At 72.7% G+C, this 99,669-nt stretch carries 99 protein-coding genes and 1 pseudogene; 34 read left to right on the top strand and 66 right to left on the bottom strand.

The window, feature by feature from the left end:
- Window positions 1–180: 180 nt before the first annotated feature.
- Window positions 181–1,845: a DUF3152 domain-containing protein gene (locus ACZ4VL_RS16325; protein ID WP_468200095.1), complete on the bottom strand. Its 1,665-nt coding sequence runs from the start codon at window positions 1,843–1,845 to the stop codon at window positions 181–183.
- A 5-nt stretch (window positions 1,846–1,850) separates the two neighbouring features.
- Window positions 1,851–2,831 carry an alpha/beta fold hydrolase gene (locus ACZ4VL_RS16320; RefSeq protein ID WP_468200094.1) on the bottom strand — a complete coding sequence of 327 codons (981 nt, stop codon included), beginning with the start codon at window positions 2,829–2,831 and terminating at the stop codon, window positions 1,851–1,853.
- 157 nt (window positions 2,832–2,988) lie between these two features.
- Between ACZ4VL_RS16320 and ACZ4VL_RS16315 the strand changes: the two genes are divergently transcribed.
- From ACZ4VL_RS16315 to ACZ4VL_RS16300, 4 genes are all read left to right on the top strand, one after another.
- Window positions 2,989–3,207 (top strand): hypothetical protein, encoded by a 219-nt coding sequence (locus tag ACZ4VL_RS16315; RefSeq protein WP_468200092.1) that lies wholly within the window; start codon window positions 2,989–2,991, stop codon window positions 3,205–3,207.
- A 231-nt stretch (window positions 3,208–3,438) separates the two neighbouring features.
- Window positions 3,439–4,086 carry a TetR/AcrR family transcriptional regulator gene (locus tag ACZ4VL_RS16310; RefSeq protein WP_468200091.1) on the top strand — a complete coding sequence of 216 codons (648 nt, stop codon included), beginning with the start codon at window positions 3,439–3,441 and terminating at the stop codon, window positions 4,084–4,086.
- 172 nt (window positions 4,087–4,258) lie between these two features.
- Window positions 4,259–4,486 carry a DUF3107 domain-containing protein gene (locus ACZ4VL_RS16305; RefSeq protein WP_361089190.1) on the top strand — a complete coding sequence of 76 codons (228 nt, stop codon included), beginning with the start codon at window positions 4,259–4,261 and terminating at the stop codon, window positions 4,484–4,486.
- A 162-nt stretch (window positions 4,487–4,648) separates the two neighbouring features.
- Window positions 4,649–4,948: a hypothetical protein gene (locus ACZ4VL_RS16300; RefSeq protein ID WP_468200107.1), complete on the top strand. Its 300-nt coding sequence runs from the start codon at window positions 4,649–4,651 to the stop codon at window positions 4,946–4,948.
- 149 nt (window positions 4,949–5,097) lie between these two features.
- Here ACZ4VL_RS16300 and ACZ4VL_RS16295 read toward each other — a convergent pair whose 3' ends face one another.
- Window positions 5,098–5,856, bottom strand: a complete 759-nt coding sequence (locus ACZ4VL_RS16295) for a ferritin-like fold-containing protein (protein ID WP_361089192.1) — start codon at window positions 5,854–5,856, stop codon at window positions 5,098–5,100.
- Window positions 5,857–6,335: 479 nt separating this feature from the next.
- Here ACZ4VL_RS16295 and ACZ4VL_RS16290 point away from each other — a divergent pair, with 479 nt between their 5' ends.
- The 3 genes from ACZ4VL_RS16290 to ACZ4VL_RS16280 all read left to right on the top strand — a co-directional run bounded on the left by ACZ4VL_RS16290 (window position 6,336) and on the right by ACZ4VL_RS16280 (window position 9,671).
- Window positions 6,336–8,444 (top strand): DEAD/DEAH box helicase, encoded by a 2,109-nt coding sequence (locus tag ACZ4VL_RS16290; RefSeq protein ID WP_468200106.1) that lies wholly within the window; start codon window positions 6,336–6,338, stop codon window positions 8,442–8,444.
- Between the two features lie 120 nt (window positions 8,445–8,564).
- Window positions 8,565–9,422: an alpha/beta fold hydrolase gene (locus ACZ4VL_RS16285; RefSeq protein WP_468200089.1), complete on the top strand. Its 858-nt coding sequence runs from the start codon at window positions 8,565–8,567 to the stop codon at window positions 9,420–9,422.
- A 96-nt stretch (window positions 9,423–9,518) separates the two neighbouring features.
- Complete coding sequence (locus ACZ4VL_RS16280) at window positions 9,519–9,671, top strand: hypothetical protein (protein WP_361089198.1); 153 nt, start codon at window positions 9,519–9,521, stop codon at window positions 9,669–9,671.
- 98 nt (window positions 9,672–9,769) lie between these two features.
- On the opposite strand, the gene ACZ4VL_RS16275 is transcribed toward ACZ4VL_RS16280, so the two are convergent.
- The 4 genes from ACZ4VL_RS16275 to ACZ4VL_RS16260 form a co-directional block, all read right to left on the bottom strand.
- Window positions 9,770–10,375 (bottom strand): MarC family protein, encoded by a 606-nt coding sequence (locus tag ACZ4VL_RS16275; RefSeq protein ID WP_361089200.1) that lies wholly within the window; start codon window positions 10,373–10,375, stop codon window positions 9,770–9,772.
- 101 nt (window positions 10,376–10,476) lie between these two features.
- Window positions 10,477–11,343 (bottom strand): PHP domain-containing protein, encoded by an 867-nt coding sequence (locus tag ACZ4VL_RS16270; RefSeq protein ID WP_468200104.1) that lies wholly within the window; start codon window positions 11,341–11,343, stop codon window positions 10,477–10,479.
- A 114-nt stretch (window positions 11,344–11,457) separates the two neighbouring features.
- Window positions 11,458–12,099: a DUF6758 family protein gene (locus tag ACZ4VL_RS16265; protein ID WP_468200087.1), complete on the bottom strand. Its 642-nt coding sequence runs from the start codon at window positions 12,097–12,099 to the stop codon at window positions 11,458–11,460.
- A gap of 61 nt (window positions 12,100–12,160) precedes the next feature.
- Window positions 12,161–12,745: a suppressor of fused domain protein gene (locus ACZ4VL_RS16260; RefSeq protein ID WP_468200085.1), complete on the bottom strand. Its 585-nt coding sequence runs from the start codon at window positions 12,743–12,745 to the stop codon at window positions 12,161–12,163.
- A gap of 397 nt (window positions 12,746–13,142) precedes the next feature.
- On the opposite strand from ACZ4VL_RS16260, the gene ACZ4VL_RS16255 reads away from it, so the two are divergent.
- Both ACZ4VL_RS16255 and ACZ4VL_RS16250 read left to right on the top strand, forming a co-directional pair.
- The gene (locus ACZ4VL_RS16255; RefSeq protein ID WP_361089206.1) at window positions 13,143–14,258 is read left to right on the top strand and encodes a magnesium and cobalt transport protein CorA; all 1,116 of its coding nucleotides are present in this window, start codon (window positions 13,143–13,145) and stop codon (window positions 14,256–14,258) included.
- Between the two features lie 53 nt (window positions 14,259–14,311).
- The gene (locus ACZ4VL_RS16250; protein WP_361089208.1) at window positions 14,312–14,824 is read left to right on the top strand and encodes a hypothetical protein; all 513 of its coding nucleotides are present in this window, start codon (window positions 14,312–14,314) and stop codon (window positions 14,822–14,824) included.
- Between the two features lie 39 nt (window positions 14,825–14,863).
- On the opposite strand, the gene ACZ4VL_RS16245 is transcribed toward ACZ4VL_RS16250, so the two are convergent.
- Complete coding sequence (locus ACZ4VL_RS16245; RefSeq protein WP_468200083.1) at window positions 14,864–15,667, bottom strand: hypothetical protein; 804 nt, start codon at window positions 15,665–15,667, stop codon at window positions 14,864–14,866.
- A 181-nt stretch (window positions 15,668–15,848) separates the two neighbouring features.
- Between ACZ4VL_RS16245 and ACZ4VL_RS16240 the strand changes: the two genes are divergently transcribed.
- From ACZ4VL_RS16240 to ACZ4VL_RS16230, 3 genes are all read left to right on the top strand, one after another.
- Window positions 15,849–17,120, top strand: a complete 1,272-nt coding sequence (locus ACZ4VL_RS16240; protein WP_468200082.1) for a magnesium transporter MgtE N-terminal domain-containing protein — start codon at window positions 15,849–15,851, stop codon at window positions 17,118–17,120.
- A gap of 94 nt (window positions 17,121–17,214) precedes the next feature.
- The gene (locus tag ACZ4VL_RS16235; RefSeq protein WP_468200102.1) at window positions 17,215–17,808 is read left to right on the top strand and encodes a DUF1003 domain-containing protein; all 594 of its coding nucleotides are present in this window, start codon (window positions 17,215–17,217) and stop codon (window positions 17,806–17,808) included.
- A gap of 43 nt (window positions 17,809–17,851) precedes the next feature.
- Window positions 17,852–19,012, top strand: a complete 1,161-nt coding sequence (locus ACZ4VL_RS16230; RefSeq protein WP_468200080.1) for an Mrp/NBP35 family ATP-binding protein — start codon at window positions 17,852–17,854, stop codon at window positions 19,010–19,012.
- 91 nt (window positions 19,013–19,103) lie between these two features.
- Here ACZ4VL_RS16230 and ACZ4VL_RS16225 read toward each other — a convergent pair whose 3' ends face one another.
- From ACZ4VL_RS16225 to sigE, 5 genes are all read right to left on the bottom strand, one after another.
- Window positions 19,104–19,910: a hypothetical protein gene (locus ACZ4VL_RS16225; RefSeq protein ID WP_468200078.1), complete on the bottom strand. Its 807-nt coding sequence runs from the start codon at window positions 19,908–19,910 to the stop codon at window positions 19,104–19,106.
- A 137-nt stretch (window positions 19,911–20,047) separates the two neighbouring features.
- Complete coding sequence (locus tag ACZ4VL_RS16220) at window positions 20,048–20,452, bottom strand: sec-independent translocase (RefSeq protein ID WP_404234078.1); 405 nt, start codon at window positions 20,450–20,452, stop codon at window positions 20,048–20,050.
- Window positions 20,453–20,557: 105 nt separating this feature from the next.
- Window positions 20,558–21,937 carry a S1C family serine protease gene (locus ACZ4VL_RS16215; protein WP_468200077.1) on the bottom strand — a complete coding sequence of 460 codons (1,380 nt, stop codon included), beginning with the start codon at window positions 21,935–21,937 and terminating at the stop codon, window positions 20,558–20,560.
- Window positions 21,938–22,047: 110 nt separating this feature from the next.
- Complete coding sequence (locus ACZ4VL_RS16210; protein WP_468200076.1) at window positions 22,048–22,734, bottom strand: zf-HC2 domain-containing protein; 687 nt, start codon at window positions 22,732–22,734, stop codon at window positions 22,048–22,050.
- Window positions 22,731–23,510, bottom strand: coding sequence for an RNA polymerase sigma factor SigE (sigE, locus tag ACZ4VL_RS16205; protein ID WP_361089224.1), 780 nt, complete (start codon window positions 23,508–23,510; stop codon window positions 22,731–22,733). Before sigE ends, ACZ4VL_RS16210 begins: the two co-directional genes overlap by 4 nt.
- A 217-nt stretch (window positions 23,511–23,727) precedes the next feature.
- Between sigE and ACZ4VL_RS16200 the strand changes: the two genes are divergently transcribed.
- A complete protein-coding gene (locus tag ACZ4VL_RS16200; RefSeq protein ID WP_361089226.1) occupies window positions 23,728–24,390 on the top strand; it encodes an O-methyltransferase in 663 nt (220 codons plus the stop codon).
- A gap of 72 nt (window positions 24,391–24,462) precedes the next feature.
- On the opposite strand, the gene ACZ4VL_RS16195 is transcribed toward ACZ4VL_RS16200, so the two are convergent.
- Together ACZ4VL_RS16195 and ACZ4VL_RS16190 are read right to left on the bottom strand one after the other, a co-directional pair.
- Window positions 24,463–25,080, bottom strand: a complete 618-nt coding sequence (locus ACZ4VL_RS16195) for a phosphatase PAP2 family protein (protein ID WP_468200074.1) — start codon at window positions 25,078–25,080, stop codon at window positions 24,463–24,465.
- Window positions 25,081–25,382: 302 nt separating this feature from the next.
- Window positions 25,383–25,550, bottom strand: coding sequence for a DUF3117 domain-containing protein (locus ACZ4VL_RS16190; RefSeq protein ID WP_003966491.1), 168 nt, complete (start codon window positions 25,548–25,550; stop codon window positions 25,383–25,385).
- A gap of 335 nt (window positions 25,551–25,885) precedes the next feature.
- Between ACZ4VL_RS16190 and chcB the strand changes: the two genes are divergently transcribed.
- The gene (chcB, locus tag ACZ4VL_RS16185; RefSeq protein WP_404234086.1) at window positions 25,886–26,686 is read left to right on the top strand and encodes a 2-cyclohexenylcarbonyl CoA isomerase; all 801 of its coding nucleotides are present in this window, start codon (window positions 25,886–25,888) and stop codon (window positions 26,684–26,686) included.
- Here the strand turns inward: chcB and ACZ4VL_RS16180 are convergent.
- Window positions 26,683–27,321 carry a DNA-3-methyladenine glycosylase I gene (locus tag ACZ4VL_RS16180; RefSeq protein WP_468200073.1) on the bottom strand — a complete coding sequence of 213 codons (639 nt, stop codon included), beginning with the start codon at window positions 27,319–27,321 and terminating at the stop codon, window positions 26,683–26,685. The two genes, chcB and ACZ4VL_RS16180, sit on opposite strands and share 4 nt — an antisense overlap.
- The gene (locus tag ACZ4VL_RS16175) at window positions 27,318–27,761 is read right to left on the bottom strand and encodes a DivIVA domain-containing protein (RefSeq protein WP_468200072.1); all 444 of its coding nucleotides are present in this window, start codon (window positions 27,759–27,761) and stop codon (window positions 27,318–27,320) included. Before ACZ4VL_RS16175 ends, ACZ4VL_RS16180 begins: the two co-directional genes overlap by 4 nt.
- A 117-nt stretch (window positions 27,762–27,878) precedes the next feature.
- Between ACZ4VL_RS16175 and folP the strand changes: the two genes are divergently transcribed.
- Window positions 27,879–28,739: a dihydropteroate synthase gene (gene folP / locus ACZ4VL_RS16170; RefSeq protein ID WP_468200071.1), complete on the top strand. Its 861-nt coding sequence runs from the start codon at window positions 27,879–27,881 to the stop codon at window positions 28,737–28,739.
- A gap of 75 nt (window positions 28,740–28,814) precedes the next feature.
- Here folP and ACZ4VL_RS16165 read toward each other — a convergent pair whose 3' ends face one another.
- Window positions 28,815–29,582, bottom strand: a complete 768-nt coding sequence (locus ACZ4VL_RS16165; protein WP_404234094.1) for an LOG family protein — start codon at window positions 29,580–29,582, stop codon at window positions 28,815–28,817.
- A 64-nt stretch (window positions 29,583–29,646) separates the two neighbouring features.
- On the bottom strand, window positions 29,647–30,726 hold the full coding sequence (dapE, locus tag ACZ4VL_RS16160) for a succinyl-diaminopimelate desuccinylase (RefSeq protein WP_361089241.1): 1,080 nt from the start codon (window positions 30,724–30,726) through the stop codon (window positions 29,647–29,649).
- Window positions 30,727–30,811: 85 nt separating this feature from the next.
- Between dapE and ACZ4VL_RS16155 the strand changes: the two genes are divergently transcribed.
- Window positions 30,812–31,783 carry a hypothetical protein gene (locus ACZ4VL_RS16155; RefSeq protein ID WP_468200069.1) on the top strand — a complete coding sequence of 324 codons (972 nt, stop codon included), beginning with the start codon at window positions 30,812–30,814 and terminating at the stop codon, window positions 31,781–31,783.
- A gap of 238 nt (window positions 31,784–32,021) precedes the next feature.
- Entirely contained in the window at window positions 32,022–32,426 is a 405-nt protein-coding gene (locus ACZ4VL_RS16150) for an ATP-binding protein (protein ID WP_468200067.1), read from the top strand.
- A 111-nt stretch (window positions 32,427–32,537) separates the two neighbouring features.
- Here the strand turns inward: ACZ4VL_RS16150 and dapC are convergent, their stop codons facing one another.
- Together dapC and fdxA are read right to left on the bottom strand one after the other, a co-directional pair.
- Entirely contained in the window at window positions 32,538–33,632 is a 1,095-nt protein-coding gene (gene dapC / locus ACZ4VL_RS16145; protein ID WP_468200065.1) for a succinyldiaminopimelate transaminase, read from the bottom strand.
- A 122-nt stretch (window positions 33,633–33,754) separates the two neighbouring features.
- Entirely contained in the window at window positions 33,755–34,081 is a 327-nt protein-coding gene (fdxA, locus tag ACZ4VL_RS16140) for a ferredoxin (RefSeq protein WP_114054017.1), read from the bottom strand.
- A 117-nt stretch (window positions 34,082–34,198) separates the two neighbouring features.
- Here fdxA and ACZ4VL_RS16135 point away from each other — a divergent pair, with 117 nt between their 5' ends.
- Window positions 34,199–35,179: a GNAT family N-acetyltransferase gene (locus ACZ4VL_RS16135; RefSeq protein WP_468200064.1), complete on the top strand. Its 981-nt coding sequence runs from the start codon at window positions 34,199–34,201 to the stop codon at window positions 35,177–35,179.
- Entirely contained in the window at window positions 35,176–35,967 is a 792-nt protein-coding gene (locus ACZ4VL_RS16130) for a transglutaminase-like domain-containing protein (protein ID WP_468200062.1), read from the top strand. The genes ACZ4VL_RS16135 and ACZ4VL_RS16130 overlap by 4 nt, the downstream gene beginning before the upstream one ends.
- A gap of 93 nt (window positions 35,968–36,060) precedes the next feature.
- Here the strand turns inward: ACZ4VL_RS16130 and ACZ4VL_RS16125 are convergent, their stop codons facing one another.
- The 30 genes and pseudogenes from ACZ4VL_RS16125 to ACZ4VL_RS15980 all read right to left on the bottom strand — a co-directional run bounded on the left by ACZ4VL_RS16125 (window position 36,061) and on the right by ACZ4VL_RS15980 (window position 67,702).
- Entirely contained in the window at window positions 36,061–36,678 is a 618-nt protein-coding gene (locus ACZ4VL_RS16125; RefSeq protein ID WP_468200060.1) for a response regulator transcription factor, read from the bottom strand.
- Entirely contained in the window at window positions 36,675–37,862 is a 1,188-nt protein-coding gene (locus ACZ4VL_RS16120) for a sensor histidine kinase (RefSeq protein WP_468200059.1), read from the bottom strand. Before ACZ4VL_RS16120 ends, ACZ4VL_RS16125 begins: the two co-directional genes overlap by 4 nt.
- The gene (locus tag ACZ4VL_RS16115; RefSeq protein WP_468200058.1) at window positions 37,859–38,599 is read right to left on the bottom strand and encodes an ABC transporter permease; all 741 of its coding nucleotides are present in this window, start codon (window positions 38,597–38,599) and stop codon (window positions 37,859–37,861) included. The genes ACZ4VL_RS16120 and ACZ4VL_RS16115 overlap by 4 nt, the downstream gene beginning before the upstream one ends.
- Complete coding sequence (locus tag ACZ4VL_RS16110; RefSeq protein WP_468200057.1) at window positions 38,596–39,558, bottom strand: ABC transporter ATP-binding protein; 963 nt, start codon at window positions 39,556–39,558, stop codon at window positions 38,596–38,598. The genes ACZ4VL_RS16115 and ACZ4VL_RS16110 overlap by 4 nt, the downstream gene beginning before the upstream one ends.
- A 212-nt stretch (window positions 39,559–39,770) precedes the next feature.
- Complete coding sequence (locus ACZ4VL_RS16105) at window positions 39,771–41,831, bottom strand: peptidoglycan binding domain-containing protein (protein WP_468200055.1); 2,061 nt, start codon at window positions 41,829–41,831, stop codon at window positions 39,771–39,773.
- Between the two features lie 207 nt (window positions 41,832–42,038).
- Window positions 42,039–42,422, bottom strand: a complete 384-nt coding sequence (locus tag ACZ4VL_RS16100; protein ID WP_468200054.1) for a DUF6113 family protein — start codon at window positions 42,420–42,422, stop codon at window positions 42,039–42,041.
- Window positions 42,419–43,315, bottom strand: coding sequence for an N-acetyl-1-D-myo-inositol-2-amino-2-deoxy-alpha-D-glucopyranoside deacetylase (gene mshB, locus ACZ4VL_RS16095; RefSeq protein ID WP_468200052.1), 897 nt, complete (start codon window positions 43,313–43,315; stop codon window positions 42,419–42,421). Before mshB ends, ACZ4VL_RS16100 begins: the two co-directional genes overlap by 4 nt.
- Window positions 43,316–43,339: 24 nt before the next feature.
- Complete coding sequence (locus tag ACZ4VL_RS16090; RefSeq protein ID WP_114054011.1) at window positions 43,340–43,534, bottom strand: hypothetical protein; 195 nt, start codon at window positions 43,532–43,534, stop codon at window positions 43,340–43,342.
- A gap of 576 nt (window positions 43,535–44,110) precedes the next feature.
- The gene (locus tag ACZ4VL_RS16085) at window positions 44,111–45,202 is read right to left on the bottom strand and encodes an ABC transporter ATP-binding protein (protein WP_468200051.1); all 1,092 of its coding nucleotides are present in this window, start codon (window positions 45,200–45,202) and stop codon (window positions 44,111–44,113) included.
- Entirely contained in the window at window positions 45,195–46,178 is a 984-nt protein-coding gene (locus ACZ4VL_RS16080; RefSeq protein WP_468200049.1) for an ABC transporter ATP-binding protein, read from the bottom strand. Before ACZ4VL_RS16080 ends, ACZ4VL_RS16085 begins: the two co-directional genes overlap by 8 nt.
- A gap of 11 nt (window positions 46,179–46,189) precedes the next feature.
- Window positions 46,190–47,188, bottom strand: coding sequence for an ABC transporter permease (locus ACZ4VL_RS16075; protein WP_468200048.1), 999 nt, complete (start codon window positions 47,186–47,188; stop codon window positions 46,190–46,192).
- Window positions 47,181–48,104, bottom strand: coding sequence for an ABC transporter permease (locus tag ACZ4VL_RS16070; protein ID WP_468200046.1), 924 nt, complete (start codon window positions 48,102–48,104; stop codon window positions 47,181–47,183). Before ACZ4VL_RS16070 ends, ACZ4VL_RS16075 begins: the two co-directional genes overlap by 8 nt.
- 41 nt (window positions 48,105–48,145) lie before the next feature.
- Complete coding sequence (locus tag ACZ4VL_RS16065) at window positions 48,146–49,774, bottom strand: peptide ABC transporter substrate-binding protein (RefSeq protein WP_468200044.1); 1,629 nt, start codon at window positions 49,772–49,774, stop codon at window positions 48,146–48,148.
- 141 nt (window positions 49,775–49,915) lie between these two features.
- Window positions 49,916–50,470 carry a GNAT family N-acetyltransferase gene (locus ACZ4VL_RS16060; protein WP_468200042.1) on the bottom strand — a complete coding sequence of 185 codons (555 nt, stop codon included), beginning with the start codon at window positions 50,468–50,470 and terminating at the stop codon, window positions 49,916–49,918.
- A 42-nt stretch (window positions 50,471–50,512) separates the two neighbouring features.
- Entirely contained in the window at window positions 50,513–51,478 is a 966-nt protein-coding gene (locus tag ACZ4VL_RS16055) for a helix-turn-helix domain-containing protein (RefSeq protein ID WP_468200040.1), read from the bottom strand.
- A gap of 124 nt (window positions 51,479–51,602) precedes the next feature.
- The gene (locus ACZ4VL_RS16050) at window positions 51,603–52,256 is read right to left on the bottom strand and encodes a peptidoglycan-binding domain-containing protein (protein ID WP_468200101.1); all 654 of its coding nucleotides are present in this window, start codon (window positions 52,254–52,256) and stop codon (window positions 51,603–51,605) included.
- Window positions 52,242–52,466 (bottom strand): annotated as a pseudogene (locus tag ACZ4VL_RS16045) (peptidoglycan-binding domain-containing protein); the annotation flags it as partial. The gene ACZ4VL_RS16050 and the pseudogene ACZ4VL_RS16045, both read right to left, overlap by 15 nt.
- A 112-nt stretch (window positions 52,467–52,578) precedes the next feature.
- Complete coding sequence (locus ACZ4VL_RS16040; RefSeq protein WP_468200039.1) at window positions 52,579–53,559, bottom strand: peptidoglycan-binding domain-containing protein; 981 nt, start codon at window positions 53,557–53,559, stop codon at window positions 52,579–52,581.
- Window positions 53,560–53,605: 46 nt separating this feature from the next.
- Window positions 53,606–54,682, bottom strand: a complete 1,077-nt coding sequence (locus tag ACZ4VL_RS16035; protein ID WP_468200038.1) for a peptidoglycan recognition protein family protein — start codon at window positions 54,680–54,682, stop codon at window positions 53,606–53,608.
- Window positions 54,683–54,699: 17 nt separating this feature from the next.
- Window positions 54,700–55,125 carry a DUF2690 domain-containing protein gene (locus tag ACZ4VL_RS16030; protein ID WP_468200037.1) on the bottom strand — a complete coding sequence of 142 codons (426 nt, stop codon included), beginning with the start codon at window positions 55,123–55,125 and terminating at the stop codon, window positions 54,700–54,702.
- Between the two features lie 25 nt (window positions 55,126–55,150).
- A complete protein-coding gene (locus ACZ4VL_RS16025; RefSeq protein WP_468200035.1) occupies window positions 55,151–55,567 on the bottom strand; it encodes a DUF2690 domain-containing protein in 417 nt (138 codons plus the stop codon).
- A gap of 37 nt (window positions 55,568–55,604) precedes the next feature.
- On the bottom strand, window positions 55,605–56,033 hold the full coding sequence (locus ACZ4VL_RS16020) for a DUF2690 domain-containing protein (protein ID WP_468200034.1): 429 nt from the start codon (window positions 56,031–56,033) through the stop codon (window positions 55,605–55,607).
- A 75-nt stretch (window positions 56,034–56,108) separates the two neighbouring features.
- A complete protein-coding gene (locus ACZ4VL_RS16015; RefSeq protein WP_468200033.1) occupies window positions 56,109–56,519 on the bottom strand; it encodes a DUF2690 domain-containing protein in 411 nt (136 codons plus the stop codon).
- A gap of 404 nt (window positions 56,520–56,923) precedes the next feature.
- Window positions 56,924–57,970, bottom strand: coding sequence for an ABC transporter ATP-binding protein (locus ACZ4VL_RS16010; protein WP_468200032.1), 1,047 nt, complete (start codon window positions 57,968–57,970; stop codon window positions 56,924–56,926).
- Complete coding sequence (locus ACZ4VL_RS16005) at window positions 57,963–59,018, bottom strand: ABC transporter ATP-binding protein (protein WP_468200030.1); 1,056 nt, start codon at window positions 59,016–59,018, stop codon at window positions 57,963–57,965. Before ACZ4VL_RS16005 ends, ACZ4VL_RS16010 begins: the two co-directional genes overlap by 8 nt.
- A 13-nt stretch (window positions 59,019–59,031) precedes the next feature.
- A complete protein-coding gene (locus ACZ4VL_RS16000) occupies window positions 59,032–59,994 on the bottom strand; it encodes an ABC transporter permease (RefSeq protein WP_468200028.1) in 963 nt (320 codons plus the stop codon).
- A complete protein-coding gene (locus tag ACZ4VL_RS15995) occupies window positions 59,987–60,934 on the bottom strand; it encodes an ABC transporter permease (protein ID WP_468200026.1) in 948 nt (315 codons plus the stop codon). The genes ACZ4VL_RS16000 and ACZ4VL_RS15995 overlap by 8 nt, the downstream gene beginning before the upstream one ends.
- A gap of 94 nt (window positions 60,935–61,028) precedes the next feature.
- Window positions 61,029–62,651 carry a peptide ABC transporter substrate-binding protein gene (locus ACZ4VL_RS15990; RefSeq protein ID WP_468200025.1) on the bottom strand — a complete coding sequence of 541 codons (1,623 nt, stop codon included), beginning with the start codon at window positions 62,649–62,651 and terminating at the stop codon, window positions 61,029–61,031.
- Between the two features lie 443 nt (window positions 62,652–63,094).
- Window positions 63,095–64,999: a translational GTPase TypA gene (gene typA, locus ACZ4VL_RS15985; RefSeq protein WP_468200023.1), complete on the bottom strand. Its 1,905-nt coding sequence runs from the start codon at window positions 64,997–64,999 to the stop codon at window positions 63,095–63,097.
- 381 nt (window positions 65,000–65,380) lie between these two features.
- Window positions 65,381–67,702 carry an ABC transporter family substrate-binding protein gene (locus ACZ4VL_RS15980; protein ID WP_468200022.1) on the bottom strand — a complete coding sequence of 774 codons (2,322 nt, stop codon included), beginning with the start codon at window positions 67,700–67,702 and terminating at the stop codon, window positions 65,381–65,383.
- A 381-nt stretch (window positions 67,703–68,083) separates the two neighbouring features.
- Here ACZ4VL_RS15980 and ACZ4VL_RS15975 point away from each other — a divergent pair, with 381 nt between their 5' ends.
- The 6 genes from ACZ4VL_RS15975 to ACZ4VL_RS15950 all read left to right on the top strand — a co-directional run bounded on the left by ACZ4VL_RS15975 (window position 68,084) and on the right by ACZ4VL_RS15950 (window position 74,940).
- Entirely contained in the window at window positions 68,084–68,311 is a 228-nt protein-coding gene (locus ACZ4VL_RS15975; protein ID WP_468200020.1) for a hypothetical protein, read from the top strand.
- Between the two features lie 103 nt (window positions 68,312–68,414).
- Complete coding sequence (locus ACZ4VL_RS15970) at window positions 68,415–69,236, top strand: hypothetical protein (RefSeq protein WP_468200019.1); 822 nt, start codon at window positions 68,415–68,417, stop codon at window positions 69,234–69,236.
- 1 nt (window position 69,237) lies between these two features.
- Window positions 69,238–71,136 carry a fumarate reductase/succinate dehydrogenase flavoprotein subunit gene (locus tag ACZ4VL_RS15965; protein ID WP_468200018.1) on the top strand — a complete coding sequence of 633 codons (1,899 nt, stop codon included), beginning with the start codon at window positions 69,238–69,240 and terminating at the stop codon, window positions 71,134–71,136.
- Complete coding sequence (locus ACZ4VL_RS15960; protein ID WP_468200016.1) at window positions 71,133–71,900, top strand: succinate dehydrogenase/fumarate reductase iron-sulfur subunit; 768 nt, start codon at window positions 71,133–71,135, stop codon at window positions 71,898–71,900. The genes ACZ4VL_RS15965 and ACZ4VL_RS15960 overlap by 4 nt, the downstream gene beginning before the upstream one ends.
- A gap of 160 nt (window positions 71,901–72,060) precedes the next feature.
- Entirely contained in the window at window positions 72,061–74,193 is a 2,133-nt protein-coding gene (locus ACZ4VL_RS15955; RefSeq protein ID WP_468200015.1) for a TPM domain-containing protein, read from the top strand.
- Between the two features lie 27 nt (window positions 74,194–74,220).
- Window positions 74,221–74,940 carry a PspA/IM30 family protein gene (locus ACZ4VL_RS15950; protein WP_468200014.1) on the top strand — a complete coding sequence of 240 codons (720 nt, stop codon included), beginning with the start codon at window positions 74,221–74,223 and terminating at the stop codon, window positions 74,938–74,940.
- A 227-nt stretch (window positions 74,941–75,167) separates the two neighbouring features.
- Here ACZ4VL_RS15950 and ACZ4VL_RS15945 read toward each other — a convergent pair whose 3' ends face one another.
- From ACZ4VL_RS15945 to ACZ4VL_RS15915, 7 genes are all read right to left on the bottom strand, one after another.
- A complete protein-coding gene (locus ACZ4VL_RS15945) occupies window positions 75,168–77,789 on the bottom strand; it encodes a SpoIIE family protein phosphatase (RefSeq protein ID WP_468200013.1) in 2,622 nt (873 codons plus the stop codon).
- A gap of 149 nt (window positions 77,790–77,938) precedes the next feature.
- Window positions 77,939–78,379, bottom strand: a complete 441-nt coding sequence (locus ACZ4VL_RS15940) for an ATP-binding protein (RefSeq protein ID WP_468200012.1) — start codon at window positions 78,377–78,379, stop codon at window positions 77,939–77,941.
- 163 nt (window positions 78,380–78,542) lie between these two features.
- Window positions 78,543–78,962, bottom strand: a complete 420-nt coding sequence (locus ACZ4VL_RS15935) for a (deoxy)nucleoside triphosphate pyrophosphohydrolase (protein ID WP_468200010.1) — start codon at window positions 78,960–78,962, stop codon at window positions 78,543–78,545.
- 30 nt (window positions 78,963–78,992) lie between these two features.
- On the bottom strand, window positions 78,993–79,178 hold the full coding sequence (locus ACZ4VL_RS15930; protein ID WP_214943524.1) for an SPOR domain-containing protein: 186 nt from the start codon (window positions 79,176–79,178) through the stop codon (window positions 78,993–78,995).
- Between the two features lie 435 nt (window positions 79,179–79,613).
- Entirely contained in the window at window positions 79,614–80,366 is a 753-nt protein-coding gene (locus ACZ4VL_RS15925; RefSeq protein ID WP_385838145.1) for a GntR family transcriptional regulator, read from the bottom strand.
- Between the two features lie 125 nt (window positions 80,367–80,491).
- Window positions 80,492–81,694 (bottom strand): DUF4190 domain-containing protein, encoded by a 1,203-nt coding sequence (locus tag ACZ4VL_RS15920; RefSeq protein WP_468200008.1) that lies wholly within the window; start codon window positions 81,692–81,694, stop codon window positions 80,492–80,494.
- A gap of 170 nt (window positions 81,695–81,864) precedes the next feature.
- Entirely contained in the window at window positions 81,865–83,433 is a 1,569-nt protein-coding gene (locus tag ACZ4VL_RS15915) for a S8 family peptidase (protein ID WP_468200100.1), read from the bottom strand.
- Between the two features lie 237 nt (window positions 83,434–83,670).
- On the opposite strand from ACZ4VL_RS15915, the gene ACZ4VL_RS15910 reads away from it, so the two are divergent.
- Together ACZ4VL_RS15910 and ACZ4VL_RS15905 are read left to right on the top strand one after the other, a co-directional pair.
- Entirely contained in the window at window positions 83,671–84,783 is a 1,113-nt protein-coding gene (locus tag ACZ4VL_RS15910) for a pyridoxal-phosphate dependent enzyme (protein ID WP_468200007.1), read from the top strand.
- A 173-nt stretch (window positions 84,784–84,956) separates the two neighbouring features.
- Window positions 84,957–85,766, top strand: coding sequence for an isocitrate lyase/PEP mutase family protein (locus ACZ4VL_RS15905; RefSeq protein ID WP_468200006.1), 810 nt, complete (start codon window positions 84,957–84,959; stop codon window positions 85,764–85,766).
- A gap of 12 nt (window positions 85,767–85,778) precedes the next feature.
- On the opposite strand, the gene ACZ4VL_RS15900 is transcribed toward ACZ4VL_RS15905, so the two are convergent.
- The 4 genes from ACZ4VL_RS15900 to ACZ4VL_RS15885 all read right to left on the bottom strand — a co-directional run bounded on the left by ACZ4VL_RS15900 (window position 85,779) and on the right by ACZ4VL_RS15885 (window position 89,842).
- Window positions 85,779–86,561, bottom strand: a complete 783-nt coding sequence (locus ACZ4VL_RS15900) for a trypsin-like serine peptidase (RefSeq protein WP_468200005.1) — start codon at window positions 86,559–86,561, stop codon at window positions 85,779–85,781.
- Between the two features lie 8 nt (window positions 86,562–86,569).
- Window positions 86,570–87,676, bottom strand: a complete 1,107-nt coding sequence (locus ACZ4VL_RS15895) for an alpha/beta hydrolase (protein WP_468200003.1) — start codon at window positions 87,674–87,676, stop codon at window positions 86,570–86,572.
- Window positions 87,677–87,917: 241 nt separating this feature from the next.
- Window positions 87,918–89,009 carry an alpha/beta hydrolase gene (locus tag ACZ4VL_RS15890; RefSeq protein WP_468200098.1) on the bottom strand — a complete coding sequence of 364 codons (1,092 nt, stop codon included), beginning with the start codon at window positions 89,007–89,009 and terminating at the stop codon, window positions 87,918–87,920.
- Window positions 89,010–89,404: 395 nt separating this feature from the next.
- A complete protein-coding gene (locus ACZ4VL_RS15885) occupies window positions 89,405–89,842 on the bottom strand; it encodes a MarR family winged helix-turn-helix transcriptional regulator (protein ID WP_468200001.1) in 438 nt (145 codons plus the stop codon).
- A gap of 115 nt (window positions 89,843–89,957) precedes the next feature.
- On the opposite strand from ACZ4VL_RS15885, the gene ACZ4VL_RS15880 reads away from it, so the two are divergent.
- A complete protein-coding gene (locus ACZ4VL_RS15880; RefSeq protein WP_468199999.1) occupies window positions 89,958–90,953 on the top strand; it encodes an SMP-30/gluconolactonase/LRE family protein in 996 nt (331 codons plus the stop codon).
- 36 nt (window positions 90,954–90,989) lie between these two features.
- On the opposite strand, the gene ACZ4VL_RS15875 is transcribed toward ACZ4VL_RS15880, so the two are convergent.
- On the bottom strand, window positions 90,990–91,223 hold the full coding sequence (locus ACZ4VL_RS15875; RefSeq protein ID WP_468199997.1) for a type II toxin-antitoxin system Phd/YefM family antitoxin: 234 nt from the start codon (window positions 91,221–91,223) through the stop codon (window positions 90,990–90,992).
- Between the two features lie 105 nt (window positions 91,224–91,328).
- On the opposite strand from ACZ4VL_RS15875, the gene ACZ4VL_RS15870 reads away from it, so the two are divergent.
- Window positions 91,329–91,910 carry a Uma2 family endonuclease gene (locus ACZ4VL_RS15870; protein WP_468199995.1) on the top strand — a complete coding sequence of 194 codons (582 nt, stop codon included), beginning with the start codon at window positions 91,329–91,331 and terminating at the stop codon, window positions 91,908–91,910.
- A 98-nt stretch (window positions 91,911–92,008) separates the two neighbouring features.
- Here ACZ4VL_RS15870 and ychF read toward each other — a convergent pair whose 3' ends face one another.
- Window positions 92,009–93,097, bottom strand: a complete 1,089-nt coding sequence (ychF, locus tag ACZ4VL_RS15865; RefSeq protein ID WP_468199993.1) for a redox-regulated ATPase YchF — start codon at window positions 93,095–93,097, stop codon at window positions 92,009–92,011.
- A gap of 135 nt (window positions 93,098–93,232) precedes the next feature.
- On the opposite strand from ychF, the gene ACZ4VL_RS15860 reads away from it, so the two are divergent.
- The gene (locus tag ACZ4VL_RS15860; protein ID WP_468199991.1) at window positions 93,233–93,748 is read left to right on the top strand and encodes a DUF6542 domain-containing protein; all 516 of its coding nucleotides are present in this window, start codon (window positions 93,233–93,235) and stop codon (window positions 93,746–93,748) included.
- Here ACZ4VL_RS15860 and ppgK read toward each other — a convergent pair.
- Both ppgK and ACZ4VL_RS15850 read right to left on the bottom strand, forming a co-directional pair.
- Window positions 93,745–94,596: a polyphosphate--glucose phosphotransferase gene (gene ppgK, locus ACZ4VL_RS15855; RefSeq protein ID WP_468199990.1), complete on the bottom strand. Its 852-nt coding sequence runs from the start codon at window positions 94,594–94,596 to the stop codon at window positions 93,745–93,747. The two genes, ACZ4VL_RS15860 and ppgK, sit on opposite strands and share 4 nt — an antisense overlap.
- 21 nt (window positions 94,597–94,617) lie before the next feature.
- Entirely contained in the window at window positions 94,618–95,625 is a 1,008-nt protein-coding gene (locus ACZ4VL_RS15850; RefSeq protein WP_468199989.1) for a 4-hydroxy-3-methylbut-2-enyl diphosphate reductase, read from the bottom strand.
- Between the two features lie 94 nt (window positions 95,626–95,719).
- On the opposite strand from ACZ4VL_RS15850, the gene ACZ4VL_RS15845 reads away from it, so the two are divergent.
- The 4 genes from ACZ4VL_RS15845 to ACZ4VL_RS15830 all read left to right on the top strand — a co-directional run bounded on the left by ACZ4VL_RS15845 (window position 95,720) and on the right by ACZ4VL_RS15830 (window position 99,512).
- Window positions 95,720–97,201 carry an APC family permease gene (locus ACZ4VL_RS15845; protein ID WP_468200097.1) on the top strand — a complete coding sequence of 494 codons (1,482 nt, stop codon included), beginning with the start codon at window positions 95,720–95,722 and terminating at the stop codon, window positions 97,199–97,201.
- Window positions 97,202–97,210: 9 nt separating this feature from the next.
- Window positions 97,211–98,449: an exodeoxyribonuclease VII large subunit gene (gene xseA / locus ACZ4VL_RS15840; protein ID WP_468199987.1), complete on the top strand. Its 1,239-nt coding sequence runs from the start codon at window positions 97,211–97,213 to the stop codon at window positions 98,447–98,449.
- Between the two features lie 124 nt (window positions 98,450–98,573).
- Window positions 98,574–98,810, top strand: a complete 237-nt coding sequence (locus ACZ4VL_RS15835; protein WP_468199986.1) for an exodeoxyribonuclease VII small subunit — start codon at window positions 98,574–98,576, stop codon at window positions 98,808–98,810.
- A gap of 111 nt (window positions 98,811–98,921) precedes the next feature.
- Window positions 98,922–99,512 (top strand): malonic semialdehyde reductase, encoded by a 591-nt coding sequence (locus tag ACZ4VL_RS15830; RefSeq protein WP_468199984.1) that lies wholly within the window; start codon window positions 98,922–98,924, stop codon window positions 99,510–99,512.
- Window positions 99,513–99,669: the final 157 nt, after the last annotated feature.

The following is a 99,669-nucleotide window of genomic DNA, read 5'->3' as shown; positions in this document are numbered from 1 at the left end:
CCCCCCCCCCCCCCCCCCCCCCCCCCCCCCCCCCCCCCCCCCCCCCCCCCCCCCCCCCCCCCCCCCCCCCCCCCCCCCCCCCCCCCCCCCACCGGAAGGGGTGAAGAGTCGTAACTTTCCCGTACGGTTCGCGTTCGAGAGCGCTAGCAATGGGGCCGTGCGGGTGCTGCCCGCGGCGCGTCAGTTCCCGGGGAACACCCAGGGGTTGGGCTTGCAGGAGATCCCGCCGATGTCGAGGGACTTCGTCTGCTGCTGCATGATCGGCGCGAGGGCGCCCGGGGTCTGGCAGTTCACGTGGCCGTGGCCGAGCCGGTGGCCCACCTCGTGGTTGATGAGCATCTGCCGGTAGGCGAGCATCTGGTCCGGTCCGTACGTCGTCGAGCCCTGCGCCCAGCGGAACGCGTTGATCATGACGCGCTCGGTGGAGGCGGAGTCGCAGGAGACGTTGTCGACGGTGGTGTCCAGGTCGGACTTGGCGCACCACACGCCGGTGGTACCGGGGCTGGCCAGGGTGATCACGAAGTCGGCCTCGCCGCCCGGGACGCGCTCGAAGGTCTTGCTGCCGCCGTGGCCCCAGCTGCGGTCGTCGTTGAGGGTGCGGTGGACCGCCTCGGCGAACAGCTGCGCGTCGAGGCCGATGCCCTGCTCGACGTCGACGCGGTAGCGGACCACCTTGCCCTTGCCGGGGGCGGCCGCGACGCCGGGCACGGTGTCGAAGGCGCCGGACCCCTTGAGCTTCGCGTCGATCGGGAACTGCTGGGTCATCTTCTGCTCGTACGGCAGCTCGGGCGCGGCCGGGGCCGGCGCCTGGGCCTGGGGGGCGCCGCGGCCGTCGGAACGGGAGGCCGGGGACTGGCCGGGCTGGGCGCGGTCGGAGGCGCTGCCCGCGGCCTGCGGGGCGGCGGACCCGGAGTCGCCGCCGGTCAGCATCTGGGTGCCCACGACGACGGCGATGGCGGTGGTGACGGCCACGGCGGCCACGCCGCCGTACGTGCGGGCCTTCGAGCTGCGGCCGGAGGACCGTTCCTCCTCGGCCCCGGCGGGCGCGGCCTCCTCGCGGGGCGCGGGCACCACGCGGCGCTGCGCGCCGGTGGAGGTGAAGGGGTCGGCCGGGCCGGGCGCGGGCTGCCGTTCGACGGCAACCTGCGGGAACCCGGCCGCCGGGGTGCCGAAGGGAGGGGTCCCGAAGGGCGGGGTGCCGTCGTCCAGCAGGGCCGCGGGCGCGCCGGGGCCCTGCGGAGCGCCGCGCAGGTCGCCGCGGGCGGATCCGGTGTCGGCGCCCCACGCGCCGCCGGGCTCGCGCTGCTCGGGGCGGCCGCCGGGCCGGGCCCCGGGCCCGGGGGCGGCGGGGGCGTGGCCCTGGTGGGCGACGGTGGGTTCGGTGCGGCGGCGGCGCCCGCGCGGCTCCTGCCGGGTCGGGTTCTGCCCGTGGGGCCGGAGCGGGTCGCGGGGCGGGAACGCGTCGCGGGGCGGGAACGGCTCGCCGGGAGCGAACGGGTCACCGGCAGGGAACTGCTCGTACGGGGGCTGCGGCTCACGGGCGGCGGGCTGCCGCTCGTACCGGGCCGGCTCCTCGTACCCGGACGGCTGCTCGTACCCCGACGGCTGCTCGTACGGGGGCTGCGGCTCACGGGCGGCGGGCTGCCGCTCGTACCGGGCCGGCTCCTCGTACCCGGGGTGCGCGCCGGGGGCCGGCTGCTGCCCGTACCCGCCGGGTCCGCCCTGGTACGCCGGGTAGTCCGCGAAGGGGTCGTACGCGCCGTACGGGGGCTGCGCCTCGGGCGCCGGGGCCGGGCGCTCCGGGGCGGGAGCAGGAGCAGGGCCCTTGCGACTATGTCGTCCCACGCTGGTCAGCCCCTGCCGTCTTCGATGGGTCGGTCGGTGTCGTGCAGCAGCTCCCGGAAGGCGTTCGCCACCGTCTCGGGGTATTCCATCATCGCCACGTGTCCGGCCTCGGGAAGGCTCAGGAGTCTTGAGCCGCGGAAGGACGCGGCCGCCTTCCGGGCCGTGCGGTAGGCCACCAACTGGTCGCGGCCGCCGTAGACCAACAGGGTCGGGGCGAGGACGCGCTGCGCCTGGCGCCAGAGCCCGTGCTGTCCGCCGAGGGTGTAGGCGTCGACGATGCCGCGCGTGGAGCGGGCCATCGCCTCCCAGAAGTACGGCAGGGCCATCCGCCGCTCCATCTCCTCGACGGCGGCGCGGAAGTCCTCCGCGCGCACCCGGGAGGGCTCGCCGTAGCAGAGTTCCATCACGCCGCGGGTGCGCTGTTCGGCGGTGAGGCCGGCGGCCATGCGGTGCAGCAGGCCGGCCATGCCGGGCACGGCGAGCAGTACGGTCGGCAGGGCCGCCTTCTGCATGCGCAGGTCGGGAAGGGCGGGCGAGACCAGTGTGAGCGTGCGCACCAGGTCGGGGCGGACGGCCGCGACGCGGGTGCTGACGGCGCCGCCGAGGGAGTTGCCGAAGAGGTGGACGGGGCCGCGGCCGGCGGCGTCGAGGTGGCGGATGACCGCGCGGGCCGTCGCGGTGACCGAGTAGTCCCGGTCGGCCGGGGGTGGGGACCAGCCGAAGCCGGGCAGGTCCACGGCCTCGCAGTCGACGGAGTCCTCCAGCAGGGCCATGAGGGCGGACCAGTTGGAGGAGGAGCCGCCGAGGCCGTGCACGAAGAGGGCGGGCGGCAGTCCTGTGCGGGTCGCGGGCCGGGACCGCACGGTCAGTTCCAGGCCGGGCAGCAGGGCCGTGCGCAGCTGCTCCCCCTCGGCCACCCGGGCGGCTCCCGCCCGGAAGGACGCCTCGGTGGCCGATCGCACACCCGGCAGCTCGGTCGAAGACATGCGGGCAATGTTACGAGACGATCACGTCCGGACTCTTGTGTTCGGCATCACAGACCCGCGCAGGATGGCCGTGGATCCACGTAGCGGCGCACCCGCGATCCTCCTAGGCTCGTAGGTGAGGCAGGACCACGAGGGGTGAGGGAAGAAGGGGAGCCAGATGAGTGTCGATCCGGCGGAGCCGGAGACCTTCCGGGGCAGGATCCGGGATGCCCTCGACGCGGAGGCGCCCGAGGCGGATGCCGCGGAACAGCAGGCCGAGCTGCAACCCGAGGACGACGACGAGCGGGTCACGGGGGTCGACCGGGGCGAAGCGGCCGACGGGGACGCCGTCGACCAGGCCCGGGTGGTGCCCTTGGACGAGGACGACTACCGCTGAGCGGGGCGCCCCTCCGGTCGGGTGGTGCCCGGCCGCGCCCGATCGTGCCCGCCCGTGCGCGGCCACCCCGGACTACCGTTCGGTAACCCTTCCCGGCGTCCCTGACCAGCGCCTCCGGGTGGTCCGTACAGCGAGAAAACTCGGCTTCGACCCTACAGATTCGGTTACCGAAAAGTACGATGGCGGGCGCGGCGCAGAGGCACTGCGGCAACAGAGAAAGTGGGAGGCGGCGTGACAGCCATCGAGCAGACGGATGCAGCGCGTCCCCGGGGCACGCGCCTGCCGCGCCGAGCCCGACGCAACCAGCTCCTGGGCGCGGCCCAGGAGGTCTTCGTCGCGCAGGGGTACCACGCGGCGGCGATGGACGACATCGCCGAACGGGCCGGAGTGAGCAAGCCGGTGCTGTACCAGCACTTCCCGGGCAAGCTCGACCTGTACCTGGCGCTGCTGGACCAGCACTGCGAGAACCTGCTGCAGGCGGTGCGCGGGGCGCTGGAGTCGACGACGGACAACAAGCAGCGCGTGGCCGCGACGATGGACGCGTATTTCGCGTACGTGGAGGACGAGGGCGGCGCGTTCCGGCTGGTGTTCGAGTCCGACCTGACCAACGAGCCGGCGGTGCGCGAGCGCGTCGACCGCGTCTCGCTGGAGTGCGCCGAGGCCATCTCGGACGTGATCGCCGAGGACACGGGCCTGTCGAAGGACGAGTCGATGCTGCTGGCCGTGGGCCTCGGCGGGGTCTCGCAGGTCGTGGCCCGGTACTGGCTCTCCAGCGAGAGCCCGGTCGCGCGCGACAAGGCGGTGGGGCTGCTGACCTCGCTGGCCTGGCGCGGCATCGCGGGCTTCCCGCTGCACGGCTCGGACATCGCCCCGGCGTGACCGCCCGCAGGTGCCCGCACGGCGTGACCGCCCCGGTGTGATCGCCCCGGTGTGGTCCGCTGTTCGCTGCCAGCGTGTCCGCTGCGCGGCTTGCGTGTCGCCTCTGCGGGCTAATGTGGACCGGGTACGGCGCGGCTGATCGCGCACAACCGAGCGTCGGAGGGACAAAGCCGTGGAGGTCAAGATCGGCGTGCAGCACGCACCCCGGGAGATCGTGCTGGAGAGCGACCTGAGCGCCGAGGAGCTCGAACGCATCGTCTCCGAGGCGCTGACCGGTTCGGCACCGCTGCTGAGCCTCACCGACACCAAGGGCCGGCGGGTCCTCGTGCCCTCCGACCGCCTGTCGTACGTCGACCTGGGCGAGCCGAGCGCGCGCAAGGTCGGCTTCGGCACGGCCTGACCCGTTCCGGCACGACCTGTCCCGTTCGGGCATGGTCCGAGGTGATTCCGGGAACTACGCGAAACGGCCCGGTGGTTGATTCCACCGGGCCGTTTCCGTGTCTTCCGCTTCGGGTAGGACCGCTGTGACCGGTTAGCCCCTGACCTGCGGGAGGCCCCCATGCTGCTGATCGAGGCGCTCGGCTCCGCCCTCCTGGGCCTGGCCCTGTCGGCAGCGGCCCTGCGGCTGTTCTCCCCGCGGCTGCCGTCGCCGCGCGTCGTACTCGTCAGCGGGGCGCTGGGCGCCCTGTTCGGGGCGTACCTCACGCAGTACGCGCTCGGCCCGGGGCACGGCACGGTGACCGCGACGCTGGTCGGCGCGGTGCTCGTCGCCGCGGTGGTCCTGTCGCTGCTGCTGCGGCCCGGCCGACAGTCCGGCCCCCGCCCCGCCCACCGCCCCTTTTCGCTTCCGTCGCGGGGGTGACCGGCGCCGGCGCCGGCGCGGCTAGTGCTGCGGCCGGCCCCCCGCCTCCGGTCCCCGGCCCGCGGTACACCACGGCCCCGACGCGCTGCCTGCGCGCCGGGGCCGGCGTGTGCGGGGTGCGGCGGCCCGGGGCCGCCGTGTCCGTCCTCCTAGGCGGCGAGGCCGAGGGCCGCCATCCGCTTGGTGTGGGCCTTGGTGATCCGGGCGAACATCTCGCCGACGGCCGCCAGGTCGAAGCCGGCCGCCATCCCGTCCACGCCGCCGACCAGCATGGTGGACAGGGCGTCGCGCTCGGCGACCACCCGCTGGGCCTGCGAGAGCGCCTCGCCCATCAGGCGGCGCGCCCACAGCGCGAGCCGGCCGCCGCAGCGCGGGTCGGCCTCGATGGCGGCGCGCACCTTCTCGACGGCGAAGCCGCCGTGGCCGGTGTCGTCGAGGACGGAGAGCACGAGGGCGCGGGTGTCGGCGTCCAGGTGGCTGGCGACCTCGCGGTAGAAGTCACTGGCGATCGAGTCGCCGACGTACGCCTTGACCAGGCCCTCCAGCCAGTCCGAGGGGGCGGTCTGGCGGTGGAAGTCGTCGACGCCCTTGGCGAAGGGTTCCATGGCGGCGGTGGGCTCCGCGTCGATCGCCGCGAGCCGGTCGCGCAGCTGCTCGAAGTGGTGGAACTCCGCGGAGGCCATCTTCGCGAGCTCGGCCTTGTCGTCGAGGGTGGGCGCGAGCTTCGCGTCCTCCGCGAGTCGTTCGAAGGCCGCGAGCTCGCCGTACGCGAGTGCGCCCAGCAGGTCCACGACGGCGGCCCGGTACTGCGGCGAGGCGGAGGCGGTCGCCCAGTCCTGGGCGGCGATACCGGTCGCCTCGGCGGGGGCGCCGTCGTCGGCGGGCGATGCGTTTTCTACGGTCGACATGCTCCGCACAATAGCCCGCCCGCACACCCCCGACGCCACCACGTCGCACGGCCTTCCGTCCACCCGAACGCGACGACCAGGTGAATTCACCCGACACGCCTGCGGGATTCCGGGGTACAGTGGTAAAGCGCCTGCCGAATACTCGGCGGGCCATCCGAATGAGGATGCCCGGTCGGTGGCCCGATCGGCTCCAACCCGACCGCCCTCGGGTGATGCGTACGTCCATGCGTACCGCGTCCACGAGGGGCCCCCTCAGCGGCACTGGCGGCTTGAGCGAAGGCAGTGGTCCCGCGCAGCTTCGTACGTACTACATGCAGTACTGCAAGCCCGGCACGGTACGACCACCCCCCTCGCCGCCTCGCGCCGCGTCTCACAGAAGAGGCAGCACCCTGACTACGTTCCGAGACCTCGGGATCCTTCCCGAAACCGCCGAAGCCCTCGAAGCCGTCGGCATCGTGACCCCCTTCCCCATCCAGGAGATGACCCTCCCCGTCGCCCTCTCCGGCACGGACGTCATCGGCCAGGCGAAGACCGGAACCGGCAAGACGCTCGGTTTCGGCCTTCCGCTGCTGGAGCGGGTCATCGTCCCCGCGGACGTCGAGGCCGGTCGGGCCACCCCCGACCAGCTGACCGACTCCCCCCAGGCCCTCGTCGTCGTCCCGACGCGCGAGCTGTGCACGCAGGTCACGAACGACCTGCTGACCGCGGGCAAGGTCCGCAACGTCCGCGTCCTCGCCATATACGGCGGCCGCGCGTACGAGCCCCAGGTCGAGGCGCTCCAGAAGGGCGTCGACGTGATCGTCGGCACCCCGGGCCGCCTGCTCGACCTGGCCGGCCAGCGCAAGCTCGACCTCTCGCACGTCAAGGCACTGGTCCTGGACGAGGCCGACGAGATGCTCGACCTGGGCTTCCTGCCCGACGTCGAGAAGATCATCAACCACCTGCCGGCCAAGCGGCAGACCATGCTGTTCTCGGCGACCATGCCGGGCGCGGTCATCGGCCTGGCCCGCCGGTACATGACGCAGCCGACGCACATCCGCGCCACCTCGCCCGACGACGAGGGCGCGACCGTCGCCAACATCACCCAGCGCGTCTACCGTGCGCACAACATGGACAAGCCGGAGCTCGTGGCCCGCGTCCTGCAGGCCGAGGGCCGCGGACTGGCCATGATCTTCTGCCGCACCAAGCGCACGGCCGCCGACATCGCCGAGCAGCTGGAGCGGCGCGGCTTCGCGTCCGGCGCCGTCCACGGCGACCTGGGCCAGGGCGCGCGCGAGCAGGCGCTGCGCGCGTTCCGCAACGGCAAGGTCGACGTGCTGGTGTGCACCGACGTCGCCGCCCGCGGCATCGACGTCGAGGGCGTGACCCACGTCATCAACTACCAGACGCCCGAGGACGAGAAGACGTTCCTGCACCGGGTGGGCCGCACCGGCCGCGCCGGCGCCAAGGGTACCGCGATCACCCTGGTCGACTGGGACGACATCCCGCGCTGGCAGCTGATCAACAAGGCGCTGGAGCTGGACTTCCACGACCCCGTGGAGACCTACTCCACCTCCCCGCACCTGTTCGAGGAGCTGGGCATCCCGGCCGGCACCAAGGGCATCCTGCCGCGCTCCGAGCGCGTGCGGGCCGGCCTGAAGGCCGAGGAGCTGGAGGACCTGGGCGAGACCGGCGGCCGCGGCGGCCGGGGCGGCCGCGGTGCGGCCCCCGCTCCCGCCGAGCGCCCGGAGCGCACCCGGACCCCGCGCCAGCGCCGCCGTACGCGCAGCGGTTCCGAGGTCGCCTCCGCCGGTGTGGACGCTGCCCCGGAGGCGCAGGTCGTCGAGGCTCCCGCGGCCCCGGCGGTCGACGAGGCCGCGGCGGACCAGCCGCGCCGGCCGCGCCGCCGCCGCACCCGGGTGTCGGCGCCGGCCGCAGCCGCCGCCGTGGCGGCCCCGGTGGCCCCGGTCGCCGCGGCTCCCGTGGCCGAGGTGCAGGTCGTCGAGGCCCCGGTGGCCGAGGCCCGCGTGGTCGAGGCCCGTGTGGTCGAGGCGCCCGTCGCCGAGGCTCCCGCCGCTGCGGCCAAGGCTGCGGCCGCGCCGCGGCAGGCCCGGACCCGCAAGCCCACCCAGACCTCGATCCTGGCGGCGGCCGCAGCCGCGCCCGTCCAGGCTCCGGTGCGGGTCCCGGCGGGCCCCGAGCCCGACTTCCAGATCGCCCCGCCGTCCGAGCCGGCCCGGCCCCGCCGGACCACGCGGGCCCCGCGCAAGGCCGCCCCGGCCGCCGCGGTGACCCCGGTGACCCCGGTCGTCGAGGCGCCGGCCGTCGTGGCGCCCGTCGCCGAGGCCCCGGTCGCCGAGGAGGCCCCGGTCAAGCCGAAGCGCACCCGGGCCCGCAAGGCCGTGGCGCCCTCCGCGGAGGTCCCGGCGGCGGTCGAGGCTCCCGCGGCCGAGGAGGCTCCGGCGAAGCCGAAGCGCACCCGCACCCGCAAGACCGCCGCTGCCGCGGAGGCTCCGGTGGCCGAGGCCGCCGCGGTCGCCGAGGAGGCTCCGGTCAAGCCGAAGCGCACCCGGACCCGCAAGGCCGTGGCGCCGACCGCGGAGGCCTGAGCCCCCGCAGTGCCCTGACGCGGGCCCCGGTTCCCCTTCACGGGGGGCCGGGGCCCGCGGGCGTACGGGGGCGGGGATCCCGCTCCCGTACGGCTTGCTACGGACCGGTAACCTCGGGCCATGAGCAAGCCGCCGCGCCTTACCCTGCCGTCCGACGCCCGTGCGTACCACCTCCCGACCGCCCGCGGCGCGTTCGCCGTGCACGAGGCGGGCGAGCCGGTCCGCGGTACGGCCCTGCTGGTTCCAGGTTTCACCGGGAGCAAGGAGGACTTCATCGGCCTCCTCGAACCGCTGGCCGCGCACGGCTACCGGGTCGTGGCCGTCGACGGGCGCGGCCAGCACGAGACCCCGGGGCCGCGCGAGGAGTCGGCGTACGCCCTGGACGAGCTGGCGCAGGACGTGCTGGCGCAGGCGGCCGCCCTCGACGCGGGCCCGCTCCACCTGGTCGGGCACTCGCTCGGCGGGCTGATCGCGCGGGCCGCCGTGCTGCGCGACGCGGCGCCCTTCGCCTCCCTGACCCTGATGAGCAGCGGTCCGGCCGCGATCGCCGAGGAGCAGCGGGAGCGGACGGCGCTGCTGGTCGCCGCGCTGGAGGCGATGCGGGAGGACATGGCGGGCGTGTGGACGGCCATGCGCGCGTACGACCCGGAGGACGCCGTGCCCGACGCCCCGGAGCTGGCGGAGTTCCTGCGGGACCGGTGGCTGGCGACCGTACCGGAGCAGCTGATCGCCACGGGGCGGGTACTGGTCTCCGAACCGGACCGGGTGGCGGAGCTGAGCGGGGTCGGCCTGCCGAAGCTGGTGCTGTCGGGCGAGGTGGACTACGCCTGGCCGGTCCCGCTGATGGACGACATGACACAACGTCTGGGAGCTCGTCGCGTGGTGGTGCCGGGTGCGGAACACTCGCCGAATGCGGAGAACCCGCAGGTCACGGCTGATGCGCTGGCCGCGTTCTGGGCTGCTGTCGAGACCCGTTAGTTAGCCAAGGAAAAAATTTCCTTAGCGTAGGGAATGTTTGAGTCTTACACTTCGTTGGGAACCCATGCAAGGAGAACACTGACGAAGGGAGAAGCCGTGCGCTTCGAGATTCTGCGCCTGGACGACGTCGACGGAACCGCCGTGGACAGCACCGTCGTGGACGCGGCCTCCGTCAACCGGATCGTGCAGCAGGCGGCCGCCATCGGCCAGCGCATCCTGATCCGACCGGCCGGGAGTGCGTCCTCCTGACGCTTCGGGGGCGCAGCGCCCCATGCGAACGCCCCCGCACCGATCCGGTGCGGGGGCGTTCGCATGCACGGCGGCCCGGGGCAGGGGGCCGGAGCGGGTCAGGCTCCCCGGACGACCTGGAGCACGCCGTTGATGATCTGCTGGACGGCGATGGCGGAGAGCATCATGCCCGCGAGGCGCGTCACGAGGACGACGCCGCCGTCCTTGATGAGCCGGATGATCACCAGCGAGTAGCGCATGGTGAGCCACAGGACCACGTGCATCGCGATGATCGCGCACCAGACCGAGACCTGCATGCCGACGTCGTCGGCCTTCTGGACGGCCAGGATGACGGAGACGATCGCACCGGGCCCGGCGAGCAGCGGCATGCCCAGCGGCACGAGGGCGACGTTCACGTCCTTGGTCTGCTTGGGCTCGTCGGTCTTGCCGGTGAGCAGGTCGAGCGCGATGAGCAGGAGCAGCAGACCGCCGGCGATCATCAGCGCCGGGACGGAGACGTGCAGGTAGTCCAGGATCTGCTGGCCGCAGATGCCGAACACGGCGATGACGCCGAAGGCGACGCAGACGGCCTGCCAGGCCATCCGGCGCTGCACCTTGGCGGGCCGGCCGGAGGTCAGCGCGAGGAAGATCGGCGTGATGCCCGGCGGGTCCATAATCACAAAAAGCGTGAGAAAAAGGGATCCGAAGACGGCGAAGTCGAACACAGTGATGCCTTGCAGAGAGTGGGGTGTTTCGAAGGAGGACGAGGGGGGCGGGACAGCGCGGAACGCCCTCCGGTCATGGGCCGGAAAGGGGCGGGCGCGGCTCACGCGCCGGCGGCTCCGCCGGTGCCCGGCACGGGGAAGGCCCCGGTCGCGCGGCGCGTGATCTCGCCGTAGACCTCGGGGTCGGTGGTGTACTCGCCGAGCCGGCAGGTCTTGCGGCTGCCGTGGTAGTCGCTGGAGCCCGTCACGAGGAGGTCCAGCTCGCCGGCGAGGGCGCGCAGCCGGCTGCGGGTGTCGGCGTCGTGGTCCATGTGGTCGACCTCGATGCCGTCCAGGCCGGCGGCCGCGAGCTCGGCCACCGCGGTCTCGGGGACGCAGCGGCCGCGCTTGACGGCCGCGGGGTGCGCGAAGACGGTGACGCCGCCGGCGGCCTTGACCAGGCGGATGGCGTCGAAGGGGTCGAGCTCGTGCTTCTCGGCGTAGGCGCGGCCGCCGTCGGCGAGCCAGTCCGGGGTGAACGCGTCCGACACGGTCGGGACGACGCCCAGTTCGACGAGGGCGGTCGCGATGTGCGGCCGGCCCACGGAGCCGCCGCCGGCGATCCGGGAGACCTGCTCCCAGGTGACGTCCACGCCGAGCGCCCGCAGTTTGCCGATCATGGCCTGGGCGCGGGGCGTGCGGTCGTCGCGGACGAGCTCCCGCTCGCGGGCGAGCTCGGGCTCCTCGGGGTCGAAGAGGTAGGCGAGCAGGTGCATGCCGATGCCGTCGAGGCGGCAGGAGAGCTCCATGCCGGTGACGACGGTGAGTCCGCGCGGGGCCGCGGCGAGGGCCTCGGCGTATCCCCGCACGGTGTCGTGGTCGGTCAGCGCGACCACGTCGAGCCCGGCGGCGGCCGCTCCCAGGACCAGCTCGGCGGGGGTGTCGGTTCCGTCGGAAGCCGTGGAGTGGGCGTGCAGGTCGATGCGCACGGCCATGGCTCCAGGGGTCGCGGGTACGGGGGACACCTCAGGATAGCGTCCGGCCGCCCGGGCGGCCGCCCCGGCCCCCCGGCGGCGGATGCCCTGCGGCGCCGTCCGCCGCCGCTACGGGTCCAGGATCCGCGGGCTCACGGCGCCGCAGGGCAGGAGTTCGAGTTCGGCGCCGGCGTCCCGCAGGTCCGTCAGGACCAGCTCGTCGTACATGAGCATGCCCGACCGCTCCGGCCAGGCGATCGCCCACAGCCACAGTCCGCGGGCCTCTCCCGCGAAGACGGCCCGGTCGTCGGGGGCGCCCTTCACGTGCCACAGCGGGGTGGGGCGTCCCGCCGCGACGACCTTGGCGTGCGGCGGGGCCGACACGTCGAGGTACGTGCCCGGGTCGGGGCCGTCGATGCCGGCGAACCGCGCGCCCAGTCCGACGCCCAGCTCCTCGGCGATCAGCAGCAACTCCCCCATTCCGCCGAGCGGTCCGGGCCCCGAGCAGGCCACCGCGGTCGCCCTGCCGCCGCTGCGGTCGTCACCGGCCGAGGCCACCCCCGTGAACAGCCACCCCACCGGTAGCGGCCACGGCATCCACACCGGTACCCGCGCCCGGTGCACCACCACGCTGAGACCCTCCACGCTGGGCGGGATGACGGGCTGGAGCGGGTGCACCGCGCCGTGCACCGCGCACTGCCAGGAGTCGGAGAAGAGTCCGGGCGCCCTGACCCGGCCACCGCACTTCGGGCAACTCGGTTCGCCCCTCATAAGAAGCCACGCTCCTCCCCGCCCGGCGCCCCGTCAAGACGCGATCACCCGTCCGGATGTCTCAGTCCAGCGGCACGGCGGAGCGCAGCGGGTCGCGCAGGTCCGTACCCTGTGCCAGCCACCGTTCCTGGAGGGCGGCCGCACCGTGGACCCGCTTCCACGCCGCCTCGTTGGACGTCATCGGCAGCAGCGGGAGGAACTGCACCGGGTCGCTCGGCCCGTCCAGTTCGAGGTCCTCCACCAGCCCGCCGGGCTCGGCGACGAGCACCGAGGTGAACGGCGCCCCCTCCCACAGTGGCTCCCCCACGTCGAGGGATGCGCCGGGTGCCACGACCAGCCCCTCGACCTGCGGGGAGGCGGCCAGTACGGCGAGCGGCCGCAGCACCCTGTCGGTGGCCGCACGGCCGGCCCGCACGGTCAGCACCAGCTCGGCGCGGGGGCCGCGCAGCGGGTCGGCGACCATGGCGGTCGGATCGGTCATCGGGTTCGCGGACATGCCGAGGGTGGCGTACCGGACGAGTCCGCCGCCGGTGAAACGGAGCACCTCGATGCGGTCGGTGCCGAGGAAGGTGACGGCGGCGCGGGCGTCGGGTTCACCGAGGGCGCTGCGCAGCCGGGCCTCCACGAGAGCCAGAATTTCTGCCATGGAGCGAGCATAGAACTCGTATGAGGCGGGTAAAGGGCGGGTCTTGACCATCCGTCGGCTGATAGTGTTGTCCGCTGGCCGATGCCGCATGCAGAAGCATGTCTCCGGGCATCAGGCGACAGGAAGTCCTCCACGGAGGACCGGCCGGAGGAGGTGGGGACTGCGATGAAGCGAGGTCGATCGTGCAGTACCAACCGCTCTTCCGCGTCCCGTACGGGCACCTTCCGCCCGTTTTGATCATCTGATCAGCAGAAGAGCGACGGCAGAACGTTGTCCTCCCGTCCTGTTTGTTCCTTCCGGCCGCTTCCGCGTGCCCGCCGACGGTGTCGTGCCGTGCCGCCCGGAAGGGGCCTCCACACCCCGTACGGCTGCCGCCGTGCGTGCGAAGGAGCCTGCCATGTCGATGCTGCCCTACCTGCGTGCCGCCGTACGTCCGGCCCTGCGCCGGTCCACCCCCGTCCAGCCCGGCTACGACACCACCCGCGACCCGTCGGCGAGCAGCGCCGTGGTCGACTGCGCCGTCTACCGCGACGGCCGGCGCGTCGCCGGACCTGCCTGTCTGACGCCGCGTGAGGCGATCCGGCGGGTCCGCGAGGACGGCGGGTTCGCCTGGATCGGCCTGCACGAGCCGACCGAGGCGGAGTTCGCGGGGATCGCCACCGTCTTCGGCCTGCACCCGCTCGCGGTGGAGGACGCGGTCCACGCGCACCAGCGGCCGAAGCTGGAGCGCTACGACGACACCCTCTTCACCGTCTTCAAGACCATCCACTACGTCGAGCACGCCGAACTCACCGCGACCAGCGAGGTCGTGGAGACCGGCGAGGTGATGTGCTTCACCGGCCCCGACTTCGTCATCACGGTCCGGCACGGCGGCCAGGGCTCCCTGCGGGGGCTGCGCCACCGTCTCCAGGACGACCCCGAGCTGCTCGCCAAGGGCCCCTCGGCCGTGCTGCACTCCATCGCCGACCACGTCGTCGACGGGTACATCGCGGTCGCGGCGGCCGTGCAGGACGACATCGACGAGGTGGAGAGCGCGGTGTTCGCCGCGCCCGCGAAGGGCAGTGCGCGCGGCGGCGACGCGGGCCGCATCTACCAGCTCAAGCGCGAGGTCCTGGAGTTCAAGCGGGCCGTCGCCCCGCTGCTGCGGCCGATGGAGCTGCTCAGCGAGCGGCCGATGCGGCTGGTCGACCCGGACATCCAGAAGTACTTCCGCGACGTCGCCGACCACCTGGCGCGGGTGAACGAGCAGGTCGTCGGCTTCGACGAGCTGCTGAACTCGATCCTCCAGGCGAACCTGGCGCAGGCGACCGTCGCCCAGAACGAGGACATGCGCAAGATCACCTCCTGGGCGGCGATCATCGCCGTGCCGACGATGATCTGCGGGGTCTACGGGATGAACTTCGACCACATGCCCGAGCTCCACTGGGAGTACGGCTACCCGATGGTGATGACGGCCATCGTCGGCTCCTGCTTCACCATCCACCGCGCGCTGCGCCGCAACGGCTGGCTGTAGGGGCCCTCGGGGCGGCCCCCGGCCCGCCCTCCTCGACCCCCTACGCTGTGCGCATGACTCTCAGCACGCTCGACCTGGCCCTCGTCGAGGAGGCCACCAAGAAGTCCGGCCTGATCTGGGTCCGCGGCTCCGGGGCCGACCGGGCCCTGTGGCACGCCTGGGTGGACGGCGCGGCCCACGTGCTGGGCGACGGGCCCGGGGAGCAGCCGCTGCCGGACCTCGCGGACGGGGCTGCGGCCGAGGTGACCGTGCGCAGCAAGGACAAGGGCGGCCGACTGGTCGCCTGGACGGCGGCGGTACGGGAGCTCGCGCCCGGCAGCGAGCCGTGGGAGGCCGCCGTCGCCGAGCTCAAGGGCAAGCGGCTGAACGCCCCCGACTCCGAGACGATGACCGCGCGGTGGGCCCGCGAGTGCCGGCTGCTGCGCCTGGAGCCCGTCGCCGCGACCACGGACCTGCCGGACGGGTCGCTGGCCGCCGTCCCGCAGGGCGCGCCGGCGGTCACCCGCCGGCCGATCCCGGCGGGGCTGCCGAAGCTGCTGCTGAAGCGCCGCAGGTCCGCCCGCTAGGCCGCCCGGGCGGGAGGGCCCGGGTTCACTGGCCCGGGTTCACTGGCCCGGGTTCGATCCCTGGCCCGTGCCCTTGCTGCCGCCGGGCGCCGGGGAGGCCGACCCGCCGGGCTCCTTGTCCTTCGTCGTGGGCAGTTGGGAGCCGTAGTCGAGGGTCTGGTCCGCCGCGGGCGCCTCCAGCGGGACGGGCTTGCCCCAGTCGCTGAGGTCGACCGCGCCGGCGCCGCCGGCCCGCTCCATGCGCAGCGGGTACGGGGTGCCCTCCAGGGAGACCGACAGCTTGCCGCCCTTGCCCTGGTCGGCGGTCACCTGGACCGCGGGGGTGGGGCCGACCTTGGTGTAGTCCTCGATCTTGGCGAGCTTGCCGTCGAGCCCGAGCAGCCCGTCGAGGAGCACGTGCATGTCGGTGAAGCCGCGGAACTGCTTGTAGGTGGGGTCGCTCTCGGGCACCTTCACGTACTTGTCGCCGAGCTTCCCGGCCGCCTCGGAGGTCCCCCAGAAAGCGGCGCTCGCCTTCAGGTACAGCTGCTCGCCGACGCGCAGCAGCTGGAAGGTGTCCTCCTTGGACTTCACCTCGCCGGAGCCGCCGTCCTTGCCCAGGCGCACGTTGAGCGTGAAGGTTTTTCCGCCGCTGACCAGGGTGCCCGACAGGTGCACCGAGGAGGCGGCGCCGGCCGCGGCCTTCGCCTTGCCCTCGATCTGGCCCGCGGAGAGCTTGCCGACCCCGTTCGTGCCCTCGTCGGGGTCCGCCCCGCAGCCCGTGCCGGTGACGGCCAGGCCCGCGCACAGGAGCCCGGCGAACGCGGCCCGGCGCAGGCGCGCGGCGGGGAAGTAGGCGGTCACGGGCAGGTGCCTCTCGTCGTACGTCTTCGGGCAGCAGGCAGCGTACCCGCCCGTACGGCGGGCACCGCGCCCGCGGGGCCTCCCCGGCCGGACGGCCCCACCAGGACGTCTGCGCGGCGTACGGGCTAGCCTGAGGGGCGGCAGGACTGTCGGTGGACACGAGGCAACGGGAGGCGCCGGTATGGCTGGAGGCGCCCCGCGGATCTTCGTGTCCCATCTGTCGGGTGTGCCCGTCTTCGACCCCAACGGTGACCAGGTCGGCCGCGTCCGCGACCTCGTGGCGATGCTGCGCGTCGGGGGGCGCCCGCCGCGGCTGCTGGGCCTGGTGGTCGAGGTGGTGAGCCGGCGCCGGATCTTCCTGCCGATGACCCGGGTGACGGGCGTGGAGTCCGGGCAGGTGATCACCACCGGGGTGGTGAACATGCGACGCTTCGAGCAGCGGCCCACCGAGCGCCTGGTCCTCGGCGAACTGCTCGACCGCCGGGTGCTGCTGACCGCGACCGGCGAGGAGGCCACCGTCCTCGACGTGGCCATCCAGCAGCTGCCGGCCCGCCGCGACTGGGAGATCGACAAGATCTTCGTCCGCAAGGGCAAGGGAGGGGCGCTGCGCCGCCGCGGCGAGACCCTGACCGTGGAGTGGTCGGCGGTGACCGGCTTCTCCCTGGAGGAGGAGGGCCAGGGCGCCGAGAACCTGGTCGCCACCTTCGAGCAGATGCGCCCGGCCGACGTGGCGAACGTCCTGCACCACCTGACCCCGAAGCGGCGCGCCGAGGTGGCGAGCGCCCTCGACGACGACCGGCTCGCGGACGTCCTGGAGGAGCTGCCCGAGGACGAGCAGGTGGAGATCCTCGGCAAGCTGAAGGAGGAGCGCGCCGCCGACGTCCTGGAGGCCATGGACCCGGACGACGCGGCCGACCTGCTGTCGGAGCTGCCCGAGGACGACAAGGAGCGGCTGCTGACGCTGATGCAGCCGGACGACGCGGCCGACATGCGCCGCCTGCTGTCGTACGAGGAGAACACCGCGGGCGGTCTGATGACCACCGAGCCGATCGTGCTGCGCCCGGACGCGACGGTCGCGGACGCGCTGGCCCGGGTGCGGCAGGCGGACCTGTCGCCGGCGCTGGCCGCGCAGGTGTACGTGTGCCGGCCGCCGGACGAGACGCCGACCGGCAAGTACCTGGGCACGGTGCACTTCCAGCGGCTGCTGCGGGACCCCCCGTTCACCCTGGTCAGCTCGATCGTGGACACGGACCTGCCGCCGCTGCGACCGGACGCCTCGTTGGCCGCGGTGACCAGCTTCCTGGCCGCGTACAACATGGTCGCCGTACCGGTCGTCGACGAGGGCGGCGCGCTGCTCGGCGCGGTGACCGTCGACGACGTGCTCGACCACCTGCTGCCGGACGACTGGCGGGAGACGGACTTCCACGCCGAGGAGGCCGTACGTGGCTACTGACCGGGGGCGGGACCGCGAGCAGGCCCGCGAGCGGCGCCGCGAGCAGATCCGCGAACGCCGCGAGCAGGCGCGGGCCCAGGCCCGCGAGAGCGGGCTGCTGGACGGGTCCGAGCGGACGGAGCAGCGGGCCGCCGAGCGGGCCGAGCGCGCGAGGTCCGGGCAGTCGACCGGGTCGAGCGCGCTGACCCGCTCGCGGGTGCGCCTGGACCAGCCGCGGGCGCCGCGCCGCTCGCTGCTGCCGGAGTACGACCCGGAGGCCTTCGGGCGGCTGTCGGAGCGGGTGGCCCGGTTCCTCGGCACGGGCCGGTTCATCGTCTGGATGACGCTGGTCATCGTCATGTGGGTGCTGTGGAACATCTTCGCCCCGGACCACCTGCGCTTCGACCCGTACCCGTTCATCTTCCTGACGCTGATGCTGTCGCTGCAGGCCTCGTACGCGGCCCCGCTGATCCTGCTCGCGCAGAACCGGCAGGACGACCGCGACCGGGTCAACCTGGAGCAGGACCGCAAGCAGAACGAGCGGTCCATCGCGGACACCGAATACCTGACCCGGGAGATCGCAGCGCTGCGGATGGGCCTGGGCGAGGTCGCGACGCGGGACTGGATCCGGTCGGAGTTCCAGGACCTGATCAAGGAGATGGACGAGCGTCGTCTATTCCCAGCGGAGAGTGACGAAGGCGACCGCTAGCAGCCTTACCGGAGGCAGGCTACCGAGCCGTACCATCGGGGGCATGGCTACCGACACAAGCTCCGCCGCCGTGCCCGAGCAGGACGCGATCCTCGACGCACTGGCGACGGTGAACGACCCCGAGATCCACCGGCCGATCACCGAGCTCGGCATGGTCAAATCGGTGGAGATCGGCGACGGCGGCGCGGTCGCCGTCACGGTCTACCTGACGGTGTCGGGCTGTCCCATGCGCGAGACGATCCAGCGCAACGTCTCCGAGGCCGTGGCGAAGGTCCCCGGCGTCACCTCGGTCTCCGTGTCGCTGGACGTGATGGGCGACGAGCAGCGCAAGGAGCTGGCGGCCACGCTGCGCGGCGGCACCGCCGAGCGCGAGGTCCCGTTCGCCAAGCCGGGCTCGCTGACCCGTGTCTACGCGGTCGCCTCCGGCAAGGGCGGCGTCGGCAAGTCCTCGGTGACGGTGAACCTGGCCGCGGCGATGGCGGCGGACGGCCTGAAGGTCGGCGTCGTCGACGCGGACATCTACGGCCACAGCGTGCCGCGCATGCTGGGCGTGGAGGGCAAGCCCACCCAGGTCGAGAACATGATCATGCCGCCGTCGGCCAACGGCGTGAAGGTCATCTCCATCGGCATGTTCACCCCGGGCAACGCGCCCGTGGTGTGGCGCGGGCCGATGCTGCACCGCGCCCTCCAGCAGTTCCTCGCCGACGTGTTCTGGGGCGACCTGGACGTGCTGCTGCTCGACCTGCCGCCGGGCACCGGCGACATCGCGATCTCGGTGGCCCAGCTGGTGCCGAACGCGGAGATCCTCGTCGTCACCACCCCGCAGCAGGCCGCGGCCGAGGTCGCCGAGCGGGCCGGTGCGATCGCCGTCCAGACCCACCAGAAGATCGTCGGCGTGGTCGAGAACATGGCCGGCCTGCCGTGCCCGCACTGCGACGAGATGGTCGACGTGTTCGGTACGGGCGGCGGCCAGAAGGTCGCCGACGGCCTCTCCCGGACGGTCGGCGCGACCGTCCCGGTGCTGGGCTCCATCCCGATCGACGTCCGGCTGCGCGAGGGCGGCGACGCGGGCGAGCCCGTCGTCCTGGCCGACCCGGACTCCCCGGCCGGCGCGGCGCTGCGCGCCATCGCGGGCAAGCTGGGCGGCCGCGCCCGGGGCCTGGCCGGCATGTCGCTGGGCATCACCCCGCGCAACAAGTTCTGACCGCGCGGCCCGGGATCCGGGCCGCCTCCGTGGAGGGCACCGCCGCCGGCGGTGCCCTTTCGCGTACCCGCTGCGGGCTGCCGGCTGCGGGCTACTGCTGGTAGGCGGCGAGGTCGCCGATGGCGGAGAAGCCGAGCCCGTAGGCGCTCATGCCGCGCCCGTACGCGCCCAGGTGCACCCCGGCGGCGGTGGACCCGGCCAGCACCCAGCCGAACTCGGACTCGCGGTAGTGGAAGGACGTCGGCTCGCCGTCGACGGGCAGCGAGAGCACCGACCAGTCGGGCCCGTCGAGGTCGTCGGCGAGCTCCCAGGCGGCCTCGGTCTGCTGCTCCAGCCAGTTGTCGCGCAGGCTGTGGTCCATCTGGCCGGGCCAGCTGTACGCCAGCAGCCCGGAGCCGGCCAGCCAGGCCGCGGAGGAGACCGAGGTGGCCTCCAGGACACCGGTGCCGTCGCCGCTGCGGCGCAGCGGGTTGCTCGCGACGGTGACGACCACCGCGAAGCGCTCCTTCTCACCGGTGGCGATCTCCCCGCGGACGGACGGCTCGTCGCCGTGGCCGGTGGAGCCGTGCTCGACGGTGCCGTCGGCACCGGTACCGACCTGCATCAGCCAGCGCGGGCCGGTGAAGGCCTCGTCCAGCCCGTACCAGGGGAAGTCGGCACGCAGGAAGCCCTCGGCCGTGCGCCGGGCCGCGGCCACGGGCCGGGCGGCCTCCCGGGGCGACCCGGGGGCCGTCGGGGCCGTCACCGGGACGGCGGCAGGTACTGCCGGTGCTGCGGCCGCCGCGGGCGCCGCGGCGGGTTCGGCCGGTGCTGCGGCTGCGGGCAGGTCGGGTAGCTCGGGCAGGTCGGGTGCTTCTGCGGGCTGTGCGCCGACCCGGCTGCTGCTCGTCGTCTCCATCGATGCGGCCTCTCGTTCCGTTGGGTCCGGAACGGCCCTCCCCCACAGGTCGTTGGGGGGACCCCCCACCTCGGGCGCCCTGGTCCGGACTCATGGAGGATAGCCACCGGACCCCGGATCGCCGGGCAGGACGAGGCTCAGGTGGCGTCGGCGTCGGACCAGGTCCGCTGCTCCGCGGCCGGGGCGGCCGGCTTCTTCAGCAGGTCCGGGGCGGCCTCGGACTCGCTGCTGTTGACGGCGTCGGTTACCTCGTTCAGCTCCTTGCGCAGGTCGAAGCTGCTCCGGATGTCCCGCAGGTCCTCGTTCTCGGCGAGCTGCTTGCGGATGAACGTCTTCGGGTTCAGGTCCTCGAACTCGAAGTCCTTGAACTCCGGGCCCAGTTCGGAGCGGATGTCCTGCTTGGCGCTGTCGGAGAAGGCGCGGATCTTCCGGACGAAGCCCGTGACGTCCTGGACGACCTTCGGCAGCTTGTCCGGGCCGAAGATGAGGATGCCGAGAACCACGATGGTGACCAGCTCGAGTGCGCCTATGTCGTTGAACACCTTGCCGCTCCTCGGCTCTCTTCACGTCGGGCCACGACAACGGTACCCGGCCCGGCCGGTCAGGCCCTACATCGGTACGAGATCAGCCGTGCTTTCCCCCGAACGTCATGATCCGTTCGCCGACCCGAGGACGAGCGGCAGGGTGAGCTCGCGTCCGTCGCGGAGCACGGTGAGGCGCAGCGGGGCGCCCGGCCGGAGGGCACGGACCTTGATGATCAGCTCGTCGCCGCCGTGCACGCGTCGGCCGTCCACCTTGGTGATCACGTCGCCGGGCTTGACCCCGGCGCGGGCCGCGGGCCCGTCGGGGGTGACGGCCGGCTTGCCGCCCTCGCCCTCGGTGCCCACCCGGGCGCCGTCGCCGGTGTACTGCATGTCGAGGGTGACGCCGATGACCGGGTGGGTGGCCTTGCCGGTGCGGATGAGCTCCTCGGCGACCCGTTTGCCCTGGTTGACGGGGATGGCGAAGCCGAGGCCGATGCTGCCGCTCTGCTTCTCGGTGCCGGCCTTTTCGGCTCCGCGGATGGCGCTGTTGATGCCGATCACGTGGGCCTTGGCGTCCAGCAGCGGGCCGCCGGAGTTGCCGGGGTTGATGGGGGCGTCGGTCTGCAGGGCGTCGACGTAGCTGATGTCGCTGCCGTCGCCCTTGTCACCGCCCGCGGTGATGGGCCGGCCGGTGGCGCTGATGATGCCGGCGGTGACGGTGTTGGAGAGGTCGAAGGGGGCGCCGATGGCCACCACCGGGTCGCCGACCTGCACGTCCTCGGAGTTGCCGAGGGCGAGCGGCTGCAGGCCCCTGACCCCGGTGACGCGGACCACCGCCAGGTCGTACCCGCTGTCCTGGCCGACGAGCTCCGCGTCGACGCTCTCGCCGGTGCCGAAGGTGACCGTGATGTCCTTGGCGCCGGCGACGACGTGGTGGTTGGTGAGGATGTGGCCCTGCGGGTCGAGGACGAAGCCGGTGCCGGTGCCGCCGCCCGTGGCGCCGCGGACGTGCAGGGTGACGACGCCGGGCAGCGCGGCTGCGGCGATCCCGGCCACGCTGTCGGGGGCGCGGCCCTTGGCGTCGACCGCGGCCTGCGGGAGTTCGAGGCGGGTGCTGCTGCGGCGCTCGGCGAGCACTCCGAACCAGCCCCCGGCGCCGCCGGCGAGCAGGGCGATGCCGAGGCCGAGGGCCAGCACGTGGCGCAGCCGCACCACGCGGCCGCCGGGTTCCCGGCCCCGGTCGGCGACCTGGAGCGGGGCGACGCTCCACGGGTCGTACGCCGGCCCGGTCGCGGGTCCGGGCCCGCCGGCGGCGGCTGCGGCCGCGGGCGGGGCGCCCGCGCCGTGGTCGGCGCCGTGGTCCGCGGCAGCGGGCTCCGCGCCGGCCTCCTCGACCTGCCCCGGCCCGGCGTCGGGGCCGGGTTCGGGGCGCGGCCCGGGAGGGGGACCGGCGGGGCGGCTCCACCAGGTCGGGGCCGGGTCGGACTGCTGCTGGTCGGCCATGGGCGCTCCCCGGAATCCTGTGGCACCGCCGGGCGGCGCGCCTGCCGCAGATTCAACCAGGTGGGTGCCCGGCCGGGAGCGGCCACCGCCCTCCCGCCCGGGCGAGGGGGTCAGCGGAGCAGCGAGACCGGGCGCGGGGTGGTGGACGCCGAGGGGTGGACCGGCGGCAGTGGAGCCGTGGGAAGCGGGGAGGCGGTGATCCCGGTGCGCGGTTCCCGGTCGCGGATCACCGCGTCGGCCACGGACACGGCCGGGCCGGAGCCGGGGCCCGGGCCCGGGCCGGTCCCGGACACGGGGGCCGCCGGCACGGCGGAGCCGGGCCTGGAGGCCGGGGCCTCGCCCCGTGCGTTCGGCTCGACCAGGTCCAGCGGGAGCGTCCCGCCCAGCGCGATCGCCGCCAGGGACACCGCCCCGGCCGCCACGAACGCGAAGCGGCGCCGCGGCCGCCCCACCTCGTGGATCCGGAAGCCCTGCTGCGGCGGCGCGGGAGCCGTGTACCCGAAGGTGCCGGCTGCGGACGGTCCTGAAGGGCCGGACGCGCCGGACGGGCCGTCCGGGCCTTCGCCGGGCAGCCCCTGGAGCCGCGCCAGCAGTCCGGCGGACAGCGGCGGCGGCGCGCTCTCGACGAACAGGGTCTTCAGGCGGCGCTGGGCGTCGGCCTCGGCCTTGCACTTGGCGCAGGTGGCCAGGTGGGCCAGGACCCGCTCGCGCGCGTCGTGGTTCAGCTCCCCGTCGACCAGGGCGGCCAGGCGGTCGCCCAGGTGCTGCTCGGCGGGGGAAGGGCTGACTTCACTCACTCGGCCCCGCCCTCTCCCCCGGCACCCGGGGCACCCACAGCGGCTCCGGTCAGCGCACGCTGCTCCGCGCGCGCCTCGGGGGAGCGGTGCCGCAGCGCCTTGCGCAGGTGCGAACGGCCGCGGTGGATACGGCTGCGCACGGTGCCGAGCTTCACGCCGAGCGTGGCGGCGATCTCCTCGTACGACAGGCCCTCGATGTCGCAGAGCACCACGGCCGCGCGGAACTCGGGCGCGAGGGTGTCCAGCGCCTGTTGCACGTCGGCGTCGAAATGGGTGTCGTGCAGCACCTGCTGCGGGGACGGCTCGCGGCTCGGCAGCCGCTCGGCGGCGTCCTCGGCGAGCGCGTCGAAACGGATCCGCTGCTTGCGGCGGACCATGTCGAGGAAGAGGTTGGTGGTGATCCGGTGCAGCCAGCCCTCGAACGTGCCCGGCGTGTACGTGGACAGCGAGCGGAAGACGCGGACGAAGACCTCCTGCGTCAGGTCCTCGGCGTCGTGCTGATTTCCCGTCAGGCGGTAGGCGAGACGGTAGACCCGCGCGCTGTGCGTGCTGACGATCTCCTCCCACGTGGGAGGGGTCCACGCCTGCGAGCCCGCATCGGCGGCGAAGGTCGCGGTGGTTGCGGTGTCGGCGGTGTGGATGCGGTCAGCAATGTCGGTCACGGATTTCGGCTCACCCGCCGACCAGAAGAGACGCCTCAGTACGCCTCGACGATCCACAGGCGCAGCCGCACCTCCCCTATCGGCTCTGGTGGTGTCCAGTGGAGCCCCTACCATAGCCACCCCTCCCGTCAGCTCCGGATAAGCTTTTTTGCCTTCTCTTTGCCCGCGGCGCGGAGGGCCCGCGGCGCCGATCTGCCCGGTGCCGTCCCCATCCGTCCCGCCCCCGTCTCGCCCGTACGCCCCTTTTGCCTCGCTCGTCGGCGCGTTGCCGCCACTGGTCCAACGCCCGGTCCCATCTGCGGGTTCCCGACGTCAGCGGATACAGTCACCGTTGCGCCAACTATGGGGACAGGAGAGGGTCATTACCGGCAACCGGCAGACGAGCTGGGCGTTCGCCGACGCGTTTGTCGCCGAGGACGACGCTCTGCGGTGGGCCCGCGACCGGGCCAGGGAAGCGGGCCTGCGCTCCGTCTCCCCCGGCACCGGGGCCGCGCTGCGCCTGCTCGCCGCCAGCGCCGACGCCAAGGCTGTCGCCGAGATCGGCACGGGGACCGGTGTCTCCGGCATCCACCTGCTGCACGGCATGCGCCCGGACGGGGTGCTGACGACCGTCGACCCCGAGCCGGACCGGCAGGCCTTCGCCCGCCAGGCCTTCCGCGCCGCCGGCTTCGCGGGCAACCGCGCCCGCTTCATCCCCGGCCGGGCGCTGGACGTGCTGCCCCGGCTCGCCGACGGCGGGTACGACCTCGTGTTCTGCGACGGGGATCCCGCCGAGTCCCTCGAATACCTCGCTGAATCGTTGCGTCTGCTGCGCCCCGGCGGACTGGTGTGCTTCGAGGGGGTCTTCTGCGACGGGCGCACGGTCGACTCCTCCGCCCAGGAGACCGAGGTGCTGCGGGTCCGGGAGCTGCTGCGCAGCGTCCGGGAGAGCCCCGCGCTGGAGGGGGCCCTGTTGCCGGTGGGCGACGGCCTGCTCTGCGCGGTCAGGCGCTGACCCGGGCGCGCAGGACGGCGGAAGGCGACAGGAGCCGGAGGGCGGTGCCGGGCGGCCCGGCCGGTGGGGGCGTCAGCGCAGCAGCGCGAAGGTGAGCGCGGTCGTCGCGCCGAGCACGGTGCCGGCCAGGACCTGGGCGGGCGTGTGCGCCTTGAGGACCAGCCTGGACCAGCCCACGGCCACGCCGGCGGGCACCGCGAGCAGCAGCGGGGTCCCGAAGGCCAGCACCAGGACCATCACGGCCCCGCCTGCCACCGACATGTGAAGGGATATCTGCCAGCCGAGGGTGACGAGCAGGGACGAGACCAGCCCGACGAGCATGGCGACGACGAGCGCGACCACCTCGCGCGGTGCGCCGAGGGCGTGGCCCAGGGCCATGGCCGCGGCGACGGAGACCAGGCTCAGCACCATGGGCACGACCCGCTGGCGGCGCACCCGGATGTGCTGGTCGGTCAGGGCGCCGCGCTTCACGCCGAGGCGGATGATCCCGATCGGCACGACCCCGCAGAACAGGGCGGCGAGCAGCCCCCAACCGAGGCCGGACCAGGAGCCGGTGCTGTGCCAGCCGACGGCGAGCAGCAGGGCGACCACGAGGTTGGCGGGGGCCAGGGCGTCGGTGAGGACCCGGGCCGTCTTCTGGCGGGGGGTGCAGTCGGCGAAGGCGGGCGGGGCGGGGGCGGTGAAGGTCACGGCACGGCTCTCGGCAGGCGGCAGCCCCCGCGCGGCGCTGCGGACGGCGGGAGCGCGGACGGAAGGGGAAGAAGGGGAACGCAGGGCCGGAGGGGAACGCAGGGCCCGGGGGGAAGGGGAACACAGGGCCGGAGGAAGGCAGGGCCGGGGGGAAGGCAGGCGCGCGGGCGCACGAGATCCGCGGCCGGATCAGCGGCGGCCCGCCCGCGCGGGTCCGCTCGGGGGCCGCCCGGCACAACGCTGCCCCGGCCGCGGATCGCGGCGGCCGGGGCAGCGCAGAGTGTGCAGGTGGTGCCGACGGGTCAGCCGACGACCTTCTTCAGGGCGTCACCCAGGGCGTCCGCCTCGTCCGGCGTCAGCTCGACGACCAGCCGACCGCCGCCCTCGAGCGGTACGCGCATGACGATGCCCCGCCCCTCCTTGGTGACCTCGAGCGGGCCGTCGCCCGTCCGCGGCTTCATGGCCGCCATGCTCGTTCCCCTTCCTGAAACCAGCTCATCGTCAGCCGACGGCCCCATTCAGGCGCCTGGAACCCGGCATCGAACACATTGCTTCCAGGCCATTATCCCGCATGTCAGGACCCGATGACCAACATCAGCGGGGAACGCTTGCGCAACGCGCTCTGCCAAAACCACTCATTTCGGGGACCTGCCTGCGATACTTCGCCCGCTCTGCGGCGGCCCGCCGACCGCTTTCTTTGACGCACATCACATGCCCTGGACCGGCCGGGTCCGCCATGCTGGCCCTGTACCGGCCAGTACCGATCCGCTGGCCGGGTCCGCGACGGAGGGGAACACCACCTGCCATGGCCGACACCGTGCTGTACGACGTGACCGACGGGCTCGCCACGATCACGCTGAACCGTCCGGACGCGATGAACTCGCTGAACACGGAGCTGAAGGTCGCCCTGCGGGACACCCTGCAGGCGGCGGGCGCCGACCCGGGCGTGCGGGCGGTCCTGCTGACGGCCACCGGTCGGGCCTTCTGCGTGGGCCAGGACCTGAAGGAGCACGTCGGGAACCTCCAGGCGGCCCGGGAGTCCGGCTCGGGCAATGCGCTGGGCACCGTGAGCGAGCACTACAACCCGATCGTGCGGGCGATCACGGAGATGCCGAAGCCGGTGGTCGCCGGGGTGAACGGCGTCGCCGCCGGGGCGGGCTTCGGCTTCGCGCTGGCCGCGGACTACCGGGTGGTGGCCGACACGGCGAGCTTCACCACCGCGTTCGCCGGGGTCGGGCTGTCCGCCGACTCCGGGCTGTCGTGGACCCTGCCGCGGTTGATCGGCCCCGGCCGGGCGGCGGACCTGCTGCTGTTCCCGCGTTCGATCTCCGCGCAGGAGGCCCAGGAGCTCGGCCTCGTGAACCGGCTGGTGCCGGCGGCGGAGCTCGCGGACACCGCCGCCGAGGTCGCGCGGCGCCTCGCGGACGGGCCGACGGTCGCCTACGCCGGGCTGAAGCAGGCGCTGGCGTTCGGGGCGGGGCGCTCGCTGGCCGAGGCGCTGGAGAAGGAGGACGAGCTGCAGACGCGGTCGGGCGCCTCCGAGGACCACGCGATCGCGGTCGCGGCCTTCCTGGCCAAGGAGAAGCCGAAGTACACCGGCCGCTAGCCGGGACGTACGGACCGGCCCGGGCGGCGGCCGCCCGGGCCCGTGCCCCCGTCAGGCGGCGGGGGCGGGGTGCGGGCCGCGCAGGCGGCCAGGTGGTCGTTGACCAGGCCGCAGGCCTGCATCAGGGCGTAGGCGGTGGTGGGGCCGACGAAGCGGATGCCCGCCTTCTTCAGGGCCTTGGCGAGGGCGGTGGACTCCGGGGTCACGGCCGGGACCTCGGAGATGTCCTGCGGGGCGGCCCGGCCGGGCTCCGGGGCGTGGGACCAGACGAGGGCGTCGAGTTCGCCCGGCTCCCACTCGGCGAGGACCCGGGCGTTGGCGAGGGTCGCCTCGATCTTGGCCCGGTTGCGGATGATCCGCTCGTCGCCGAGCAGCCGGGCGGCGTCCTCCTCGTCGTACCGGGCGACGGCGGCGATCCGGAAGTCGGCGAAGGCCGCACGGAAGCCCTCGCGCCGCCGCAGGATCGTCAGCCAGGACAGCCCCGACTGGAAGGCCTCCAGGCAGAGCCGCTCGTAGAGGGCGTCGTCCCCGTGCACCGGGCGGCCCCACTCGGTGTCGTGGTAGGCGATGTAGTCCTCGGTGGACAGCGCCCACGGGCAGCGCAGACCCCCGTCGGGTCCGGCGAGGGCGGTCACCGGGCGTCCTTCGACAGGTCGACGGCGTCCGGCTCCTGCGACCGCTCGGCCTCGCCGGCGTCGGCTTCGGCGTCGGCGGCGTGAGCGGCAGCGGGCGTGGCACCCCCGGCAGCGGAGGCGCCGGGAACGGCCAGGACGCCCGGGGCCCCGGGGTGCGCGGCAGCCGCCGTCAGCTCGGCGATCCGGGCGTCGCGTTCGGCGAGCTCGGCCCCGAGCCGCTCCAGCACGTCGTCCACCTCGGCCATCCGGTAGCCGCGGGGCGCCACGGGCAGCCGCAGCGCGTCGATGTCGGCCGGCACGACCGGGCGGCTCTCGGGCAGCGCGTCGGCCACGCGGTCCGGCTCCGCCTCGGGCAGTACGGGCTCCGAGCCGCCGCCCACCACCGCCAGGGTGACCGCGGCGACGACCACGACCAGCGCGATCAGCAAGAACCAGAACACGATCGACTCCCTGAGAGACTCTGGGGGGCACCTCCCAGCGGTAGCTGGGGACCACTCCGATCACCAGGTTAAGGTCACAGGCGCGGCGCACGGGCCGCCTGAGGAGGAAAGAACGGGATGCTGCGACTGGGCAGGCGCGAGTTCGACACCCACGAGCCGGTGATCATGGCGATCGTGAACCGTACGCCGGACTCCTTCTACGACCAGGGCGCGACGTTCCGCGACGAGCCCGCCCTGGACCGGGTCGAGCAGGCGGTGGCCGAGGGCGCGGCGATCATCGACATCGGCGGGGTCAAGGCCGGTCCGGGCGAGCACGTGGACGCGGCCGAGGAGGCCCGGCGCACGGTCGGCTTCGTGGCCGAGGTCCGGCGCCGCCACCCGGACGTGGTGATCAGCGTGGACACCTGGCGGCACGAGGTCGGCGAGGCCGTCTGCGAGGCCGGCGCGGACCTGCTCAACGACGCCTGGGGCGGGGTGGATCCAAAGCTCGCGGAGGTCGCCGCCCGGTACGGCGCGGGCCTGGTCTGTACGCACGCCGGCGAGGTCGAGCCGCGCACCCGGCCGCACCGGACCGGGTACGAGGACGTGATGGCGGACATCCTGCGGGTCACCGTGGGCCTGGCCGAGCGGGCCGCGGCCCTCGGCGTACGGCGCGACGCGATCATGATCGACCCGGGGCACGACTTCGGGAAGAACACCCGGCACTCGCTGGAGGCCACCCGGCGCCTGGCGGAGATGACGGAGACGGGCTGGCCGGTGCTGGTGTCGCTGTCGAACAAGGACTTCGTCGGCGAGACCCTCGACCGGCCGGTCAAGGAGCGCCTGCTGGGCACGCTGGCCACGACGGCGGTCTCGGCCTGGCTGGGCGCGCAGGTCTACCGCGTCCACGAGGTCGCCGAGACCCGGCAGGTCCTGGAGATGGTCCGCTCGATCCAGGGGCTGCGGGAGCCTGCGGTGGCCCGCCGGGGACTGGCCTGAGCCCGTCCCCGGCGACCGCACGGCCCCGGCCGGCCGCGGCGGCGGATCCCGCTGCTGCTGCGCGGCGCCGCCGCGCTACTTGCCGACTTCCTTCGTCACGAGGGCGATCGCCTCTTCCACGTCGTCCGTGACGTGGAAGAGGTAGAGGTCGCGCTCGGAGGCCTTGCCCTGCGCGACGACCGTGTTGCGCAGCCAGTCGACCAGGCCGCTCCAGTACTCGGTGCCGAACAGCACGATCGGGAACCGGGTGATCTTCTGGGTCTGGACCAGGGTCAGGGCCTCGAACAGCTCGTCCAGCGTGCCGAGTCCGCCCGGCAGGACCACGAACCCCTGGCTGTACTTCACGAACATCGTCTTGCGGACGAAGAAGTACCGGAAGTTCAGCCCCAGATCGACGTGCGCGTTGAGCCCCTGCTCGAAGGGCAGCTCGATGCCGAGGCCCACCGAGATGCCGTTGGCCTCCCGCGCGCCCTTGTTGGCCGCCTCCATCGCACCCGGCCCGCCGCCGGTGATCACCGCGAAGCCGGCGTCGACGAGCGCGCTGCCGATCCGGACGCCCGCCTCGTACTCGGGCGAGCCGGCCGGCGTGCGCGCCGAGCCGAACACGCTGATCGCGGGCGGCAGCTCCGCCAGCGTGCCGAAGCCCTCGATGAACTCCGACTGGATGCGCAGGACCCGCCAGGGATCGGTGTGCACCCACTCGGTGGGGCCTGCCGAGTCCAGCAGCCGCTGGTCCGTCGTGCTGCCCGCCTGCACCTGCCCCCGTCGGCGCAGTACCGGTCCGAGCTGCTGCTCCTCGGGACGTCGACGAGCGGAACCGTCGGAATTGCGGTGGTTGCCCATGATGTGCTCCCTCCTGCTGATCGTTGGCCCAGCCTAGGCGCACGAAGGTGAAGGGAAGCGGAATTCAGGAGGTCAGCCAGGCGCGGAGTCGTTCCTCGCAGTGCAGGATCGCCTTGGTCTCCACGCGCTCGTCGACCTTGTGCGCCAGCAGGGCGTCGCCCGGGCCGTAGTTGACCGCCGGGACGCCGAGCGCGCTGAAGCGGGAGACGTCGGTCCAGCCGAACTTGGGCATCGCGCGGCCGCCGACCGCCGCCATGAAGGCGACCGCCGCCGGGTGGGACAGGCCGGGCAGGGCGCCGCCGGAGGAGTCGTCGACGACGAACTCGGCGATGCCGCAGTCCGCGAAGACCTCTTCGACGTGGGCGAGGGCCTCGGCCTCGGTGCGGTCGGGGGCGTAGCGGAAGTTGACCGTCACCGTGCAGGCGTCGGGGATGACGTTGTTGGCGACGCCGCCCTCGATGCGGACCGCGTTGAGGCCCTCGTGGTACTCCAGGCCGTCGATGACGGGCCTGCGGGGCTCGTACGCGGCCAGCCGGGCCAGGATCGGGGCCGTGGCGTGGATGGCGTTGGAGCCCATCCAGCTGCGGGCGGAGTGGGCGCGCTCGCCGGTGGTGCGCAGCAGTACCCGCAGGGTTCCCTGGCAGCCGCCCTCGACCTCGGCGTTCGACGGCTCCAGCAGGACGGCGAAGTCGCCGGCGAGCCAGTCGGGGTGGGCGGCGGCGACCTTGCCCAGGCCGTTGAGGTCGGCGGCGACCTCCTCCTGGTCGTAGAAGACGAAGGTGAGGTCGCGGTTGGGCTCGGGCACGGTGGCCGCGATGCGCAGCTGCACGGCGACGCCGGACTTCATGTCGGTCGTGCCGCAGCCCCACAGCACGCCGTTCTCGTCGAGGCGCGAGGGGACGTTGTCGGCGATCGGCACGGTGTCGAGGTGGCCGGCGAGCACGACGCGCTCGGCCCGGCCGAGGTGCGTGCGGGCCACGACGTTGTTGCCGTACCGGTCGACCGTGAGGTGGGGGAGGCCGCGCAGGGCGTGCTCCACCAGGTCGGCGAGGACCTTCTCGTCGCCGCTCACGGACGGGATGTCGACGAGCCGGGCGGTCAGCTCGGCTGCGTCGAGGGTGAGGTCCAGCTCGGATTCGGACATGTCCCGACCCTAACGCGCCCGGCTGCGGCGAACGTCTCACGTCCGCTCACTGGACGCGGCACGTGGCTCAAGTACGGTGGGCCGCGTGTCCCAGAGCGATCTTCCCCGCCCCCGCCGTGGCCGTCGGCTCCGCACGGCCGCCGGCCTGTGCGTCCTGCTCGCGCTCGTCGGCTACCTCGTCGTGCGGTTCGAGTCGATGGGCGGCGGCGGGGCGCCGCACTGCACGGCCGCGGATCTGGCCGAGGACGCTCCGGGCGGGGACTCCCGCCGTACGTACGACATGACGCCGGAGCAGGCGGCGAACGCGGCGACGATAGCCGCCGTCGGCGTCGCCAAGGGACTGCCCGACCGGGCCGTGACCATCGCCCTGGCGACGGCCATGCAGGAGTCGGCGCTGCGCAACCTCAACCACGGCGACCGGGACTCGCTGGGGCTGTTCCAGCAGCGGCCCTCGCAGGGCTGGGGCACGCCCGAGCAGATCAAGGACCCGGTGTACTCGGCGGGGATCTTCTACGACCGGCTGGTCCAGGTGAAGGGGTACTCGCGGCTGCCGCTGACGGAGGCCGCGCAGAAGGTGCAGCTGAGCGGGTACCCGCAGGCGTACGCGAAGCACGAGCCGGACGCGATGGTCCTGACGGCGGCCTTCGCCGGAGCCGGGGAGCTGACCTGCGGCGGGCCCGCGCCGACGGATCCGGGCGACCCGCAGAGGGTCCGGGCGGAGCTGAACCGGATCTTCTCCAAGGCCGGCATGCACAGCAGCAGCCAGGCTGGCCCCGGCCCGACGCAGGAGCGGGGCGGGGTCAAGGAGCCGGAGGTCACGGTCCTGGAGAAGCAGGACGGCGGCGAGCCGGCCGTGCGCGGCAGCCGGGCGATCGCGGGCTGGGCGGTGGCCAACGCCCGCGGGATGAACATCATGCGCGTCTCCTACGGCCACCGGGGCTGGATCGCCGGGCAGAAGAAGGGCCGGTGGCAGGAGAAGGGCGGCCCCGGGAAGTCGGGCGACGGCGACCCGCACAACGCGGTGCCGGGCGAGATCCGCATCTTCGTGAAGGGCTAGACACGCCGGGCCGGCGCCTCGGCCGTGCGTACGGGGCGTCACTCGCGCGGGGGTGAAGCGAGCGGCCCGCCGGAGACCCCGGCGGGCACGGAAGCCCTGGTCGGCGCACATCCAATGCGCTTTTCCCGGAAGCGGATTAAACGATGCGTTGCCGATCCTTTACCGAAGGGGTCCGCAACCCGCCCCGCCCCGGGAGCGGTTGTAGGGGCGTACTCAGCCGCTACCGCTTAGGAGCAACATGTCCCTCCCCCTGACCCGCCGGATCGCCCGTTCCGCGCTGCTGCTCGCAGCCGGGGCCGCTCCCGTGGTCGGTGCGGCCGGCGCGGCCAGCGCCGCGGGCCTGGACTCGGCCGTGCCCCAGCTGGGCGCGCTCACCGCCCCGGAGACCGCGGACGCCACCGCCACCGCGAACGACGCGGTCGGCACCGGCGGGGCCGCCGCTACGTCGGCCGCGGACACCGCAGCCAAGGCGCTGCCCGCCGCCCCCACCGAGGTGGCGGGCACCGCGGGCGCGCTGCTCGGCGGGCTCCCGGCCACCAAGGGCCTGCCGACCGACGCGGTGCCGGCCGGCCAGCTCACCGGTGCCGTGCCGACCGACGCGGTGGGCTCCCTGCCGCTGAAGGGGCTGCCGCTGGGCGCCTGACCACCGCCCGGTAAGGCCCGAGGGGGCCGGGAGTGCGAACTCCCGGCCCCCTCGGGCTGTCTGCGGGCGGCCGTGCGCCCGCGCGCGCCCCGGTGTCCGTGTGCGCCCGCCTCAGGCGAGGCGCTTGACGGCCGCCTCGACGCGCTCGTCCGTGGCCGTGAACGCGACGCGGACGTGCTGCGCGCCCGCCTCGCCGTAGAAGTCGCCGGGAGCGACCAGGATGCCGAGGGCGGCGAGGTGGGCCACGGTGTCCCAGCAGGGCTCGTCGCGGGTCACCCACAGGTAGAGGCTGGCCTCGGAGTGGTCGACCCGGAAGCCGTGCGCCACGAGCGCCGCCCGCAGCGCCTCGCGCCGTGCGGCGTAGCGCGCGCGCTGCTCCTCGACGTGCGCGTCGTCACCGAGCGCCGCCACCGTGGCCGCCTGCACCGGGGCGGGGGTCATCATGCCGCCGTGCTTGCGGATCTCCAGCAGCTCGCCGAGGACGTCCGCGTCGCCCGCGATGAACGCGGCCCGGTAGCCGGCCAGGTTGGAGCGCTTGGACAGCGAGTGGACGGCGACGAGGCCCTCGTACGAACCGCCGCACACGTCGTCGTGGAGGACGGAGACGGGCTCGGCCTCCCAGCCCAGCTCCAGGTAGCACTCGTCGCTGAAGACCAGGATCCCGTGCCGGCGCGCCCAGGCCACGATCCGGACCAGCTCGTCCTTCGGGATGACCTTCCCGGTCGGGTTGGACGGGGAGTTCAGCCACAGCAGCTTGATGCCGGCCGGGTCGAGCTCGGTCGGGTCGTCGTAGACGACGGCCTCGGCCCCGCACAGCCGCGCGCCGACCTCGTACGTCGGGTAGGCGAGCCGCGGGTAGGCGACCTTGTCCCCGGCGCCCAGGCCCAGCTGGGTCGGCAGCCAGGCCACCAGCTCCTTGGAGCCGACGACCGGGAGGACGTTGCGGTGTCCGGCGGCGCTCGCGCCGAGCCGGTCGCGCAGCCAGCCGGTGATCGCGTCGCGCAGTGCGGGCGTGCCCCACACGGTGGGGTAGCCCGGGGAGTCGGCGGCCGCGACGAGGGCGCTGCGGATCAGCTGCGGCACCGGGTCCACGGGGGTGCCGACGGACAGGTCGACGATGCCGTCCGGGTGCGCCGCGGCCGTCGCCTTGTACGGCTCCAGCTTGTCCCAGGGAAAGACGGGAAGACGTGCGGATACTGCGGCCACGGTGCTCTCTGCTCTCTCGTGCGTGCCGGACTGCGTGCCGGGTCTGGGGACAAACGGCTCGGTCCCGCCCGGCACGGGGCCGTACGGGACCGAGACTCGCGTTCTGCCGTGAGCGGCGGCCGTCAGTGGCCTTCGCCCATGGGCGGCAGCGCGGCGATGAAGGGGTGATCCCGCTCGATCAGGCCCAGCTTCGAGGCACCACCGGGCGAACCGAGCTCGTCGAAGAACTCGACGTTCGCCTTGTAGTACTCCTTCCACTCCTCCGGAGTGTCGTCCTCGTAGAAGATGGCCTCCACGGGGCAGACCGGCTCACAGGCACCACAGTCGACGCATTCGTCCGGGTGGATGTACAAGGACCGCTGGCCCTCGTAGATGCAGTCGACGGGGCACTCTTCGATGCATGCCTTGTCCTTGACGTCGACACAAGGCTCCGCGATGACGTAGGTCACGCTCTCGTTCCTCCTCGGTAGGGCTGTCCATATCGCGCGGGAGCGCGGCGTCGTCGATGCCCACGCCTAGTATCTCCGTTCCCGGGCACGATCCGAACAGGAGGGGCGGACAGAGCTGTGGAAATCGCGGCAGGCGGGCTGCTGGAGATTCGTATTACCCCGGCTGACGTGGGTAAACGAGTGTCTGTACGACGGGTGGAGAGCGGCTCGAAGGCCGCGCCCGCGTTCACCGATACGGTAGGGGTTCTCACATCGTGGGAACAGGGTGTGCTGACGATCACACGAAAGAGCGGCGAGTCCGTCCGCATCGCGGAATCGTCGCTGGTCGCGGGCAAGGTCGTCCCCGCAGCGCCGGCTCGCAGGCGGGGCCCAGCGGCCTCGTTCGAGGAGTTGGCGCGCATCGGGGCGCGGTCCTGGCAGCCGCTGGAGAGCGAGCAGCTGGGCGACTGGACGCTGCGCGCGGCCGCCGGATTCACCCGGCGGGCCAATTCGGTGCTGCCGCTCGGCGACCCGGGGGTGCCGCTGGACGAAGCACTCGCGCGGGTGACGTCCTGGTACGCGGAACGAGGGCTTCCGGCGTATGTGCAGGCGGCCACGGGGGCCGCCGGCACCCAGGAGCTGCTGTGCGCCGACCTGGAGCGGCGGGGCTGGGTCCGTGAGGTGTCGGCGGAGGTCCGCGTCGCGGCCCTGGCACCGCTCGCGGACACGGCCGCGGACACCGCGCAGGTGCTGCTGTCCCGCACCCCGGACGAGGAGTGGCTCGGACGGTACGGGCGGGTGGCCGACCCGGCGGTCGCCGGCCGGGTGCTGGCGGCCGGGCCGTCGGTCTGGTTCGCGACGGTGCCCGGGCGGGCGATCGGCCGGCTCGTGGCCGACGGCCGGTGGGCCGGTTTCGCTGCGGTCGAGGTCGACCCGGCGCACCGGCGCGCGGGGCTGGCGACGGCGGTGATGGCGGCGCTGGCGGCGCGGGCCCTGGAGGAGGGCGCCTCGGCGGCCTGGCTCCAGGTGGAGACGGACAACGCGGCGGGCCGGGCGCTGTACGAGGGGATGGGCTTCGTGCCGCACCACGCCTACCACCACTACCGGAACCCGCGATGAGTGCGCGGGACCGGCAGCTGTTCGCCCGGGAGGCCCGCTCGGAGCGCCCCGACCTGGCGGTGCTGTGCCTGCTGCTGGCCGCCGAGGCGGACCCGGAGCTCGACGAACGGGCCGTGGACTGGGCGCAGATCGAGCTGGACCGGCTGGCGGGCATGCTGCCGTACGGGCTGCGCGGCGCGCGGGCCTGGGCCTCGGCGGTGACGGAGCTGCTCGGCGGGCGGCTGGGCTTCCACGGCACGCCCGCGGACTACGGGAGGCTGTCGTCCTCGCTGCTGCACGAGGTGCTGCGGCGGCGCCGGGGCCTGCCGATCCTGCTGTCCGTGGTCTGGCTGGAGGTCGCCCGGCGGGCGGGCGCACCCGTGTACGGGCTCGGCCTGCCGGGGCACTTCGTGGTGGGCTTCGGCGATCCGGAGGAGGGGGTCGTGGTGGACCCCTTCGCGGGCGGGGCCTCGCTGGGCACGGGTCCGGCGGAGCTCGCGTCCGGGCCGCGCACCCCGGCCGGCACGCTGGAGATCGTCCTGCGGATCCTCAACAACATCCGGGCCTGGGCCTCGGCCCGGCCCGAGCAGTCGGCGGTCGCCCTGTGGTCGCTGGACCTGTCGCTGCTGCTGCCCTCGCACCCGGCGTCGCTGCGCTACGAGCGGGCCCGGCTGCTCGTGGAGCGCGGGGAGTTCCGTACGGGCGCGGCGGAGCTGGAGGCGTACGCGGAGGTGGTCGCGGCGGTGGACGCCGACGCCGCGGCCCGGATCCGCTCGGAGGCCCTCTCGGCCCGCGCCCTGCTCAACTGAGGGCGCACGGGGAGCGCGGGGCCGGAGGGGCGGGCGGGCCGGCAGGGCGGGCGGCCCGGGCCGGTGCCGGGCGGGACCGGGCGGGGGCGGCCGTCAGAGCCAGCCCTTCTCCCGGGCCACGCGGACGGCCTCGGCGCGGTTGCGGGAGGCCAGCTTCTGGATGGCCGTGGACAGGTAGTTGCGGACCGTGCCCTGGGAGAGGTGCAGGGCGGCGGCGAGTTCCGCGTTGGTCGCACCGTTCTCGGCGGCCCGCAGGACCTCCCGCTCGCGTTCGGTCAGCGGGTTCGCGCCCTCCGCGAGGGCGGCCGCGGCCAGCGCCGGGTCGATGACCCGCTCCCCCGCCAGGACCTTGCGCACCGCGTCGGCGAGTTGTGCGGCAGGGGCGTCCTTGACCAGGAACGCCGACGCCCCGGCCTCCATGGCACCGCGCAGGTAGCCGGGCCGGCCGAAGGTGGTCAGGACGACGATCCGCAGCCCGGGCAGCTCCGCCCGCAGCGCGGCCGCCGCCTCGATGCCCGTCATGCCCGGCATCTCGATGTCGAGCAGGGCCACGTCCACGTCGTGGGCGCGGGCGGCGGGCACCACCTCGTCGCCGCGGGCCACCTGGACGACCACCTCGATGTCGGGCTCCAGGCCGAGCAGGGCGGCGAGGGCCTCGCGGACCATGGACTGGTCCTCGGCCAGGAGGATCCGTATCGGGGGCGCCGTCATGACCCGGATCCTAGGGGCACCCGGGCCAGCAGGCGGAATCCGCGCTTTCCGGCCGGGCCCGCCGAGAGGCTGCCGCCGACGGCTTCCAGGCGCTCCGTCAGGCCGGTGAGGCCGTTCCCCGGGACCGGGTGGCCGCCCGCGCCGTCGTCGGACACGCACAGCTCGACGACCCGTCCCGCCAGCGTCTGCTGCGCCTGCAGGGTGACCGTGCACCGCTTGGCGCCGCTGTGGCGGACCACGTTGGTCACCGCCTCGCGCAGCGACCAGGCCAGGGCCGCCTCGGCGTCCTCGGGGAGTGCGTCCAGGGGGAGGTCGTCCACGCCGCCGGCGGGGAGGTCCGCGAGCACGCCGGCCGCCGTCAGGGCGGTCTTGGCCCCGGCGAGTTCGCCCGGCAGCGTCGCCCGCCGGTAGCCGGTGACGGCCTCCCGCACGTCGACCAGTGCCTGCCGGCTGACCCGCTCGATGTCGGCGACCTGCTGGGCCGCCTGCTCGGGGTGGCCGGGCAGCATCCGGCCGGCCAGCTCGCTCTTGAGCGTGATCAGGGACAGCGAATGGCCCAGCAGGTCGTGCAGGTCGCGGGCCATCCGCAGGCGCTCCTCGTTGGCCGCGAGCTGCGCCACCGTGGCCCGCGCCTCGCGCAGTTCCAGGGTGGTGCGGATCATCGCGCGGATGCCGACCATCGCGAAGCCGCCCATCAGGGCCGGGATCAGCAGGTCGGCGAGATACTCGCCGCCGCCCGGTACGGCGTTCGCGGTCACCGCCAGCAGCAGGGTCGCCCCGGGCACCATCCAGCGGGACAGCTCGCCGGGCAGGGCCGCGCCGGAGGCGATCGACACGTACACGAAGAGCACGAGCCATTCGCGTCCCAGGGACAGGGACAGGACCGCGGCCAGGGCGGAGAGCAGCACGGCGGAGGACACGATCCACCGCGCGCCGGCCGGCCGGCCGGCGCGGACGGCGAGGGCCAGGTACCAGGCGACGAAGGCGGCCAGGCCCAGGCCGCCGAGGGTCCGGGCCACCGTGCCGTGGCCGCCGTGGACGAGGTCGCCGAGGGGCGCCTGGAGGTAGACGAGCCACAGGGCGATCCACAGCGCCCTCACGGCCCTGTTGCGCCGGTTCTCGCGCCGGGCGGCCAGTACCGGCTCCGGGCTGCTCTGCGTGCCCACGCTCGCCTCTCCCGTCATGCCTTCAGCGAGTCCTTGCGGTACAGCCAGGCGGCGGCACCGGTGAAGAGTACGAAGTACACCGCGAGGATGGCCACGTCCTTCAGGTGGGGGGCGCCACCGAGCTCGATGGCCTGGCCGAGTCCCGCGTAGGCGTGGGTCGGCAGCCACTCGCAGATGTTCTGGAGCCACTGGGGGAAGGCGGCGGTGGGCATCCACAGCCCGCCGAGGATGGACAGGCCGAAGTAGAAGAGCATCGCCAGCGGGCGGGCGGTGTCCCCGCTGGCCAGGTAGCCGATGGCCACGCCGAGGGCGGCGAAGACCAGGCTGCCGGCCCAGATGGAGCCGGTCAGGGCGAGCCACTGCCAGACCTCGAAGCGGACGCCCTTGACGACGCCGGCGATGAGGAAGACGGCCAGGATGGCGGGCAGGGACAGCACGCCGGCGCTCGCGGTCTTGCCGAGCACGTAGCCGCGGCCGGGGAGCGCGGTCAGGCGCAGCTGGCGGACCCAGCCCTGCTCGCGCTCCTTGGCGATGCGCTCGCTGTTGCCCAGCAGGACGGCGGTCAGGGCGCCGAAGGAGGCCATGGCGACCATGTAGAAGGCGGGCATGGTCAGTTCGGTGCCCATGACCTTGGTGGTCCCGCTCAGGGTGCCGCCGAGCATCAGGAACAGGGCGGCGGGATAGAGCACGGTGAAGAACAGGTACTTCTTGTTGCGCAGGGCGCGGGCTATTTCGAGCTTGACGAGCTGGGTCATGACGCTGCGGCCTCCTCGGCCTCGGTGAGGGCGATGAAGGCCTGTTCGAGGCCCAGCCCGGCGACTTCCAGGTTGCGGGGGTAGAGCCCCAGGGCGTAGAGGGCGTGCACGGTGGCGTCGGCGTCGGCCGACTGGAGCCGGAACGTGTCGCCGCCCCGCTCGTAGGCGGTGAGGTGCGGCAGGGCGCGCAGGGCGGACTCGTCGCCCCGGGCGTCGGCGTCGAGGTCGAAGGAGATCCGGCGGACGCCGGCGCGGGCCTTGATCTCGGCGGCGGTGCCGTCGGCGAGCAGCCGGCCCTTGTTGAGGACGATGACGCGGTCGGCGATCGCGTCGGCCTCCTCCAGGTAGTGCGTGGCGAACAGGACGGTGCGGCCCTGTGCGGCCTGCTCGCGCATGGTGGCCCAGAAGGCCTGGCGGGAGGTGACGTCCATGCCGGTGGTGGGCTCGTCGAGGACGATCAGGTCGTTGCGGCCGGCGGTGGCGAGGGCGAAGCGGACGCGCTGCTCCTGGCCGCCGGAGAGCTTGTTGACCTTGCGGTCGGCGATCTCGGCGATGCCGGCGCGGCCGAGGACCTCGTCGACCGGGTAGCGGCGCGGGTGCAGGGCGCAGCCGAGGGCCACGATCTCCCGGACGGTCACCTCCTCCATCAGGCCGCCGCTCTGGAGCATGGCGCCGACGCGGCCGGCGGCGATGGCCTCGCGCGGTTCGGTGCCGAAGAGCCGGACGGTGCCGGAGTCCGCGGGGCGCAGGCCGAGGAGGAGGTCGAGGGTGGAGGACTTGCCGGCGCCGTTGGGGCCGAGCAGGGCGACGGTCTCGCCGGGGTGGAGTTCGAGGGAGAGGCCGTCGACCGCCCGTACGGAGCCGTAGCTCTTGGTCACGCTGCTGAAGCTCACCACGGGGGCGGCGCCGGGTCCGGTGTCCTGCGCGGCGGCGGTGTGCGCTGGGCTCTTCGTCGTCATGGCACACATCGTGGCCGGTCAGAGGGTGTGCGCGGCAGTGTCCGGCGTCGTGGGCACCGCATGACGGATGTCATGTGCCCGGCATGACGGGGCGCGCGGAACGGCCCCGCGGGGCGGTCCGGGCGGGGCGGCTGCGCGGGCGGCGGGAACGCGGACGGCCCCCGTCCGGAGTCCGGGGCGGGGGCCGTGCGGTGCCGGGCGGCGTGCTCGGGTCAGCTGGGGTTGGTGCTGATCGTCACGGTGCGGTCGGCGGCGGTCTTGCCGCGCAGGGCCTTGCCGAGGGCGCCGGCCACGTCCTGCGGGGTGACGGGGGTCTTGTCGCCGGTGCCGCGGGTGATCAGGACGCCGTCGAAGGTGTTCCCGTACGTGGTCTTCAGCGCCTCCAGGTCGTACTTCTCGACCAGGCGCCCCTCCACCACCTGCATGCTGAGGATCTTGGGCAGGGACTTGGGGCCGAAGGCGAGGGACTTGGTGCCGACCTTGACGGTGGCGATGCCGGACATGGCGGGTTCGGCGAAGTCCTTCATGGCCCGGTCCAGTTCGGCCTGGCCGACGGCCGGCTCCTTGTTGGTGACGGGCAGTTCGAGGGGGGCCGTCTTGCCGGTGGCGACCATCTCGCGGAAGGCCTTGGCGACCAGGTCGGCGGAGGCGCCCGGGTCGAGGGTGGTGCCGGCCTTGCCGGGGACGGCGACGGCCTTGCCGGTGTCGAACTTGATGGTGCCCTCGGTGACCGTGCCGGCGGTGCCGGCCAGTTCCTGGAGCGCGACCTGGAGCTTCTCCTCGTCGACGGGCAGCACGGGGTCGGCGACGCGCTCGTTACCGAGGAGCGAGCCGATGACCGTGATCGGGTTGTAGTCGTTGCCGGCGGCGTTGCGGACGGTGGTCGGCGCGTCGAGGGACAGGCCGGCCTTCTCCGGCCTGAGCTCGACCCGGTTGCCGCCGACGGTCAGCTGCAGCGGGGTGGCGGCGCGGTTGCCGAACGCGCTCTGGAGCTTGCCGACGGCCTCGTCGCGGCTGCCGCTGATGTCGACGCCGAGGACGGTGGTGCCCTTGGGGACGTCCGAGTGGTTCAGCAGCAGCCCGGCGCCGTAGGCGACGCCGAGCAGGGCGACGACGCCGCCGCCCAGCAGGACCAGCTTGGAGCGGGCCTTGGCCACCTTGGTCGGCTTGGGGGCGGCCCTGGCGGCCGGCTTCGCCGCAGCCGGGCGGACCGGGGCCGGCCGCGGGCCGCGCGGGGCGGAGCCGCCGGGCGCGCCGGGGCCCGGCGGGGGCACCGGCGCGGCCATCGGGTCGTCGAGGCCCGGGCCGGGCCAGCGCGCGGCCTCGTCGGCGCGGGGGCCGCCGAGGGGGGAGTTGCCCAGGGCGGGACCGCCGGTGGGGCCGGACGGGCCTGCGGGGCCCGGGCGGCCCGCGGTGGCGTCGAAGGCGGGGAACGCCTCGGTGGCGGGGCCGCCGTCGCCGGGGAAGGGAGGGAAGCCCTGGGTGGCGTCGGCGGCGGGGCCGCCGGGCGCGCCGGGGGCGCCGGCGCCGGCGAAGCCCGCGTCGAAGTCGGAGGCGTCGAAGCCGGGGCCCGCCGGGGCGGGTGCCGGCGGGCCGGCGAAGTCGCGCGCCGGGGCACCGGGGAAGTCCTGGGCCGGGGCGCCGCCGCGGGCGGCCGCTCCGGGCCGGGCCGGCGGGGCGGGCGTACGGACCGGCAGCGGGGCCGGGGCGGGCCCGGTCGCGGCCGGGGACCGGGTCGGCAGCGGGGCGGCCGGGCTGCGGGTCGGCAGGGCCGCGGCCGGGGCGGGGGCGGGCTTCGACTTGCGGGGGGCGAACCAGTTGTTGCCCGCGTCGTCCCCCTCGGCGGGCGCCGCGGGCCCGTCCGGTGCGGCGGCCGGGGCCGGCGCGGTGGAGGCGGCGGACGCGGACGGTGCGGCGGGCAGGGCGCGGGGCGACGCCGGGGCCGACGCGCGCGCGGGCGCGGCCTCCGGCTCGGCCTGCGCCTCCCGGCCCTTGTCCGGGTCGGCGGCGACCGGCTTGCGCACGACCACCGGCGGGATCGGCCGCGAACCCGGGATGTTGATCCGGATCCGGGTCGTCAGGGTGGTCTCGGTCTTCGGCCCGTCGGTGTCGGGCGTGGACGGGTTCGAGGTCACAGAGTTCTCCTCCGAGGCAGTCGCCGCTGTGTCCGCGGACGGGTGCTGGCCGGTTCCGTACGGCTGGGTACCCGAGGGGTATGCGGCTCCTCCGCGCCCCTGGGGCCCGGAGGTCGGACTGTCGGTTTCACGACTCAAGGCAGGTTCTCCCGGTTGGCTCCGCCGCCCGTCATACCGTGCGCGGGCAGCTCGGCGGCCCGACCACCATACTGGCCGAGGCGCGGACGCAACTGACCTAGGGGAATCCGAGGTTCCCCTTCGCTTCCTCCAAGCTCCCGGCGCGCACCGGGTGCGGCCGGCCCCAACCGCCCGCAGCGGGCACCCCCGCCCGAGTTCAACGGCGTGTCACTTGGCGGACGGCGCGGCCGAAACCGGCCGGTCGTACGGATTGCGCAGGGTGGCACACATCACAGCCGCAACGGTTCCGCCCAAAAGGTATACGTACATGCCGATTCCGGACGAACCCAGCAGGAAGTCGCCCTCGGGCCGCGGGACACCGAGGGCCACGTACGCCAGGAACCAGCCGGCCGCGGCCGCGCCCACCCCGATGCCGGTCCCGGTGGCGATCCGGCCGCCGAAGAACAGCCCGAAGAGCGCGAGCAGGGCCAGCGCCACCCCGGCGGGGAACCAGAGGTCGACGACGACCCACCCGGCCAGGCCGGTCAGCAGGCCGAGCGCCACCAGCCCGAGGAGGACGGCGATGCGCCCCGCGGTCCAGGCCCGGGTCATACCCCGACCCCCGCGAACAGGTCGTGCTCGCGCTCGCCGGCGGGGGCGCCGGGGCGGCCCCGGACCAGCTCGTAGAACTCGCGGACGAACAGGGGCTGCGCCAGGTCGTTGGAGAGCGCGAAGAAGGGCCCGTCCACCGCGATCTGCGTGGCGTGCGCCCGCATCGCGGCCGCCTTGGCCGCCACGACCGGCTCGTCGGCGGTGATCTCCGCGGTGACGAGCTCGTCGGCGACGACGCCGGGCACGTCGTCCGGCGAAGCAACGCCCGGGAAGGACGCCTTGGCGCCGGCCGCCCGCAGCCGGGCGAAGCCCTCCTCGACCACCGAGCGCGGCACCCGGTTCCAGTAGACCTTCCCGACGGTGTGCGCTTCGCCGAGGTCGCGCCGGTAGGCGGGCTCGGCGGCCAGTTCCGTGGCGCGCATGGCGACCCGGTGGGCCTGGATGTGGTCGGGGTGCCCGTAGCCGCCGTTCGGGTCGTAGGTCACGAGGACCTGCGGGCGCAGCTCGCGGATGACCGCGACGAGGTACGCGGCCGCCTCGTCGACCTCGGCCGACCAGAAGGAGCCGGGGCGGTGGTTCTGCTCCACCCCCATCATCCCGGAGTCGCGGAAGCGGCCGGGGCCGCCGAGGAACCGGTGGTCGGAGACGCCGAGTTCGGCCATGGCCGCGGCCAGCTCGCCGATGCGGTGGGTGCCGAGGGTGTCGTCCCGGTCGGCCGCCAGATGGGCGAGTTCGGACGGGATGACCTCACCCTCCTCGCCGAGGGTGCAGGTCACCAGCGCGACGTGGGCACCCTCGGCCGCGTACTTGGCCATGGTGACGCCGTTGTTGATCGACTCGTCGTCCGGGTGCGCGTGCACGAAGAGCAGACGACGGGCGGGAAGACCGTTCATGGGGCAAGACTAACGAGCGACGGCCTACAACTTGAGGCCGCTGATCATGCTCGCCACGTTCGAGGTCAACTGGGTGAGCGTCGGCGCGATGGTCGAGCTCGCGAGATAGAAACCGAGGAGCACACAGACAGCGGCGTGTCCCGCCTTCAGGCCCGACCGGCGGACCAGCAGGAAGACGACGATCGCCAGCAGCACCACGGCCGAGATCGAGAGTGCCACGGCGTTTCACCTCCACGACGAGCGGACATCGGTACGCGTACTCGTACTCAGTGCTCGGCGGAGTCATACCCACCGTGCGCTACGGATCATAACTATCCGTACCAGCGCATCGATCGAAATCCGGCAGCACGAGGGGCGCACGCCGCGCATGCGCAGGGTCACGGGGGTGGCCGGCCGGGGAGCACGGAGGGCCCCCCGGCCGACCGTCGGCACCCGCACGGCCGTACGGAACCCAGCCTGCCGGACCCATATCTCCGGACAGAATCGGTCAAGTTGCCTGCATGTAAACCGGGTTGGGTCGGCGGAGGACGGCCGCGGGTGCCCGGGCGGCGCGGACGGCCGCCACGCGGTGGAATCACGGCCCTGGCCGGAAATAACCGGTGGCACGAGGAGGTCGGTGGTCGTGTCGCGCGGAATGCGTCAGAACGGGACGGGTTCGTCGGGTCGGATTCCGGCCCGCCGGCCGGCAGCGCGCTCCGCTCGCCCGTGCGCCCCGCACTGCGCTGCTGCGCCGGGCCGGGCGCTCCTCCATTCGGCGCAGCCGGTCCGCGCCGCGGGTCCGGCCGCGCCGGGCGGCTAGTCCTTCCCGGGGCCGGCCGGGCCGCCGGCCGGGCCGCCCGGGAGGCCTCCGGGCGGCGGCAGTTCCCCGGGCGGCGGCACCACCTGCTTCTCGGCCGCGAAGTGGCAGGCCGAGGGGTGCGCCGCCGGACCGGCGGGGAAGACCGCCGGGACCGCCAGCAGCGGGACCTCCTCGGTGCAGCGGCGCTGGGCCTTCCAGCAGCGGGTGCGGAACGGGCAGCCCGACGGCGGGTCGGCGGGCGAGGGGACGTCCCCGGACAGGATGATCCGCTCGCGGTGGGCCCGCGCCCCGGGGTCCGGGACCGGGACGGCCGACAGCAGGGCCTGGGTGTACGGGTGGGTGGGGTGGTCGTAGATCTCGGTGTCGGTGCCGGTCTCCACCACCCGGCCGAGGTACATCACCCCGACCCGGTCGGAGATGTGCCGGACGATCGACAGGTCGTGCGCGATGAACACGTAGCTCAGGTCGAACTCGCTCTGCAGCCGCTCCAGCAGGTTGACCACCTGCGCCTGCACCGACACGTCGAGCGCGGAGACCGGCTCGTCGGCCACGATGACCTCCGGTCGCAGGGCGAGGCCGCGGGCGATGCCGATGCGCTGGCGCTGGCCGCCGGAGAACTGGTGCGGGTAGCGGTTGATGTACTCCGGGTTCAGGCCCACGACGTCGAGGAGCTCCTGCACCCGCCGGCGCCGGTCGCCCTTCGGTGCGGCCTCCGGGTGGATCTCGTACGGCTCGCCGATGATGTCGCCGACCGTCATGCGCGGGTTCAGCGAGGTGTACGGGTCCTGGAACACCATCTGGATGTTGCGGCGCACCGCCTTCAGGGCCCGGCCGGACAGCTTGGTGATGTCCTCGCCCTTGTAGGTGATGGCGCCCGCCGTGGGGCGTTCCAGGTGGACCAGCATCCTGGCCACCGTGGACTTGCCGCAGCCCGACTCCCCGACGATGCCGAGGGTCTCGCCGCGGGCGAGCCCGAAGGAGACCCCGTCGACCGCCTTGACCGCGCCGACCTGCTTCTTGAACAGGATCCCCCGGGTCAGCGGGTAGTGCTTGACCAGGTCGCGGACCTGGAGGATGGGCTCAGCCACCGAGGCACTCCTTCCAGAAGTGGCAGGCGCTCGCGCGGGGCACGGGCACCCCGGTGACCGGGTACAGCGGCGGCACGTCGCTGCGGCACACCGGCCGCGCCATGGGGCAGCGCGGGTTGAAGGCGCAGCCGGGCGGGATGGCGAGCAGGTTGGGCGGCAGGCCCTTGATCGCGTACAGCTCCTGGCCCTTCTGGTCCAGGCGCGGGATGGAGTCGAGCAGGCCGCGGGTGTACGGGTGGGCGGGGCGCTTGTAGATCTCGTGGACGGGGGCCGACTCCACGATCCGGCCCGCGTACATCACGGCGATCTTGTCGGCGACGTCGGCGACCACGCCCAGGTCGTGGGTGATCAGGATCAGGCCCATGTTCAGCTCGCGCCGGAGCTCGGCGAGCAGGTCCATCACCTGGGCCTGGACGGTGACGTCGAGCGCCGTCGTCGGCTCGTCGGCGATGATCAGGGAGGGCTCCAGGGCCAGCGCCATCGCGATCATGATGCGCTGGCGCATGCCGCCGGAGAACTGGTGCGGGTAGTCCCCCACCCGCTGCTTCGCCGCGGGGATCTTCACCCGGTCCATCAGCTCGACGGCCCGGGCCCGCGCGTCCTTGCGGGACATCCCGCGGTGCACCTCGTACATCTCGCCGAGCTGCGCGCCCACGCTGAGCACCGGGTTGAGGGCGGACAGCGCGTCCTGGAAGATCATCGCCATGTCGGCGCCGCGGATCCTGCGCCGCTCGTCCTCCTTCATCCTCAGCAGGTCCTTGCCCTTGAAGAGGATCTCGCCGCCCGCGATCCGGCCCGGCGGCACGTCCAGGATGCCCATCACGGCCTGGGCGGTCACCGACTTGCCGGAGCCGGACTCGCCGAGCACGGCGAGCGTCTCGCCGGCTTCCACCGAGTAGTTCACCCCGTTGACGGCCTTGGCGACCCCGTCGCGGGTGCGGAACTCCACCTGCAGGTCCCGGACTTCGAGCAGCATGGGCCCGCTCCTCAGCGCAGTTTGGGGTCGAGGGCGTCGCGCACCGCGTCGCCGAGCATGATGAACGCGAGCACGGTCAGGCTCAGCGCGCCGGCCGGCCAGAGCAGCATGTGCGGGGCGTTGCGGATCTGGGGGGCCGCGTTGGAGATGTCGATGCCCCACGAGACCGTGGGCGGGCGCAGGCCCACGCCGAGGAAGGACAGGGTGGCCTCCAGGGCGATGTACGTGCCGAGCGCGATGGTGGCGACGACGATGACGGGGGCGACGGCGTTGGGCCCCACGTGCCGCAGCAGCAGCCGGGTGTGGCCGGCGCCCAGCGCCCGGGCGGCCTGTACGTAGTCGTTCTCCTTGGCGGTGATGACGGATCCGCGGGCGATGCGGGCCACCTGCGGCCAGCCCAGCAGCACGATGAAGCCGACCACCGGCCAGACGGTGTCGCCGGTGACGACGGACAGGAAGACCAGGCCGCCCAGGATGACCGGGATGCCGAAGAAGATGTCGGCGACGCGGGACAGCAGCGAGTCGCTCCAGCCGCCGAAGAACCCGGCGAGTCCGCCGAGGAGGGAGCCGAGCAGCGCGGCCCCGAGGGTGGCGCACACGCCGACGGTGATCGAGGCGCGGGCCCCGTACACGGTGCGGGTGTACACGTCGCAACCCTGGGTGTCGAAGCCGAAGGGGTGGCCGGGCTCGGAGCCCTGCTGCGACTTGGACAGGTCGCACTGCAGCGGGTCGCCGCTCGCGATGAGCTGCGGCCAGATCGCGATGACGACGAGGAAGAGGATCAACAGGGCGGAGATGACGAAGACGGGGTTGCGGCGCAGTTGGTGCCAGGCGTCGGACCACAGGGAGCGGGCCTTCTCCGTCGGCCCGTTCCGGCCCGGGTCGGGTTCCAGGGTCTTCTCCAGGCTTTCCGCCTCGTCGAGTGCCAGGTCCATCTGACCGCCCTGTCCTGTGGGTGCGATGGCTTCGTTGTCGCCGGGTTCCAGGGGGTCGTACGCCGGCTCAGGCATAGCGGATCCTGGGGTCGAGGACCGCGTAGAGCAGGTCGACGAGCAGGTTCGCCAGCAGGAAGACGATGACGAGGATGGTCACGAACCCGACCACGGTCGGGGAGTTGTTGCGCAGGATGCCCTGGTAGAGCTGGTAGCCGACGCCGTGGATGTTGAAGATCCGCTCGGTGACGATGGCGCCGCCCATGAGGGCGCCGATGTCGGTGCCGATGAAGGTGACGACGGGGATCAGCGAGTTCCGCAGCAGGTGCCGGGTGGTCACGCGGCGACGCGGCAGCCCCTTGGCGACGGCGGTGCGGACGTAGTCGGCGCGGGCGTTCTCGGCGATGGAGGTGCGCGACAGTCGGGTGACGTACGCGAGGGAGACCAGGGCGAGGACGATGCCGGGCAGGATCAGCTCGTCCAGGGGGGCGCTCGGGGAGACGGTGGGCCGGACCCAGCCCCATTTGACGCCGAAGAGGTACTGGAGGACGTAGCCGGTGACGAACGTCGGGATGGAGATCACGATCAGGGTGAGGACCAGCACCCCCGAGTCGACGGCCCGGCCGCGGCGCAGGCCGCTGACCACGCCGAGGGTGATCCCGACGATGATCTCGATGACGATCGCCACGCAGGTCAGGCGGAGGGTGACGGGGAAGGCCGAGGCCATCAGCTCGGTGACGGGCTGGCCGTTGAAGGCCGTGCCGAAGTCCCCCTGGAAGATCTGCCCCATGTAGTGCAGGTACTGCTCCCACAGGGGGCGGTCGAGGTAGAGGTCCTTGCGGATCCGCGCGGCGGTGGCCGGGTCGGGGGCCTTGTCGCCGAAGAGGGCGGCGACGGGGTCCCCGAGCGCGTACACCATGAAGAAGATCAGGAACGTGCTGCCGATGAACACCGGGATCATCTGGAGCAGCCGCCGGATCACATAACGTCCCACTGGAGCGCTCCGGGGTGTCGGCGGGGGCCTTGCGGCTGCGGTCAGCTGACCTTGATCTGGTCGTAGACGGGCACGCTGAACTGGTTGAGGGCCACGTCGGAGAGGCGTTCGGCGTACCCGGCGCTGCCGTTCTGGTACCAGAGCGGGATGGCCGGCATCTGGGCGGCGAGGATCCGCTCGGCGTCCTGGAACTTCGCGATCGCCCGGGCGGTGTCGCTCTCCTGGTTGGCCTCGTCGACGAGCTTGTCGAACTGCGGGTCGCTGAACTTCCCGTAGTTGGAGGAGGCGCCCGTGTAGTACAGCGGCTGGAGGAAGTTCTGGATCAGCGGGTAGTCGGCCTGCCAGCCGGAGCGGAACGGCCCGGTCAGCTTGTAGGAGCTCTGCTGGTTGCGGAAGTCGGCGAAGGTGCCGATCGGGTTGACCGTGCAGACGGGTCCCTGGCCGAGGGCGTTGTTGATGCTGTTGCAGACGGCGTCCATCCAGGCACGGTGCGATCCGGTGTCCACGTTGGAGGTGAGGGTCATCCGGCCCCCGGGCAGGCCGCCGCCCTCCTGGATCAGCTGCTTGGCGGCCGCGGGGTCGTAGGTGCAGGCCTCCCCGCACAGCGTGGGGTTGAACCCGCCCTTCTCGCCGAGGGCCGGGGAGGTCCAGTCCTTGGCGGGGGTGCGGGTCTCGCGGAAGATCTGCTTGGTGATCTCGTCGCGGTTGATCGCCCTGGAGATGCCGAGGCGTACCTTCTCCGTGCCCTCCTTGCCCCACTGGGGGTCGTAGAAGGGGAAGGTGAGGGTCTGGATGATCAGGGCCGGCTGGTTGATGTACCGGTCGCCGAGGTCGTTCTTGACGTTCTTCAGCTGCGCCGCGGGGATGTCGTCGACCAGGTCGAGGTTGCCGGAGATCAGGTCCGTGTAGGCGGTGTTGTTGTCGGTGTAGACCTTGAGGTCCACACCCCCGTTGACGGCCTTGTCCGGGCCCGGGTAGCCGTCCCAGGTGCGCAGCTTCATCCCGGTGCCCTTGGTGTACGAGTCGACGGCGTACGGGCCGTTGCCGATCGGCTTGTTCAGCCAGGCGGTGTGGTCGGTGAAGAAGGCCTTGGGCAGCGGGGAGAAGGCCTGGTAGCCGAGGGTCTGGGGCCAGGTGGAGAACTTCTTGTCGAGGGCGACGGTGAAGGTCCGGGCGTCCTTGAGGACCAGCCCGGACATCGTCTTCGCCTTGGGCTCGCCGGAGGCCGGGTGGACCTGGTCGTAGCCGACGATGTCGGCGAAGAACGGCGCGTTGTTCTGCTTGTTGGTGACGTCCGCCGCGTAGTTCCAGGCGTCGACGAAGGACTGGGCGGTGACCGGCTCGCCGTTGCTGAACGTCCAGCCGTCCTTCACGGTGATGGTGAAGTTCTGGTTGTCCGTGGTCTCGATCTTCTCGGCCAGCATGTCCGTGGCCGCGCCGGTCCGGGGGTCGTAGCGCTTGAGCCCGCGGAAGATCATGTCGAGGACCTTGCCGCCCTGCACCTCGTTGGTGTTGGCCGGCTCCAGGGGGTTCTGCGGGTCGCCCCAGGAGGAGCTGACGATCCCGGACTCGCCGCCCCCGCCGCTGTCGCCCCCGCCTCCGCAGGCCGACGCCGCCAGGGCGACGGCCACCGCCCCTACGGCCCACTTGGCGTGGGTGGCTGCGCGCATCGGGTGCCTCCTTACGGCTACCGGGACTCACTGGGAGCCAATGTCACCCCTTGCGGGCCCCGGTGCACTGCCGGTTGGACCGATTGCACCCTTGCGTCGTGCGCCTGTCACCCATGCGAGTGCAAGGACAGCTCCCAGGTGTCAACGGCGTAGTGGAGCTTCATCCCGTGGGCCTCGTACAACCCGAGTGCGCCGGTCTCGTTCCGGATGTCCACGCCGAGGCCGACGAGGTCCCGGCCGCGCACGTCGGACCGGACGCCGAGGTGACTGGCCCAGCCCGGTCAGCAGGGACGGGTCGCGGGTGGGCTCGGTGTTGAGCTGGAGCCGCAGCCGGCCCTCCGCCGCCCCGCCGGCCAGCTCGCGGGCCCGGACCTCCACCCGTTCCAGGAGGGCGAGGGCGGCCCCGTCGTGGCCGGGCAGCACGTAGTGGTCGCAGTCGACCCGGCCGGGCCCGGAGTCCGCCCACACCAGGGCGTACGCCCCAGCCTGCCGTCCACGAAGGCGAGCCTGGGGGCACCTCCCAGCGGTAGCTGGGGGAGAGTCGGTGGCCAGGTCCACGCCGGGGTGGGACAGGTCGGCCTCGACGGTGGCGAGGTCGGTCTCTGGCCGCCCGATCCCGATGGTGTCGACGGCGTTGAGCAGGGCGCAGACGTCAGCCGCGTCCTCGGGACGGGCGGGCCGGACGGTGAAGGGCATGCGCCCCACCCTCGGGCCGGCTCCGCCCGGCCCGCGCCGTTTTCAGGGGAGGACGGATCCCGTCGGGGAGCACTCGGTCTCCTGGAACCGCGGGATGACCCCGCAGATGGTGACCTTGTCGTAGGGGGCGTCGGCGGTCACGGCGAGCATCCGGGTGTACGTGTCCCGGTCCATCCGGATCTCCGCCGACTCCTCGCGGCCGCCGGCGTCCTTGATGACGACGGAGTCGCCGACGGTGCCGTTCTCGATCCGCCCCCACACCGCCGCGCAGGCCGCGCTGTAGCGCAGCTGGATGTTCATCCCGCGCAGGAAGGTCTGCCGGATCGTGGTGGCGTCCCACTGGCAGTCCGCGGCCTGGGGTTCGCGCCGCCAGCAGGAGTCGGCGCGGCAGCTCGGCGGCCGGGGCACGGCGGTGGGCGTCGGTGCGGCCGGTGCGGTGGCCGCCGCCGTACGGGCTTCCGGCCCGGTGGCGGGGGAACCGGCGAAGGCGCCGGTGACGAGGGTGGTGCCGAGGCTGCCGAGCACCGCGCCGGCGACGACGAGGGCGGCCTTGGCGAGCGCGCCGGACCAGGCGGGCGGGCGGCGCCGTGCCGCGGCCGGAGCGGGATCCGGGCCGGTTGCGCCGGCGGGGGCCGGGGCGGGCGCGGCGCCGGGGCGGGCATCGGGCGCGGGGGCCGGGGCGGGCGCGGTCCCGGTGCCCGGGCGGGCTTCCGCGTCCGGTGCGGCCGGCGGGGCCGCGGCTCGCCCGCCCTCCTCGGAGACGGCGCGCTCCAGCAGTTCGAGCAGGGGCGCGGCGTCGCCCCCGGTCGCTGCGGCGAACTGCTGGACGGCGACGGCGGTCGGGAGCTGTTTGCCGTTGAGGAACCGCTCCCAGGAGGACCTGCTGTAGTGGGTCTTCTCGGCCAGTTTCCCGTAGCTGAGCCCGGACTGGTCCTTGGTGCAGCGCATCTCGGCCGCCAGTGCGGCTCTGGCCGACGGCTGCTCGTTTCGTCTGTGACTGTCCGTCATTTCGCGTCCCCCCAGGAGCTGTACGGCGGTTCGACGAGACCGCGCGCGCGAAAGAGGGTATCGCGAGTGTGTACGAAGGCCGGCCGCCCCGGGGGTGGTCCGGGGCGGCCGGTCTTTCCCCTGGTCAGCCGGTGAAGGTGACGTCCCAGTGGCTGCCTTCGCGGGCGTACACGTTGCCCGAGGGGGCGGTGTAGAGCGCCGCGCCGTCGCCGCGGGTGCCGGTCCGCGGGAAGGTGCCGGTGATGTAGTTGCTCAGGCAGCTGGTGGGGCTGAAGTCGAGCTTGTAGCCGTTCCAGTGGCTGTACGTACCGCCGGCGTGGCCGGTCTCCGTACCGCCGGTGATGGTCAGCGTGCAGCCGCTGGCCCGGCGCAGCGCCACCGCGCCGTCGGCGGAGGTCCGGCGCAGCCCGTCGAAGGAGGTGCAGCTGGTGCTGTTGCGGTTCGAGCAGTTGCCGGAGGAGGTCCAGCCGATGCCGCCGGCGCCGTTGAAGATCGCCGCCGCCTGGGAGTGGGTCAGCAGGCCGCTGCTGCCGCCGCTGCCGCCGGAGGAACCGGAGACCAGGGCGCGCCAGGTGTCGGGGCCGACGATCCCGTCGGCGTCCAGGTCCTTGGCGGACTGGAAGGCGCGGACCTTGGAGACGGTGCCGTCGCCGAAGGCGCCGTCGACGGCGAGGCCGTAGCCGTAGCGGTTGAGCTGGGTCTGCAGGGCCTTGACGGCGGACCCGTTGTCGCCCTTGCGGACGGTGACGATCAGCTTGGACCAGGTGTCGGCGCCCACGATGCCGTCCACCGGGGACAGGCCGTTCGCGCCCTGGAAGCTCTTGACCTTGGCCTCGGTGCCGTCGCCGAACGCGCCGTCGGCGCCGGTGCTCTGGCCACGGGCCGTCAGCAGGTGCTGGACGGTGGTCACCTGGGGGCCGGAGTCGCCCTTGCGGACGAGCGGCCAGTCCGCCGCCTGGGCTGCGGGGGCGCCCAGCAGGGCGGCCATCAGGGTTGCCGTCAGCGCGGCCAGGAGGACGGCCGTCAGGGACGGGATTCTTCTCATCGCGGGTTCCTCGGTCTCGTGCGGGCGTGCGGGGCGTGCGGGGCGTGCGGGGCGGTCAGCACTGGTAGCCGGCGTTGGGGTGGACCGCTTCGCAGTAGCGGATGTGCAGGTGGTTGTCGTGGTTCGGGTACTGGACCGTCAGCCCTTCGGCGATGAGCTGGGGGTCGTTGAAGTAGACGAACTTGACGTGGCCGGGCGCGGCGGCCCGCAGGGCCTTGACCAGGTCGCGGGTGGCGGCCCGGTCGTAGGCGGCCGACTGCCAGGTGATCCGCGATCCGGCGCACTGGGCGGCGTCGGTGCGCACGGGCCAGATGTCCGCGTCCATGCCGACCTGGTGACTGGCGTGTCCGTTGATGGTCCCGCCGTGCTCGAAGGCGATGTCACCGACCGGCACCTTGCCGCGGCCGGTCGCGGTGAAGGTCCGGGCCGCGGCCTCCAGCTGGGCGACGGCCGCGGCCGTGCCCCAGTCCGCGGAGGTGTTGCCGTCGGGGTTCTGGTTGCAGAGCGTGCCGGCGGTGTAGTCGGCGTACTCGTAGTGCCAGAGCAGGTTCGTCCAGGTGGCGCTGCCGACGATGCCGTCGGCGTCGAGTCCGGCGTGGCCCTGGAAGGTGCGCACCGCGGCGGCGGTGCCCGCACCGAAGGCCCCGTCGACGGCCAGACCGGCTCCGCGCTTGGCGTTGAGCAGGTGCTGGAGCGCCTTCACGGCCTCGCCGCGGTCACCCTCCCGGACGATGACCGTCAGGCTCTTCCAGGTGTTCGGGCCCACGATGCCGTCCGCGCCGAGGCCCTTGGCGGTCTGGAAGGCGCGGACCGCGGCCTCGGTGCCCGGGCCGAAGTCCCCGTCCGCGCCCAGCGACGTGCCGTGGGCGTTCAGCAGGTACTGCAGGGCCGCGACGTCCGAGCCCTTGTTGCCGCGGGACTGGGTCGGGGCGAAGGCGCCCGCGTGCGCCTGGGCGGGCGTACCGAGGCCGACGAGCAGCGAGACGACGACGGCGAGCAGCAGGCCCCAGCGGTGTGACCAGGTGGTCGAGGGCATGGCGGTGTGTTCCTCCTCGGGAGCGTGCGCCGGTGGGTGGTGGACGTCAGCCGAGCAGGCGGGCGAAGGTGCGGGCGTCGACGACCCCGTCGGCGGGCAGCCCGGCCGAGTTCTGGAAGCCGGTCACCGCACTCTGGGTGCCCGGCCCGAAGGCCCCGTCGACGTCCGTCGGGATGCCGCTCGCCGTGAGCAGGCGTTGGACGGCCTTGACCGCCTCGCCGGATTCGCCGCGGCGGACGGGGACCACGAGCTGCTGCCAGGTCTGGTTCCCGGCCCAACCGTCCGCGGTGGCCGTCACCAGCGTCTGGAAGTCGCGCACGGCCTTCTCGGTGGCCGGGCCGAAGGACCCGTCGGGCTGGAGGGACGCGCCCCGCCGCACCAGCAGGTGCTGGAGGGCGGCCACCTTGTCGCCGCTGTCGCCGTTGTGCAGCAGCGGCCACACCGGCGCCGTCGGGTCCCCGCCGATCCGCGCGGCGACGTCCCGGCGCAGCTGGGGCAGCAGGGCGTACAGCCGGTCGCCGGGGCACTGGGTGGCGTTGAAGTCCCGGTGCCCGTAGATCTGGTACGCGCGCAGGCCGTACTGGCGACAGATGTGCGCGCACAGCTCGACGAGCTTCGCGTACTGCTCGCTGCGCGGCTCGACCGTGGTGTAGGTGCCCTCGTTCTCGATGCCGATCGCGAGGGTGTTCTGGCCGGCGCAGTGGGCCGCCTCCACCGTCTGCGCACCGGACCGGAGCGCGGAGAGGCTGCCGTGGCGGCCCTCCATGACGTGGCCGCCGCGGCTGACGGTGAAGTGCTGGCCGGTGTCGATCCAGTGCTGGGAGTCCATGGCCCAGTTCTGCATCGAGCGGGCCAGGGCGAAGCCCTGCCCCTGGGAGTAGTCGGTCACGTTGGGCGTGGCCGTGTGGTGGACGATGATCTTCTGGGCCGGGGCGGGAACGACCTTGACGGGGCTGCTCGACGCGCGGGCGCCCCAGGATGCGCAGTCCGCGACGACCGGCTCCCCCGTGGCGGCGGCCGCCCGGCCGGCGGCGGAGAGCGGGATCACGGCCGCCGCGCCGAGGGCGAAGGTCGCGGACAGGAAGGCGCGGCGCGGCAGTTGGGGCCGCAGGGCCGACTTCATCGTGGAGTCCTCCGAGTTCAGTACCGGTCGGTGCAGTTGCTGCCCGTCGAGCGCAGCTCGCAGGCCTGGGCGGTGACGTCCTTGTCGTTCACCATCCGGGTGAACACCGTCCCGTTGCCGCCGTAGTAGGCGCTGTAGGACTGGTTCAGGTCGTTGGTGACCTTGATGTCGGTGTCGAACGAGGCTCCGGAGGTCTTGCGCGCCCAAGCTGCGCGGCAGGTCGGGCTGTAACGCAGCTCCACCCCCCACGCGGACCGGGCCACGGTGCGGGCGTCGTTCTGGCAGACGGTGGTGGCCGGGTCGAGGCCGGTGCAGGTGCTGCCGTAGCAGGAGGTGGCGGCCGAGGCCGGACCCGAGGCGAACAGCAGGCCGGACGCGGCGAGCGCGAAGGCCGCGACGCCGGTGGCAACGGTGCGGGTGCGGGTGCGGGTGGGAGGGTTCACAGGTCTTTCCGTCGCGGTAGGAGGTCTAGTACCCGGCGGTGCACTCATGCTGCTCGCCGGCGTCCCAGTGGGCGCAGGCCCACGCCTTGATGTCCTTGTCGTTCACCATCCGGGTGTAGGCCGTACCGCCGTTCCACACGGTCGAGTACGAGTTCCCCAGGGAGTTGGTGACGCTGATGCCGCGGCCCGGCACGCCGGAGGTCTTGCGGGCCCAGGCGGCCCGGCAGGTCGGGCTGTAGCGCAGCTCCACCTCGTTCCAGCCCGCCCACAGCACGGTGCGGGCGTCGTTCTGGCAGACGGTGGTGGCGGGGTCGAGGCCGTTGCAGCTGCTGCCGAGGCAGGAGGTGGCGGCCGAGGCCGGGGAGGAGGCCAGCAGCAGGGAGGAGGCGGCCAGGGCCAGGGCGGAGGCAGCCGTGGCCGCCGTACGGGCGAAACCGTTCAAGGGAGCGTTCCTCGCGGGGTGTCGGGTTCCGGCGGGCCTAGTACCACTCGGTGTAGGAGAACTGCTTGCCGTTGTCCCAGACACCGCCAGCACGGGCCTTGATGTCCTTGTCGTTCACCATCCGCGTCCAGGCGGTGTAACCGTTCCAGAGAGTGGTGTATCGCTGGCCTGCGGTGTTCTCGACGATGAGGGTCATCGGCTCGCCGTCGGGGCCGCCCACACCCTGCTGGCGGGTCCAGGCAGCTCGGCACGTGGGGCTGTAGCGCAGCTCGATGGCCCGCCAGCCATCCCAGTAGACGGTCTTGGCGTCGTTCTGGCAGATGGTGTTGGCCGGGTCCAGGCCGGTGCAGCTGCTGCCGTAGCAGGAGGTGGCGGCCGAGGCCGGGGAGGACGCCAGCAGCAGGGAGGAGGCGGCCAGGCCGAGCGTCGTGGCGAGGGTGGTGAACCTGCGGGTGGGGAAGGTCAAGGCGATCTCCGTCGGGGGGAGCCGGTGCGGCTCGGTCGGTCAGGTGTGGCGGACGCGGCGGTGGCGCCGGGCGGCCTAGTACCAGCTGGAGCAGGCGTGGGCGGTCCGGTCGGCGGCGCAGGCGCGGGATTCGATGTCCTTGTCGTTCACCATCCGCGTCCACACGGCGTTGCCGTTGGAGTGGGCGGAGTAGGAGTTGCCCGCGGTGTTCTCGACCTTGATGTCGTGCACGAAGGAGGTACCGCCGGGGTAGCGGGCCCAGGCGGCCCGGCAGGTCGGGCTGTAGCGCAGCTCCGTGCCCAGGACCGAGGTGGCGACGGTCTTGGCGTCGTTCTGGCAGACGGTCGTGGCCGGGTCGAGGCCGGTGCAGGTGCTGCCGTAGCAGGAGGTCGCGGCGGAGGCCGGGGAGGTGCCGAGCAGCAGGCCCGAGGCGGCCAGGGCCAGGACCGAGCCCGCGGTCGCGAACCGGCGGAGCGAATTCCTCATGGTGTCCCCCTGGGTGTGTCCGAGAGCGGCGGTGCGGTCCGCCGCGGCAGAACACTCCCAGACCGGCCACCTCGTCCCGGGCGTCCCGCACCCGTCCCGGCGGCCGCGGGACGCCCGGCGGGACGGGCCGGGGGCGGGGCCCCGAGCCCGGTCCGGGACGCGGTCGGATGCGGGCGGCCGGACGTACGGGCAGCCAGGCGTACGGGCAGCCGTGCGGCCAGGCGTACGGGCGTACGGGCCGGGGCCCGCGGGCTCCGCCCGACCCGCCCCGCGCCGCCCGCACTTCGAGGCGGGACGGCCCGGCGTCCCGCGGCCCGCACGGGCCGCCGCCCGGGGCCGAAAAAGGCTGGTCCCCGGTGCCGTGGGGCACCGGGGACCAGCCTCGTGGGTCCTGCGAACGGGGATCAGACGGCCAGGACGGCCCGCTCCTCCGCGAAGTGGCACGCCGACTCGTGCGCGGCAGGGGTGTTCTGGCCCTTGTAGCGCTCGGGGACCGCCAGCACCGGCTGCTCGGTGGCGCAGATGTCCTGCGCCTTCCAGCAGCGGGTGCGGAAGCGGCAGCCCGACGGCGGGTTGGCGGGCGAGGGGACGTCACCGGTGAGGATGATCCGCTCGCGGCCCTCGCGGGCCTCCGGGTCCGGGACCGGGACGGCCGACAGCAGCGCCTGGGTGTAGGGGTGCGTCGGGTGGTCGTAGATCTCGGCGTCGGAACCGATCTCGGCCATCTTGCCGAGGTACATCACGCCGACCCGGTCGGAGATGTGCCGGACGATCGACAGGTCGTGCGCGATGAACACGTACGACAGGTCGAACTCGTCCTGGAGCTTCTCCATCAGGTTGATGACCTGCGCCTGCACCGACACGTCGAGCGCGGAGACCGGCTCGTCGCAGATGATGATCTCCGGGTTGAGCGCGAGGCCGCGGGCGATGCCGATGCGCTGGCGCTGGCCGCCGGAGAACTGGTGCGGGTAGCGGTTGATGTACTCGGGGTTCAGGCCCACGACGTCCAGGAGTTCCTGGACCTTGCGGCGCCGGTCGCCCTTCGGGGCCACCTCGGGGTGGATGTCGAAGGGCTCGCCGATGATGTCGCCGACCGTCATGCGCGGGTTCAGCGAGGTGTACGGGTCCTGGAACACCATCTGGATGTTGCGGCGGACGGCCTTGAGGGCCTTGCCGGACAGCTTGGTGATGTCCTGGCCCTTGTAGAACACCTCGCCGGCGGTGGCCCGCTCCAGGCTCATCAGGAGCTTGGCGACGGTGGACTTGCCACAGCCGGACTCGCCGACGATGCCGAGGGTCTCGCCCCGGTACAGGTCGAAGGACACGCCGTCGACGGCCTTGACCGCGCCGACCTGCTTCTTGAACAGGATGCCCTGGGTCAGCGGGAAGTGCTTGACCAGGTTGCGCACCTGAAGGATCGGCTCGCGCTCGCCCTTGGTGAGGTCAGCCATGGATCTGCTCCTTCCAGAAGTGGCACGCGCTGCCGCGGCCGGGCAGCTCGGTGCCGTCCTGCTCGGTCACCTGGTGCAGGGCCGGCACCTCGGTGCGGCAGATGTCCTGCGCCTTGGGGCAGCGCGGGTTGAAGGCGCAGCCCGAGGGGATGTTCAGCAGGTTGGGCGGCAGGCCCTTGATCGCGTAGAGCTCCTGGCCCTTCTGGTCCAGGCGCGGGATCGAGTCGAGCAGGCCGCGGGTGTACGGGTGCGCAGGGCGGCTGTAGATCTCGTGGACCGGGGCGGTCTCGACGATCCGGCCGCCGTACATGACGGCGATCTTGTCCGCGACGTCGGCGACGACGCCGAGGTCGTGGGTGATCAGGATCAGGCCCATGTTCATCTCGCGCTGGAGCTCCGCGAGCAGGTCCATGACCTGGGCCTGGACCGTCACGTCGAGGGCCGTGGTCGGCTCGTCGGCGATGATCAGGTCCGGCTCCAGGGCCATCGCCATGGCGATCATGATGCGCTGGCGCATACCGCCGGAGAACTGGTGCGGGTAGTCGCCGACGCGCGCCTTGGCGGCCGGGATCTTCACGCGGTCCATGAGCTCGACAGCCTTGGCCGTGGCGTCCTTCTTGGACATCCCGCGGTGGACGCGGAACATCTCGCCGAGCTGGGCGCCGACGGTGTGCACCGGGTTCAGCGAGGACAGGGCGTCCTGGAAGATCATGGCGATCTTCGAACCGCGGATCTTGCGGTACTCGTCCGCCGGGAGCTTCAGCAGGTCGGTGCCCTGGAAGAGGATCTCACCGGAGGGGATCTTGCCGGGCGGCATGTCGAGGATGCCCATGATGGCCTGCGCCGTCACGGACTTGCCCGAGCCGGACTCGCCGAGGACGGCGAGGGTCTCGCCGGCGTCCACCGAGTACGAGACGCCGTTGACGGCCTTGGCCACGCCGTCGCGGGTGTGGAACTCGACGTGCAGGTCACGCACTTCGAGCAGCGGGGTGCCCTCCGGCGCCGATCGGGGCGCGGGGACGTTCGAGGTCTTGTCGATGATGGTCAACGTACGCCCTTCCTCAGCGCAGCTTCGGGTCGAGGGCGTCGCGCACCGCGTCGCCGACCATGATGAACGCGAGCACCGTGACGCTCAGCGCACCGGCCGGGAAGAGGAGCACGTGCGGGGCCTGGAGCCAGCGGACGGAGGCGTCGCTGACCATGAGGCCCCAGGAGATCTCCGGGGGCTGGACGCCGATGCCGAGGTAAGACAGCGCCGCCTCGGCGGAGATGTACACGCCCAGGCTGATCGCGCCGACCACGATGACCGGGGCGATGGCGTTCGGCAGGATGTGCCGCAGCGTGATGCGCAGGGTGCCGGCGCCGAGGGCGCGGGCGGCCACCACGTAGTCGTTGTTCTTGTTCTGCAGCACCGAGGACCGCATGATGCGGAAGATCTGCGGCCAGCCGAGGATCGCGAGCACCAGCGAGACCGACCAGGCGTTGCCCGGCAGCGCGGACATGATCAGCATGCCGCCGAGCAGCAGCGGGATCGCGAAGAAGATCTCGGTGAAGCGCGACAGGAAGCTGTCGAGGATGCCGCCGGTCCAGCCGGCCAGCAGGCCGAGCGCACCGCCGACGATGACCACCAGCGAGGTGGTGACGATGCCGACGATGACCGAGTTGCGGGCGGCCCACACCGTGCGGGTGTAGACGTCGCAGCCCTGGATGTCGAAGCCGAACCAGTGGTCCGCGCTCGGGGTCTTGAGCGAGTCCTGCAGCTTGCACGCGTCGGAGGCGAACGGGCTGCCGTCCGTGAACCACTGCGGGAACGCGGAGATGACGAGCATGCAGACGACGAGGAAGGCACCGATCAGGAAGACCGGGTTGCGCCGCAGGTCGGCCAGCGCGTCCGACCAGAGGCTCGCTTCGCGGTCCTTCTTCTTCTTGCCGCCGTCCTTGTCGGCCGCGGCGCCGGCGGAGGGGGTGCCGGCGATCTGGGTGTCGGTCGTCATCGAGTCCTCCACCGTAGTTGTGTCACGCATAGCGGATCCTCGGGTCGAGCACGGCGTACAGCAGGTCCACGAGCAGGTTGCCGACCAGGTAGACGAGGACCAGGATGGTCACGCCGCCCACGACGACCGCGCCCTGCTTGAGGTAGACGGACTGGGCGAGCAGACCGCCGACCCCGTGGATGTTGAAGATGCGCTCCGTGATGACCGCACCGCCCATGAGGGAGCCGAGGTCGGCGCCGAGGAAGGTGACGATCGGGATCATGGCGTTGCGCAGTGCGTGGTTCATGACGACGCGGCGGCGCGGCAGGCCCTTGGCGGTCGCGGTGCGCACGTAGTCGGCACGCATCGTCTCCATCAGGCTGGTGCGCGTCAGACGTGCGACGTACGCCAGCGAGGTGGACGCGAGCACGAAGGCCGGCAGCAGGTAGGCCCGGAAGCCGTCCGCCTCGTTGAACGAGACGGGGAAGAAGTCGATGCCCCAGTTGTTCTTCAGCTGCACGCCGAGCGTCAGCTGCAGCACGAAGCCGGTCACGAAGACGGGGATCGAGATGACCATCAGCGTGGAGATGAGCACGAGCTGGTCGAGGAACTTGCCGCGGCGCAGGGCGGCGAGGACACCGGCGAGGACACCGACGACGGCTTCGATGACGAAGGCGACGATGGCGAGGTTGACGGTGTACGGGAACGCCTCGGAGAACAGGTCGATGACCTTGCGACCGGTCAGGGTCTCACCGAGGTCGCCCTGGAACACACCGGTGATGTAGTTCCAGTACTGGAGCAGGAACGGGTCGTCGAGGTGGTACTTCTCGCGCAGCATCGCCGTGACGAGCGGGTCTGCCTTCTTCTCGCCGGCGAGCAGCTGGATCGGGTCAGCGCCCGGCATGGCGAACGTCAGCGCGTAGATCAGGAACGTGGCACCGAGCAGTACAGGGATCGCCTGTATGAGTCGGCGGATGAGGTAGCGGCCCATCAGACCTCCAACAAGAGCAGGGGGAAAGGGCGGGCAGACGGAAACCTGATTCCGTCTACCCGCCCCCTGGAATTCCCCTAAGTGAAGAGGGGTGTTAGTTGAGCTCGACGTTCGCCAGGTCCATGCGGCCCTGGGCGTCGACCTGAACGTTCTTCACGGACTTGGAGTAGGCCGAAGAAGACATGTACGTGAAGACCGGGATGTACGGCAGGTCCTTGATGATGACGTCATCGGCCTGCTGGTACAGCTTCTGACCCTGGGCCGGGTCGGTCGCCTTGTCGGCCTGGTCCATCAGGGACTCGAACTCGTCGTTCTTGTAGTGGCCGTAGTTCGAGCCGTTGTCGATCGCGACCTTCGAGAAGATCGGACGGAGGTAGTTCTCGGCGGCCGGGTAGTCCATGGACCACGCCATGCGGAACGCGCCCTTGTACTTGGCGGCGCCCAGGTCGTCCAGCATGTCACCGAACTTGGCGTACGGCTTGGCGGTGACCTCGAGGCCGAGGTTCGCCTTCAGCTGGTTGGCGACGGCCTCGATCCACTCCTTGTGGCCGCCGTCGGCGTTGTAGCCGAGCTCCAGCTTGTTGCCGGGGATGCCACCGGCCTGGGTGTAGAGCTCCTTGGCCTTGGTCGGGTTGTAGGTGCCCGCCTCGCCGAGGGCGCCCTTGCGGTAGCCGGGGATGATCGGGCTGATGAAGTCGTCGGCCGGCTTGCGGGTGCCGTTGAAGATGGTCTTCGTGATGGCGTCCCGGTCGATGGCCATCGAGAGGGCCTTGCGGATCTCGACCTTGCCGAAGGCCTCCGGGTTGGTCTCCAGCGGGAGGCCCAGGTAGCCGACGCCGGACTCCGGCTTGTAGATGTAGCGGTCGCCGAACTCCTGGGAGACGGTGGCCATCGCGGAGATCGGGAGCTTGTCGACGATCTGGATGGTGTCGGCGCGCAGGTCGTTGTACGCCGTGTCCAGGTTGTCGTAGATCTTGAAGGTGACGCCCTCGAGCTTCGCGCGACCCTCGGCCGGGAACTTGTCGTAGCGCTTGATCTTGATCTGCTTGTTGTGCTCCCAGGCGCCGTCCATCTGGAACGGACCGTTGCCGATCGGGGCCTCGCCGAACTTCTTCGGGTCGGCCTCGAACGCCTTGGGCAGCGGGTAGAAGGCGTTGTAGCCCAGCATGGTCTTGAACTGCGAGAACGGGGCCTTCAGCGAGACGGTGAAGGTCTTCTCGTCGACGACCTTCAGACCCTTGAGCTCGGTGGCGGTGGGCTTCTTGTCCTTGCCCGGCGCCAGCTCGTCGGAGCCCTCGATCTTCGCGAAGAACGGCATGCCCTCGGCGGCGTTGTCCTGGTTGGCGCCCCAGTTCCAGGCGCGGACGAACGACTGCGCGTCGACCTTCTCACCGTTGTGGAAGGTGTAGCCGTCCTTGAGCTTGATCGTCCAGGTCTTCGAGTCGGTGGACTCGATGGACTCGGCGACCGCGAGCTTCGGCTCGTTGGTCTTGTTGTCGTAGTCGACGAGGCCGACGAACAGGGCGTTGAGAACCTCGGCGCCCTCGGACTCGGCGGTGTTCTGACCGACCAGGCCGTGCTGCGGCTCGCCGAGCACCACGGTGATGTTGCCGCCCGACTTGCCGGCGTTCGAGTCCTTGCTGGTGCTGCACGCCGTAGCGGCCATCGCCACGATGACGGCACCGGCGACCCACTTGGCGCTCGTTGCTCCGCGCATGGGTTATTGCCTCCTCAGGAGTCACGGTGGATACGTGAAGGACCCGGCTCCGCTGACACCCCTGACAGCGAAATCCGGCCCCATCGTGTGCTCGTGAGTCGACGCTCCCCACAGCGTGTGACCCATTGACCCGAGCTCAATGGAGCCATCCTCAGGGACACCCCGGGCGTAAACCACACTTGCGTGGTCTCGTTTTCACAACATCGATCCGCGGCAGAAACCCGAAATCCGGACAAAGGGATCAGAGACAGACACGTGCGAAACGGACGGTTAGCTCACCTTCCGGAGTGTCACGGTCGGTATGCGGACACAAGAACGCAACAATCCGCTTGACAGAAGTGAAAAAGCGAACAGCCCCTTCCGGCACGGAGATCCGTGCCGGAAGGGGCTGTTCCCCGGGGCGCCGGCGCGGCCGACGCTCCCGAACTACCCGAACTGCGCTGTTACTTGGCGGCCTTCGCGCGGGAGGCGGTGCGCGAACGCTCCTTCTGGTCCAGGACGACCTTGCGGATGCGGACGGCCTCCGGGGTCACCTCGACGCACTCGTCGTCGCGGCAGAACTCCAGGGACTGCTCCAGGGAGAGCTTGCGCGGCGGAACGATCGCCTCGAACGAGTCGGCCGACGAGGACCGCATGTTCGTGAGCTTCTTCTCCTTGGTGATGTTCACGTCCATGTCGTCGGAGCGGGAGTTCTCGCCGACGATCATGCCCTCGTACACCTCGGTGCCGGGGTCGGTGAACAGGACGCCGCGCTCCTGCAGGTTGGTCATCGCGAAGGCGGTGACCGCGCCGGCGCGGTCGGCGACCAGCGAACCGTTGTTGCGGGTCTGCAGCGGGCCGAACCAGGCCTCGTGGCCCTCGTGGATCGAGTGCGCGATGCCGGTGCCGCGGGTCTGCGTCAGGAACTCCGTACGGAAGCCGATGAGGCCGCGGGACGGGACGACGAACTCCATGCGGACCCAGCCGGAGCCGTGGTTCGACATGTTGTCCATGCGGCCCTTGCGGACGCCCATGAGCTGGGTGACGGCACCCATGTGCTCCTCGGGCACGTCGATCGTCATGCGCTCGACGGGCTCGTGGACCTTGCCGTCGACGTCCTTGGTGACGACCTGCGGCTTGCCGATGGTCAGCTCGAAGCCCTCGCGGCGCATCTGCTCGACCAGGATGGCCAGCGCGAGCTCACCGCGGCCCTGGACCTCCCAGGCGTCCGGGCGGTCGGTGTCCAGGACGCGCAGCGAGACGTTACCGATCAGCTCGCGGTCCAGGCGGTCCTTCACCTGGCGGGCGGTGACCTTGCGGTCCTTGACCGCGGCCTTGGCGTCGGCGCCCTTGCCGGAGCCGCCGCGGCCGACCAGCGGGGAGGTGTTGGTGCCGATGACCATGGAGATGGCTGGCTCGTCCACCGTGATCAGCGGGAGGGCGACCGGGTTCTCCGGGTCGGCCAGCGTCTCACCGATCATGATGTCGGGGATACCGGCGACGGCGCAGATGTCACCGGGGCCGGCGACCTCGGCCGGCTTGCGGGTGAGCGCCTCGGTCATCATCAGCTCGGTGATGCGGACGTTGGAGACCGAGCCGTCGCGCTTGATCCACGCGACCGTCTGGCCCTTGCGCAGCTCGCCCTGCTCGACGCGGAGCAGCGCGATGCGGCCGAGGAAGTTGTCGGCGTCGAGGTTGGTGACGTGGGCCTGGAGCGGCGCGTCCTCCTCGTACGTCGGGGCGGGGACGTGCTCCAGGATCGTGGAGAAGAACGGCTCCAGGTTGTCGCTGTCCGCGGGGACGGTGCCGTCCTGCGGCTTGGTCAGCGAGGCGATGCCGTCACGGCCGCAGGCGTAGACGATCGGGAACTCGATCTGGTCCTCGTCCGCGTCCAGGTCCAGGAACAGGTCGTACGTCTCGTTGACGACCTCGTCGATCCGGGAGTCCGGGCGGTCCGTCTTGTTGATGCACAGGATGACGGGCATCCGGGCCTGGAGGGCCTTGCGGAGCACGAAGCGGGTCTGCGGCAGCGGACCCTCGGAAGCGTCGACCAGCAGGACGACGGCGTCGACCATCGACAGACCGCGCTCGACCTCGCCACCGAAGTCGGCGTGGCCGGGGGTGTCGATGATGTTGATCGTGATCGGGGCCCCGCCGTCCTTGGGGTGATACTTCACCGCCGTGTTCTTGGCGAGGATCGTGATGCCCTTCTCACGCTCCAGGTCGTTCGAGTCCATCATGCGGTCGTCGAGCTGCTGGTGGGCGGCGAAGGCGCCGGCCTGCTTCAGCATGGCGTCGACGATGGTCGTCTTGCCGTGGTCGACGTGGGCGACGATGGCGACGTTGCGGATGTCGTGGCGCGTGGGCACTGCGGCGCTTCTCCCGGGATCGTGGATGGCGTCACGTACGGCCTGGTACGCGAGCCTGCCGGGCGGAAAACCTGCCACGGCCTTACCCCATCCTACGTCGCGTGGCGGGAAGTGCCTCCCGGGGGGTCTGTCAAGAGGCCGTGCGGCTGACTGCGACCGGGCTGCGGGTGGGGGGTCCGGCGATCTGCGCCGCGGGAGTTCCGATCGGGCGCTGCAGTGCTGTTTCAGCTGCTCGGAAGCCTGCTGCCACGGGCTTTCCGAGCGGTGGTGCTCCGGGTCAATGGGTACCCACGACCTTGCCCGCCGGGGGTCCGGCGGGCAAGCGACTTGAGTCACTTCTGAGCTTGTGACCCGCGGGTCAACCTGACTGGCCCCGCTTTGTCACCTGTTCTTCTCCTTTCCTTCCTTGGACCCCGGTTCCCGCCCCTCCGGGGCCTTCTTCCAGCCGATGTCCTGGAAGCGCGGAGAGGCCAGGCCGAAGGCTCCCGCGTTGGCCACCGCAGGCTTCGCCGCCACCAGCTCGGGGCGCTGGTAGAGCGGGATGGAGCCCGCCGCGGCCCAGATACGGGCGTCGGCCTTGCGCATCAGATCGCGGGAGGCCTCCTCGTCCAGCTCGGCCACGGCCTGGTCGAACAGTTGGTCGATGTGGTCGGTGCCGACCCGGGTGTAGTTCTGCTCCACCAGCAGCGAGCCGTCGGCGGCCGGCTCCGGCTTGGCGAAGATCGGGCGGGCGTCGGTGGCCGGATAGGCGGTCGCCGGCCAGGAGTACAGGGCCAGGTCGTACTGGCCCGACGCGATGTGGTCCTTGAAGAAGCTCTCGTCGGCCACCTTCGTCAGCTCGGTGGCCACGCCGACCTTCTGGAGCATCTGCGAGATCCGCTCCCCCACCGCGCGCAGCGACTCCGAGCCGGGCCCGGACGGCAGGACGAAGCGCAGGCTGAGCGCCTTGCCGTCCTTGGCCAGCATGTTCCCGGAGGTCCGCGGGGGCTGCGCCGGGGCCGGAGCCGGACTGGCGCTGGCACTGGCGCCGGACGTGGCCGCGGGGGCGTTCTCCGGCTGCTGCCCGCCGACGGGACCGGGGGCCTTGGCGTCGCCGGCGGCAGCGGCTTCGTCCGCCGCTTCGTCCGCGGGCACACGACCCGTGCCGGCGGCGAGGGCCGCGGCCTGCGCGAGGAGGGCCTGCCTCTGCTCCACCGCGTACGCGGCGGCGACCTGCGGCAGCGTGCTCCGCTCCGTGGAGGCGAAGGCCGGGCGGAACCCGGGCAGCCCCCGCTCCAGGGCGGCCGCGCGGACGTCGCCGTTGCGCTGGTCCTCCTGGCCCACGATGTACAGGCCGTCGTTGCCGGTGCCCGGCCCGGCCGTGGTCCTGCGGTCACCCTGCGACCCGGCCGGCTGCTCGGCCGGCTTCTCCGCCTGTTCGTCCGTCTGCTGGTCCGCCTCCGGGCCGGCCTTCGCGCCCGTCTCCGGCGGAGTGAGCACACCGCCCCGGCGCCAGCCGGCGTCCGCCAGCAGCGCCTGCGCCGCCTTGGTGTCCTGGCCGCCCAGCGCGTCGCTGTTGTCCGCGTACGCCCGCTGACCGGCCAGCGCCAGATGGCTGCCGACCGGCCGCACCGGCAGCCCCAGCGGCTTCAGCACGATCTCGGCCAGTTCCCGGCGGTCGATCGCCCGGGCCACGGCCCGCCGGACCCGCTCGTCGGCCAGCGGGCCGGAGGCCCCGTTCAGGGCCAGCTGGGTGTACGCCGGCTCCAGGGACCTGCGGACGGTGTAGCCGCGCAGCGCCTCGGACTCCGGGACGGCCTCCACGGCCTGGGCCCCGGCCCCGCCCGGCGACCGGGTGGCGTCCCGGCGGGCCTGGGAGATGCGGTCCGAGGTCGCCCGGTCGACCTCGGCCAGGTCGACCGTGCCAGCGGCCAGCGCCCTCGCCCGCTCGGCCCGGGGCACGGCGGTCAGGACCAGCGAGTCCAGCTTGGCCGGCCGGCCCCACCAGCGGGGGTTGCGGGTCAGCGCGGCGGTGCCCGTCTTCTTGTCGATGGCCCCGAGGGTGAACGGGCCGGCGGTGACCTTCAGGGTGCCGCGGGCGCCCTCGTTGAACGCGTCGGGGGTGCCCGTGACCTGCTTGGGGTAGAGCGGCGAGAACAGGGAGCGCCAGTCCGTGTACGGCTTGGCGAAGGTGACCCGGACCTCCAGGTCGTTCCGGCCGCGCTCGATCTTCTCGATCCGCTCGTAGCCGGCGTTGCGGGCGGTCCAGTACGCCGAGTCCTTGCCGTTCAGGGCCCGCCACTGGGAGACGAAGTCGGGGGCTCCGATCTCCCGGCCGTCGCTCCACACGGCCTGCTGGTGCAGCTTGTACACGACGACCTGCTTGGGCTCCCGCTCGACGATCTGCGCCTTCTCCAGGAAGTCCGGGTTGGCCGTCGGCCGGCCCTTGTCGTCCAGCGTGAACAACTGGGGCAGCACCGCCCCGGCGATCCGGGTGGTCGTGGCGTCGGCATCGGCCTGGAAGACGTTCAGGGTGTCGGGGAGGTCGTCCACGGCCCACCGCAGGACGCCACCGTCGGCGATCATGTCGCGGGCCGTCGCCGCGATGTCCGGACCGGCGGCAGCGGGGCCTCCCTCGTCCCCCGCGCCGCAGCCCGCGAGCAGCGGCAGTGCGAGGACTCCCGAGGTCAGCAGCGCCAGGGATCTGCGCCTTCTCTGGGACATGGGTGCTACCTCCGGGGCGGGGCGTGAAGGGCGTAAAGGTCGTGCGAGGGGGCGCACAGGTGCGCGGGCTTGATCACGTTCGGCGGTATTTGCGGCTGATCACACCGGGTGCAGAACCACACTGAAATCCACCGCCCGCCGCACCCCCCGCAGCCGCCCTGCGCCACGCCGGGAAGCCCACCCGTGCGGACCAATCCGGGTTGCGGCCGGGACGCGCGTTCCCTCACGAGAGGGATGAGAATGGACGCAGGGAGGGGCGCACAGATCGCGCCTGCGCGCCCGGATTCGCTGCACGTCCCTTCACAAGCGGGGACGGGAGGCGCGACACTCGCAGGCGCACATGAGCGTTGCCACCGCAACCTGCGGAAGTGAGGGCAAGTCATGTCCCTGCAGGACGATTTGAACGCCGTACGGCGCAACCTGGACGAGCTCACCCGCAAGGTCGAGCAGCTGGAGCAGCAGGCCTCCCGACAGAGAACGGAAGGCAACCGTCCGACGGCCGCGGACCCGTCCCGGATGGTGACCATCCCGGACGCCCCGTACAACACCGCACTGTGGACGGACAGCGACGACGAGGGACTCGGCGCCCGCGACCGCCGGGCACCCTGACCCCCAGCAGTCGAACCCCGTCACCCACCCCATCGGACCCGGCCCCGCGCCCGCGCGGCGGCCGGGTCTCCTGGGCCACCCCTGACCCTCCCGGAGTCACCCCTTGGCCACAGGCACCGAACCACCCCGGCCGCTCACCGGCGTCCACGAACCCTCCCGGGCGGCGATCCCCGCCCGCCACCTGCGCACCGACCGCTGGTGGCTGGCCCCCGCCGGCACCGCGGCCGGGCTGCTCGCCTTCATCGCCTACTCGACCTGGCGGGCCTTCGCGAACGCCCACTACTACGCGGCCCCGTACGTCTCCCCGTTCTACTCGCCCTGCCTGGCGGAGAACTGCGAGGAGATGCGCGCCGGCCCCAACCTCGACCTCTTCGGCAGCTGGTGGGGCCTGTCCCCCGCCCTGCTGATCCTCGTCTTCCCGCTCGGCTTCCGGCTGACCTGCTACTACTACCGAAAGGCGTACTACCGCAGCTTCTGGGCCTCCCCGCCCGCCTGCGCCGTCGCCGAGCCGCACACCGCGTACACGGGCGAGAGCCGCCTCCCCCTCGTCCTGCAGAACGCCCACCGGTACTTCTTCTACACGGCCCTGCCGGTGGCGGCCATCCTCACGTACGACACCGTGCTGACCTTCCGCAACGACCGCTACGAGTGGGGCCACATGGGCCTCGGAACCCTGCTGTTCGTCGTCAACATCGTGCTGATCTGGGGCTACACGGCGTCCTGCCACTCCTGCCGACACATCATGGGCGGCCGCCTGAAGCACTTCTCCCGCCACCCCGTCCGCTACCGGCTGTGGGGCTGGGTCAGCCGCCTCAACGGCCGGCACATGCAGCTGGCGTGGGCCTCCCTGATCAGCGTCGCCGCGTGCGACCTGTACGTGTACCTGCTCGCCACCGGCGCGTTCACCGACCCGAGGATCTTCTGACATGGCTGAAGTCGACCGGCAGCAGTGGGACGTCGTCGTGGTCGGCGCGGGCGGCGCCGGACTACGGGCCGCCATCGAGGCCCGCGAACGCGGCGCCCGGACCGCCGTGATCTGCAAGTCCCTCTTCGGCAAGGCCCACACGGTGATGGCGGAGGGCGGCATCGCCGCCTCCATGGGCAACGTCAACGAGCACGACAACTGGCAGGTGCACTTCCGCGACACCCTGCGCGGCGGCAAGTTCCTCAACCAGTGGCGGATGGCCGAACTGCACGCGAAGGAGGCCCCCGACCGCGTCTGGGAACTGGAGACCTGGGGCGCCCTCTTCGACCGCACCCCCGACGGACGGATCTCCCAACGCAACTTCGGCGGCCACGAGTACCCGCGCCTCGCCCACGTCGGCGACCGCACCGGCCTCGAACTGATCCGCACCCTCCAGCAGAAGATCGTCGCCCTCCAACAGCAGGACTTCAAGGAGACCGGCGACCACGAATCCCGCCTGAAGGTCTTCCAGGAGTGCACGGTCACCCGTGTCCTCAAGGACGGCGACCGGGTCTCCGGCACCTTCTGCTACGCACGCGAATCCGGCCGCTTCTTCGTCCTGGAAGCCCCCGCCGTGGTCCTGGCCACCGGCGGCATCGGCAAGTCCTTCAAAACCACCTCCAACTCCTGGGAGTACACCGGCGACGGCCACGCCCTGGCCCTGCTCGCCGGCGCACCCCTGCTCAACATGGAGTTCGTCCAGTTCCACCCGACCGGCATGGTCTGGCCGCCCTCGGTCAAGGGCATCCTCGTCACCGAGTCCGTCCGCGGCGACGGCGGCGTCCTGCGCAACAGCGACAACGAGCGGTTCATGTTCGGCTACGTCCCGGACGTCTTCAAGGACAAGTACGCCCAGACCGAGGACGAGGCCGACCGCTGGTACGAGGACCCGGACAACAACCGGCGCCCACCGGAGCTGCTCCCCCGCGACGAGGTGGCCCGCGCCATCAACGCCGAGGTCAAGGCGGGCCGCGGCTCCCCGCACGGCGGCGTCTTCCTCGACGTGTCCACCCGCATGCCGGCCGACAGGATCAAGCGGCGCCTGCCCTCCATGTACCACCAGTTCAAGGAGCTGGCGGACGTGGACATCACCGCCGAGCCGATGGAGGTCGGCCCCACCTGCCACTACGTGATGGGCGGGATCGCCGTCGACTCCGAGACCGCCGCCGCACAGGGCGTCCCCGGCCTCTTCGCGGCGGGCGAGGTCGCGGGCGGCATGCACGGCTCGAACCGCCTCGGCGGCAACTCCCTCTCCGACCTCCTCGTGTTCGGACGCCGCGCCGGCCTGCACGCGGCCGAGTACGCGGCGTCCGCCGGCCGGCCCGAGGCCCGCCAGGACCAGATCGACACCGCAGCAGCAGAGGCACTGGCCCCCTTCCACGCCACCGACGGCGCGGAGAACCCGTACACCCTCCACCAGGAACTCCAGACGACCATGAACGACCTCGTCGGCATCATCCGCCGCGAGCCCGAGATGGCCGAGGCGCTGCGGAAGCTGGCCTCCCTCCGCCAACGCGCCGCCCGCGCCGGCGTCGAGGGACACCGCCAGTTCAACCCGGGCTGGCACCTCGCCCTGGACCTGCGGAACATGCTGCTGGTCAGCGAATGCGTGGCCCGCGCCGCCCTGGAGCGCACCGAGAGCCGCGGCGGCCACACCCGCGAGGACTGCCCGTCCATGGACCGGTCCTGGCGCCCGGTGAACCTCCTGTGCCGCCCGGTGGAGCCCGCACCCGCGGACCCGGCCGCCGACCGCATCGTCCTCCAACGCATCCGCACCGAGCCCATCCGCCCCGACCTGCTGGCGCTCTTCGAAAAGGAAGAGCTGGTCAAGTACCTCGCCGAAGAGGAGCTCTACGAGTGAGCACATACGACGCCCGCTTCCGGATCTGGCGGGGCGACTCCGACGGCGGGGACCTGCGCGACTTCACCGTCGAGGTGCACGACGGCGAGGTCGTCCTGGACATCGTCCACCGCCTCCAGGCGACCCAGGCCCCGGACCTGGCGGTGCGCTGGAACTGCAAGGCCGGCAAATGCGGTTCGTGCAGCGCCGAGGTCAACGGCCGCCCCCGGCTCATGTGCATGACGCGCATGTCGGTCTTCGACCGCGCGGAAACGGTCACCATCACCCCCCTGCGGGCCTTCCCCGTGGTCCGCGACCTGGTCACGGACGTCTCGTTCAACTACACGAAGGCCCGCGAGGTCCCGTCCTTCGTCCCCCCACCCGACGTGGCGGCGGGCGCGTACCGGATGCAGCAGATGGACGTGGAGCGCTCCCAGGAGTTCCGCAAGTGCATCGAATGCTTCCTCTGCCAGGACACCTGCCACGTCGTGCGTGACCACGAGGAGAACAAACCGGCCTTCGCCGGACCGCGCTTCCTGATGCGCGTCGCGGAACTCGACATGCACCCCCTCGACGCCGCCCACGAGACAGGCCTGGACCGCAAACGCACCGCCCAGGAGGAACACGGCCTCGGCTACTGCAACATCACCAAATGCTGCACGGAGGTCTGCCCGGAAGGCATCAGGATCACCGACAACGCCCTGATCCCGCTCAAGGAACGGGTGGTGGACCGCAAATACGACCCCCTGGTGTGGCTCGGCTCAAAAATCACCCGCCGCACCTAACCCCACCCCCGCCCCGGCCACCCCACCACACCCCGGAGCGGGAGCACCACCCACCCGCCCCCCAACGGCAAGGAGCGGTGCGCCGGAACCCCCGAAAGCGGACGGGCGTCGTCGGCTCCGGTCGCGGGGGTGCGGTGGCGCCCATACGCTCCCACATGTGATGCCGTCGAGGAGGAGAGCGACCACCGGAGCAGTCGGCCGGGCCGTCCGGGGCATCCAGGGTGTGCTCGTGCTCTGCGGCGTTCTGCTCGGGGTGGCCGGGCCGGTGGGTACCTGTGCTGCCGCGGCTGTGGTGGTGCCTGCCGAGGATCCCGTCACCCTGTCCCGGCAGGGGCAGGTCACCGACCGGGTGGGGGCCGTCGGGGAGGGGGCGGCGGCCGGTGTCGCCGCTGCGCTGGACCGGCTGGACCGCGATCACGGGGTGCAGCTCTTCGTGGTGTACGTGAACGACTTCTCCGGGCGGTCGGCGCAGAGCTGGGCCGACGCCACCGCCCAGAAGAACGGGCTCGGCCGGGACGACCTGCTGCTCGCCGTGGCCACCGGGTCCCGTACGTACGCCTATTCGGCCGACGTGGGCTCCGGGTTCACCGAGGAGCAGCTCGCGGCGGTCGCCCGTACTGCGATCGAGCCCGCGCTGCGGCAGAACGACTGGGCGGGCGCTGCGGTGGGTGCGGCGAACGGCTACGGGGCCGTCCTGGCCGGCAAGCCGGTTCCGACGCCGGCGATCACCCCGGGCGAGCCCGATCCGGGTGGGGGTGGGGGCGGGGAGAGCGGTGCCGGGGACTTCGTGCTGCCGGTGGTGGCGGTCGGGGCGGCGGCTGCGCTCGGCGCGTACGCGTACACGCGGCGCAAGCGCAAGGGTGCCGTGCCGGGCGGCTCGCGCACCACGACCGGTTGGGGGGAGCGGCCCGCGACCACGACGGCCCTGCCGCTGCCCGATCTGGATGCGAAGGCCAGGGCGTTGTTGGTGGACACCGACGACGCGGTCCGCACCAGCTCCGAGGAGCTCGGCTTCGCCTCGGCGCAGTTCGGGGACGCGGCGGTGGCTTCCTTCACGGAGGCCGTGGCCTTCGCGGACGGGGAGCTGACGGCGGCGTTCCGGCTGCGCCAGCAGCTGGACGACGCCTACCCGGAGGACGATGCGACCCGGCGGCGGATGCTGGACGAGATCGTGGCCCGGTGCAGTGAGGCGAACCGGCGGCTCGACGCCGAGGCCGCGGACTTCGACCGGCTGCGGGACCTGGAGCGCAACGCGCCGCAGGCCCTGGCGGAGGTGGAGGCCCGGGTACGCGATCTGACGGGGCGTGCGGTGACGGCGGCGGCGACCCTGACCGCGCTGCGCGGGCGGTACGCGGACTCGGCGTCGGCCCCGGTGGCCGGGCACGCGGAACGTGCCGAGGACCGGCTGCGGTTCGCGACGGACCACGTGGACCGGGCGCGGGAGGCGGTCGGCTCCGACAGTGGCGCGGCGGCCGTGCACGTACGGGCCGCGGAGGGCGCGGTGGACCAGGCGGCGATCCTGGTGGACGCGGTGGAGCGGCGGGCGCAGGAGCTGGCGGAGGCGGCGGGCAAGCTGCCGGGGGCGTTGACGGAGACGGAGGCGGACCTGGCCGATGCCCGGGGGCTGCTGTCGGGGACGGTGCAGGGGGCGTCGACGGCGGATCTGCGGGGGCGGATCGGGCGGGCGGAGGCGGTGGTGGCCGCGGTGGGTCAGGAGGTGGCGGCGGGCCGGTACGACCCGATCGACGCCCTGCGCCGGGTCGAGGAGGCCGATGCGGCGTTGGACGAGGCCCTGTCGGCGGCGCGGGAACAGGAGACGGGCCGGCGGCGGGCGGCGGCGCTGCTGGAGCAGGCGCTGCTGTCGGCGCGGAGTGCGGCGGCCGCGGCGGCGGACTACATCACGACCAGTCGCGGTGCGGTGGGCAGCCGCGCCCGTACCCGGCTGGCGGAGGCGCAGCGGCAGCTGGAGCGGTCGGAGCAGTTGGCGGAGTCGGACGCGGCGGCCGCGCTGGCGGCGGCGCAGCGGGCGGACGGGCTGGCGCGCGAGGCGCAGCGGTTGGCCGAGGAGGACGTGCGCGGGTTCCGGGATCCGTTCGGTGGTGGCGGGCAGCGGCAGGGGGGTGGTGGCATGGGCGGTGCGGTGCTCGGCGGGATCGTCCTCGGCGAGATCCTGCGCGGGGGCCGTGGCGGGGGCGGGTTCGGTGGTGGGGGGTTCGGTGGTGGGGGGTTCGGGCCGGGGTGGTTCGGTGGTGGGGGGACCCGTGGCCGCATGGGCGGCGGCGGCCGCTTTTGACTCCCCTACAGGTGCAAGGAGCGTCCCGTGAGCAAGCAGACCATCCTCGGCCGTGTCGCCCAGCTCGCCAGGGCCAACATCAACGCGTTGTTGGACCAGGCGGAGGACCCGCAGAAGATGCTGGACCAGCTGATCCGCGACTACACCAACAACATCTCGGAGGCGGAGCAGGCGGTCGCGACCACCATCGGCAACCTGCGGATGCTGGAGGCGGACCACCGCGAGGACGTGGACGCGGCGGCGGAGTGGGGCCGCAGGGCGCTGGCGGCGAGTCGTAAGGGGGACGAGCTGCGGGCGGGCGGGGCGGCGGCGGAGGCCGACCGGTTCGACCACCTCGCGAAGGTGGCGCTGGCCCGGCAGCTCCAGTCGGAGCGGGAGGCCGCGACGGCGGCGCCGGTGATCGCCGCGCAGACGGAGGTCGTCGACCGGCTGAAGGCGGGTCTGGAGGCGATGCGGGAGAAGCTCACCGAGTTGACGGCGAAGCGCGACGAGCTGGTGGCGCGCGCCCGGGCGGCCGAGGCGCAGAACAGGATGCTGGACGCGGTGGAGAGCATCGACGTCATGGACCCGACGAGCGACCTGAGCCGGTTCGAGGACAAGGTGCGGCGGGAGGAGGCGCGGGCGCTGGGCCGGCAGGAGCTGGCGGCCTCGTCCCTGGACGCGCAGTTCGAGGCCCTGGACGACCTGGGCCGGTCCGCCGAGGTCGAGGCGCGGCTCGCGGCCCTGAAGTCCGGCGGGGCGGCCTGACCCGCCGGTCGCGCGAGAACGGTGGTGTGTCGCTCCAGGCCGTGGGCGGGGGGACGACGACCGGCTCGGCGTGGCCCTTCCGGTCCGCGGCCGGGGTCGTGGCCGGGGTCGTGGCCGGGTCGAGGAGTGCGACGGTCCGGTGCGGGACGTCCCCGCTGCGGCCCGGGCCGGTCACCCGGGCCGGTCAGCGGCCCGGCTCGGGTCGTGTTCCGCCCGGGTGGTCCTCGTCACCCGTACATGTTCAGGAGTTGTTCCGCCGACAGTTCCGGTGTCGGGTCGCCCTCCTCGCCCGGGAGGGGCAGCTCGAACCAGACGGTCTTGCCGCGGTGGGTGCGTCGGGTGCCCCAGCCGGCGGAGAGCAAGCCGACCAGTTGGAGGCCGCGTCCTCCCTCGTCGGTGTCGCGGGCCCGGCGGCGGCGCGGCTGGACGAGGTTGCCGTCCCACACCTCGCACACCAGGGTCCGGTCCAGCAGCAGTCGGAGCCGGATCTCGCCCTCGCCGTACCGCAGGGCGTTGGTGACGAGTTCGCTGACGAGCAGTTCGGTGGTGTCGAGCAGTCCCTCCAGGCCCCAGGCGGGCAGTTTCGCCCGGGCCAGTTCGCGGGCGCGGCCCACGGAGCGGGCTTCGCGGGGCAGTTGCCAGTCTCCGACGGCCTCGACGGGGAGCCCTTGGACGCGGGCCATGAGCAGGGCGATGTCGTCTTCTCCGTGTCGGGTGTCGAGGGTGTTGAGGACGTGGTCGCAGACGTCCTCCAGGGGTCGTACCGGGTCGGCCAGTGCTTCGCGCAGGCCGCGCAGGCCTTCCTCCAACGGGTGGTCGCGGGATTCGACGAGGCCGTCGGTGTAGAGGGCGAGCAGGGCTCCCTCGGGGAGGTCGATCTCGACCTCCTCGAAGGGTTCGCCGCCCACCCCGAGGGGCATGCCGGGCGGGACCTCCAGGAGCAGGGCGGGCCGGGGCGGGGCGCCCGGTTCGGGCGGTTCGACGAGCACGGGCGGCATGTGGCCGGCGTTGGCGATGGTGCAGCGTCGGGTGACGGGGTCGTAGACGGCGTACACGCAGGTGGCGAGGTACACCTCGGAGCGGTCGGCGTCGCGGGAGTGCAGGGCTGCGCGGGAGGCCTGCTGGGAGCCGCCGGGGACGCCGAGTCCGCGGGCGATCTCGTCGAGCGCGGTGAGCACCTCGGCCGGCTCCAGGTCGAGCAGGGCCAGGGTGCGTACGGCGGTGCGCAGTTCGCCCATGGCGACGGCGGCCCGCAGGCCGCGGCCCATGACGTCGCCGACGACGAGGGCGGTGCGGTGTCCGGGCAGTTCGATGACGTCGAACCAGTCGCCGCCGACTTCGGTGGCGGCGTTGCCGGGCAGGTAGCGGCAGGCGATGTCGAGGCCGGCGGCTTCGGGGTCGCCGGGCGGGAGCAGGCTGCGTTGCAGTATCAGGGCCCGTTCGTGTTCGCGTCGGTAGAGGCGGGCGTTGTCGATGCAGACGGCGGCGCGGGCGGCGAGTTCGACGGCGACGGCCCGGTCGCGTTCGCCGAAGGGTTCGCTGCCTTTGGTGCGGGAGAACTGGGCGAGTCCGACGACGGTGTCGTGCGCGACCATCGGCACGACGAGCGTGGACTGGACGAGGTCGTCGGGCCCGCCGCCTTCGATGATGCGCGGCCGGGCGGTGCGCAGGGCCAGTGCTCCGGGGGAGGCGGCCGGGTAGCGGTGGATCTCGCCGACGGCGACGGCGGCGCCGGCCCCGGACAGGGGGGCGTCGGAGACGGCGGAGGCGAAGGCGACCCGCCGCAGCGGTGCGGAGGGGGCGCGTCCGTTGCGTTGTCCGGGGGGTAGGGAGGGGACGCCGGGGCCTTGGGGGCGCGCGGGGCGGTCGTCGTCGCCGAGGAGCAGCCCCTGGTAGAGGTCGACGGCGGCGAGGTCGCAGAAGCCGGGGACGGTGACGTCGAGGAGTTCGCGGGCGGTGGTTTCCAGGTCGAGGGAGTTGCCGATGCGGTGCCCGGCTTCGTTGAGGAGGGCGAGATTGCGCCGTACGCCGGCGGCCTCGCGGGCGGCGAGGTGGCGGCGGGTGACGTCGGTGCCGATGCCGGCGACGCCGACGGGGCGGCCGCTGGCGCCGTGGACGCGGTAGAGGTTGATGGACCAGTGGCGGTTCTCGCGCCGGCCGGGGGCGGCGCCGGTGATCCGCAGGTCGGTGACGGCTTCCCCGGTTTCCAGGACCCGGCGCAGGGCCTCGGTCATCCGTTCGGCCTCCTGCGGGGGGAGGTAGTCGTGGACGGTGCGGCCGCGGTGTTCCTCGACGGCGCCACCGAAGACGGTGGCGAAGCGGCGGTTGGCCCGCTGGACGGTGAGGTCGGTGCCGAAGAGCAGGAAGCCGAAGGGAGATTGGCCGAATATGGCCTGTGAGGCGGCGAGGTCGGACTCGATGCGGCGCAGGGCGCGGACGTCGACGACGACGCAGAGTGCGGCGCGTTCGGCGGTTTCGGTCTGGGTGGGCATCACGTAGATCTCGGCCACGCCGTGGGCGCCGTTCCCGCCGGGGATCCGGAAGGGGACGAGGCCCGTCCATTCCTTGCCGTCGAGGATCTCGGCGACCCTCCGGTGGCCGCCTTCGCGCAGTTCGGGCGGCATGAAGGCCTCGACGGGGTCGCGTCCCACGACCTGTGCGGCGGTCAGTCCGAACAGTTCCTCGGCGCGCAGGCTCCACTGGTCGACGAGGCCGTCCGGCCCGATGGAGAACGATGCGACCTTGATGTAGTCATATATCGAGCCAGGCGGGCTGCTGTGCCACAGGGAGTCGTGCCATGCCTCCCCGGGCACTCGCGCCTGATGTGCCTGCGCAGGTATCTCGCTCACGCGACCGTCCCCTCCAGCTCACCGCAACCGGACCGGCCATGACCGAAGTATTCAGCACCACGGCCCCGGACGGCACGGCGTTCCCGATCACGAAAAGGTCCCGACTGTTTCGAGCCATGCCGGGTGATCGTCGGCCACCCCTCACCTTGTTACTCACCAGGAAGAGCCAACTCGAACCACACCGTCTTGCCCGACTTGCTGTGACGTGTCCCCCAGCGCCGTGCCGTGGCGGCCACCAGGTGCAGTCCCCGGCCGCCCTCGTCGTCGGCTTTGGCAACGCGTTCGCGGGGCGGATCCGGAAGCGGATCGGAAACTTCCACGAGTAGGGCGGCCCCTTCGGCGGGGTTCTCGGGCGGGCTCTCGCCGGGCTGCTCGCGGCGCTCCAGCCGGACCCCGATCGGGCCCGAGGCGTAGCGCAGGGAGTTGGTGACCAGCTCGCTGACCAGCAGGACGGTCACGTCACCGACGGAATCGAGGCCCCAGGTTCGGAGCTGGCCCCGCACGGCGTGGCGTGCGGTGCGGACGGCACCAGGCTCGGCGGGGAAGGCCCACTCGGCACATTCGCCGTCTGTGTCGATCACGCCGATCACTTCCCGGGCCTGCAGCGGCCCCCGTCCGGTTCAGCCGGGAGAGGGCCTCTTGGGGCGGTACACGATTAGGTACTAATAGCGACATACCCCCTATTCGCGGCGTCGTACCACGCATCCCCCGGGTACCGGCGCACTGTGGCACGGATGGACGGGAACGCGAGCCTCATGCGCCCTGTTGCGACCCGGTGTGCGCGGTGCGCATCCGGCGCCCGATCTCGGCCACCGCGGGCCGGTCCTGGTCGAGCCAGTCCACCGAGTCCAGTTCCTCGGGGTCGAGCCAGCGCAGCTCGTCGTGGTCCTCCAACGGCGCGGGCTCGCCGGAGAGCAGCCGCGCGGTCCACACGTGCAGGACGAGTCCGGGCTTCAGCGGCCACGTCCCCGGGATGCGCTCCACCGGCGCGGCCTCCACGCCGAGCTCCTCGCGCAGTTCGCGGACCAGTGCCTCGGCGTCGGTCTCGCCGGGCTCGGCCTTGCCCCCGGGCAGCTCCCAGCGGCCGGCCAGCTCCGGGGGCGCACTGCGCCGGGCGGCCAGCAGGCGGCCCTCATGACAAAGGGCTCCGCCCACGACCACACGTTCCGTCATGGGGCGGAGCCTATGCCACTGCCTCGACGGTCAGTTCGTCGTGGCGGTCTGGCCGATCCGTTCGACCCAGTAGAGCTGCTTGTGTCCGCGGTCGTCGAGGCTGTCGACCACCTTCTGCGCCTCGGCGCGGGTGGGGTAACGGCCCACCCGGTAGCGGTTGCCGTTGTCGTCCTGACGTATGACCAACCACGGGAGCAGGGCACCGCTGTCGTTCATCGCGTCTCACCCTCCGCCGATCCACCTGCCCGGGAAACCCCATTGCGCATATGCCCGAGCTTACGCCCGACCTTTACTGAGCGGATACGGTTTTTCACGAAGAGGAACCTCGGCGGCGTACGCATCCGGCCACGCGTACGAGTGAGCCGCGCACTCCGGTCCGGACCCGGCGCACCACGGGGGCGGCCGAGCGCCCGTACGCGCCCCTCCGTAGGGGCCGGACCGCGGCTCCGGCCCTGGCCGGACGGCCCCTGCCCGACCCCCTCCCCCTCGGCGGACGCCCCCGGGTCGGGGGGCGCCGCGGGGGTGTGCGGGGCGCGGCGGCGCAGGCGCGGGTGAGGGGGCGCACGGCGGGGTCCGACGCAACGGTGCAGGCCCGCAGCGAACCGGAGCCACCGGCGCCGGTCCGGATCGCGCCGAAACCCGCCGGTAGGTTTACCGCACCGGGAGGTGGTAGGCGAGTCGGTAGCGGTCCGCCGGGACCACCACGTCGGCGGTTTCGACGGCCCTGCCGGAGGCGTAGTAGGTCCGGCCGATCACCAGCACCACGTGCCCGGGGACCCCGCCCAGCAGCGCGATCTCCTCGGCGAGGCCCGGCCGCGCCCCGACCTCCTCCACCACGTTGTCGACGACGATGTCGATCGCCGCCATCCGGTCGACCACCCCGGAGCCGCCCAGCGGCCCCTCCTCCGGCAGCATCACCGGGGTCCGGCCGGTCACGGCCAGCGGCTCCCACGAGGTGGACAGCATCATCACCTCGCCGGCGTCGCGGAACACGTACCGCGTCCGCATGACGCGCTCGCCCGGCTCGATGCCGAGCCGCTGCGCGATCGCGGCCGGGGCGACGGCCTGCTCGCTGCTGGACTCCCACGTCCCGCGGGCGCCCGCCTCCGCCTGCTCCTGGCGGAACGGCGTCGACGGCCCGCCCGTGCGGTAGCCGGAGCGGGCGACCCGCCGCGGCACCGGCTGCTCCCTCACGTACGTGCCCGAGCCGGAGCGGCCCTCGACCAGGCCCTCCGCCATGAGGACCTTGCGCGCCTCCAGCGCCACCGTGTCGGAGACCCCGTACTCCTCGCGGATCCGGGCCTGCGAGGGGAGGCGGGCGTGCGGGGGCAGGGACCCATCGACGATCTGCCGTCGCAGATCCCCGGCGACGCGCAGATAGGCCGGCTGCTCACCGAAAGCCACTGAGGCCCTCCCATCAGGTTGACAGACAGCCACACCCTCGCAACGGTCGGTTGCACGCCGCAAGCGAGGGCCAGGGTTTCACTCGAAGTGATGAAGGCTGGTCACTCAAACCCCGTTACCGCGCGTCACCTGCCGCGTTCCGAGGCGGGCGCGACCGGGACCCTCCCGCCCGACCGCCCGCCGGACCCGTCTCCGGACCCGCCACCGGGCCCGCCGCCGGAGCCGTCGCCCCGGCCCGGACCCGCGCTGCTGCCCGGCTCGTCCTCGGCCAGCCATTCCGGCACCGTCGTCGACAGGCCGTACGCCCCGCGCAGCGCCTTCTCCGTCGGCACCGTCAGCGCCGCCGAGGCCCGGTCCCAGGCGTCCTGGAAGTCCGCGGGCCGGACCGCCGCGCCCGCCTTCTGCCACGCCCCGCGCGCCGCCGCGACCTCCTTCAGCTGCGCCCGCGCCGGCCCGGCCAGCTCCGGCCGGCGCGCCGCGACCTCGTCCAGCACCCGGGCCTCCGCGGCCAGGGCCCGGTCCACCTCACGGGCCCACTCGCGGTACGTCGGCAGCGCCTCGTCGAGGTCCTCGTCGGGCCCGTGCCCCAGCGCCAGGTCGACCTCGTTCATCGCGTGCAGGAAGGTCACCTGGTCCGGCTTCAGCATCCCGGCGTCGCCGCGCAGGCTGCCGCGGTGCTCCTCCCCCGCCGTGCCGATCACGCACAGCAGCCGCCGCTCGCCGCCGCCCAACCCCTCCCGCGGCGGCGCGAACCAGAACAGCTCCGCGTACCCCGGCAGAGCCCAGGAGTCCATGGCGTACGCGTCCTGGGCGCGCCAGCAGGCGTCCGTGGCCGCCCACTTCATCTTCCGGCCGCCGCGGAACTGCGCCGGGTCGAAGCGGGTCGAGGAGGTGACCTCCCCGTGGTGCACCTCCGTACAGGCGACGCGGTAGAACAGCGGGTCCTCGTCGAGCAGGTCTCCGCCGGGGACGTTGAAGCAGTCGCCGGCGCGCAGCTCGTCGATGTCGGTGACCTCCCCCTGGACGTCCTCGTACGGGGAGAGCGTGTCGAGGCCGGAGAAGAGCGGCTCCGCGGCCCGGCCCACGGCCAGGAACAGCAGTGCGGTCGTCACGAGCGACACCGCCAGGCCGGTGATCGCCAGCGGTCTGCCCCGCTCGCCCTTCCCGGCGATCTGGACGAGGGCCACGATCCCGAAGACGATGCCGAGCGGCGGCAGGCACAGGAGCCCGACGAGCAGCGACGCGAGCGCGAAACCGTTGAGTGCCGGTTCCCCTTGGTCCGGCCGGGGGGACGGAGCCGGCCAGTGGGGCGGCGGCTGGGTGCTCACGGGGTACGGGCTCCATCGCAGGTGTCGCGAACGAATGCGCGAAACAGTACACAGCGGGGGCGACCGTGGTGTCGGTCGCCCCCGCCGGTTCCGGTTCGCCGCGCCCGAGGCGGTCGGTGCGGTGATCCCGGGTCAGGTTCCCTGCACGGGACCCTGGTTCGGTGCCGGGCTCAGAACTGGAGCGCCCAGGAGTCGATCTTTCCGGTGTCGACGTTGGCGTTGTCGTTCACCCGGAGCTTCCAGACGCCGTTGGCGACCTCTGAGGAGGCGTTGACGGAGTAGGTCTGCAGGATGTTGTCGGCGCTGCCGCCGGCGCGGTTGTGCAGGGTGTAGACGGAGCCGTCGGGGGCGACGAGGTCGACCTTCAGGTCGCCGATGTACGTGTGCTTGATGTCGACCGAGACGGCCAGGGCGGCGGGGGCGTTGCCGGAGACCCCGCTGACGGTGAGGGGCGACTCGACGGTCGCGTTGTCGTTGACGGCGAAGTCGGCGGTGTTCTCGAAGCGCGGTCCGCCCGGCGGGGTGGTGCCGCCGCCGACGAACAGCAGGCGGTTCGGGGAGCCGGTTCCGGGGCCGGTGACCACGTTCGGGGTGGCCGCGGCCACCAGGGCCGAGGCGACCTGGGCCGGCGTGTTCGACGGGTTCTGCGACAGGTGCACGGCGGCGGCGCCGGCGACGTGCGGCGAGGCCATCGAGGTGCCGGAGATGGTGTTGGTGGCGGTGTCGCCGGTGCCCCAGGCGGAGGTGATGGAGGAGCCGGGGGCGAAGAGGTCGAGCACGTTGCCGTAGTTGGAGAAGCTGGACCTGGCGTCGCTGCTGGTGGTGGCGCCGACCGTGATGGCCTCGGTGACGCGGGCCGGGGACTTGGTGTTGGCGTTGGTGGACTCGTTGCCCGCCGCGACCGCGTAGGTGATGCCGGCGGCTATGGAGTTGCGGACGGCGGTGTCGAGCGCGGAGTCGGCCCCGCCGCCGAGGGACATGTTGGCCACGGCCGGCTTGACCGCGTTCCGGGTCACCCAGTCGATGCCGGCGACGACCTGGGCCGTCGTACCGGAGCCGTTGTTGTCGAGGACGCGGACGGCGACGATCTTCGCCTTCTTGGCGACGCCGTGGCTGCTGCCGGCGACGGTGCCGGCGACGTGCGTGCCGTGGCCGTGGCCGTCCTGGGCGGTGTTGTCGTTGTCGATGGCGTCGAAGCCGTAGGAGGCGCGGCCGCCGAAGTCGGTGTGGGTGATGCGCACGCCGGTGTCGATGATGTACGCGGTCACGCCCTCGCCGGCCTTGTCCGGGTAGGTGTAGCTGCTGTTGAGCGGCAGCGCGCGCTGGTCGATGCGGTCCAGGCCCCAGGAGGGCGGGCCGGGCTGGGTGCCCTGGGCGCCGTCGACGGTGAAGACGCGGTTCTGCACGACGGACGTGACCGCCGGGTCGGCGGCGAGCTTCCTCGCCTGTGCCTCGGAGACCTCGACGGAGAAGCCGTTGAGGGCGGAGCTGTAGGTGCGGTCGATGCGGGCGCCGTACTTCCTGGCGACGGCCTTTCCGCCGGCTTCGGTCGAACGGGTGGTGTCCTTCAGGGTCACGATGTAGCTGCCGGCCACGGAGCCGGGGGCGCCGGCGTTCTCGATGACGCCCTGCGGGCCGTTGTCGGCCGCTGAGGCGGGGAGCGCGGCGGTCGTGCCGAGCGCGAGGGCCAGGGCGGCGGCCGCGCCGAGCCCGGCGGCCTTCCGGCGGGTGTGACGCATGGACATGTGGGGGGTCCTCCTCGTCGGGGATGCGCTTCGGGGATCCGGGACGGCGGCGCGGCACCACCGGGCGCACACGATCACAGGCCATGGGCATGGTCATGACAAATCGCGGAGGGGCTGCCGAGCTGCCGCCTCCGAAAGGTTGGCGCAGCCTCGCGCCATCCCACAAGGGGAAGGCGAACGCGTAACATCCGTGCCATACAACGGCCATGAACGAGCAAAGGTGCTCCGCACATGACGCACGCAATCCCCGGTTACGTCTGCCCCGACGACGGCACGCGCGCGGATGCCCGGACGGCGCCCTGGTGCTGCCCCGTCTGCAGCGGCCCGTGGGACCTCGACTTCGCACCGGATCCGGCCATCGAGCTCAACCCGTCCGCCGGACCCAACTCGCTCTGGCGGTACGGCTCCGCCCTGCCGCTACCGGGTGCTTTCTCCGTCACCCTGTCGGAGGGCAACACTCCGCTGGTCCCGCTCGCGGAGCGGATTCACGCCAAGCTGGATTTCCTGATGCCGACGGGTTCGTTCAAGGACCGGGGCGCGGTGATGCTCGTGGAACTGGCCCGGCGGCTGGGTCCGGAGCGGGTGATCGCGGACAGCAGCGGCAACGCGGGAACGGCCGTGGCCGCGTACTGCGCACGGGCCGGGCTCACATGTGAAATTTTCGTGCCCGAAGGCACATCGGCGAAGAAGACCGAGCAGATGCGGGCCCACGGCGCCGCCGTCCGCGTCGTACCGGGAGGCCGGGAGGCCACCGCCGAGGCGGCCCGGGCCGAGGCCGACCGCCCCGGCGTCTTCTACGCGAGCCACGTCTTCAACCCGTACTTCCTGCATGGCACCAAGACGTACGCGTACGAGGTCTGGGAAGGGCTCGGCGGCCGGCTCCCCGAGGCCCTCGTCGTCCCCGTCGGCAACGGCACGCTGCTGCTCGGCGCCGCGCTGGCGGTGGAGGAGCTGGCCCGGCGCGGGGCGCGCCCGCCGGCCCTGGTCGCGGTGCAGACGGCGGCGGTGTCCCCGCTGGCCGCGGCCTTCGAGGCCGGCGCGGAGGACGCGGACCCGGTGGAGCAGCAGCCCACCCTGGCCGAGGGGATCGCGATCCCGGCCCCGCCGCGCGCACGACAGATCCTGGCGGCGGTCCGCAAGTCCGGCGGCACCTTCCTGACCGTGTCCGAGGAGGCCCTGCGCGCCGCGCAGCGGGACCTGGCCGGTCGGGGGCTCTTCGTGGAGCCGACGGCGGCGGCCTGCTGGGCGGCGGTGGGCCCCGCGGCCCCGTCGGACCCCCTGGCCGGCCGCACGGCGGTGGTCCCGCTGTGCGGTACGGGTCTGAAGGCGGGTCTGGCTCCCTGACCCGGGGCGAGCCGCCGGCCCGGCGGCGGAGGGCGCGGGTCCGGGTCGGAGGGCACGGTTCCGGGGTCGGAGGGCACGCTTCCGGGGTCGAAGGGCGCGGTTCCGGGTGGGCGCGGACGTAGATGTCGGAGAATCGCCGGTCACGGGCCGGGGCCGTCTGCTGGACTGGCCCCATGACCAACCGTGTTGACCTCGCCCACCGCTTCGCCGCGCTGCACACGCCCGGCGCCCCGCTCGCCCTGGCCAACGCCTGGGACGTGATGAGCGCCCGTCTCGTCGAGGCGGCCGGCGCCCCGGCCGTCGCCACCACCAGCGCCGGTGTCGCCTGGTCCCTCGGCGCCCCCGACGGGGACTCGCTGGCCCGGGACCGCGCCCTCGACCTCGTCACCCGTGTGGCCGGCGCCGTCCGCGTACCCGTCACCGCCGACATCGAGGGCGGCTTCGGCGCCGACCCGGCCGGCGTCGCGGAGACCGTCGCCGGTGTCGTCGCCGCCGGCGCGGTCGGCATCAACATCGAGGACGGCAACCGCGCACCCGCCGACCACGCGGAGCGCCTGGCCGCGGCCCGCGCCGCCGCCGACGCCGCCGGGGTCCCGCTGTACGTCAACGCGCGGATCGACACCTACCTCTTCGGTCTCGGCGACCCGGCGGGCCGGCTCGACGAGACCCTGTCCCGCGCCGCCGCCTACCTGCGGGCGGGCGCCTCGGGCGTCTTCGTGCCCGGGGTCACCGACCCGGCCGTGGTCGCCGAGCTCGCCCGCGGCATCGACGCCCCGCTGAACGTGCTGGCCGGGCCCGGCGCCCCGTCCGTGGCCGAGTTCGGCAAGCTGGGCGTGGCCCGCGTCAGCCTCGGCTCCGCGGTCGCCGAGGCCGCGTACGGCGTGGTGCGCCGCGCCACCGAGGAGCTCCTCGCGGCCGGCACGTACACCGCGGTCGCCGACGCCCTCCCGTACGGGGAGCTGAACGGCCTGCTCAAGGGCTGACCAGGCGGGCCGTCAGTCCTCGGCCGCCTGCTCGTACAGGGCCCTGGCCCGTTCGTCGAGCAGTGCGGCCGTGGAGTCCACGTCCGTGTCCCCGCCGCTCAGCACGCCGATCAGCCGGCCCGGGCTGCCCGGCCCGCCGCGGTCGGCGATGAACGGGCTGCCGCTGGTGCCCGTCCAGAACCCGGCGCACCCGATGTACAGCATGGCCGGGTCGTCCTCGTCGTGGGTGGTCTGCGTGGTGCAGGAGACGGGTTTGTTCTGCGGGTTGCGGCCGGACTCGGGGTAGCCGACCACCGTCACGTCCCGCTCGTAGCCGGAGGTCCACTCGGGTGCCGGGGCCTCCCCCGGGCCGACGGCCTGCTGGACGGTCAGGCCGTCCTCGTCCGGCTCGATGCTGAGGAAGGCGTAGTCGGCGGTGTCCTCGCCCCACTTCGTCCACCGCTCGTCCACGTGGACCGCCCGGACCTTCCACACGCCGAGCGGCTGCCTGCCCGCGCCCTCGCCCGAGAAGGCGGGCGCGAAGGACAGCTCGCCGATCTCCCGGCCGTCGTGGGCGACCTCGCCGGGCTCGCCGTTCTCCCCGGCCGGTGCCACGCAGTGCGCGGCGGTCGCGACGACGGTGCCCTTGGGGCTGTCGACGACGCTCGCCGTGCACCAGTGCTCCCCGTTCGCCATGAGCACGCCGACCCCGGGGAAGGGGTGCACGGCGCCCGCGTCCTCGTCCGTGGCCTTGACGAAGCCCACGGCGAGGGCGGCCGCCACACCGGCGACGGCCGCCGCGGAGGCTCCCCTCACGACCGCGTTCAGCGCACGCCGGGATCGGGGGTCGGTGCCGACATCACCTTGCTGATCCACTCCAGGGAGCCCTCCCTCATGCCGCGAACATACGACTTTCCGTTGTGCTCACCATCCTGGATCACCTGCAGCTCGGTGTGCACGGGGCCCCTGCCGTACTCCTTCATGAACTTCTCCTCCCTCTCGCGGCCGGTCTCGGCGGTGCCGATCTGGAAGTTGATGTAGACCTCGGGGCCGCCCGCGGAGATCAGCTTCTCGGCGAGCTTCTCCGGGTTGTTCGCGTCCATGGCCTGCTTGTTCCCGTTCCACAGCGGGGAGTCAGGGACGATGTCGACGCCGCTCGCGATGGCCGCCTTGAACCGGTCGGGGTGCTTCAGGACGTGCTTGAGCGCGCCGAAACCGCCCGAGGAGGAGCCCATGATGGCCCAGCCGTCGCGGGAGGTGAACGTGCGGAAATTGGCCTTCGTGAAAGCCGGGATGTCATCGGCCATCCAGGTGCCCATCTTGGGCTGGCCGGGGATGTCCGAGCCGTCGAAGTGGTGCTTGGTGTCGGCGTTGATCACCGGCATGACGAGGATGAAGGGCAGGCTGGTCCCCGCCTTCACCCCGTCGGTCACGGCCTGCTGCAGGCCCAGGCCCGGGCCGGTGCCCCAGTAGTTCTTGGGGTAGCCGCGGCCTCCGGGCAGGGAGATCAGGACCGGGAAGGCGCTCTTGGCGTACTTCGGGTCGTCGTACTGCTTGGGCACCCAGACCCACACGTCGCCGGTGAAACCCGACTTCGCGCCGGTCAGCGTCGTCTTGGCGATCTGGGTGCCGTCGGGCAGCCGGCTGGTGCGGACGAAGGCCGCCTTGGGCCCGGTGGGCATGCTGACCCCCGCCCGGATGTCCTGGGTCGCGGCCGATTCCTTGACCTTGTCGAAGGACATGGGATCCCCTATGTCCGAGAACAGGCCGAACTTGTACGCCGCTGCTCCACCGCCGGCGGTCAGCGCGAGCGCGAGCCCGCCGACGATCAGAAGCCTGCGCAGGCTGCGCTTGGGGCGGGGGCGGCCCGTGGTCACGGGGCCTTCCTCGACCGCGAGGCGGCCGTCGCCCTGAAGCTGGTCATGCTGCACGAAATGTCCCGTTCCTTCTCCGGCGCCCGGACGGGCGCGAGTCGGACCGATCGGTCCCCCTTACACCCGTTACAGAGGCATCAACGACCGGATGGGTTGCCTGGGACGGGCGGGACGTGGCGCGAGCCACGCCCCGCCCCGCGCATCGTGCTGCGTGCCTGGTCGGCCGGGGGGTCGACGAGGATGGCGGCCGGGGATCGACCGCGGGCCGCCCGGGGATCGGCCGGAGATCGGCCGGGGATCAGCCGGCTTCGGGCTTGGGCCCCTTGAGCACCTTGCTGATCCACTCCAGGGAGCCTTCCTTCATGCCCCGGACGTAGTGCCAGCCGTTGTGCTCGCCGTTCTGGATGTCGCGGATGGTGGTCTTGACGGGACCCTTCCCGTACTGCTGCTGGAACTTGACCATCCGGTCCTTGCCGCTCTCCTTGGTGCCGACCTGGAAGTTGATGAAGACCTCCGGACCGTTGCTGTCGATCAGCTTCTTGGCGAGCTTCTCCGGGTTGTTCGCGTCCATCTCCGCCTGGTGGCCCTTCCACAGCGGGGAGTCGGGGACGATCTCGCCACCGCTGGCGATCACGGCCTTGAACCGGTCCGGGTACTGCAGGACGGTCTTCATGCCGACGAAGGCTCCGGAGGAGGAGCCCATGAAGGCCCAGCCGTCACGGGACTTGTAGGTGCGGAAGTTGGCCTTGGCGAGGTTCGGGACGTCCTCGGCGATCCAGGTGCCCATCTTGGGCTGGCCCGGAATGTCGGAGCCGTCGTAGTAGTACTTGGCGTCCGGGTTGAGCACCGGCATGATCACGATGTACGGAAGGCTCGTGCCGGCCTGGACGCCCTCGCTGATCGTCTTCTGCAGGCCGAGGCTGCGGTCGATCCAGTAGTTGTCGGGGTAGCCGTTGCCACCGGGAAGCGCGATGAGGACCGGGAAGGCGCTCTTGGCGTACTTCGGGTCGTCGTACTGCTTCGGGGCCCAGACCCACACGCTGCCGGTGAAGCCCGACTTGGGACCGGTCAGCGTGGTCTTGGCGATGATCGTGCCGTCGTCCAGCTTGGTGGTCTGCTTGAACTCGGCCTTCGGCCCGGTCGGCATCTGCACGTCCGGGTCGCCGGACGGCGCCGCCGCCTTCGCCCCGCCCTGGGCCCCGTCGCCGGAGCCCTTGCCTGCCGCCTGGTCCTTGCCGAAGCTCACGGTGTCGCCGTTGCCGGAGAACCACTCCGCCTTCCAGGCGGCGAAACCGCCACCGCCCAGCAGCAGGACCAGCGCCAGGGTGGCACTGATCCACACCGCCTTGCGGGACCGCTTGCGGGGCGGCTCGGTGTCCCGCGGGCGTATGTGGGCGCTCGGGTCCGGGCAGGGCGGCCCGACCGGCTGCGGCTCGTAGGGGTGCTCGCGCGCCGCGCGACCCGGTGGTGGGGGCGGCTGCTGCGCGTGCGGATCCGGGTAGGGCCGACGGCCGCGCTGCTCCGCGTACGGCGGGTACCCCTGCGACTGGTCCTCGTACGGCTGGTCCCCGTACGGCGGGTACGGCGAACGCGGCTGGTCGTCGGGCCGCGGGCGCTGCGGGTACTGGTGCACGGACTTCGCTCCGAACGGTCATGGCTGCCCCCGAGCGGGACAGAAGCTGTGGGCGTCCCCCTTGGTTCTGATGTGCGAATGCAGCATTCCGTTCCAAGAACCGGCAAAAAGACGACCCGCACATCACCGCACGGGAACCGCACACCCCAAGATCACGTCCGGCCGCCGAGCACCTGCGCGCACCGCCCCAGCAGCCCGACCAGCAGTTCCCGCTCCTCCTCGGAGAACTCGGCGGCGAGCGCCCGCTCCACCGCCACGGCGGCGGCGTCCGCCTGCTCCATCACGGCCCGGCCCTCCTGCGTGAGGCGGGTCTCCAGGACGTTGCGGTGCCACTCGTGCGGGGAGCGCTCGATGAGCCCGCGCTCCTGGAGGTTCTTCAGGACGGTGGTCATGGTCGGAGGCGTCACCCCGCACAGCCGGGCCAGCGCGGCGGCGGAGATGCCCGGCTTCTCGGCGAGCCAGAGGAGGGCCGCGTACTGCGGAACCGTTACCGCAGAGGGCTTGAGCGCTGCGGTCTTCGCCGCGAGGAGCGTCTGCTCGGCGCGCTTGAGGTGCGAACCGATCCGCTCCTCGGGGGCCATGGAGGTCATCACCGCATACTAATCCCCTTGCGATGATTAGAGCTCTAACATACATTCACGCTCACACAACAAGCAGGCTTCGAACTTCGAGCGTCGAACAACCTGCCCTGCCCGGAAGCCGAAGATGAAGAAGAGGACCCTGGTGTCGAAGAAGCTCCTGTCCGCCGCCGTCCTGTCCCTGACGGCGGCACTCACCCTGACCACCGCACCGACGGCGGTGGCGCAATCGCACGGCGGCCGGATCTCCACGGCCTTCACCCTCCCCGGCGAGAAGGTCTACCCGGAGGGCATCGCCACCGACCGCCGCACCGGAGCGGTCTACGTCGGCTCGTACGCCGACGGCACCGTCTACCGGGCCCTGCCCGGCCGGGGGAGGGCCGAGGTGTTCCTGCCCGCCGGGGCCGACGGCCGCCGCACCGCCAACGGCCTGCGCGTCGACGCCCGCGGCCGCCTGTGGGTGACCGACTCCACCGCCGGGGTCACCGTGTACGACACCGGGACCGGCAGCCGCCTGGCCCGCTTCGAGGTCCCGGGGGCCGGCCCGCGCTTCGTCAACGACCTGACCATCACCCCGGACGGCACGGCGTACCTGACGGACAGCGTCCGCGCGGTGGTCTACCGGGTCACCCCGCACGAACTGGCCGCGGGCTCCGGGACGCTCACCCCCGCGTACGACCTGAGCAGCCGGCTCACTCCGGTCCCCGGGCGCACCTTCAGCCTCAACGGCATCACCTCGGACCGGGCGGGCCGGTACCTGCTCGCGGTGGACATGATCGCGGGCGACCTCCACCGCATCGACCTGCGCACGGGCGCGCTGTCACGCGTCACGCTCCAGGGCGGCGACCTGACCCACGCCGACGGCCTGGACCTCGACGGCGACGGCACCCTGCGGGTGGCCCACAACACCACCAACACCCTGACCCGGTGGCACCTGACCCCGGACGGCACCCGCGCCCGCCTGACCCGCACGCTCACGGACCCGTCCCTGCAGATCCCGACGACCCTGACCCACACCCCGGGCCGCACCCTGGTGGTCCGCTCCCAGTTCGACAAGGGCGGCCCCATGGGCGGCCCGGACACCCCGACCACCTTCACGGTCGCCGCGATCCAAGGCCTCTGACGCCCGCACCGTCACACCACGCCGGGACCGACCGACTCAGACCCCGACGCGCGACCGCGGTCGGACGCACTCCCGTACGCCGTGATCCCCCGGCGTGCCTTCGCCGGAACGGAACGGGTACGAGCCTTCACGCAACGCCGCATAGTCCTCGGCGGACAGCAGAACGGCGTCACCGTGCTCGGAGACGATCTCGACGACCTCGTGACTCTCGTTGACCTTCTTGATCAGCGGAAGGAGCCCGTTTCGGGCGGCGCAGGCAGTAACGAACATGCCCCCGACCCTTCCCCCAACCAACACCGTTTACCCCCACTCCGAAACAGCCGGAAACCGTTGCACACACCTTCGACTCGAGCCGCGGACCGCTACCGTGAAGCCATGACCGCACTGCCCGACTGGATGCGCCCGCCGCGCGCGGAAGGCTGGTTCGCGGAGGACCTGGACAGCCTCCCCGAGGCACCCCGCCACACCGAGCTCATCGACGGAGCCCTCGTCTTCATGATGTCGCCCCAGAGGTGGTGGCACGGCCACCTCGTCACCATGCTCACGGTCGCACTCATGCAGCAGGTGCCCGCCGACACCAGAGTCGGCCGCGAGATGACCATCAAGCTCGACCCGCGCAACCGTCCGGAACCGGACCTGCTGGTGACGACGGCCGATTTCGACGGCGACCGCACCTGGTTCGCACCGGAGGACGTCCAGCTCGTCGTCGAGGTCGTCTCCCCCGAGTCCGCCCACCGCGATCGCACGGTGAAACTCCGCAAGTACGCGGAGGCCGGCATCCCGCACTACTGGTGCATCGAGGACGAGGACGGGGCACCCGTCGTCCACGTCTACGAGCTCGACGAACCGACCGGCGCCTACGCGCCCGCCGGCATCTTCCGGGGCACCCTCCAGCGTCCGGTGCCCTTCGAGATCACCCTGGACCTCGACGAGCTCACACCGCCCCGTGGCAGCTGAAAGTCGGCACGGGAACGCGGAAGGGGTCGGACTCGACAGAGTCCGACCCCTTTGAGCTGCACGTTCAACCTGTCAGCCCCGATGGAACACGCGCGTCGTCACACGTTGAAGCGGAATTCGACCACGTCGCCGTCCTGCATGACGTATTCCTTGCCCTCCATGCGGGCCTTGCCGGCGGCGCGGGCCTCGGCGACCGAGCCGCAGTCGACCAGGTCGGCGAAGTGGATGACCTCGGCCTTGATGAAGCCCTTCTGGAAGTCGGTGTGGATGACACCGGCCGCCTCGGGGGCCGTGGCGCCCTTCTTGATGGTCCAGGCGCGGGCTTCCTTCGGGCCGGCCGTGAGGTACGTCTGCAGGCCCAGGGTGTCGAAGCCGACGCGGGCCAGGGTGGCCAGGCCGGGCTCCTCGGCGCCGACGGACTGGAGGAGCTCCATGGCGTCGGCCTCGTCGAGCTCGGCGAGGTCCGCCTCCAGCTTGGCGTTCAGGAAGATCGCCTCGGCCGGGGCGACCAGGGTGCGCTGCTCGGCCTTGAAGGCGTCGTCCGTCAGCTCGTCCTCGTCGACGTTGAAGACGTAGAGGAACGGCTTCGTCGTGAGGAGGTGCAGGTCGTGCAGGAGCTCGGCCTTCTCGGAGCCCTGGACGATGCCCTGGGAGAAGAGGGTGTCGCCCTTCTCCAGGATCTCCTTGGCCGCCTCGACGGCCGCGACCTTCGGGGCCACGTCCTTCTTGATGCGGGCTTCCTTGGCCAGGCGCGGCAGGACCTTCTCGATGGTCTGCAGGTCGGCGAGGATCAGCTCGGTGTTGATCGTCTCGATGTCGTCCTTGGGCGAGACCTTGCCGTCGACGTGGACGACGTTCTCGTCCTTGAAGGCACGGATGACCTGGCAGATCGCGTCGGACTCGCGGATGTTCGCGAGGAACTTGTTGCCCAGGCCCTCGCCCTCGCTCGCGCCGCGCACGATGCCGGCGATGTCGACGAAGTCGACGGTCGCCGGGAGGACGCGCTGCGAATTGAAGACCTCGGCGAGCTTGGCGAGGCGCTCGTCCGGGACACCGACGACGCCGACGTTCGGCTCGATGGTGGCGAACGGGTAGTTGGCCGCCAGTACGTCGTTCTTGGTCAGGGCGTTGAACAGGGTCGACTTGCCGACATTCGGCAGGCCGACGATTCCGATCGTGAGCGACACGTTGGCGACTTCCCGTAGCTGGAGGGGGCGGCGGCCCGGGAGCGGGCCACCGGACAGTTTACTTTCCGATGAGCGGGTCGCGTTGTACGCGTGTCCCCACGTCGATAGCGGACCCCGCCCGCCTAGCTTTGGGGGGTGGAGCACTACAGGACGCGCCCGGCCCCTCACCACCCGCAGCGGCAGCAGCCCCGGCGTCCCGGCGGTGTGCCCGCCCAGGGCGGCGGCGGGCGGCCCCGGCCGGCCGCCGTGCGCAGGCTGCCGCGACCACGGCTGACCGGGCTCGGCGGCGGGCTGTTCGCGTGCGTGGCCATGACGCTCGTCGCCGGGTTCGTCTGGCTGCTGTTCGACGGCTCGCAGTTCGTGTACGGGCTGCTGTTCGTGCCCGTCGCGGCCGCGACCGCGCTGTGGGTGCGGCCCGCCGACCTCGTCACCGCGCCGATCGCCGTGCCGATCGCCTTCGCCGTCGGGGTCTGGCCGATCTCCGGCGACTCGGGCGGGTTCGGCGCGCAGGTCATGGGCCTGGTGTCGGCCCTGTCGCTGCACGCCGGCTGGCTGTACGGGGGGACGCTGCTGGCCGCGCTGATCGTCATCGTGCGCAAGGCCGCGCTGATCGGCAGGCGCCGCCTGCCCCGCCGGGCGACACCCTCCTAGGAGCTGCGGTCCGGCCCTGGGCGCTGCGGCCCCTGGGCGCTGCGGCCCGCCGCCGACCGCACTCCCGCCTCCGCATCCTTCCCCACCGCGGCCTCCGCCTCCGCCGCCGACCCCGCGGCCGCCGCCATCGCCGCGCCCACGATCCCCGCGTTGTTCTGGAGCTTCGCCGGGACGATCTCCGCCCGGATGCCGTCGATCAGCGGCAGGAACTTCTCCGGTTTGCGGCTGACGCCGCCGCCCAGGATGAACAGGTCCGGCGAGAACAGCATCTCCACGTGGGCGAGGTACTTCTGGAGCCGCCGCGCCCAGCGCTCCCAGGTGAGGTCCTCGTCCTCCTTGGCCCGGACCGACGCCCGCTTCTCCGCGTCGTGGCCCTTCAGCTCCAGGTGCCCGAGCTCCGAGTTGGGGACGAGCCGCCCGTCCGTGAAGACGGCGCTGCCGATGCCGGTGCCGAGGGTCAGCAGGATGACGGTGCCGCCGCGGCCGCGGCCGGCGCCGTGCGTCATTTCGGCGATCCCGGCGGCGTCGGCGTCGTTGAGGACGGTGACGTGCCGGCCGTCGAGCCGCTGCGCGAGCAGGCCGGCGGTGTCGACGCCGATCCACGACGGGTCCATGTTGGCCGCCGTGCGGGTGACGCCACCGGTGACGACGCCGGGGAACGTCACCCCGATCGGACCGTCCCAGCCGAAGTGGCGGACCACCTCGACGACGCAGCCGGCCACCCCGTCGGGGGTGGCCGGCTGCGGTGTCAGTACCTTGTGGCGCTCCTGGGCCAGGCCGCCGCGGTCCAGGTCCACGGGCGCGCCCTTGATCCCGGTGCCGCCGATGTCCACGCCGAAGATGTGCATGGACTCACCGTACGGAAAGGGTTACTCGTCGGCGACCAGTGCGTCGGCTTCCGTGCGCAGATCGCGCCGCAGTTCCTTCGGCAGGGAGAAGGTGATGGACTCCTCGGCCGTCTTGACGATCTCCACGTCGGCGAAGCCGCGCTCGGACAGCCAATCGAGCACCTCCTCGACGAGCACCTCCGGCACCGAGGCGCCCGAGGTCAGGCCGACGGTGGTGACGCCCTCCAGCCAGGCCTCGTCGATCTCGCTGGCGAAGTCGACCAGGTGCGCGGCGCGCGCGCCCGCGTCGAGGGCGACCTCGACCAGGCGGATGGAGTTCGAGGAGTTCTTGGAGCCGACGACGATGACCAGGTCCGCGTCGGCACCCATCGCCTTGACGGCCGCCTGCCGGTTGGAGGTGGCGTAGCAGATGTCGTCGCTCGGCGGGGAGACCAGCAGCGGGAACTTGGTCTTCAGCGCGTCGACGGTCTCCATGGTCTCGTCGACCGAGAGGGTGGTCTGGGAGAGCCAGACGACCTTGGACTCGTCGCGGACGGTGACCTTGTCGACGTCGTCCGGGCCGTCGACGATCGTGATGTGGTCCGGGGCCTCGCCGGAGGTGCCGATGACCTCCTCGTGGCCCTCGTGGCCGATCAGGAGGATGTCGAAGTCCTCCTTCGCGTACCGGATGGCCTCCTTGTGGACCTTGGTGACGAGCGGGCAGGTCGCGTCGATCGTCGCGAGCTTGCCGCGCGCCGCCTCCTCGTGCACGACCGGGGCCACGCCGTGGGCGGAGAACATGACGATGTTGCCCGGGGGGACCTCCTCCGTCTTCTCGACGAAGACGGCGCCCTTCTTCTGCAGCGTCTGGACGACGTACTTGTTGTGCACGATCTCGTGCCGGACGTAGACCGGCGCACCGTACTGCTCGAGGGCCTTCTCGACAGCGATCACGGCTCGGTCGACGCCCGCGCAGTAGCCGCGGGGAGCGGCGAGCAGGACGCGGCGGGTAGCGGGACCAGGGGCGGCGGCAGCACTCATGCGGTCCATCGTACGGGGGCCGCGGCGGGGCCGTACGCCGCCCGTTCGGGCCGGCCGCCAGGGCCGTGTCGTGCGTCCGCTCCGGGTGTCCCCCGCGGGGATGATGGCGTCCGTGACGGATTCCGGTTCCGGCCCGGCCACGGTGCCTCCGCGGCGGCCCGGGGCCGCCTCCCTCGCCCGGAGCCTCGGCTTCCGGGACCTGGTCGTGTACGGGCTGCTGTTCATCGCCCCCATGGCCCCGGTCGGGGTCTTCGGCACCCTCGACGCCCGCTCGCACGGGGCGCCGGCCCTGGTGTACCTGGTCGCGACGGCCGCGATGGCCTGCACCGCGTCCAGTTACGCGCAGATGGTCCGGGTGGCCCCGCAGGCCGGGTCGGTGTTCACGTACGCCCGCAAGGGGCTCGGCGAGGGGGCCGGGCTGGTGGCGGGCTGGATGGCGCTGCTGGACTACCTGCTGGTGCCGGCGGTCGCGTATCTGTTCTCGGGGATCGCCATGCATGCGCTGGTCCCGTCGGTGTCCCGGTGGGTGTGGACGGCGCTGGCCGTGCTGGTGACCACCGCCCTGAACCTGTGGGGCGTACGGGTGGCGGCGCGCGTCGGCTTCGTGGTGCTGGCCGCGGAGGTCGTGGTGCTGCTGGTGTTCCTGGTGGCTGCGGTGACCGTGCTGGTACGGGACGGGGCGCAGCGCGGCTGGTTGTCGCCGCTGGCCGGGGACGGCTCGCCCGGTTTCACGGCCGGGGCGGTGCTGGGCGCGGTGTCGGTGGCGGTGCTGTCGTACCTCGGTTTCGACGCGATCGCCTCCTTCGCGGAGGAGGCGACGGGGGGCTCGGAGCGGGTGGCGCGGGCGCTGCTGTTCTGCCTGGCGCTGGCCGGGGTGCTGTTCGTGGCGCAGAGCTGGCTGGCGGCGCTGCTGATGCCGGTGTCCGCGGCGGAGCTGGCGGCGGACCCGGAGCTCCAGGGCCCGGCCTTCTACACGGCGGTGGAGTCCTCCGTCGGGGCCTGGCTGCACGACCTGGTGGCGGTGAGCAAGGCGGTCGGGGCGGCCTTCGCGGCGCTGGCGGGGCAGGCGGCGGCGGGCCGGCTCGTCTTCGCGATGGCCCGGGAGCGGCGGCTGCCGGGGGCGCTGGCCCGCGCCTCGGGCGGCACCCCGCGGCCGGCGCTGCTGGTGGCGGCGGTGGTCACGCTGGTGGCGGCGGTGGGGGCGGCCCGGCGCGCCGACGGCCTCGACCACCTGGTCTCGGTGGTGGACATCGGGGCGCTGACGGCGTTCACGCTGCTGCACGCCTCGGTCGTCGGCTGGTTCGTCGTACGCCGGGCGGGGGGCCCGCCCCACTGGGGGAAGCACCTGCTGGTGCCGGTGGTGGGCGCGGCCGTGACGGTCGCGGTGATCGCCCGGGCGTCCGGGGCGGCCCAGGTGGTGGGGGCGGTGTGGCTGGTGGTGGGCCTGGGGGTGCTGGTGGCCCAGCGGGGCGGCCGCGGGGGAGGCGGCCGGAGCGGTCACGGTCACCGGGAAGGCGACGGGGAAGGCGGCCGCGGGGGCGGTCATCGGGGCGGCCCCGCAGACGCTGTCGGTCCCGGCGGATAGCCTGCCTGCATGGGTCTGAATACGTCGGCCGACGCGCCGCTGCCGGTCGGTCAGGTGTCCCGGCTCATCGGGGGCTGGATCGACCGGCTCGGCCAGGTCTGGGTGGAGGGGCAGATCACGCAGCTCTCGCGGCGGCCGGGGGCGGGGGTGGTCTTCCTGACGCTGCGCGACCCCTCGCACGACGTCTCGCTGTCCGTGACCTGCTTCCGGCAGGTCTTCGAGGAGGTCGCGGACGCCGTCACGGAGGGCTCCCGGGTGGTCGTGCTGGCCAAGCCCGAGTGGTACGCCCCGCGCGGCCAGCTCTCCCTGCGGGCCACCGAGATACGGCCCGTCGGCATCGGCGAACTGCTGGCCCGGCTGGAGCGGCTCAAGCGGTCGCTGGCCGCCGAGGGGCTGTTCGCCCTGGACCGCAAGAAGCCGCTGCCGTTCCTGCCGCAGCTGATCGGGCTGGTGGTGGGGCGGGCCTCGGCGGCCGAGCGGGACGTGCTGGAGAACGCCCGGCGGCGCTGGCCGGCGGTCCGCTTCGAGGTGCGCAACGTCGCCGTGCAGGGGGTCCACGCGGTGCCCCAGGTGATCCAGGCGGTCAAGGAGCTCGACGACCTCGCCGAGGTCGACGTGATCATCGTGGCGCGCGGCGGCGGCAGCGTGGAGGACCTGCTGCCGTTCTCCGACGAGGAGGTCGTCCGCGCGGTCGCGGCGGCCCGTACGCCGGTGGTGTCCGCGATCGGGCACGAGCCGGACTCGCCGTTGCTGGACCTGGTCGCCGACCTGCGCGCCTCCACCCCGACGGACGCCGCGAAGAAGGTGGTGCCGGACGTCGGCGAGGAGCTGGACCGGGTGCGCCAGTTCCAGGAGCGGGGGCTGCGCGCGGTGCGCGCCCTGCTCGACCGCGAGGAGCGGGGGCTCGCCCACGCGCTGGCGCGGCCGGTGTTCGTCCATCCGCAGCGGATGGTGGAGACCAGGGAGGACGAGCTCCAGGCCCTGCTGGGGCGCAGCCGGCGCACGCTGGGGCACCTGCTGGACCGGGCGGACTCGGAGCTCGCGCACACCCTGGCCCGGGTGGTCGCGCTGTCGCCGGCGGCGACGTTGGAGCGCGGGTACGCGGTCCTGCAGCGGGCGGACGGGCACGTGGTGCGCTCGCCGCAGGAGGTGGCTGCGGACGAGGTGCTGCGGGCCCGGGTCGCCGAGGGCGAGTTCTCCGTACGCGTCTCGGAGCACGCGGAGCACTCGGAGCCGGGCCCGGAGTGACCACGGGAGGGCCCGCCGGCGGCCCTCCCGAGCGGCGCACGAGCGGCGCACGAGCGTCCCTCGAAGCGGACATGACACATTTTTCCCGCGTACTGGCGGGTACGACACCGGAGGCGGTGCAGGAATGACGGAAGCCGATACCTCGTTGGGGTACGAGCAGGCCCGCGACGAGCTCATCGAGGTCGTCCGCAAGCTGGAGGCCGGCGGCACCTCCCTGGAGGAGTCGCTCGCGCTCTGGGAGCGGGGCGAGGAGCTCGCGAAGGTCTGCCGGCACTGGCTGGAGGGCGCCCGCGCCCGCCTGGACTCGGCGCTCGCGGCCCGCGAGGCGGAGGGCGGGGGGCGGGGGGACCACGGGGAGTGACCCGCGGGGAGTGATCCGCGCCACTCGCGGCCAGATTTAGTTGAAAGTTCGACTAATTTGGCCGTAAAGTCGGTGGCGACGCTTCACCTCCGTATGGAAGAAGGCTTTCCGATGTCCCTCGTTCTCGACTCCGCCGCCCAGGACCTGTTGTTCCGCGAGGCCCGCACCACCAGCGCGTTCTCGGACGAGCCGGTGACCGAGGAGCAGGTACAGGCGATCTACGAACTGGTCAAGTACGGCCCCACCGCCTTCAACTCGACCCCCCTGCGCGTGACCCTGGTCCGCTCCCCCGAGGCCCGCCAGCGCCTGGTGGAGCTGATGGACGAGGGCAACCAGGCCAAGACCGCCGCCGCGCCCCTCGTGGCGATCCTCTCCGCGGACAACGAGTTCCACGAGGAGCTGCCCACCCTGCTGCCGCACTTCCCGCAGGCCAAGGACGTCTTCTTCAGCGAGCGCCCGACCCGCGAGCGGGCCGCGCTGATGAACTCCGCCATGCAGGCCGCGTACTTCATCGTCGGCGTCCGCGCCGCCGGCCTGGCCGCCGGCCCGATGGGCGGCTTCGATTACGTCGGCATCCAGAAGGAGTTCCTGGACGACGACCACACCCCGCTGATGGTCGTCAACCTCGGCAAGGCCGAGGGCGAGGTCCCGCACCCCCGCGGCCCGCGCCTGACCGCCGACGAGGTCATCACCACCGTCTGAGCCGGCCGAGCCGTCCGCCGGACGGGCGACCGACCACGCGCGAAAGGCCGTGGGGGCCGGGGGGGGGCGGGGGGGGAGGGACTTTCGTTGTCCTTGGGGTGGGCGGGGCGTGTAAGGGGCCGCGTTGATACGCGCGAATCCTCCGAGGGCCCGAAAC

Source organism: Streptomyces sp. NPDC029014 (assembly GCF_055564695.1).
Note: the sequence above shows the minus strand (reverse complement) of the source record. Positions and strands in the feature narration are given on the sequence as shown.

Bases quoted from the DNA above. Each gene is read 5' to 3' on its own strand.
- ACZ4VL_RS16320 (WP_468200094.1), bottom strand. From the start codon at position 2,831: ATGTCTTCGACCGAGCTGCCGGGTGTGCGATCGGCCACCGAGGCGTCC.
- ACZ4VL_RS16315 (WP_468200092.1), top strand. From the start codon at position 2,989: ATGAGTGTCGATCCGGCGGAGCCGGAGACCTTCCGGGGCAGGATCCGG.
- ACZ4VL_RS16295 (WP_361089192.1), bottom strand. From the start codon at position 5,856: ATGTCGACCGTAGAAAACGCATCGCCCGCCGACGACGGCGCCCCCGCC.
- ACZ4VL_RS16290 (WP_468200106.1), top strand. From the start codon at position 6,336: ATGACCCTCCCCGTCGCCCTCTCCGGCACGGACGTCATCGGCCAGGCG.
- ACZ4VL_RS16285 (WP_468200089.1), top strand. From the start codon at position 8,565: ATGAGCAAGCCGCCGCGCCTTACCCTGCCGTCCGACGCCCGTGCGTAC.
- ACZ4VL_RS16265 (WP_468200087.1), bottom strand. From the start codon at position 12,099: ATGAGGGGCGAACCGAGTTGCCCGAAGTGCGGTGGCCGGGTCAGGGCG.
- ACZ4VL_RS16260 (WP_468200085.1), bottom strand. From the start codon at position 12,745: ATGGCAGAAATTCTGGCTCTCGTGGAGGCCCGGCTGCGCAGCGCCCTC.
- ACZ4VL_RS16255 (WP_361089206.1), top strand. From the start codon at position 13,143: ATGTCGATGCTGCCCTACCTGCGTGCCGCCGTACGTCCGGCCCTGCGC.
- ACZ4VL_RS16250 (WP_361089208.1), top strand. From the start codon at position 14,312: ATGACTCTCAGCACGCTCGACCTGGCCCTCGTCGAGGAGGCCACCAAG.
- ACZ4VL_RS16240 (WP_468200082.1), top strand. From the start codon at position 15,849: ATGGCTGGAGGCGCCCCGCGGATCTTCGTGTCCCATCTGTCGGGTGTG.
- ACZ4VL_RS16230 (WP_468200080.1), top strand. From the start codon at position 17,852: ATGGCTACCGACACAAGCTCCGCCGCCGTGCCCGAGCAGGACGCGATC.
- ACZ4VL_RS16225 (WP_468200078.1), bottom strand. From the start codon at position 19,910: ATGGAGACGACGAGCAGCAGCCGGGTCGGCGCACAGCCCGCAGAAGCA.
- ACZ4VL_RS16215 (WP_468200077.1), bottom strand. From the start codon at position 21,937: ATGGCCGACCAGCAGCAGTCCGACCCGGCCCCGACCTGGTGGAGCCGC.
- sigE (WP_361089224.1), bottom strand. From the start codon at position 23,510: ATGGTAGGGGCTCCACTGGACACCACCAGAGCCGATAGGGGAGGTGCG.
- ACZ4VL_RS16190 (WP_003966491.1), bottom strand. From the start codon at position 25,550: ATGGCGGCCATGAAGCCGCGGACGGGCGACGGCCCGCTCGAGGTCACC.
- chcB (WP_404234086.1), top strand. From the start codon at position 25,886: ATGGCCGACACCGTGCTGTACGACGTGACCGACGGGCTCGCCACGATC.
- folP (WP_468200071.1), top strand. From the start codon at position 27,879: ATGCTGCGACTGGGCAGGCGCGAGTTCGACACCCACGAGCCGGTGATC.
- ACZ4VL_RS16165 (WP_404234094.1), bottom strand. From the start codon at position 29,582: ATGGGCAACCACCGCAATTCCGACGGTTCCGCTCGTCGACGTCCCGAG.
- dapE (WP_361089241.1), bottom strand. From the start codon at position 30,726: ATGTCCGAATCCGAGCTGGACCTCACCCTCGACGCAGCCGAGCTGACC.
- ACZ4VL_RS16150 (WP_468200067.1), top strand. From the start codon at position 32,022: ATGTCCCTCCCCCTGACCCGCCGGATCGCCCGTTCCGCGCTGCTGCTC.
- ACZ4VL_RS16130 (WP_468200062.1), top strand. From the start codon at position 35,176: ATGAGTGCGCGGGACCGGCAGCTGTTCGCCCGGGAGGCCCGCTCGGAG.
- ACZ4VL_RS16125 (WP_468200060.1), bottom strand. From the start codon at position 36,678: ATGACGGCGCCCCCGATACGGATCCTCCTGGCCGAGGACCAGTCCATG.
- ACZ4VL_RS16120 (WP_468200059.1), bottom strand. From the start codon at position 37,862: ATGACGGGAGAGGCGAGCGTGGGCACGCAGAGCAGCCCGGAGCCGGTA.
- ACZ4VL_RS16115 (WP_468200058.1), bottom strand. From the start codon at position 38,599: ATGACCCAGCTCGTCAAGCTCGAAATAGCCCGCGCCCTGCGCAACAAG.
- ACZ4VL_RS16110 (WP_468200057.1), bottom strand. From the start codon at position 39,558: ATGACGACGAAGAGCCCAGCGCACACCGCCGCCGCGCAGGACACCGGA.
- ACZ4VL_RS16100 (WP_468200054.1), bottom strand. From the start codon at position 42,422: ATGACCCGGGCCTGGACCGCGGGGCGCATCGCCGTCCTCCTCGGGCTG.
- mshB (WP_468200052.1), bottom strand. From the start codon at position 43,315: ATGAACGGTCTTCCCGCCCGTCGTCTGCTCTTCGTGCACGCGCACCCG.
- ACZ4VL_RS16080 (WP_468200049.1), bottom strand. From the start codon at position 46,178: ATGCTGCTCGAAGTCCGGGACCTGCAGGTGGAGTTCCGCACCCGCGAC.
- ACZ4VL_RS16075 (WP_468200048.1), bottom strand. From the start codon at position 47,188: ATGCCTGAGCCGGCGTACGACCCCCTGGAACCCGGCGACAACGAAGCC.
- ACZ4VL_RS16065 (WP_468200044.1), bottom strand. From the start codon at position 49,774: ATGCGCGCAGCCACCCACGCCAAGTGGGCCGTAGGGGCGGTGGCCGTC.
- ACZ4VL_RS16060 (WP_468200042.1), bottom strand. From the start codon at position 50,470: ATGCCCTTCACCGTCCGGCCCGCCCGTCCCGAGGACGCGGCTGACGTC.
- ACZ4VL_RS16055 (WP_468200040.1), bottom strand. From the start codon at position 51,478: ATGACGGACAGTCACAGACGAAACGAGCAGCCGTCGGCCAGAGCCGCA.
- ACZ4VL_RS16040 (WP_468200039.1), bottom strand. From the start codon at position 53,559: ATGCCCTCGACCACCTGGTCACACCGCTGGGGCCTGCTGCTCGCCGTC.
- ACZ4VL_RS16035 (WP_468200038.1), bottom strand. From the start codon at position 54,682: ATGAAGTCGGCCCTGCGGCCCCAACTGCCGCGCCGCGCCTTCCTGTCC.
- ACZ4VL_RS16015 (WP_468200033.1), bottom strand. From the start codon at position 56,519: ATGAGGAATTCGCTCCGCCGGTTCGCGACCGCGGGCTCGGTCCTGGCC.
- ACZ4VL_RS16010 (WP_468200032.1), bottom strand. From the start codon at position 57,970: ATGGCTGACCTCACCAAGGGCGAGCGCGAGCCGATCCTTCAGGTGCGC.
- ACZ4VL_RS16000 (WP_468200028.1), bottom strand. From the start codon at position 59,994: ATGCGTGACACAACTACGGTGGAGGACTCGATGACGACCGACACCCAG.
- ACZ4VL_RS15995 (WP_468200026.1), bottom strand. From the start codon at position 60,934: ATGGGCCGCTACCTCATCCGCCGACTCATACAGGCGATCCCTGTACTG.
- ACZ4VL_RS15990 (WP_468200025.1), bottom strand. From the start codon at position 62,651: ATGCGCGGAGCAACGAGCGCCAAGTGGGTCGCCGGTGCCGTCATCGTG.
- ACZ4VL_RS15980 (WP_468200022.1), bottom strand. From the start codon at position 67,702: ATGTCCCAGAGAAGGCGCAGATCCCTGGCGCTGCTGACCTCGGGAGTC.
- ACZ4VL_RS15975 (WP_468200020.1), top strand. From the start codon at position 68,084: ATGTCCCTGCAGGACGATTTGAACGCCGTACGGCGCAACCTGGACGAG.
- ACZ4VL_RS15965 (WP_468200018.1), top strand. From the start codon at position 69,238: ATGGCTGAAGTCGACCGGCAGCAGTGGGACGTCGTCGTGGTCGGCGCG.
- ACZ4VL_RS15955 (WP_468200015.1), top strand. From the start codon at position 72,061: ATGCCGTCGAGGAGGAGAGCGACCACCGGAGCAGTCGGCCGGGCCGTC.
- ACZ4VL_RS15935 (WP_468200010.1), bottom strand. From the start codon at position 78,962: ATGACGGAACGTGTGGTCGTGGGCGGAGCCCTTTGTCATGAGGGCCGC.
- ACZ4VL_RS15930 (WP_214943524.1), bottom strand. From the start codon at position 79,178: ATGAACGACAGCGGTGCCCTGCTCCCGTGGTTGGTCATACGTCAGGAC.
- ACZ4VL_RS15915 (WP_468200100.1), bottom strand. From the start codon at position 83,433: ATGCGTCACACCCGCCGGAAGGCCGCCGGGCTCGGCGCGGCCGCCGCC.
- ACZ4VL_RS15910 (WP_468200007.1), top strand. From the start codon at position 83,671: ATGACGCACGCAATCCCCGGTTACGTCTGCCCCGACGACGGCACGCGC.
- ACZ4VL_RS15905 (WP_468200006.1), top strand. From the start codon at position 84,957: ATGACCAACCGTGTTGACCTCGCCCACCGCTTCGCCGCGCTGCACACG.
- ACZ4VL_RS15885 (WP_468200001.1), bottom strand. From the start codon at position 89,842: ATGACCTCCATGGCCCCCGAGGAGCGGATCGGTTCGCACCTCAAGCGC.
- ACZ4VL_RS15880 (WP_468199999.1), top strand. From the start codon at position 89,958: ATGAAGAAGAGGACCCTGGTGTCGAAGAAGCTCCTGTCCGCCGCCGTC.
- ACZ4VL_RS15875 (WP_468199997.1), bottom strand. From the start codon at position 91,223: ATGTTCGTTACTGCCTGCGCCGCCCGAAACGGGCTCCTTCCGCTGATC.
- ACZ4VL_RS15870 (WP_468199995.1), top strand. From the start codon at position 91,329: ATGACCGCACTGCCCGACTGGATGCGCCCGCCGCGCGCGGAAGGCTGG.
- ppgK (WP_468199990.1), bottom strand. From the start codon at position 94,596: ATGCACATCTTCGGCGTGGACATCGGCGGCACCGGGATCAAGGGCGCG.
- ACZ4VL_RS15850 (WP_468199989.1), bottom strand. From the start codon at position 95,625: ATGGACCGCATGAGTGCTGCCGCCGCCCCTGGTCCCGCTACCCGCCGC.
- ACZ4VL_RS15845 (WP_468200097.1), top strand. From the start codon at position 95,720: ATGGCGTCCGTGACGGATTCCGGTTCCGGCCCGGCCACGGTGCCTCCG.
- xseA (WP_468199987.1), top strand. From the start codon at position 97,211: ATGGGTCTGAATACGTCGGCCGACGCGCCGCTGCCGGTCGGTCAGGTG.
- ACZ4VL_RS15835 (WP_468199986.1), top strand. From the start codon at position 98,574: ATGACGGAAGCCGATACCTCGTTGGGGTACGAGCAGGCCCGCGACGAG.
- ACZ4VL_RS15830 (WP_468199984.1), top strand. From the start codon at position 98,922: ATGTCCCTCGTTCTCGACTCCGCCGCCCAGGACCTGTTGTTCCGCGAG.